114 protein-coding genes, 1 tRNA gene, 2 pseudogenes and 1 riboswitch (1 of these 118 cut by a window edge) are annotated in these 111,589 nt (G+C 62.8%); of the genes and pseudogenes, 57 read left to right on the top strand and 60 right to left on the bottom strand.

The genetic code is table 11. The annotated features are described in order from the left end of the window. From tkt to AC0L3P_RS16965, 7 genes are all read left to right on the top strand, one after another. Positions 1-1,374, top strand: partial view of a transketolase gene (tkt, locus tag AC0L3P_RS16995; RefSeq protein WP_473303063.1) — the 3' portion only. 648 nt of this gene lie to the left of the window's left edge; only the last 1,374 of its 2,022 coding nucleotides appear in the window; its start codon lies off the left edge, out of view; its stop codon occupies positions 1,372-1,374. A gap of 14 nt (positions 1,375-1,388) precedes the next feature. Then, positions 1,389-2,474: a class II fructose-bisphosphate aldolase gene (gene fba, locus AC0L3P_RS16990; RefSeq protein ID WP_473303061.1), complete on the top strand. Its 1,086-nt coding sequence runs from the start codon at positions 1,389-1,391 to the stop codon at positions 2,472-2,474. Between the two features lie 30 nt (positions 2,475-2,504). Then, positions 2,505-3,965 carry a form I ribulose bisphosphate carboxylase large subunit gene (locus AC0L3P_RS16985; protein WP_473303059.1) on the top strand — a complete coding sequence of 487 codons (1,461 nt, stop codon included), beginning with the start codon at positions 2,505-2,507 and terminating at the stop codon, positions 3,963-3,965. An 11-nt stretch (positions 3,966-3,976) separates the two neighbouring features. Beyond that, complete coding sequence (locus AC0L3P_RS16980; RefSeq protein WP_007594833.1) at positions 3,977-4,384, top strand: ribulose bisphosphate carboxylase small subunit; 408 nt, start codon at positions 3,977-3,979, stop codon at positions 4,382-4,384. Between the two features lie 98 nt (positions 4,385-4,482). Beyond that, complete coding sequence (cbbX, locus tag AC0L3P_RS16975; protein ID WP_473303056.1) at positions 4,483-5,418, top strand: CbbX protein; 936 nt, start codon at positions 4,483-4,485, stop codon at positions 5,416-5,418. Continuing rightward, positions 5,415-6,152, top strand: a complete 738-nt coding sequence (rpe, locus tag AC0L3P_RS16970; protein ID WP_473303054.1) for a ribulose-phosphate 3-epimerase — start codon at positions 5,415-5,417, stop codon at positions 6,150-6,152. Before cbbX ends, rpe begins: the two co-directional genes overlap by 4 nt. Positions 6,153-6,353: 201 nt before the next feature. Continuing rightward, positions 6,354-6,566 carry a hypothetical protein gene (locus AC0L3P_RS16965; RefSeq protein ID WP_354057101.1) on the top strand — a complete coding sequence of 71 codons (213 nt, stop codon included), beginning with the start codon at positions 6,354-6,356 and terminating at the stop codon, positions 6,564-6,566. A gap of 114 nt (positions 6,567-6,680) precedes the next feature. Here AC0L3P_RS16965 and AC0L3P_RS16960 read toward each other — a convergent pair whose 3' ends face one another. Next, complete coding sequence (locus tag AC0L3P_RS16960) at positions 6,681-7,517, bottom strand: universal stress protein (RefSeq protein WP_473303052.1); 837 nt, start codon at positions 7,515-7,517, stop codon at positions 6,681-6,683. Between the two features lie 212 nt (positions 7,518-7,729). Between AC0L3P_RS16960 and AC0L3P_RS16955 the strand changes: the two genes are divergently transcribed. Continuing rightward, on the top strand, positions 7,730-9,268 hold the full coding sequence (locus tag AC0L3P_RS16955) for a Do family serine endopeptidase (RefSeq protein WP_473303049.1): 1,539 nt from the start codon (positions 7,730-7,732) through the stop codon (positions 9,266-9,268). A 266-nt stretch (positions 9,269-9,534) separates the two neighbouring features. Beyond that, positions 9,535-9,897, top strand: a complete 363-nt coding sequence (locus AC0L3P_RS16950) for a hypothetical protein (protein WP_473303181.1) — start codon at positions 9,535-9,537, stop codon at positions 9,895-9,897. A 6-nt stretch (positions 9,898-9,903) separates the two neighbouring features. Here AC0L3P_RS16950 and AC0L3P_RS16945 read toward each other — a convergent pair whose 3' ends face one another. Together AC0L3P_RS16945 and AC0L3P_RS16940 are read right to left on the bottom strand one after the other, a co-directional pair. Beyond that, positions 9,904-10,221: a DUF6496 domain-containing protein gene (locus tag AC0L3P_RS16945; RefSeq protein ID WP_473303047.1), complete on the bottom strand. Its 318-nt coding sequence runs from the start codon at positions 10,219-10,221 to the stop codon at positions 9,904-9,906. Between the two features lie 85 nt (positions 10,222-10,306). Then, on the bottom strand, positions 10,307-10,501 hold the full coding sequence (locus AC0L3P_RS16940) for a DUF3072 domain-containing protein (RefSeq protein WP_354057093.1): 195 nt from the start codon (positions 10,499-10,501) through the stop codon (positions 10,307-10,309). Positions 10,502-10,616: 115 nt separating this feature from the next. Here AC0L3P_RS16940 and AC0L3P_RS16935 point away from each other — a divergent pair, with 115 nt between their 5' ends. Together AC0L3P_RS16935 and AC0L3P_RS16930 are read left to right on the top strand one after the other, a co-directional pair. Continuing rightward, positions 10,617-10,838: a hypothetical protein gene (locus AC0L3P_RS16935; protein ID WP_473303177.1), complete on the top strand. Its 222-nt coding sequence runs from the start codon at positions 10,617-10,619 to the stop codon at positions 10,836-10,838. An 18-nt stretch (positions 10,839-10,856) separates the two neighbouring features. Then, a complete protein-coding gene (locus AC0L3P_RS16930; RefSeq protein ID WP_473303044.1) occupies positions 10,857-11,066 on the top strand; it encodes a hypothetical protein in 210 nt (69 codons plus the stop codon). 132 nt (positions 11,067-11,198) lie between these two features. Here the strand turns inward: AC0L3P_RS16930 and AC0L3P_RS16925 are convergent, their stop codons facing one another. Together AC0L3P_RS16925 and AC0L3P_RS16920 are read right to left on the bottom strand one after the other, a co-directional pair. Continuing rightward, the gene (locus tag AC0L3P_RS16925; RefSeq protein ID WP_275171693.1) at positions 11,199-11,447 is read right to left on the bottom strand and encodes a hypothetical protein; all 249 of its coding nucleotides are present in this window, start codon (positions 11,445-11,447) and stop codon (positions 11,199-11,201) included. 95 nt (positions 11,448-11,542) lie between these two features. Beyond that, a complete protein-coding gene (locus tag AC0L3P_RS16920; RefSeq protein WP_473303042.1) occupies positions 11,543-11,800 on the bottom strand; it encodes a hypothetical protein in 258 nt (85 codons plus the stop codon). Between AC0L3P_RS16920 and AC0L3P_RS16915 the strand changes: the two genes are divergently transcribed. Next, positions 11,799-12,161, top strand: coding sequence for a hypothetical protein (locus AC0L3P_RS16915; protein ID WP_473303040.1), 363 nt, complete (start codon positions 11,799-11,801; stop codon positions 12,159-12,161). The genes AC0L3P_RS16920 and AC0L3P_RS16915 overlap by 2 nt on opposite strands. On the opposite strand, the gene AC0L3P_RS16910 is transcribed toward AC0L3P_RS16915, so the two are convergent. Together AC0L3P_RS16910 and AC0L3P_RS16905 are read right to left on the bottom strand one after the other, a co-directional pair. Then, the gene (locus AC0L3P_RS16910; RefSeq protein WP_354209039.1) at positions 12,158-13,648 is read right to left on the bottom strand and encodes an HWE histidine kinase domain-containing protein; all 1,491 of its coding nucleotides are present in this window, start codon (positions 13,646-13,648) and stop codon (positions 12,158-12,160) included. The two genes, AC0L3P_RS16915 and AC0L3P_RS16910, sit on opposite strands and share 4 nt — an antisense overlap. Before the next feature lie 13 nt (positions 13,649-13,661). Further along, entirely contained in the window at positions 13,662-19,949 is a 6,288-nt protein-coding gene (locus AC0L3P_RS16905) for a HAMP domain-containing protein (protein WP_473303038.1), read from the bottom strand. Positions 19,950-20,229: 280 nt separating this feature from the next. Between AC0L3P_RS16905 and AC0L3P_RS16900 the strand changes: the two genes are divergently transcribed. Further along, entirely contained in the window at positions 20,230-20,511 is a 282-nt protein-coding gene (locus tag AC0L3P_RS16900) for a hypothetical protein (protein WP_275171702.1), read from the top strand. 17 nt (positions 20,512-20,528) lie between these two features. Here AC0L3P_RS16900 and AC0L3P_RS16895 read toward each other — a convergent pair whose 3' ends face one another. Continuing rightward, positions 20,529-21,041 (bottom strand): DUF4142 domain-containing protein, encoded by a 513-nt coding sequence (locus tag AC0L3P_RS16895; RefSeq protein ID WP_473303035.1) that lies wholly within the window; start codon positions 21,039-21,041, stop codon positions 20,529-20,531. Between the two features lie 96 nt (positions 21,042-21,137). Here AC0L3P_RS16895 and AC0L3P_RS16890 point away from each other — a divergent pair, with 96 nt between their 5' ends. The 3 genes from AC0L3P_RS16890 to AC0L3P_RS16880 all read left to right on the top strand — a co-directional run bounded on the left by AC0L3P_RS16890 (position 21,138) and on the right by AC0L3P_RS16880 (position 21,856). After that, positions 21,138-21,332 (top strand): hypothetical protein, encoded by a 195-nt coding sequence (locus AC0L3P_RS16890; protein ID WP_275171706.1) that lies wholly within the window; start codon positions 21,138-21,140, stop codon positions 21,330-21,332. 103 nt (positions 21,333-21,435) lie between these two features. After that, positions 21,436-21,567 (top strand): hypothetical protein, encoded by a 132-nt coding sequence (locus tag AC0L3P_RS16885; protein ID WP_256379041.1) that lies wholly within the window; start codon positions 21,436-21,438, stop codon positions 21,565-21,567. An 82-nt stretch (positions 21,568-21,649) separates the two neighbouring features. Next, entirely contained in the window at positions 21,650-21,856 is a 207-nt protein-coding gene (locus AC0L3P_RS16880) for a hypothetical protein (protein ID WP_007594775.1), read from the top strand. Between the two features lie 136 nt (positions 21,857-21,992). On the opposite strand, the gene AC0L3P_RS16875 is transcribed toward AC0L3P_RS16880, so the two are convergent. Then, entirely contained in the window at positions 21,993-22,241 is a 249-nt protein-coding gene (locus AC0L3P_RS16875; protein ID WP_275171708.1) for a hypothetical protein, read from the bottom strand. 175 nt (positions 22,242-22,416) lie between these two features. On the opposite strand from AC0L3P_RS16875, the gene AC0L3P_RS16870 reads away from it, so the two are divergent. Continuing rightward, positions 22,417-22,584: a hypothetical protein gene (locus AC0L3P_RS16870; protein ID WP_275171710.1), complete on the top strand. Its 168-nt coding sequence runs from the start codon at positions 22,417-22,419 to the stop codon at positions 22,582-22,584. On the opposite strand, the gene AC0L3P_RS16865 is transcribed toward AC0L3P_RS16870, so the two are convergent. The 7 genes from AC0L3P_RS16865 to AC0L3P_RS16835 form a co-directional block, all read right to left on the bottom strand. Then, positions 22,581-23,069 carry a DUF3147 family protein gene (locus AC0L3P_RS16865; protein WP_473303032.1) on the bottom strand — a complete coding sequence of 163 codons (489 nt, stop codon included), beginning with the start codon at positions 23,067-23,069 and terminating at the stop codon, positions 22,581-22,583. The genes AC0L3P_RS16870 and AC0L3P_RS16865 overlap by 4 nt on opposite strands. Then, entirely contained in the window at positions 23,069-23,416 is a 348-nt protein-coding gene (locus AC0L3P_RS16860; RefSeq protein WP_275171714.1) for a DUF3147 family protein, read from the bottom strand. The genes AC0L3P_RS16865 and AC0L3P_RS16860 overlap by 1 nt, the downstream gene beginning before the upstream one ends. Continuing rightward, positions 23,413-23,997 carry a phosphatase PAP2 family protein gene (locus AC0L3P_RS16855; RefSeq protein ID WP_275171716.1) on the bottom strand — a complete coding sequence of 195 codons (585 nt, stop codon included), beginning with the start codon at positions 23,995-23,997 and terminating at the stop codon, positions 23,413-23,415. The genes AC0L3P_RS16860 and AC0L3P_RS16855 overlap by 4 nt, the downstream gene beginning before the upstream one ends. 109 nt (positions 23,998-24,106) lie before the next feature. Then, positions 24,107-24,997 (bottom strand): SDR family oxidoreductase, encoded by an 891-nt coding sequence (locus tag AC0L3P_RS16850; protein WP_275171718.1) that lies wholly within the window; start codon positions 24,995-24,997, stop codon positions 24,107-24,109. A 208-nt stretch (positions 24,998-25,205) separates the two neighbouring features. Beyond that, a complete protein-coding gene (locus AC0L3P_RS16845; RefSeq protein WP_473303028.1) occupies positions 25,206-25,757 on the bottom strand; it encodes a DUF4142 domain-containing protein in 552 nt (183 codons plus the stop codon). A gap of 87 nt (positions 25,758-25,844) precedes the next feature. After that, positions 25,845-26,072: a hypothetical protein gene (locus AC0L3P_RS16840; protein WP_007594757.1), complete on the bottom strand. Its 228-nt coding sequence runs from the start codon at positions 26,070-26,072 to the stop codon at positions 25,845-25,847. Between the two features lie 8 nt (positions 26,073-26,080). Further along, the gene (locus AC0L3P_RS16835) at positions 26,081-27,868 is read right to left on the bottom strand and encodes a thiamine pyrophosphate-requiring protein (RefSeq protein ID WP_354057072.1); all 1,788 of its coding nucleotides are present in this window, start codon (positions 27,866-27,868) and stop codon (positions 26,081-26,083) included. A 156-nt stretch (positions 27,869-28,024) separates the two neighbouring features. Between AC0L3P_RS16835 and AC0L3P_RS16830 the strand changes: the two genes are divergently transcribed. The 8 genes from AC0L3P_RS16830 (at position 28,025) to AC0L3P_RS16795 (ending at position 35,823) form a co-directional block, all read left to right on the top strand. Next, positions 28,025-28,399: a PRC-barrel domain-containing protein gene (locus tag AC0L3P_RS16830; RefSeq protein WP_473303024.1), complete on the top strand. Its 375-nt coding sequence runs from the start codon at positions 28,025-28,027 to the stop codon at positions 28,397-28,399. A 24-nt stretch (positions 28,400-28,423) separates the two neighbouring features. Beyond that, positions 28,424-28,582, top strand: coding sequence for a hypothetical protein (locus tag AC0L3P_RS16825; protein WP_473303022.1), 159 nt, complete (start codon positions 28,424-28,426; stop codon positions 28,580-28,582). Positions 28,583-28,782: 200 nt separating this feature from the next. After that, positions 28,783-29,937 carry an HlyD family secretion protein gene (locus AC0L3P_RS16820; RefSeq protein ID WP_275171725.1) on the top strand — a complete coding sequence of 385 codons (1,155 nt, stop codon included), beginning with the start codon at positions 28,783-28,785 and terminating at the stop codon, positions 29,935-29,937. Next, the gene (locus AC0L3P_RS16815; protein ID WP_275171728.1) at positions 29,934-31,553 is read left to right on the top strand and encodes a DHA2 family efflux MFS transporter permease subunit; all 1,620 of its coding nucleotides are present in this window, start codon (positions 29,934-29,936) and stop codon (positions 31,551-31,553) included. Before AC0L3P_RS16820 ends, AC0L3P_RS16815 begins: the two co-directional genes overlap by 4 nt. Before the next feature lie 93 nt (positions 31,554-31,646). After that, positions 31,647-32,648, top strand: a complete 1,002-nt coding sequence (locus AC0L3P_RS16810) for an NAD(P)H-dependent flavin oxidoreductase (RefSeq protein ID WP_275171730.1) — start codon at positions 31,647-31,649, stop codon at positions 32,646-32,648. A gap of 107 nt (positions 32,649-32,755) precedes the next feature. Beyond that, positions 32,756-33,175 (top strand): hypothetical protein, encoded by a 420-nt coding sequence (locus AC0L3P_RS16805; protein WP_473303017.1) that lies wholly within the window; start codon positions 32,756-32,758, stop codon positions 33,173-33,175. Between the two features lie 118 nt (positions 33,176-33,293). Beyond that, the gene (locus AC0L3P_RS16800; protein WP_354057065.1) at positions 33,294-34,859 is read left to right on the top strand and encodes an alkaline phosphatase D family protein; all 1,566 of its coding nucleotides are present in this window, start codon (positions 33,294-33,296) and stop codon (positions 34,857-34,859) included. Positions 34,860-35,004: 145 nt separating this feature from the next. Further along, entirely contained in the window at positions 35,005-35,823 is an 819-nt protein-coding gene (locus tag AC0L3P_RS16795; protein ID WP_354057063.1) for an aldo/keto reductase, read from the top strand. Positions 35,824-35,892: 69 nt separating this feature from the next. Here the strand turns inward: AC0L3P_RS16795 and AC0L3P_RS16790 are convergent, their stop codons facing one another. Further along, positions 35,893-36,120 carry a hypothetical protein gene (locus AC0L3P_RS16790; RefSeq protein WP_354057061.1) on the bottom strand — a complete coding sequence of 76 codons (228 nt, stop codon included), beginning with the start codon at positions 36,118-36,120 and terminating at the stop codon, positions 35,893-35,895. Positions 36,121-36,216: 96 nt separating this feature from the next. Further along, positions 36,217-36,669 carry a hypothetical protein gene (locus AC0L3P_RS16785; protein ID WP_275171739.1) on the bottom strand — a complete coding sequence of 151 codons (453 nt, stop codon included), beginning with the start codon at positions 36,667-36,669 and terminating at the stop codon, positions 36,217-36,219. 158 nt (positions 36,670-36,827) lie between these two features. On the opposite strand from AC0L3P_RS16785, the gene AC0L3P_RS16780 reads away from it, so the two are divergent. Together AC0L3P_RS16780 and hpaD are read left to right on the top strand one after the other, a co-directional pair. After that, positions 36,828-37,100 carry a helix-turn-helix domain-containing protein gene (locus AC0L3P_RS16780; protein ID WP_354057059.1) on the top strand — a complete coding sequence of 91 codons (273 nt, stop codon included), beginning with the start codon at positions 36,828-36,830 and terminating at the stop codon, positions 37,098-37,100. Positions 37,101-37,117: 17 nt separating this feature from the next. Further along, positions 37,118-37,972, top strand: a complete 855-nt coding sequence (gene hpaD, locus AC0L3P_RS16775) for a 3,4-dihydroxyphenylacetate 2,3-dioxygenase (RefSeq protein ID WP_354057057.1) — start codon at positions 37,118-37,120, stop codon at positions 37,970-37,972. Positions 37,973-37,982: 10 nt separating this feature from the next. Here hpaD and AC0L3P_RS16770 read toward each other — a convergent pair whose 3' ends face one another. After that, positions 37,983-39,218: an aminotransferase-like domain-containing protein gene (locus tag AC0L3P_RS16770; protein WP_473303012.1), complete on the bottom strand. Its 1,236-nt coding sequence runs from the start codon at positions 39,216-39,218 to the stop codon at positions 37,983-37,985. Between the two features lie 65 nt (positions 39,219-39,283). Then, positions 39,284-39,811, bottom strand: a complete 528-nt coding sequence (locus tag AC0L3P_RS16765; protein WP_473303010.1) for a DUF3124 domain-containing protein — start codon at positions 39,809-39,811, stop codon at positions 39,284-39,286. A 67-nt stretch (positions 39,812-39,878) separates the two neighbouring features. Here AC0L3P_RS16765 and AC0L3P_RS16760 point away from each other — a divergent pair, with 67 nt between their 5' ends. From AC0L3P_RS16760 to AC0L3P_RS16745, 4 genes are all read left to right on the top strand, one after another. Further along, on the top strand, positions 39,879-41,606 hold the full coding sequence (locus AC0L3P_RS16760; RefSeq protein ID WP_473303006.1) for a cation:proton antiporter: 1,728 nt from the start codon (positions 39,879-39,881) through the stop codon (positions 41,604-41,606). Positions 41,607-41,781: 175 nt separating this feature from the next. Next, positions 41,782-42,858, top strand: a complete 1,077-nt coding sequence (gene ribB, locus AC0L3P_RS16755; protein ID WP_007594722.1) for a 3,4-dihydroxy-2-butanone-4-phosphate synthase — start codon at positions 41,782-41,784, stop codon at positions 42,856-42,858. A 157-nt stretch (positions 42,859-43,015) separates the two neighbouring features. Next, entirely contained in the window at positions 43,016-44,230 is a 1,215-nt protein-coding gene (locus AC0L3P_RS16750) for an acyl-CoA dehydrogenase (protein ID WP_275171744.1), read from the top strand. 177 nt (positions 44,231-44,407) lie between these two features. Then, the gene (locus AC0L3P_RS16745; protein WP_354209008.1) at positions 44,408-45,328 is read left to right on the top strand and encodes an MBL fold metallo-hydrolase; all 921 of its coding nucleotides are present in this window, start codon (positions 44,408-44,410) and stop codon (positions 45,326-45,328) included. A 68-nt stretch (positions 45,329-45,396) separates the two neighbouring features. Here the strand turns inward: AC0L3P_RS16745 and AC0L3P_RS16740 are convergent, their stop codons facing one another. Both AC0L3P_RS16740 and AC0L3P_RS16735 read right to left on the bottom strand, forming a co-directional pair. Then, positions 45,397-46,251: a DUF1499 domain-containing protein gene (locus AC0L3P_RS16740; RefSeq protein ID WP_473303003.1), complete on the bottom strand. Its 855-nt coding sequence runs from the start codon at positions 46,249-46,251 to the stop codon at positions 45,397-45,399. Between the two features lie 281 nt (positions 46,252-46,532). Next, a complete protein-coding gene (locus AC0L3P_RS16735) occupies positions 46,533-48,161 on the bottom strand; it encodes a fatty-acid--CoA ligase (protein ID WP_473303001.1) in 1,629 nt (542 codons plus the stop codon). Between the two features lie 64 nt (positions 48,162-48,225). Between AC0L3P_RS16735 and AC0L3P_RS16730 the strand changes: the two genes are divergently transcribed. Further along, positions 48,226-49,365, top strand: a complete 1,140-nt coding sequence (locus AC0L3P_RS16730; protein ID WP_473302998.1) for an extensin family protein — start codon at positions 48,226-48,228, stop codon at positions 49,363-49,365. A gap of 37 nt (positions 49,366-49,402) precedes the next feature. Here the strand turns inward: AC0L3P_RS16730 and AC0L3P_RS16725 are convergent, their stop codons facing one another. Next, a complete protein-coding gene (locus AC0L3P_RS16725) occupies positions 49,403-50,089 on the bottom strand; it encodes a L,D-transpeptidase (RefSeq protein ID WP_275171749.1) in 687 nt (228 codons plus the stop codon). A 337-nt stretch (positions 50,090-50,426) separates the two neighbouring features. On the opposite strand from AC0L3P_RS16725, the gene AC0L3P_RS16720 reads away from it, so the two are divergent. Together AC0L3P_RS16720 and AC0L3P_RS16715 are read left to right on the top strand one after the other, a co-directional pair. Continuing rightward, on the top strand, positions 50,427-51,404 hold the full coding sequence (locus AC0L3P_RS16720; protein ID WP_275171750.1) for a magnesium transporter CorA family protein: 978 nt from the start codon (positions 50,427-50,429) through the stop codon (positions 51,402-51,404). A gap of 186 nt (positions 51,405-51,590) precedes the next feature. Next, the gene (locus AC0L3P_RS16715; RefSeq protein ID WP_106942821.1) at positions 51,591-51,809 is read left to right on the top strand and encodes a hypothetical protein; all 219 of its coding nucleotides are present in this window, start codon (positions 51,591-51,593) and stop codon (positions 51,807-51,809) included. 122 nt (positions 51,810-51,931) lie between these two features. Here the strand turns inward: AC0L3P_RS16715 and AC0L3P_RS16710 are convergent, their stop codons facing one another. Both AC0L3P_RS16710 and pdxH read right to left on the bottom strand, forming a co-directional pair. Next, positions 51,932-52,684: an SDR family NAD(P)-dependent oxidoreductase gene (locus tag AC0L3P_RS16710; protein WP_007607375.1), complete on the bottom strand. Its 753-nt coding sequence runs from the start codon at positions 52,682-52,684 to the stop codon at positions 51,932-51,934. Positions 52,685-52,781: 97 nt separating this feature from the next. After that, positions 52,782-53,423, bottom strand: a complete 642-nt coding sequence (pdxH, locus tag AC0L3P_RS16705) for a pyridoxamine 5'-phosphate oxidase (RefSeq protein ID WP_247399758.1) — start codon at positions 53,421-53,423, stop codon at positions 52,782-52,784. 113 nt (positions 53,424-53,536) lie between these two features. On the opposite strand from pdxH, the gene AC0L3P_RS16700 reads away from it, so the two are divergent. Then, positions 53,537-53,938 carry an RT0821/Lpp0805 family surface protein gene (locus AC0L3P_RS16700; RefSeq protein ID WP_275171752.1) on the top strand — a complete coding sequence of 134 codons (402 nt, stop codon included), beginning with the start codon at positions 53,537-53,539 and terminating at the stop codon, positions 53,936-53,938. A 109-nt stretch (positions 53,939-54,047) separates the two neighbouring features. Then, entirely contained in the window at positions 54,048-55,010 is a 963-nt protein-coding gene (locus AC0L3P_RS16695) for a DnaJ C-terminal domain-containing protein (RefSeq protein ID WP_473302993.1), read from the top strand. 410 nt (positions 55,011-55,420) lie between these two features. Here AC0L3P_RS16695 and AC0L3P_RS16690 read toward each other — a convergent pair whose 3' ends face one another. Further along, positions 55,421-56,191, bottom strand: coding sequence for an anti-sigma factor family protein (locus tag AC0L3P_RS16690; protein WP_473302989.1), 771 nt, complete (start codon positions 56,189-56,191; stop codon positions 55,421-55,423). A gap of 106 nt (positions 56,192-56,297) precedes the next feature. Further along, positions 56,298-56,786 carry a sigma-70 family RNA polymerase sigma factor gene (locus tag AC0L3P_RS16685; protein WP_007594679.1) on the bottom strand — a complete coding sequence of 163 codons (489 nt, stop codon included), beginning with the start codon at positions 56,784-56,786 and terminating at the stop codon, positions 56,298-56,300. 173 nt (positions 56,787-56,959) lie between these two features. Between AC0L3P_RS16685 and fabI the strand changes: the two genes are divergently transcribed. From fabI to AC0L3P_RS16665, 4 genes are all read left to right on the top strand, one after another. Next, on the top strand, positions 56,960-57,775 hold the full coding sequence (gene fabI, locus AC0L3P_RS16680) for an enoyl-ACP reductase FabI (protein ID WP_027568710.1): 816 nt from the start codon (positions 56,960-56,962) through the stop codon (positions 57,773-57,775). A gap of 14 nt (positions 57,776-57,789) precedes the next feature. Beyond that, positions 57,790-58,389: a histidine phosphatase family protein gene (locus tag AC0L3P_RS16675; RefSeq protein ID WP_354057032.1), complete on the top strand. Its 600-nt coding sequence runs from the start codon at positions 57,790-57,792 to the stop codon at positions 58,387-58,389. Between the two features lie 182 nt (positions 58,390-58,571). Continuing rightward, a complete protein-coding gene (gene aroC / locus AC0L3P_RS16670; protein WP_473302987.1) occupies positions 58,572-59,660 on the top strand; it encodes a chorismate synthase in 1,089 nt (362 codons plus the stop codon). A gap of 80 nt (positions 59,661-59,740) precedes the next feature. After that, positions 59,741-60,931, top strand: coding sequence for an adenylate/guanylate cyclase domain-containing protein (locus AC0L3P_RS16665; RefSeq protein ID WP_354208994.1), 1,191 nt, complete (start codon positions 59,741-59,743; stop codon positions 60,929-60,931). Between the two features lie 44 nt (positions 60,932-60,975). On the opposite strand, the gene AC0L3P_RS16660 is transcribed toward AC0L3P_RS16665, so the two are convergent. The 8 genes from AC0L3P_RS16660 to AC0L3P_RS16625 form a co-directional block, all read right to left on the bottom strand. Further along, positions 60,976-62,139, bottom strand: a complete 1,164-nt coding sequence (locus AC0L3P_RS16660) for an HWE histidine kinase domain-containing protein (RefSeq protein WP_473302985.1) — start codon at positions 62,137-62,139, stop codon at positions 60,976-60,978. A gap of 61 nt (positions 62,140-62,200) precedes the next feature. Then, positions 62,201-62,452: a hypothetical protein gene (locus AC0L3P_RS16655; RefSeq protein WP_354057024.1), complete on the bottom strand. Its 252-nt coding sequence runs from the start codon at positions 62,450-62,452 to the stop codon at positions 62,201-62,203. Between the two features lie 178 nt (positions 62,453-62,630). After that, positions 62,631-62,825 carry a hypothetical protein gene (locus tag AC0L3P_RS16650; RefSeq protein ID WP_275171760.1) on the bottom strand — a complete coding sequence of 65 codons (195 nt, stop codon included), beginning with the start codon at positions 62,823-62,825 and terminating at the stop codon, positions 62,631-62,633. A 179-nt stretch (positions 62,826-63,004) separates the two neighbouring features. Next, on the bottom strand, positions 63,005-63,310 hold the full coding sequence (gene clpS, locus AC0L3P_RS16645) for an ATP-dependent Clp protease adapter ClpS (RefSeq protein WP_007594672.1): 306 nt from the start codon (positions 63,308-63,310) through the stop codon (positions 63,005-63,007). Between the two features lie 43 nt (positions 63,311-63,353). Next, positions 63,354-63,695: a DUF190 domain-containing protein gene (locus tag AC0L3P_RS16640; RefSeq protein WP_354100877.1), complete on the bottom strand. Its 342-nt coding sequence runs from the start codon at positions 63,693-63,695 to the stop codon at positions 63,354-63,356. A 2-nt stretch (positions 63,696-63,697) separates the two neighbouring features. Further along, complete coding sequence (gene crcB, locus AC0L3P_RS16635; RefSeq protein WP_354057019.1) at positions 63,698-64,126, bottom strand: fluoride efflux transporter CrcB; 429 nt, start codon at positions 64,124-64,126, stop codon at positions 63,698-63,700. Between the two features lie 4 nt (positions 64,127-64,130). Continuing rightward, entirely contained in the window at positions 64,131-64,529 is a 399-nt protein-coding gene (crcB, locus tag AC0L3P_RS16630) for a fluoride efflux transporter CrcB (protein WP_275171815.1), read from the bottom strand. A gap of 7 nt (positions 64,530-64,536) precedes the next feature. Then, on the bottom strand, positions 64,537-65,748 hold the full coding sequence (locus AC0L3P_RS16625) for an MFS transporter (RefSeq protein WP_473302976.1): 1,212 nt from the start codon (positions 65,746-65,748) through the stop codon (positions 64,537-64,539). Between the two features lie 136 nt (positions 65,749-65,884). Continuing rightward, positions 65,885-65,954: riboswitch (Fluoride riboswitch) on the bottom strand. A 241-nt stretch (positions 65,955-66,195) separates the two neighbouring features. On the opposite strand from AC0L3P_RS16625, the gene AC0L3P_RS16620 reads away from it, so the two are divergent. Continuing rightward, positions 66,196-67,065, top strand: a complete 870-nt coding sequence (locus AC0L3P_RS16620) for a DUF1194 domain-containing protein (protein WP_275171765.1) — start codon at positions 66,196-66,198, stop codon at positions 67,063-67,065. A 176-nt stretch (positions 67,066-67,241) separates the two neighbouring features. Then, on the top strand, positions 67,242-67,874 hold the full coding sequence (locus AC0L3P_RS16615) for a hypothetical protein (RefSeq protein ID WP_275171766.1): 633 nt from the start codon (positions 67,242-67,244) through the stop codon (positions 67,872-67,874). Positions 67,875-67,878: 4 nt separating this feature from the next. On the opposite strand, the gene AC0L3P_RS16610 is transcribed toward AC0L3P_RS16615, so the two are convergent. Both AC0L3P_RS16610 and AC0L3P_RS16605 read right to left on the bottom strand, forming a co-directional pair. After that, positions 67,879-68,046, bottom strand: a complete 168-nt coding sequence (locus tag AC0L3P_RS16610) for a hypothetical protein (protein ID WP_275171767.1) — start codon at positions 68,044-68,046, stop codon at positions 67,879-67,881. A 42-nt stretch (positions 68,047-68,088) separates the two neighbouring features. After that, positions 68,089-69,147 (bottom strand): class I SAM-dependent methyltransferase, encoded by a 1,059-nt coding sequence (locus AC0L3P_RS16605; RefSeq protein ID WP_473302970.1) that lies wholly within the window; start codon positions 69,145-69,147, stop codon positions 68,089-68,091. 167 nt (positions 69,148-69,314) lie between these two features. Between AC0L3P_RS16605 and AC0L3P_RS16600 the strand changes: the two genes are divergently transcribed. Continuing rightward, positions 69,315-69,917: a hypothetical protein gene (locus tag AC0L3P_RS16600; protein WP_354257960.1), complete on the top strand. Its 603-nt coding sequence runs from the start codon at positions 69,315-69,317 to the stop codon at positions 69,915-69,917. Between the two features lie 6 nt (positions 69,918-69,923). Here AC0L3P_RS16600 and AC0L3P_RS16595 read toward each other — a convergent pair whose 3' ends face one another. The 9 genes from AC0L3P_RS16595 to AC0L3P_RS16555 form a co-directional block, all read right to left on the bottom strand. Beyond that, entirely contained in the window at positions 69,924-70,982 is a 1,059-nt protein-coding gene (locus tag AC0L3P_RS16595; RefSeq protein WP_354208984.1) for an Acg family FMN-binding oxidoreductase, read from the bottom strand. Between the two features lie 110 nt (positions 70,983-71,092). After that, positions 71,093-72,340 (bottom strand): class I SAM-dependent RNA methyltransferase, encoded by a 1,248-nt coding sequence (locus AC0L3P_RS16590; RefSeq protein WP_473302965.1) that lies wholly within the window; start codon positions 72,338-72,340, stop codon positions 71,093-71,095. Continuing rightward, positions 72,333-73,067 carry a TlyA family RNA methyltransferase gene (locus AC0L3P_RS16585; RefSeq protein WP_354057008.1) on the bottom strand — a complete coding sequence of 245 codons (735 nt, stop codon included), beginning with the start codon at positions 73,065-73,067 and terminating at the stop codon, positions 72,333-72,335. Before AC0L3P_RS16585 ends, AC0L3P_RS16590 begins: the two co-directional genes overlap by 8 nt. A 26-nt stretch (positions 73,068-73,093) precedes the next feature. Beyond that, entirely contained in the window at positions 73,094-73,648 is a 555-nt protein-coding gene (locus tag AC0L3P_RS16580; RefSeq protein ID WP_473302962.1) for a nucleoside 2-deoxyribosyltransferase, read from the bottom strand. A 33-nt stretch (positions 73,649-73,681) separates the two neighbouring features. After that, positions 73,682-75,610 (bottom strand): 1-deoxy-D-xylulose-5-phosphate synthase, encoded by a 1,929-nt coding sequence (dxs, locus tag AC0L3P_RS16575; RefSeq protein WP_275171774.1) that lies wholly within the window; start codon positions 75,608-75,610, stop codon positions 73,682-73,684. Positions 75,611-76,211: 601 nt separating this feature from the next. Continuing rightward, complete coding sequence (locus AC0L3P_RS16570) at positions 76,212-76,463, bottom strand: exodeoxyribonuclease VII small subunit (RefSeq protein WP_027516568.1); 252 nt, start codon at positions 76,461-76,463, stop codon at positions 76,212-76,214. 73 nt (positions 76,464-76,536) lie between these two features. After that, positions 76,537-77,466 (bottom strand): histone deacetylase family protein, encoded by a 930-nt coding sequence (locus AC0L3P_RS16565; RefSeq protein WP_473302958.1) that lies wholly within the window; start codon positions 77,464-77,466, stop codon positions 76,537-76,539. Between the two features lie 133 nt (positions 77,467-77,599). Beyond that, a complete protein-coding gene (locus AC0L3P_RS16560; protein WP_473302955.1) occupies positions 77,600-79,258 on the bottom strand; it encodes a bifunctional metallophosphatase/5'-nucleotidase in 1,659 nt (552 codons plus the stop codon). A gap of 73 nt (positions 79,259-79,331) precedes the next feature. Further along, positions 79,332-80,093 carry an enoyl-CoA hydratase-related protein gene (locus tag AC0L3P_RS16555; protein WP_275171777.1) on the bottom strand — a complete coding sequence of 254 codons (762 nt, stop codon included), beginning with the start codon at positions 80,091-80,093 and terminating at the stop codon, positions 79,332-79,334. A 245-nt stretch (positions 80,094-80,338) separates the two neighbouring features. On the opposite strand from AC0L3P_RS16555, the gene AC0L3P_RS16550 reads away from it, so the two are divergent. Beyond that, the gene (locus tag AC0L3P_RS16550) at positions 80,339-81,580 is read left to right on the top strand and encodes an MFS transporter (RefSeq protein ID WP_275171778.1); all 1,242 of its coding nucleotides are present in this window, start codon (positions 80,339-80,341) and stop codon (positions 81,578-81,580) included. Between the two features lie 91 nt (positions 81,581-81,671). Here the strand turns inward: AC0L3P_RS16550 and AC0L3P_RS16545 are convergent, their stop codons facing one another. Then, positions 81,672-83,450: an acyl-CoA dehydrogenase gene (locus tag AC0L3P_RS16545; protein ID WP_275171779.1), complete on the bottom strand. Its 1,779-nt coding sequence runs from the start codon at positions 83,448-83,450 to the stop codon at positions 81,672-81,674. 255 nt (positions 83,451-83,705) lie between these two features. On the opposite strand from AC0L3P_RS16545, the gene AC0L3P_RS16540 reads away from it, so the two are divergent. From AC0L3P_RS16540 to AC0L3P_RS16520, 5 genes are all read left to right on the top strand, one after another. Then, a tRNA-Gln gene (locus AC0L3P_RS16540) sits at positions 83,706-83,780 on the top strand. A gap of 101 nt (positions 83,781-83,881) precedes the next feature. Further along, the gene (locus AC0L3P_RS16535) at positions 83,882-85,855 is read left to right on the top strand and encodes a DUF6538 domain-containing protein (protein WP_275171780.1); all 1,974 of its coding nucleotides are present in this window, start codon (positions 83,882-83,884) and stop codon (positions 85,853-85,855) included. Between the two features lie 443 nt (positions 85,856-86,298). Next, entirely contained in the window at positions 86,299-86,886 is a 588-nt protein-coding gene (locus tag AC0L3P_RS16530; RefSeq protein ID WP_473302949.1) for a DUF3102 domain-containing protein, read from the top strand. 402 nt (positions 86,887-87,288) lie between these two features. Next, positions 87,289-88,014 (top strand): SOS response-associated peptidase, encoded by a 726-nt coding sequence (locus tag AC0L3P_RS16525; protein WP_275171783.1) that lies wholly within the window; start codon positions 87,289-87,291, stop codon positions 88,012-88,014. 50 nt (positions 88,015-88,064) lie between these two features. Beyond that, positions 88,065-90,284 carry an exonuclease domain-containing protein gene (locus tag AC0L3P_RS16520; protein ID WP_473302946.1) on the top strand — a complete coding sequence of 740 codons (2,220 nt, stop codon included), beginning with the start codon at positions 88,065-88,067 and terminating at the stop codon, positions 90,282-90,284. Positions 90,285-90,541: 257 nt separating this feature from the next. Here the strand turns inward: AC0L3P_RS16520 and AC0L3P_RS16515 are convergent, their stop codons facing one another. From AC0L3P_RS16515 to AC0L3P_RS16500, 4 genes are all read right to left on the bottom strand, one after another. Continuing rightward, positions 90,542-91,384: a hypothetical protein gene (locus AC0L3P_RS16515; RefSeq protein WP_275171786.1), complete on the bottom strand. Its 843-nt coding sequence runs from the start codon at positions 91,382-91,384 to the stop codon at positions 90,542-90,544. Between the two features lie 293 nt (positions 91,385-91,677). Beyond that, complete coding sequence (locus AC0L3P_RS16510) at positions 91,678-92,790, bottom strand: S1/P1 nuclease (RefSeq protein ID WP_473302943.1); 1,113 nt, start codon at positions 92,788-92,790, stop codon at positions 91,678-91,680. 65 nt (positions 92,791-92,855) lie between these two features. After that, positions 92,856-93,959 (bottom strand): helix-turn-helix transcriptional regulator, encoded by a 1,104-nt coding sequence (locus tag AC0L3P_RS16505; RefSeq protein WP_275171789.1) that lies wholly within the window; start codon positions 93,957-93,959, stop codon positions 92,856-92,858. Positions 93,960-94,172: 213 nt separating this feature from the next. Next, the gene (locus AC0L3P_RS16500) at positions 94,173-95,015 is read right to left on the bottom strand and encodes a sulfite exporter TauE/SafE family protein (protein WP_275171790.1); all 843 of its coding nucleotides are present in this window, start codon (positions 95,013-95,015) and stop codon (positions 94,173-94,175) included. Positions 95,016-95,591: 576 nt separating this feature from the next. On the opposite strand from AC0L3P_RS16500, the gene ligD reads away from it, so the two are divergent. The 4 genes from ligD to AC0L3P_RS16480 are packed head-to-tail and all read left to right on the top strand — an operon-like array spanning position 95,592 to position 98,240. Then, the gene (ligD, locus tag AC0L3P_RS16495; RefSeq protein WP_275171816.1) at positions 95,592-97,289 is read left to right on the top strand and encodes a DNA ligase D; all 1,698 of its coding nucleotides are present in this window, start codon (positions 95,592-95,594) and stop codon (positions 97,287-97,289) included. Between the two features lie 5 nt (positions 97,290-97,294). After that, positions 97,295-97,789 carry a hypothetical protein gene (locus tag AC0L3P_RS16490; protein ID WP_275171791.1) on the top strand — a complete coding sequence of 165 codons (495 nt, stop codon included), beginning with the start codon at positions 97,295-97,297 and terminating at the stop codon, positions 97,787-97,789. A 5-nt stretch (positions 97,790-97,794) separates the two neighbouring features. Continuing rightward, positions 97,795-98,106, top strand: coding sequence for a PIN domain-containing protein (locus AC0L3P_RS16485; protein ID WP_275171792.1), 312 nt, complete (start codon positions 97,795-97,797; stop codon positions 98,104-98,106). Further along, positions 98,103-98,240 (top strand): hypothetical protein, encoded by a 138-nt coding sequence (locus tag AC0L3P_RS16480; RefSeq protein ID WP_275171793.1) that lies wholly within the window; start codon positions 98,103-98,105, stop codon positions 98,238-98,240. The genes AC0L3P_RS16485 and AC0L3P_RS16480 overlap by 4 nt, the downstream gene beginning before the upstream one ends. A gap of 386 nt (positions 98,241-98,626) precedes the next feature. Here AC0L3P_RS16480 and AC0L3P_RS16475 read toward each other — a convergent pair whose 3' ends face one another. The 3 genes from AC0L3P_RS16475 to AC0L3P_RS16465 form a co-directional block, all read right to left on the bottom strand. Further along, on the bottom strand, positions 98,627-99,256 hold the full coding sequence (locus AC0L3P_RS16475) for a lysozyme family protein (protein ID WP_275171794.1): 630 nt from the start codon (positions 99,254-99,256) through the stop codon (positions 98,627-98,629). 143 nt (positions 99,257-99,399) lie between these two features. After that, positions 99,400-99,849, bottom strand: coding sequence for a hypothetical protein (locus AC0L3P_RS16470; protein ID WP_275171795.1), 450 nt, complete (start codon positions 99,847-99,849; stop codon positions 99,400-99,402). An 823-nt stretch (positions 99,850-100,672) separates the two neighbouring features. Next, complete coding sequence (locus AC0L3P_RS16465; RefSeq protein WP_219681358.1) at positions 100,673-100,882, bottom strand: hypothetical protein; 210 nt, start codon at positions 100,880-100,882, stop codon at positions 100,673-100,675. Between the two features lie 458 nt (positions 100,883-101,340). Here AC0L3P_RS16465 and AC0L3P_RS16460 point away from each other — a divergent pair, with 458 nt between their 5' ends. After that, positions 101,341-101,646: a hypothetical protein gene (locus AC0L3P_RS16460; protein ID WP_275171796.1), complete on the top strand. Its 306-nt coding sequence runs from the start codon at positions 101,341-101,343 to the stop codon at positions 101,644-101,646. 339 nt (positions 101,647-101,985) lie between these two features. Next, positions 101,986-102,783, top strand: a complete 798-nt coding sequence (locus AC0L3P_RS16455) for an alpha/beta fold hydrolase (protein ID WP_275171797.1) — start codon at positions 101,986-101,988, stop codon at positions 102,781-102,783. Between the two features lie 216 nt (positions 102,784-102,999). On the opposite strand, the gene AC0L3P_RS16450 is transcribed toward AC0L3P_RS16455, so the two are convergent. From AC0L3P_RS16450 to AC0L3P_RS16435, 4 genes and pseudogenes are all read right to left on the bottom strand, one after another. Further along, positions 103,000-103,812: a Crp/Fnr family transcriptional regulator gene (locus tag AC0L3P_RS16450; protein ID WP_275171798.1), complete on the bottom strand. Its 813-nt coding sequence runs from the start codon at positions 103,810-103,812 to the stop codon at positions 103,000-103,002. Positions 103,813-104,184: 372 nt separating this feature from the next. Next, a complete protein-coding gene (locus tag AC0L3P_RS16445) occupies positions 104,185-104,817 on the bottom strand; it encodes a tyrosine-type recombinase/integrase (protein ID WP_275171799.1) in 633 nt (210 codons plus the stop codon). A gap of 171 nt (positions 104,818-104,988) precedes the next feature. Next, a complete protein-coding gene (locus AC0L3P_RS16440) occupies positions 104,989-105,891 on the bottom strand; it encodes an alpha/beta fold hydrolase (RefSeq protein WP_275171800.1) in 903 nt (300 codons plus the stop codon). A gap of 179 nt (positions 105,892-106,070) precedes the next feature. Then, positions 106,071-106,181 (bottom strand): annotated as a pseudogene (locus AC0L3P_RS16435) (tyrosine-type recombinase/integrase); the annotation flags it as partial. 89 nt (positions 106,182-106,270) lie between these two features. Here AC0L3P_RS16435 and AC0L3P_RS16430 point away from each other — a divergent pair. After that, positions 106,271-107,257 (top strand): ABC transporter substrate-binding protein, encoded by a 987-nt coding sequence (locus AC0L3P_RS16430; RefSeq protein ID WP_275171801.1) that lies wholly within the window; start codon positions 106,271-106,273, stop codon positions 107,255-107,257. Positions 107,258-107,290: 33 nt separating this feature from the next. Here AC0L3P_RS16430 and AC0L3P_RS16425 read toward each other — a convergent pair. Beyond that, positions 107,291-107,948: pseudogene (locus AC0L3P_RS16425) on the bottom strand (tyrosine-type recombinase/integrase). A gap of 219 nt (positions 107,949-108,167) precedes the next feature. Continuing rightward, the gene (locus AC0L3P_RS16420; RefSeq protein ID WP_275171802.1) at positions 108,168-109,814 is read right to left on the bottom strand and encodes a winged helix-turn-helix domain-containing tetratricopeptide repeat protein; all 1,647 of its coding nucleotides are present in this window, start codon (positions 109,812-109,814) and stop codon (positions 108,168-108,170) included. Positions 109,815-110,329: 515 nt separating this feature from the next. On the opposite strand from AC0L3P_RS16420, the gene mddA reads away from it, so the two are divergent. Beyond that, a complete protein-coding gene (gene mddA, locus AC0L3P_RS16415) occupies positions 110,330-111,112 on the top strand; it encodes a methanethiol S-methyltransferase (RefSeq protein WP_342761055.1) in 783 nt (260 codons plus the stop codon). The last annotated feature ends 477 nt before the right edge of the window (positions 111,113-111,589 follow it).

Raw genomic sequence — 111,589 nt, 5'->3', positions numbered from 1 at the left:
TCCGGCTGGTCGGTGCGCCGTGTCGATGGGCACGATCCCGAAGCAGTTGCGCAGGCGATTGCCGAGGAGCGTGAGAGCGCAAGACCGTCGCTGATCGCCTGCCGCACCATCATCGGCTATGGCGCGCCGGATCGTCAGGGCACGGAGAAGGCGCATGGCGCGCCGCTCGGCATCGAGCAGACCGCGGCGGCGCGGCGAACTCTCGGCTGGGACTATCAGCCCTTCGTGGTGCCCGTCACGATCATGAAAGCGTGGCGGATGATCGGGCAGCGCGGGCAGGTCGCGCGTCTCGCCTGGCTCGATCGCTATGAATGCGCGACGCCCGAGCAGCGCGATCTGTTTGTCGAGGGCAAGGCGGTTGCCCTGCCGAACGCCTATGCCCAGGCCTCGGCGAAATTACGCGAACGCTTTGCCACCGAGCGTCCAAAGCTCGCGACGCGGCAGGCTTCGCAACAGGTGCTCGACGGCATCGCAGGAACGATTCCGGGATTTGTCGGCGGCTCGGCCGACCTGACGCATTCGAACCTGACGCATGCCAAGGCGCAGACCCCGGTCAAGCGCGACGCATTCGCCGGCGATTACATCCATTACGGGATCCGCGAGCATGGCATGGCGGCCGCGATGAACGGCCTCGCGCTGCACGGGGGCTTCATTCCTTATGGCGGCACCTTCCTCGCCTTCTCCGATTACAGCCGGCCGGCGATCCGCCTTGCGGCCTTGATGCGGATCCGCGTCATTCATGTGATGACCCATGACTCCATCGGCCTCGGTGAGGACGGCCCCACGCACCAACCCGTCGAGCATCTCGCAGCGCTCCGCGTCATTCCGAACCTGCTTGTGTTCCGGCCGGCCGATGCGGTCGAGACGCTGGAAGCATGGGACTGCGCGCTCCAAGCTGAAAATCGTCCCTCCGTGCTGTGCCTGTCGCGCCAGGCCCTGCCGACCTTCCGCAGCGATGTGCGCGGTAGAAACCGGGTCGCACGCGGCGCCTATCTGATCGTTTCGCCGGACGGCGGCCGGGACGTGACGCTCATCGCAACGGGTTCGGAAGTCTCGATTGCGCTGGAAGCGGCCCGCCTGCTCGCCACCGAGCACATCCGCGCGGCCGTGGTCTCCGCGCCCTGCTTCGCGTTGTTCGAGGAGCAGCCGGAGGATTACCGGGCTGCCGTGCTCGGCACGGTGCCACGGGTAGGCATCGAGGCGGCGGTCGCCGGCGATTGGCATCGATGGATCGGCACTGACGGCGAATTCGTCGGCATGCGCGGCTTCGGTGCTTCGGCGCCCGCGCCAGTGCTCTACCGCGAATTCGGCATCACGCCCCAAAGCGTTGCGGAAGCCGCCCGGCGGGCGATTGCCCGCACAGGCAAGCAATAAGAGGAGGATTTGTCGTGGCCCGTATCACCCTTCGTCAGCTGCTCGACCACGCCGCCAGTCACGGCTACGCGGTGCCGGCGTTCAACATCAACAACATGGAGCAGGGTATCGCGATCATGCAGGCGGCGGCCGAGGTCGATGCGCCCGTCATCATCCAGGCTTCGCGCGGCGCGCGCAGCTATGCCGGCGACCTCATGCTCTCGCACATGATCGACGCGCTGGAGCGAACCTATCCGGACATCCCGCTCTGCATGCACCAGGACCATGGCAATGACGAGGCGACCTGCGCGTCCGCGATTGCCCATGGTTTCACCTCGGTGATGATGGACGGCTCGCTCAAGGCCGACGCCAAGACGGCGGCCGATTACGACTACAACGTTGCGATCACTCGCCGCGTCGTCGATCTCGCGCATTGGGTCGGTGCCTCCGTCGAAGGCGAGCTCGGCGTGCTCGGCTCGCTCGAGCATGGCGGCGGCGAACAGGAGGATGGTCACGGCGTCGAAGGCACGGTCGGCCATGATCAGTTGCTGACGGATCCCGGCCAGGCGGTCGACTTCGTCCGCGCCACCAAGGTCGATGCGCTCGCGATCGCGATGGGCACCTCGCACGGCGCCTACAAGTTCAGCCGCAAGCCGGACGGTGACATTCTGGCGATGCGCGTGGTCGAGGAGATTCATCGCCGGCTGCCGAACACGCATCTCGTGATGCACGGCTCTTCCTCGGTGCCGCAGCGGCTCCAGGACATGTTCAACCAGTTCGGCGGCGAGATGCCGCAGACCTGGGGCGTGCCGGTCGAGGAGATCGTCCGCGGTATCAAGAGCGGCGTGCGCAAGGTCAATATCGACACCGACTGCCGGCTGGCGATGACTGCCGTGTTCCGGAAGGTCGCGGCGCAAACGCGCTCGGAGTTTGATCCGCGCAAATTCCTCAAGCCCGCGATGGATGCGATGCGCGAGCTCTGCCGCGACCGCTTCGAGCAGTTCGGCACCGCTGGCCACGCCAGCAAGATCAAGGTCATTCCCTTGAGCGAGATGGCGCGGCGCTACCGCGCCGGAGAACTCGATCCCAGCGTCGACGCCCGCGAGCCCGTCGCGGCCTAATCATTCAGAGAGAAAGAGCAGGAGAGAGCCATGAATGCACACGCAGGAACCGTCCGCGGCAAGGAAAGATATCGATCTGGCGTGATGGAATACAAGCGCATGGGCTATTGGGAGCCCGACTACGTGCCGAAGGACACCGACGTCATCGCGCTGTTCCGTGTCACGCCGCAAGAGGGCGTCGACCCGATCGAGGCGTCGGCTGCTGTCGCCGGCGAATCCTCGACCGCAACCTGGACGGTGGTGTGGACCGACCGCCTGACCGCCGCCGAGAAGTATCGTGCGAAATGCTACCGCGTCGATTCGGTGCCGGGTACGCCGGGCTCGTATTTCGCCTACATCGCCTATGACCTCGACCTGTTCGAGCCTGGTTCGATCGCCAACCTTTCGGCCTCGATCATCGGCAACGTGTTCGGCTTCAAGCCGCTGAAAGCGTTGCGGCTTGAGGATATGCGCTTCCCGGTCGCGTATGTGAAGACGTTCCAGGGACCGGCAACCGGCATCGTGGTCGAGCGCGAGCGGCTCGACAAGTTCGGCAGGCCGCTGCTCGGCGCGACCGTCAAGCCCAAGCTCGGCCTCTCTGGCCGCAATTACGGTCGCGTGGTCTACGAGGCGCTGAAGGGCGGGCTCGACTTCACCAAGGATGACGAGAACATCAACTCGCAGCCCTTCATGCACTGGCGCGACCGCTTCCTCTATTGCATGGAGGCGGTGAACCGCGCGCAGGCGGCTTCCGGTGAGGCGAAGGGCACCTACCTGAACATCACCGCGGGAACGATGGAGGACATGTACGAGCGCGCCGAGTTCGCGAAGGAGCTCGGATCATGCATCGTCATGATCGATCTCGTGATCGGCTACACCGCAATCCAGTCGATGGCGAAATGGGCGCGCCGCAACGACATGATCCTGCATCTGCATCGCGCCGGTCACTCGACCTACACGCGGCAGAAAAGCCATGGCGTGTCGTTCCGCGTCATCGCAAAGTGGATGCGGCTTGCCGGCGTCGACCACATCCACGCCGGCACGGTGGTCGGCAAGCTCGAAGGCGACCCCAACACCACGCGCGGCTATTACGATGTCTGCCGTGAGGACTTCAATCCGACCAAGCTCGAACACGGCCTGTTCTTCGACCAGTCCTGGGCGAGCCTGAACAAGATGATGCCGGTCGCTTCCGGCGGTATCCACGCCGGCCAGATGCACCAGCTGCTCGACCTGCTCGGCGAGGACGTCGTGCTCCAGTTCGGCGGCGGCACCATCGGCCATCCCATGGGCATCGCGGCCGGCGCGATCGCCAACCGCGTGGCGCTGGAAGCGATGATCCTCGCCCGCAACGAGGGCCGCGACTACGTCCATGAAGGTCCCGAAATTCTGGCCAGGGCGGCCGAGACCTGCACGCCGCTAAAGGCTGCGCTCGAGGTCTGGAAGGACGTCACCTTCAACTATGAATCCACCGACACGCCAGACTTCGTGCCGACCGCGCTCGAAACCGTTTGAGGAGATTTGTCATGAAGCTGACCCAAGGCTGCTTCTCGTTCCTGCCGGATCTGACCGACGATCAGATCACCAAGCAGGTGCAGTATTGCCTGACCAATGGCTGGGCGGTGAACATCGAGTTCACCGACGATCCGCATCCCCGCAACACTTATTGGGAGATGTGGGGCCTGCCGATGTTCGATCTCCAGGACGCCGCCGGCGTGATGATGGAGCTCGCCGAATGCCGCAGAGTGTATGGCGACCGCTACATCCGCCTCAGCGGCTTCGACTCCAGCCATGGCTGGGAATCGGTGCGGATCTCGTTCATCGTGAACCGCCCGCCGCAGGAGGCCGAGTTCGAGCTGGTGCGGCAGGAGGTGGGCGGACGCGCGATCCGCTACACCACCGTGCGCCGGCAGCCCGCGCACGCGCCAACCTAAGTCATTCTCCTCCGCGCGGAGCACTCCCTGCTCCGTTTCCTTGGCGGACCACTGCTTCGCCGCTCCCCCGCGGCGAAGCCCTTTTCTTCGAGGTGCCGATGCTGGATGTCCCCCACCCCTTGACCACTGAGCCCGGCGAGACCAGTTTCGATCTCCGCAAGGAGGCGGAAGCGGCTGGAATCACCGGCACGCTGCAGCAGCTTGAGCAGGAGCTGATCGGATTGAAGCCGGTGAAGAACCGCGTGCGCCAGATTGCGTCGCTCTTGCTGATCGAACGTATACGGCAGCGCGCGGGATTGGCTTCGTCGCCGCCGACGCTGCACATGTCGTTCACCGGAAATCCCGGCACCGGCAAGACGACCGTCGCGCTGCGAATGGCAAAGATCCTGCACGGCCTCGGCTTCGTGCGGCGCGGGCAGGTGATCTCGGTGACGCGCGACGATTTGGTCGGCCAGTATATCGGCCACACCGCGCCGAAGACCAAGGAGATCCTGAAGAAGGCCATGGGCGGCGTGCTGTTCATCGACGAGGCCTATTATCTGCACCGTCCCGACAACGAGCGCGACTACGGCCAGGAGGCGATCGAGATTCTGCTCCAGGTGATGGAAAACCAGCGCGAGGACCTCGTCGTCATCCTTGCCGGCTATGGCGAGCGGATGACGAGCTTCTTCGCCTCCAATCCCGGCTTCCGTTCGCGGATCGCCCACCACATCGACTTTCCGGACTATGCGGAAGGCGAGCTGCTCGTCATCGCCGAGCTGATGCTGAAGGAACGGGGTTATCGCCTCTCGGCGGCGGCGCGTGAGGCGTTCGAGAAATACATCGCGCTGCGCCGGACCCAGCCGTTCTTCTCCAATGCGCGCTCGATCCGCAACGCCGTTGACCGGATCCGCCTGCGGCAGGCCGATCGCCTGGTGTCCGATCTCGATCGAATGCTCGAGATCGCCGACCTCGAAACGATCGATCCCATGGACGTCCTGGCGAGCCGCGTCTTCAGCGGCGGTGCGGACGCGCAGAGGAGTGCGAAGCCATGACGAGAGAAATCCTCATCGCGCCGTCGATCCTGGCTGCGGATTTCGCGCGCCTCGGCGAGGAGATCGTAGCGATCGACACTGCGGGCGCCGACTGGATTCATTGCGACGTCATGGACGGGCATTTCGTTCCGAACATCAGTTACGGCGCGGATGTCATCAAGGCGATCCGGCCGTTGACGAAGAAGATGTTCGATGTGCATCTCATGATCGCGCCGGCCGATCCCTATCTGGAGGCGTTCGCGAAGGCCGGCGCGGATATCATCACGGTGCATGCCGAAGCCGGTCCGCACCTCGATCGCTCGCTCCAGGCCATCCGCGCGCTCGGCAAGCAAGCCGGCGTCAGCCTGTGTCCCGCTACTCCCGAAAGCGCGATCGAATATTTGCTCGATCGTCTCGACCTCGTTCTGGTGATGACGGTCAATCCGGGTTTTGGCGGCCAGTCCTTCCTCGAGTCCCAACTCGAGAAGATCGGGCGCATCCGAAGCATGATCGGCGACCGGCCGATCCGGCTCGAGGTTGACGGCGGCATCACCCGCGACAATGCCGCTGCCGTGGCCGCTGCGGGCGCCGATACGCTTGTGGCGGGGTCCGCCGTGTTTCGCGGCAGGGGCAGCGCGGACTATGCCGGCAACATCGCGGCCATCCGCGCTGCTGCGGAGGCCGGCAGGGTTCGAAACCTGCAACATAGTTCGGCGCGGACGCTCCGAGCCGGTGAGCCCGCGCTCATCCGATGACCCACAACGCCTGGCCATTGGTCCGCGGTAAGGTTCCCAAGCGTTGAGTCCGCGCTGATTGGAACTTTCCCCTGAATGCGCGTTTGCCTAAAAACAGGCGAGTCGAGGCGCGTGGCGGGCGCAGCAAATCTTTTGCATAGCCGCCATCGCCCTGACGCAAATAAGGGCAATAAGCTCTCTGTGAATGCGAGGGAGGGTCTCATGGATAACGTACGTCGCTACCGTGCGCTGGCGTCCCTCTGTCGTCAGCAGGCCGCCTATCGGCCGCTCCAGAGCTGGGAACTGCTCGGCCAGGCCGAACATTTCGAATATCTCGCCGAAGTAGAACTCAAGGCGCATTTCGACGCGTGCAATGCGCCACACGACAACGACGGCGTCGAGGCCACGGCGTGGGAGAGGCCCGCCGCGGCGTGACGGTGCAAATTGTTCGAATATGACCTGAACTTGCCGATCCGGCACCGCTCAAGGACGGGGTTGTCAGCCCGAACGACAGGGCTTGTGGCCGGCCCGACCTGGGTCAGCCCTCGATTAATGCGACATCAGCGTCGGGACGGTCATGGCTTCCAGCATGGCGCGGGTGACGCCGCCGAGGAACCGCTCCTGCAATCGCGAATGGCCGTAACCGCCCATGACCAGAAGATCGAGGCTCTCATCGGCTGCCAGCGACAGCATGGTCGGCTGAATGTGAGAGCGCGCGGCCCACAGGTTGACCGTGCGGGTCGATAGTCCACGCCGACCGAGATGCCTTGCCAGATTGCGCGTCGAGACCTCGTCGGGAATCGTGTCTGTTTCGTTGATCGCAATGATCACGATCTCCTCGGCGCGAGCCAGGAATGGTGCGGCGTCGCGCATGGCGCGCGCGGCGAGGCGGCTGCCATCCCAGCAGATGCCGATCCGTTTCGCCTTGAACGCTCCATGGAAAGTGTAGGGCAGGAAAAGCACCGGCCCGCCCGCCTGAAACAGGATCTCGCGAGGCACATCGTTGTCGAGTGAGCCTTGCGCCGGGTCCGGCTGGAGCACGATGCTGAGATCGTGCAGCCGCGCCATCTCGCCGAGCAGCCCGACCGCATTCCCCGGCATCGCCCCGAGTGGGTGGCATGTGTAGGAAATGCCGGCGTTCATCGCTTCGATCTTGAACACCGCGAGCGCCGCCTCGGCCCGCTCCACTGCGCTTTCGCGCTCCATCTCGAACACCGCGGCCACGGCGGCGCCGCCCTCCATGATATAGGCCGCGCTGGTTGCCACATAACCAACCGCGACTGCATCCAGATGGGCGTTGAGGCCCGCTGCGAGCGAGATCGAGCCATCGATCACCGGGCGCATCGGGCGCTCGGTGGGGATGTGGACGAGAATGTCTTTGTACATGACGCGCCTCCGATGGACATCATCCGGTGGCGCAGTCTTTCACGCTGCACCGGGCCCGGGTTGAGCTGCATCAAATGTGCAGCCTCGATTTTTGTCGCCGGCCCCGGCCACTTTGCCAAGATTTACAAGATTTAATCGCGTGGACGGGACGCTGTAAGGTGGCGACCACCATGTTGGGTGCAAGGCGACTTACCCAACATGGACATATCGACATGAACGATCACGTCAATTCCGACACCACCGCGTCCCGCAAGATCCTGAGACCGCGCCGGCTCGCGCTGCTCGGCACCGTGGCCGCTCTTGGCCTGGCCGTGCTGGCGACTGCTCCCGGCTCTTCGCCGTTCAGCGCGACCTCGTTCATCGCGCCCGCCCAAGCCGCAGAGAGCGCCGCAACACCGCCGGGCTTCGGCGACCTCGTCAGCAAGGTCAAACCCGCCGTCATCTCGGTGCGGGTCAGGATCGACCAGGACAACGACAAGAGCGCGATGCTGCAACAGAACCGGATGGATTCCGACGAAGCATCGCCGTTCGACCAGTTCTCGCGGCAATTCGGCTTCCGTGGCCCGGGCGGCATGGACGGCATGCCGCGCCAGCGCCGCCAGATGATCACGGGTGAGGGCTCCGGCTTCTTCATCTCCGCCGACGGCTATGCCGTGACCAACAACCACGTCGTCGATCACGCCGAGTCGGTGCAAGTGACGATGGACGACGGCACGATCTACAGCGCGAAAGTGGTCGGTACCGATCCGAAAACGGATCTCGCGCTGATCAAGGTCGAGGGCAAGAAGGATTTTCCGTTCGTCAAATTCTCCGACCAGAAGCCGCGTATCGGCGACTGGGTGGTCGCGGTTGGCAATCCCTTCGGCCTCGGCGGCACCGTGACCGCCGGCATCGTCTCGGCCAGCGGCCGCGACATCGGCAACGGTCCTTATGATGACTTCATCCAGATCGACGCGCCGATCAACAAGGGTAACTCCGGCGGCCCGGCCTTCGACATGAATGGCAACGTGATCGGCGTGAACACTGCGATCTTCTCGCCCTCCGGCGGCTCGGTCGGCATCGGCTTCGACATTCCGGCCTCGACCGCAAAGCTCGTCGTCGCACAGTTGAAGGACAAGGGCGCGGTCACACGCGGCTGGCTCGGCGTGCAGGTGCAGCCGGTCACGTCGGACATCGCCGACAGCCTCGGCCTCAAGGAGGCGCGCGGCGCGATCGTCGACAATCCGCAGGACGGCAGTCCGGCGGCGAAAGCGGGCATCGAGGCGGGCGACGTCATCACCGCCGTCAACGGCACCGCGATCAAGGATTCCCGCGATCTCGCCCGCACCATCGCCACCCTGGCGCCGGGCACGTCCGTGAAGCTCGATGTCGTCCACAAGGGCGACAGCAAGACGGTGACGCTGGCGCTCGGCGAGTTGCCGAACGAGCGGCAAGCTAGAGCCGACGAGGGCAAGTCGCAGCCAGATGCCGGCACGCCGCCGCGTCTCGGGCTCAGCCTGGCTCCGGCCGGCGACGTGCAGGGCGCCGGCCAGAAGGGCGTCGTCGTCACTGAAGTCGATCCGCAAGGGCCGGCCGCGCAACGCGGCATCCAGACCGGCGACGTCATCCTCAACGTGGGCGGCAAGGCCGTCGCCAATATCGGCGATGTCCGTTCGGAGCTGGCGCACGCGAAATCGTCCGGCAAGCGCAGCGTGCTGCTGCAGGTCAGAAGCGCACAGGCGACCCGGTTCGTGGCGGTGCCGCTCGCATAGGGCGAACGTCGATCGGCGCAGATCCAAAAAGGCGGCCCACGGGCCGCCTTTCCTGTTCGCCTTCAGGATTCCGGATGCCCGCCGATAACATTCTCGTTAACGGCAGGGAGGATGACCCGGTTCGTCCGAAAAAGCCGTGTTCGCCCGTCACAGTTGCGGATGTTGTGGACTCGACGGCAATGAAGCCGCCGGGACGATTGCAGGCGTGGAACTTCGAACTTGCCGCCGCTGAGCCGGCCGGCAATTCGTATTTGATCGGTGCCGACATGGATCGATTGAAGCTCTCGCTGAGGACTGCGCTGCTCGTGGCGCCCCTCGTGCTATGGGGTGGAAACGCTCTCGGGCGCGACGACGGCCGCTACGCGGACTCACCTCTCAAGCCGTGGTTCGACGGCCTGCGCAGCCATCTCGGTCCGTGCTGCTCGGATGCGGATGGGTTTGCCGTCGCCGATCCCGACTGGGACTCGCACAATGGACATTATCGCGTACGGCTCGACGGCGAATGGGTCGAGGTGCCGGACGAAGCCGTGATCACTGAGCCGAACCGAGCCGGCCGCACCATGGTGTGGCCGGTGAAGACCGCGTTCGGCGTTTCGATCCGCTGCTTCATGCCGGGCAGCATGATCTGACGGAGGTCAGCGCGACCGTTTGGAGGATCTGCGCTTCGACGTTTTCTTCGAACTCTTCTTTGAAGTCTTCTTGGATGTTTTCCGAGCTGTCTTCTTTGACGTCTTCTTGGACGTCTTCCGCTTTGCGGCTTTCTTCGGGACCTTCTTGCCCTTCTTGCGCGCTTTCGACAGGCCGATCGCGATTGCCTGCTTGCGGCTCTTCACGCGTCCGCCTCGACCGCCCGGTCCGCTTTTCGCGGTACCTTTCTTGTAGCGCTTCATCTCGCTTTCGACATCGCTGCCGGAACTGCGCGAGTAGCGGCGTTTCTTTGCCTTGCGTGCCATGCATGTTCTCCCTTGGCCGGGGAAAACCATCCGAGACAGGCATAGTTCCGAAAGCGCGCATGCACGTCCCGGATGCGCGACTTGGCTAGAACGAATCCGCCAGTTCGATCTCCGCTTCCAGCACCTGAATGCGCCGTGCTGCCTCGCCGGAGGACAGATCTCGTGCATATAGGGCGGGTTGATACGCTTCTTCGCTCAGCCGTTTCAGCCGGAGGCCCTGCGCTCGCGTCATCTGTTCGGTGAGGAACGTCTTGGCGTCGTATTTTCCTTGAACCTGCATGTCGCTTCTCCCTTCTGAAATCGTGACTTGACTATATGTTCTTATTTTGTTCTAACAAGTCATGGACAACAGAATTAATGAAATTCGACGTAAAATCAGCGCCTTGAGGCTGGAAATGGCCGATATCGAGGTGTCCGTCCGCGAACTCGTCGACCGCGAGCACGATTGCACAGAGAAGGCCCTGGCGCAGATGGATCTGCGTCGGAAAATCAATCTGCTGATTGGCGAATGGAAGGCCGCGGGTGGCGGCGATGTCCTGCCGAATGTCCGCGATAGGATGCGCCTTCGTTCCGCGAAGACATCGGGTAGTCCTCTGCGCATGATCGCGCGCCGCTGAGAGCTTTGGGAGCGCACGGTGGAGGAAGACCCGGATGCGTACCGGATTCTCAAGCTGCGCGCCGAGATTCTCGAACTGGGCTCTGCGATCCGGCAGCTGCAACGCGAGGGACTCGACGACGCCGCGGCCCAGCTCTTGATCGCGCGCAAGCGTGCAAGACTCGATCATCTGGTGAAGTCAGATCCTACGGGCGTCCGTCCTGACATCCTGGGCAGCCATCGTAGCTGAAGCCTGCGCGCAACGCGCGGTTCGGGGCTCGTCGATACCGCATGTTGATGAAGCGGCCCGAGAGAAATATGTTTCGAACACCAAAGCAAAAGGCCCCGCGATCGCGGGGCCTCCGTGGTTTTCGACGAACACCTACTTGGTGTTGCTCATGCCGCTCTTGTTGTTCGTCATGGTGCCGCCCTGGTCGGAGCCGGGGCCGGAGCCGCCCTGACCGGAGGGATCAGCCCCCTTGGAGGACTTGGTGTTGGCGCCCGTGGTGGTCTGCGACGACGACATCGAGGATCCGTGTTTTGCCTTGTGCGACTTGGCCTGCACGGCGAACGGTGCGGCGGCGAGGCCGGTGGCCAACATCACGGCAAGAGCGAGCTTGGTGGTCTTCATGTGCGGGAACTCCCTGAGTTGAATTGACGCAGGCAGCCAACCGCTATTCGTCGCAGGAGTTCCGAACAAAGGAGTTCCGGCAAATCACCAAGACTTCAAGATTGCTTGTCTTCTGTGAGGGTGAATACGAGGCCGGTGAGTGTCGCGCCGATCGCGAACGTCGTCACCAATGTGAGGGCGAAAACGGCAACGGCCTGTCTTCCGCCGTGGCTCAGCAAATTGGCGACGTCTGGATTGGACAGCACGAGCAGGAGACTGAAAGCCAGTCCTAAGGCTGCGCCCATCATCGCGTGCGTCATCAGCTTGACGAGCCCGCTGGGAGAGATCAGGTCCGACGACTTTTTCGTGCGCATGGAACTCTATCCCGATCTCGCATGCAACGCATGCGACACGCGCCGGTTCCACCCGCATGAAGGAATTGTCATCGCCCGCTTCATCCGACGTTCATGCCGGGTGGGCGAGAATGACCGCGCAAACACGGGAACATTCGATATGGGTAAGGTGGTCTTTCTCTATCGCTCTCTAGCTTATCGTAACGCCGCCGCGGACATCCTCCGCAAAGCGCGCAAGCTGCCCCGCGGCGCGGAGCGAAGCGCGGCGTGCCGCTATGCCAAGGCTCTGCGCGATCTCGCCCAAACGGAAGCCTGGCTTGAAGGACGCGTCGCGCGCGAAGCGCGAACGACGCAACTCAGGAAGAGTGCGGCGTCCGCTTAACCGGATGCGCGCTGCAATTCGGCGGAGCTGGCAGCTTCAAAGTTGCCGGGCCCGGTTGTCGCAGCAGTTTTGCGGACCAACGGCACCTCGAGCCGGCACAACAGACCCTCGGCGCGCCAATCGAATCGCGCCTGTCCGCCGAGCTGGGACTCGACGCTCGCAAGCAGGCTCCGCGTACCAAAGCCGCGGGATTTCGGCGTCATGACAAGCGGGCCGCCGGATTCCTCCCAGGTCAGCGTGAGCAGCTCCTCCTCGACCTGCCAGCCGATCGCGAGCCGTCCCGTCCGCGTCGAGAGCGCGCCATACTTCGCCGAGTTGGTGAAAAGCTCATGCAGCGCCAGCGCGAGCGTCTGGGCCGTTGCCGGCAGCAACTGAACTTCGGACCCCGCCAATTTGATCTGGCCGCCGAGGGAATAGGGCGCTAGCTCCTCGTCGATCAGCTTTGAGAGTTCGGCACCCTGCCAGCTCGACAGCGACAGGATCGTATGCACGCGCGCCAGTGCATTGATGCGTCCCTCGACGGCGCTGACATAGGCTTTGACCTCGTCGGCGCGGGTGAGGCGCACGATCGATTGCGCCAGCGCCAGCGCATTCTTGGCGCGATGATCGACTTCCCGCGCCAGGAGAGTCTGCCGTTCCTCGGCGCGCTTGCGTTCGGTGATGTCCACCGTCACGCCGCTGACGCGCATGACCCGACCGCTATCGTCAACCGTGGCGGCGGCCGTGCCGACACACCAGCGCACGTCGCCGTCGGGCCGCACGATCCGGAACTCCGTTTCATAGGAGCGTGTGCCCTTGTTGAATTCGGCGATCGCCTTGCGCAACTGATCGACGTCATCCGGATGCAACAGCGCCTGAACGTTGGGCGGATTCACCTCGAAGCTCTCCGGGCCAACACCAAAGATGCGGTATTGTCCCTCGTCCCACATCCAGTCGCCGGTGATCCAGTCCCAGTCCCAGGAGCCCATCTTGCCGGCGGCGATCGCCATGCTGCGCCGCTCTTCGCTCTCGCGCAGCTTTGCGGTGGAATTCTCCAGCTCGGCGGTGCGTGCACGCACGCGGTCCTCGAGATCCTGGTTCAGCCGTTCGAGTTCGCGCGTCTTGCGATAGAGCTCTGCGAACACCTTGACCTTGGCGCGCAGCACCTCCGGCACGACCGGGACCGGGACGTAGTCGACCGCGCCCATCTCGTAGCCGCGCAGACGGTCGATGTCGCTGACTTGAATGGCCGAGATGAAGATCATCGCGGTCTTCTGGAAGCGCGGGTGCTCGCGGATCATCGCGGCGAGCTCGAAGCCGTCGAGCTCGGGCATGCAGACGTCGACCAGGATCACCGCGATCTCGGTCTTGAGCAGCACCTCCAGAGCCTCGCGACCCGACGAGGCGATCACGAGGTTCTGGCCGAGATCCTTCAGGATCACCTCATAGGCGAGCAGCTTGGCCGGCTGGTCGTCGACGAGGAGGATGTTGACCTTTTCGTGGTCCATACGGGCATCCAACTCAGCGGTGCAGCCACATGCGGATTGCAAGCAGCAGTTGATCGGTGTTGACGGGTTTGGCGAGGTAGTCGGACGCGCCGGCCTCGAGGCATTTCTCGCGGTCGCCCTTCATGGCCTTGGCCGTCAACGCGATGATCGGAAGACGGGCGAAGGTCGGATTTTCACGAATGACGCCGATGGTCTGATAGCCATCCATCTGCGGCATCATAATGTCCATCAGCACGATGGCGATCTCCGGGTTGGATTCGACCAAGGTCACCGCCTCGTTGCCGGTCGTGGCCGTCAGCACCTTCATGCCGCGCCGCTCCAGCACGCTCGACAGCGCGAAGATGTTGCGGGCGTCGTCGTCGACGAGCAGGGCGGTCTTGCCGATCAGGTCCTCGTCGGAACTGTTCAGCTTCTCGAGCATGCGCTGCTTCTCCACCGGCAATTCCGTGATCACGCGATGCAGGAACAGCGCGGTCTCGTCAAGCAGGCGCTCCGGCGATTCCACGCCCTTGACGACAATGCTCCGCGCCATGGTGTGGAGTTCCGCATCTTCCTCGGCCGACAGCTCGCGGCCGGTGAAGACGACGACCGGGACATTCGACAGCGCGTCGTCGTTGCGGATCTGGTCCAGCACCTCGAAGCCGGTCATGTCGGGCAGCCGCAGGTCGAGCACAACGCAATCACAGGGGTTCTCACGCAGCATCGAGAGTGCGTCGGCACCGGTGCCGGTCGTCACGATCTCGATGTCGTCGTGATGCAGGAGCTCACGGATCGAGAGTTGCTCGGCCTCGTTGTCCTCGACGATCAGCAGCCGCTTGCGCCGCGGCCGCGCATATTCCTTGATCTGCGTCAGCGCGGCCGAGACGCCCTCGGTCGTCGTCGGCTTGTTGACGAAGGAGAAGGCGCCGCGCGCCAGCGCATGCTGCCGGTCCTCGTCGAGCGTGATGATCTGCACGGGGATGTGGCGGGTCAGTGGATTGTGCTTGAGCTGGCTCAGCACGGTCCAGCCGAGCATATCGGGCAGGAATACGTCGAGCGAGACGGCCCTCGGCTGGTACTGCTTTGCAAGCTCCAGCGCCTCCGCGCCGCGGGCGGCGACCAGCACCTTGAATCCCTTGTCGCGCGCGAGGTCGACCAGCACGCGCGCGTAGTGCGGGTCGTCCTCGACGATCAGGAGGATGCTGTCGCCGGGTTCGAGGCTGAGCCGGTCGTCGGGAAGCTGCTCGATGACGCGCTGCGGTTCGGCTGTTGCGGGCTGCAGCGCCGGCGGCTGGCTCTGTTGGGGCGCCGCGCGAGGCGCGAGCGTCGGGCCGGAATATTTCAGCGGCAGGTAAAGCGTGAAGCACGACCCCTTGCCCGGCAAGCTGCGCAGATGGATCTCGCCGCCGAGCAGACTTGCGAGCTCGCGGCTGATCGCAAGGCCGAGGCCGGTGCCGCCATATTTGCGGCTGGTGCCGGCATCGGCTTGCTGGAACGCCTCGAAGATCAGCTTCTGCTTCTCCAAGGGAATGCCGATGCCGGTATCGGACACTTCGAATGCGATCACCGCCGGCGCCGAGTTCAGCACGGGATGATCCGTGCCCCAGCCGCCGACCGCGGCGGCGACCTTCAGGCGCACCTCGCCTTCGGCGGTGAACTTGAAGGCGTTGGAGAGCAGGTTCTTCAAAACCTGCTGCAGTCGCTTGGAGTCGGTGACGAGGCTGCGTGCGAGATTCGGATCGACGTCGATCTTGAACGAAAGGTTGCGGTTCTCCGCCTCGTGACGGAACGGTCGCCCGACCGTATCGAGCAGGTTCGCGGTCAGGATTTCCTCGGCGTCGACCGTCACCGTACCGGACTCGATTTTGGAGAGATCGAGAATGTCGCTGATGAGATTGAGCAGGTCGGTGCCGGCGCCATGGATGGTGCGGGCGAATTCGACCTGCTTGCCGGTAAGATTGCCGTCCGGGTTGTCGGTGAGCTGCTGGCCGAGGATCAGGATCGAGTTCAGCGGCGTGCGCAGCTCGTGGCTCATATTGGCCAGGAATTCGGACTTGTACTTCGAGGTCAGCGCGAGCTCGGTCGCCTTTTCCTCCAGTGCGCGGCGGGCCTGCTCGATCTCCTGGTTCTTGCGCTCGACTTCGACGTTGCGCTCGGCGAGCTGCTGGGCCTTCTGCTCGAGCTGGTCATTGGTCTGCTGCAATTCGCGCTGCTGGGTCTGGAGTTCGCCGGCGAGCTGCTGCGACTGCTTGAGCAGGCCCTCGGTCTGCATCGTCGCCTCGATCGAGTTGAGCACGATGCCGATCGAGTCCGTAAGCTGCTCCAGGAAGGTCATCTGCGAGGTCGTGAAGGAGGTGAGCGAGGCGAGCTCGATGACCGCCTTGACCTGGCCTTCGAACAGCACCGGCAGCACCACGAGGTTCTTCGGCGCGACGCGAAGCAACGCCGAATTGATCGGCACCACGTCGGGCGGAATGTCCGCAATCACGCGCGGGCGCCGGTCGAGCGCGCATTGGCCGATCAGGCCATCGCCGAATGGCAGCACCCGCGGGTACGGATAGACGCCGTCGCCGGCATAGGAGGCAAGCAGCAGGAGCCGCGGACTGTCTTCGTTCTCGACCTGATAGATCACGCCGGTATGCGCGTTCACCAGCGGCGACAATTCGGTCAGCAGCAGGCGACCGACGGTGGTGAGGTCGCGCTGGCCCTGAAGCATGTTGGTGAATTTCGCCAGATTGGTCTTCAGCCAGTCCTGCTCGGTGTTCACGTCCGTCGTGAGGCGGAGGTTCGTGATCATCGTGTTGATGTTGTCTTTCAGCTCGGCGACCTCGCCGCGGGCGTCGACCTGGATCGACCGCGTCAGGTCGCCCTTGGTCACGGCGGTCGCCACTTCCGCGATCGCGCGCACCTGCGAGGTGAGGTTGGCTGCCAGCAAATTGACGTTGCCGGTGAGATCCTTCCAGGTGCCCGCGGCGCCGGGCACGTCGGCCTGACCGCCGAGCCGGCCCTCGACGCCGACCTCGCGCGCCACCGACGTCACCTGGTCGGCGAAGGTCGCGAGCGTCTCGGTCATGTTGTTGATGGTGTCGGCGAGCGCCGCGACCTCGCCTTTCGATTTCACGGTGAGGTTCTGCTTGAGGTCGCCGTTGGCGACCGCGGTCACCACCTTGACGATGCCCCGGACCTGCTCGGTCAGGTTCGCCGCCATGAAGTTGACGGTGTCGGTGAGATCCTTCCAGGTGCCGGCGACGCCGGGCACCTGGGCCTGGCCGCCGAGTTCGCCTTCGGTGCCGACCTCGCGGGCAACGCGCGTGACTTCGCCGGCGAACGCATTGAGCTGGTCCACCATGGTGTTGATGGTATTCTTGAGCTCGAGGATTTCGCCCTTCACGTCGACGGTGATCTTGCGCGACAGGTCGCCGCGCGCGACGGCGGTGGTGACTTCGGCGATGTTGCGGACCTGGGTGGTGAGGTTGGCGGCCAGCAGGTTGACGTTGTCGGTGAGGTCCTTCCAGGTGCCGCCGACGCCGGGCACGACGGCCTGGCCGCCGAGCCGCCCCTCGGTGCCGACCTCGCGTGCGACGCGCGTCACTTCCGCGGCGAAGGAGCGGAGCTGCTCGACCATGGTGTTCAAGGTATCCTTGAGCAGCAGAATCTCGCCGCGCACGTCCACCGTGATCTTCTTCGACAGGTCGCCGCCGGCGATCGCGGTCGCGACCTCGGCGATGTTGCGGACCTGCGCGGTGAGGTTCGAGGCCATGAAATTGACGTTGTCGGTGAGGTCCTTCCAGGTGCCGGCAACGCCGGGCACCTCGGCCTGGCCGCCGAGCTTGCCTTCGGTGCCGACCTCGCGCGCGACGCGGGTGACTTCACCGGCAAAGCCGTTGAGCTGGTCCACCATGGTGTTGATGGTGTTCTTCAGCTCCAAAATCTCACCACGGACGTCGACGGTAATCTTGCGCGAGAGGTCGCCGCGCGCCACGGCGGTGGTGACTTCGGCGATGTTGCGGACCTGGGCGGTGAGGTTGCCCGCCATCGAATTGACGCTGTCGGTGAGATCCTTCCAGGTGCCGGCGACGCCGGGCACGTTCGCCTGGCCGCCGAGCCGGCCTTCGGTGCCGACCTCGCGCGCGACGCGCGTCACCTCGCCCGCGAAGCGGTTGAGCTGGTCGACCATCGTGTTCAGCGTGTCCTTGAGCTGAAGGATCTCGCCGCGCACGTCCACGGTGATCTTGCGCGACAAGTCGCCACCGGCGATTGCGGTCGCGACTTCGGCGATGTTGCGGACCTGGGCGGTGAGGTTGCCCGCCATCGAGTTGACGCTGTCGGTGAGGTCCTTCCAGGTGCCGGCGACGCCGGGGACTTCGGCCTGGCCGCCGAGCTTGCCTTCGGTGCCGACTTCGCGCGCGACGCGCGTGACTTCGCCGGCGAAGGCGTTGAGCTGGTCCACCATGGTGTTGAGCGTTTCCTTCAGCTGAAGGATTTCGCCTGATACGTTGACGGTGATCTTCTTCGACAAATCGCCCTTGGCCACCGCGGTGGCGACTTCGGCGATGTTGCGGACCTGGCCGGTCAGGTTCGAGGCCATCGAGTTGACGCTGTCGGTGAGATCCTTCCAGGTGCCGGCGACGCCGCGCACCTGGGCCTGGCCGCCGAGCTTGCCTTCGGTGCCGACCTCGCGTGCGACGCGCGTGACTTCGCCGGCAAAGGCGTTGAGCTGGTCCACCATGGTGTTGATGGTGTCTTTCAGCTCCAGGATTTCGCCGCGAACGTCGACCGTGATCTTCTTCGACAAATCGCCGCCGGCGACCGCGGTCGTCACCTCGGCGATGTTGCGGACCTGCGCGGTGAGGTTCGAGGCCATCGAGTTGACGCTCTCGGTCAGGTCCTTCCAGGTGCCGGCGACGCCGAGCACGTTGGCCTGGCCGCCGAGCCGGCCCTCGGTCCCGACCTCGCGAGCGACGCGCGTGACTTCGCCGGCGAAGGCGTTGAGCTGGTCGACCATGGTGTTGAGCGTTTCCTTCAACTGAAGGATTTCGCCCGAGACGTTCACCGTGATCTTCTTCGAGAGGTCGCCGCTCGCGATGGCGGTGGCGACATCGGCGATGTTGCGGACCTGCGCGGTGAGGTTCGAGGCCATGAAGTTGACGTTGTCGGTGAGGTCCTTCCAGGTACCGGCGACGCCCGGCACCTGGGCCTGGCCGCCGAGCTTGCCTTCGGTGCCGACCTCGCGCGCGACGCGCGTCACTTCCGAGGCGAACGAGTTGAGCTGGTCCACCATGGTGTTGATGGTGTCCTTCAGCTCCAGGATTTCGCCGCGCACGTCCACCGTGATCTTGCGCGAAAGGTCGCCGCGCGCCACGGCGGTGGTGACGTTGGCGATGTTGCGCACCTGTGCGGTGAGGTTGCCGCACATCGCGTTGACGCTGTCGGTGAGATCTTTCCAGGTGCCGGCGACTCCGGGCACGATGGCCTGGCCGCCAAGCTTGCCGTCGGTGCCGACCTCGCGCGCGACGCGCGTGACTTCCGAGGCAAAGGAGCGGAGCTGGTCCACCATCGTGTTGATGGCTTCCTTGAGCTGAAGGATCTCGCCGCGGACGTCGACCGTGATCTTCTTCGAGAGGTCGCCGTTCGCGACCGCGATCGTCACCTCGGCGATGTTGCGAACCTGGTTGGTCAGGTTGTTCGCCATCGAGTTGACGCTCTCGGTCAGATCCTTCCAGACGCCGGTCACTTCCGGCACCTGGGCCTGGCCGCCGAGCTTGCCTTCGGTACCGACCTCGCGCGCCACGCGCGTCACCTCGGAGGTGAACACGCCGAGCTGCTTGATCATGGTGTTGACGATGGTCGCCGACTGCAGGAATTCGCCGCGCAGGGGGCGGCCATCGACGTCGAGCTTGACGGTCTGGAGCAGGTCGCCCTGCGCCACGGCTGCGACCGCGCGCGTCACCTCGCGCGTCGGCCACAGCAGATCGTCGATCAGCGTGTTGACCGAGCCTTCCATGTCGGCCCAGGAGCCGGAGGCCAGCCCGAACTTCACGCGCTGGCGCGTCTTGCCCTCGCGGCCCACGACCTGGCCGACCAGCTCGAGCTGCTGCGCCATGCGCTGATTGGCGGCGATGATGTCGTTGAAAGTGTCGGCGAGCTTGCCGTCGATGCCGAGATAGTCGCCGCTCATGCGCACGGAGAAATCGCCGTTTCGCATGGCCTGCAGGGCGAGCAGCAATTCTGCCCGGGAATCCGGCTCCGACATGCCGTTGGTCTTTGGCTTTGGAACGCGACGACCGGAGCGTGATGCAGATCCGGGATCGAGGTCGCTCATACTGATTCCCCCGCAGGCGTCGGCCGAATCCCAGGCAAGACGCGATTTATCAAAATAGAGCGTCAGCCAAATTCGAAATCAAGCGCCAACGTCAAGGCGCCCGGAAGTGGAACCTGCTTTGCTCAGCCCGATTAACATAAGTGCCATCCCCCGGAATGGTTCCATCCGGTTCCAGTCTTTCCGGGCCAGCAGACCGGTTTGTTTTCAGCGACTTGGTCATCTGCCTTCCGGAACGGAGCGCCGGGCGTGCCGTTAGCCCGCAGATACAGGGAGAGCGCATATGAAAGCAGGATTTGCCGTCATCGGGACCGTGATGTTGTTGGCCGGATCGGCGTTCGCGCAGGGCGGGGCCCCCAGCGGCCGCGGGGCCGTCACCGGCGATCCCGCCGCAAGCTCCGCGACCCCACGCGCGGACACACCAACCACGGGTACGTCAACCCGGTCTAATCCCAGTGGTAGCGGCACGTCGAGTTCGGGCGGCAAGGATGACAATGGGGATGCCGGCCGCGACAAGATGCTGGAGGGCAGCCGCAGCGCGCAGCCGGAGAGCCGACAAAAGTAAGGGGTTGCTTGGCAGCCCTACTTGTCCGCCATGGTGCGCTCGGCGTCCTTAACCTGCGAGCGCAACATCGGGAGCTGCTCGCGCGCGAACGCTGCAAGCGCGGCGTTGTCGGGTGCCTTGAGATAGCGTTCGAGCAGGTCGATCACCGCTTCATACTCGGGGATCTGCGCGGCATAGAAGCTTCTGACGAAAGTGGGTCCGTCCGAGGTTTCGGGCTCGACCAAGCTCGCGCTCGCCGGGGTCGTCTTGGTGACGCGCGGTTCGGTACCGATCGCCTCCTGAATCTCCTTCAAGGCCTTGTCGCGTCGGGCCGCTTCTTCGGCACGCAGGGCGGCGAGATTCTTGACCTCGGCATTGCCCTTCAGGTCCGTACTCTCCAGCAAGCCTTGCTGGAAGCGGCTGAAGGTGTAGAGTTCGCTGATGGTCTCGGTTGCGGTCGGCGTGCGGCCGGCCGGCCTTCGCTCCCCGGTGCTGTCGGCAAGCGCTGCCGTGCTGATGAACGCCAAAACGATCGCGAGATGAATCCGCATGGATATCCAATGGCGGACGGAGGTGGAAAGTTCCGCAGATGTTACGATCCGGTAAGGGCGGTTGCGACGTGACGGTTCCGTCCCCAATTCATCTTCATGAAACAGTCTGAGATCTTCAGGGACAACGCCGACAACTGCCTCCAGCTCGCCGAGCGGTCCGAAGGACAGCCGGCGCACAATCGTTTTCTGCGCATGGCAAACGCGTGGACGGCACTCGCCAACGAGCAGGATTGGCTCGACGGCGAGGTCCCGCCCGTTCCAGCCCGCGTCCTTCAAAAGCAGGATGCGTAACGCTCTCGTTTCGTGGATCTGCGTGTGAGACTGCTCACGGACGGCAAGCAGGATCATTCGTAACAGTCGATCGCGTTGATTTCCTATCCAGGAGGTTTTTGCAATGGCTCCACGTCTGGCTCTTCTTTCGCTCATTCTTGCCTTTGGCGTGTCGGTCGCGTTCGCCACGGTGACGACGGTGCGGCAGGTGCATCATGAGAACGCATCGGCCCCGGTGCACTCGGCGCACAGTTAGCCGCAGTCTCGTCTCGCGCGTCCGGAACCTTCGACGCTCCGGCGCGTAAGCGCTTCGAGACAGCAAAGAGGCGAGAGCTATCATGGCCCATTCCGACCAAGGCATCATCAGAGATCAGCGCGGTGAACAGCAGCCGCGGGACAAGCAGCGCGCGCAGACCGTGCACAAGTCGGAGCCAAAGGGCTCGCCCTCTCGTGAGGCCACGCGCGATCCCAAACTGAACGACAACAGCAAGACGCCCGGCTCCGGCATGGCGCCGGATGATTCCGGCGACGCCCCGAGCGGCTAATTCCATCAGGAACGAATCGGCGCGCAAAGAGTCGAGGGATTGCTTCCGGTTGTCATGCCCCCGGTGATCCGGAAGTAATCTCCAAGGACGGCCCTGGCACCCGTGCCGGGGCCGTTTTGTTGAGCATCAGGCTGGACTAATCTTCTGTGTCGCGCTGCGGATGCGGTTGTGTGTGGCCGTCCGGGCCGCGTCCGAAAACCCCGAACCTGCTCGATTTGACATTAGGCCCTGCATCGACAGCGGCGGTGGCCAGTCCGAGCTTGAGGAGCTCGCGCACAGCCGCGGCTCGCGTCGGCATGCGATGTTTGAACCGGAAGTCGTCGACCGCCGCCAGTTCTTCCGGTGACAGCATGACCTGGAGCCGCTCGGCGCGAAGGTCGTTCATGATCAATCATCCAAATGAGCAAGTTGAGTAGTTTACTCAACGAACTCATTCCACCGCGGTTCCATAAGATGCTTCTATGGCGCCAAGCGAGTAAAATAATATAACGAAATCAATAAGTTATATGATGCAGAGGTCGTTGGGCAGGTGTATGCTTCCCGCAAATGGGAGAGACGTCATGACCAACGAAGTCAGATTGCCCCGCAAACATGTCGAAGAGAGCGACGCACCCAAACCGGTGCGCCCGAGCCACCAGAAGGTCATCGAGCAGGTCGAGCGCTGGGCCAACAGCCCGGGCCTTCAACCGCCGAGATTGCAGCCGTCGACGCAGGCCAAAGCGGGCTAGCGCTTCGCCAGGGGAGAGCCTTTTGCCGATAGCGAATGAGCTGATCGGTGCGGTTTGCGGGAGACGCTGCGCAGCTTGCGCCTGAGCCACCAGGCCGATACCGAAACGACGGCCCAGGCTATCAACGCGGCAGCGAAAGCGCCCGGAACGCTGGCAGCCACGGTGAAATGAAAGACGGCGGCGAATGCCAGGAGACCGATGCTTCCCCAGGCGGCACCCGCTGCGTCGAGGCCGGCGGCCTCTTGCCCGCGGCGCGTGCCGCTGAGGCCGGCCTTCTCCTTGGTGCGGCGTTCATGGCTTTCGACCAGCGTGGCGCTGGCGCAGAAGATGGCGGGAAGCGCAAGGAAAAGTCCGCCGACGGACACACCGAAGCGCGCTCCCAGAACCCCCGTGAGCACGGTCGCCAGGCCGCCGAGCAGGAAACGAATGCCGTATTCGTACCAGCGTGTCTGCTTGAGTGCGGAGAGCGACAGCTTGACCGGCATCAGGCCGCACCTCCGAAGCCGGCGAGCAGGCCGAAGGCGACCGCAAGCCACACGATGAGAGCGAGGACGGTCGCGGGCAGCGCGGACACACGGTATCTGATCAGCAGATGGCAGACGACGACGCTGTAGCAGCCGAGCGCGACCGCGCCATAGATCATCGTCCAGCTTTCGGCTGCGGCATATTGCGGTCCGTGCTGGACGACGGCGATGCCGAGCGTCGCCAATGCGACTGACGGTGCTGCGCCGAGCAACCCCGCAAAGCTTTTGGGTTTGAGCATATCGCCCAGGATCGCAAAAGCGGAGACGATGATGCCACCGGCGATGAAGCGCACGATATATTCGGTCACGGCTTTTCCCGCCGATTGACTTGTTTGCGGAACGATTGCGTCAGTGTCCATGGCCGCAAGAGTCTCTCTACGGCCGCGCCAAGCGCAAAGCCTGCGATCACGTCGCTTGCCCAATGCGCGAGTACTGCGATCCGGGTCAGCGACAGCGCGATCGCGACCGTGCGCAGCAATCGGCGCGGCGTCTTCGGCAGCAAGCCCGCCGCCGAGGCAAGGGCGCCCATATGGACGGCGTGACCGGACGGGAAGGCGTCGCGCGCCCGTCCTGAGACGGGTACTCCATGCCCGTGCCCGCGTACGGTCAGCCGGTCTGGCCTGGTCTGATCGAACACGGATTTCAGGAGATGCGGCAGGACGGCCGTTGCCAGCGACACGGCCAGCATGTGATTTGCCACGGGCCGCTGTTGCGGCTGCCGAATGTGAGTATAGAGCCACCCTATTGCGGCCAGCACGAGCAGCACGTGCTCGTCGGCGGCCCAGGTTAATGTCTGCGCCGTGTGCTCGACGCCTGAATTGGTGTGATCAGCGATCGTATCCGCGATCGCGGTGTCGATCCGGCTGGGTTTGACCTCTACCAATGCCATCTGTCTGCAAGCGTGATGTCCTTTGTGACAGTTTTGTAAAGCCCGGAGACTAAGAAGGTTCCTGGGCTCAACTTTGCGGCATCAGCCTGCGGCCAGACTAAAGCGCCGTTTACGGCTGTCCCGAACCGCCAGCGGACCCATACACTTGGCCGGTCGCATAGCTCGCGTCGGCCGCGGCAAGCTGCACGTAAATGGAGGCCAGTTCGGCGGGCTGGCCGGGACGGCCGAGCGGCGTCATGCCGCCGAATTTTTCGAGCTTCTCCATCGTGGCGCCGCCGGAGACCTGGAGCGGCGTCCAGATCGGTCCCGGTGCGACGCCGTTGACCCGGATGCCCTTGGAGGCGAGCTGCTTCGCCAGCGACTTCACGTAGTTCATCGTCGCCGCCTTGGTCTGCGCATAATCGTAGAGATCGGGCGAGGGGTCGTAAGCCTGCTCCGACGTCGTGCCGATAATGCACGAGCCGGGCTTCAAATGCGACAGCGCCGCCCTGATGATCCAGAACGGCGCGTAGATGTTGGTCTTCATGGTCGCGTCGAAGTCTTCCGAGGAGACGTCGAGAATGGACGCACGTGTCTGCTGCCGCGCCGCGTTGCAGACGACTATGTCGAGTCCGCCGAGACCTTGGACGGCCTGCTCGACCAGCGTCTTGCAGAAAGCCTCATCCTTGAGGTCGCCGGGAATGGCGAGCCCGGTACGCCCTTCCTTCTTGATCAGCGCGATGACGTCCTGCGCATCCGGCTCTTCCGCCGGCAGATAGTTGATGGCGACGTCGGCGCCTTCGCGTGCGTACGCTATCGCGGCGGCGCGGCCCATGCCGGAATCGCCTCCGGTGATCAGCGCCTTGCGTCCGGCGAGCCGGCCGGAGCCCTTGTAGCTGGTCTCGCCGTGATCCGGAGGCGGCTCCATCTTGCCGGCGAGGCCAGGCCAGGGCTGCGACTGTTTTTTGAACGGCGGCTTTGGAAAACGGCTGACGGGATCGACGAGTTTCTGCTCGGCCATGGATGTGTCTCCTTTCGCTGTCGAAGAGGCCAGCGAAGCAGCAGCAAGCGTTGCGCTCGCCGCTTGGACGACGTGCCGGCGGGATATGGAAGCCTTGTCTTGATGTGTCATGACGGTCTCCGCGATCTCGCGATCCCAATGCGCGGAGAGAGGCATCGTTGCAAAACGGGAGGACGCCGACCCACGAGCCGGCGTCCTCGGAAGATGTTTACTTGGTCTGACCGACGCTCGGCGCCTTGCCGAGCTCCTTGGCCATGTCGAGGTGGTGCTTGAGCGCCGGCAGCGTCTTGCCGGCCCAATCCTTCAGCTCGGAATTGTCGCCGCCCTTGGCGTAACGCTCGAACAGCGAGACCGCGTCCTCATGGGCGCTGACCTGGTACGAATTGTAGTCCGAGCTGAAGTCCTTGCCGTTCGCGCTCTTGAGCTTGTCGAGCTTGCTCTGATGCGAGCTGTCGAGTGCTGTCGGCAGGATGGCCTGCACCTTGCCGCCGCTGACGAGGCCCTTGAGTTCGCTGCTGGTCTTGGTGTGGTCGGTCACCATTTGCTGCGCAAAGGTCTTCTCCTGCGCGTTGCCTTTCTGCTGGGCGAGCTTGCTCGACTCGATTTCGAACATGTCGCTGATGGCGACTTCCTTGACGAAGTCGGCGGTAGCGGGCGCGACGCCGAGCGCCGAGTTGACGCCGGTCTTCTCGCCAAGCGACTGGGCGAGCGCGGGGCCTGCGAGAAGCACGCAGGCAGCTGCGATGATGGTACGTTTCATGGTCCGATCCCTCCGAATGGGCGCGCAGCCTCTCGCCGCGCGACGTTGCGCCCACCAACACGTTGCAGCGGCCGGAGTTCCTAACGGCTAATCCGTCGGTCTCCTCCCGCTCCGTGGGTTGATTGGATCGGTCGGCTTGCGCCGAAGCCGTTCAGGCAGGAACGGCTCGGTCGGCGTGGCGGTGGCCTCGGCACGTACGTCTGCATGGCGTTGTGCCCGCTCGTGCGGCGTCCGGTTGTCGTTGATCTGCCGCTTCACGTCGAGGCCATCGACGGGATCGTTCACGCCATGCTGGATATCGCGGAAATCGCTCATGCTTCACCTCATTCACTTCCAGGCAGGATCTTTTCCAACACCTGCCGCGCCGCGCCCTTGATTACTCCGCTCTCGTTGGGGTCGCCCTTCATCAGCGCAAGAGAGAAGTTCTTGGCCTGCTGCAAGGTGATGTGCGGCGGCAGCGGCGGCACTTCGGGGTCGGTCTTGACCTCCAGCACCACCGGCATCTCGCTCGCGAGCGCCTGGTCCCAAGCCGAGCCTAGTAGCTGCGGGCTGTCGACATAGATGCCGGAGAGGCCGATCAGCTCGGCAAAGCGCGAATAGGACACGTTTGGGATGCGCTGCGATGCCTCGAATTTCGGATCGCCGTTGATGACGCGCTGCTCCCAGGTCACCTGGTTGAGGTCTTCGTTGTTGAAGACGCAGACGATGAAGCGCGGATCCTTCCAGTCGCGCCAATACTTCGCGGCGGTGATCAGTTCGGCCATGTTGTTCATCTGCATCGCGCCGTCGCCGACGAGGGCAATCACCGGGCGGTCGGAATGGGCGTATTTCGCGGCGAGTGCATAGGGCACCGCCGCACCCATCGAGGCGAGGCCGCCTGAGAGCGAGGCCGTCATGCCGCGGCGCATCTTCAAGTCGCGCGCGAACCAGTTGGCGCAGGAGCCGGAATCGCTGGTGATGATGGCACGGTCCGGCAGGCGCGGAGACAGCTCCCAGGCGACGAGCTGCGGATTGACCGGTGCTGCGGGCTGATGTGCCCGATCATCTAGCGTCTTCCACCATTTCGCGACGTCGTCCTGGATGCCCTGGCGCCAGGCGCCGTCGGTCTTGGGTGCGAGCCGCGGCAGCAGGGCGCGCAGCGTCTCGGCGGCATCGCCGACCAGGCCAACCTCCATGGGGAAGCGGATCGACATCATGCTGGCGTCGATGTCGATCTGCACGCCGCGCGCCGCGCCTTCCTTCGGCAGGAATTCGGCATAGGGAAAGGCGGAGCCGACCATCAGCAGCGTGTCGCATTCCATCATCATGTTGTAGCTGGGTTCGGTGCCGAGCAGGCCGATCGAGCCGGTGACCCAGGGCAGATCGTCGGGGAGCGCTGCCTTGCCGAGCAGCGCCTTGGCGCAGCCGGCTGACAAGCGGTCGGCGACCGCGATCACCTCCTCGGTGGCGTGGAGCGCGCCGGCGCCGATGAGCATCGCGACCTTCTTGCCGGCGTTGAGCACCTCGGCGGCACGGTCGAGGTCAGCGTCACGAGGCTTGATGCTTGGAGGACTATAGCCGACGCCGGAGTGCAGGGTGCCGTGAGCGCGGGGCGGATCCTCGTAGGGCTCCTCCTGGATATCGTTGGGTAGGATGATCACCGTTGGCGTCCGCCGTGCCAGCGCGATCCGGATCGACCGATCGATCAGATGCCGGATCTGCGCCGGCGAGGAGGCCTGCATGACATAGGCGCCAGCCACATCCTTGAACATCGAGACCAGATCGAGTTCCTGCTGATAGTGTCCGCCCAGTGCATTGCGCGCCTGCTGACCGACGATCGCGAGCACGGGCTGGTGATCGAGCAGGGCATCATAGAGCCCGGTGATCAGATGCGAGGCGCCGGGGCCCGAAGTTGCGATACAGACCCCGAGTTGGCCGGAGAACTTCGCATAGGCGGTCGCCATGAAGGCGGCCATCTCCTCATGCCGCGCCTGGACAAAGCCGATCTTGCCCTCAGCGCGCTGAAGGGCCCCGAACACGCCGTTGATGCCGTCGCCGGGATAGCCAAAGAGGTGGCGCACGCCCCATTGATGCAGACGTTGAACGATGAAGTCGGAGACGGTCTGGGACATCGAGGGCGGCCCTTCGTTTTCCGGTATTTGGTTTCCGGGATTTGAATTTGAGAGAACCGCCCGTTTCCGGCGATGTTCCTCAAGTCTGGCGGAACATGCCGGAACGATCGAGCACCTCTTCGGGTTGTCTCCACACTGGCTGAGTGGAGAATTGAGATGTTGAATCAGGGTGAACTGGACAGAGACGAGATGGGTCGGTTGATCGGCAGCGACAAGGTCGAGGGAACATCGGTCTATGGCGCCGATCGCAACAAAATCGGCTCGATCGAACGCGTGATGATCGACAAGATCAGCGGTAAGGTGTCCTACGCCGTGCTCGGCTTCGGCGGATTTCTGGGCCTCGGCAACGACCATTACCCGCTGCCGTGGCAGTCGCTGAAATACGACACGGAGCTCGGCGGCTATGTCACCGGCATCACCACCAAGGAGCTGGAAAGCGCGCCGAAATACGGCGAACGGAGCGATTGGAACTGGGGTGATGACGCCGCGGTTCGCGGCATCAACTCCTATTACGGCGTCCCCTTCGCGTAAGCGTTTCCACCGAAAGGAAGCTCGATGAGCAAGGAACGGCCTAACGACGATCCCCGGCAGCAGAGCGACTGGGGTTCGCACAAGCGGACAGACAAGCCCTGGAAGGGCACTCCGGAAAAAGAGCAGGGATCGGACGAGGTGAAGCCCGATCTCGAGAAATGGCAAGCGACGAAGACGCACTGACACAAGGTGCGCTGCCCATGAGATATCGCGGCGAGCGCGGCACGCACTGTGCCGCGCTCGCTTTTTGGGCAGGCCGTTCACGAACGCGATGGCGCTCGCAACAAGCGGAACCATGATCAGGAGTTGTAGTTGGGCTCGCGGCGCGTGTGCCGGCTTTGGCGGCTCTGCCGCCAGTTTGATCCCCGAGAAAGGTGTTCACCGTGGATGCTCAGACACGGGAGCGTGGACCGTCCGCGGAGCAGCCGCAGAGGGCGAAAGAAGCTCCGAAGACATCTCCTGATCAGGCCCGCGACGCCGAGGGCTCGAAACCGGAGCAGGCGCCGTCGCTGCGAGACCGGATTCGCGAGCATTGGCTGGTGGCAAGCGTTGGCGCCATCGTCTTGCTCGCAGCTCTGATCGGCGGATTGCTCTATTGGCTCCAGATACGCCACTATGAATCCACCGACGATGCCTTCGTCGCGGCGCGCAGCTTTTCCGTGGCCTCGAAGGTCGGCGGCTACGTGACAGACATCCCGGTCACGGACAACCAGCATGTCAACGCCGGGGACATTCTTGCCAAGATCGACGAGCGCGACTATCGCATCGCCATCGATCAGGCCAATGCTCAGGTCGCGGTCGCCAGGGCGAACATCGCCAATGTCGAGGCGCAGATCGTTTCGCAGCAGGAGCAGATCAAGCAGGCGGAGGCGCAGCTCGAACAGGCCCAGGCCCAGCTCCAGTTCTCGCAGGAAGAATTCGCGCGCGCCCAGGATCTGGTCGAGAAGGGCGCCGGCACCGTTCAGCGCCAGCAGCAGACCCGCTCCGATCTTCAGGCGCAGCAGGCCAATACCGAGCGCGCGAAGACCGCGGTGACGGCTGCGCAAGTCGGCATCAAGACGCTGCAGGCGCAGCTCGAGGGCGCCCGGGCGCAGCTCGAGCAGTCGCAGGCGCAGCTCGATCAGGCCAAGCTGAATCTCCAATATACCGGCGTCGTTGCGGCGCAGTCCGGCCGCGTCGTCAAGCTCAGCGGCGCCAAGGGCACCTTCGTCAACGCGGGCCAGAGCTTGATGATGTTCGTGCCCGATGAGGTCTGGATCGTCGCCAACTACAAGGAGACGCAGCTCAATGACATGCGGCCTGGCCAGCCGGTCGAGATCCGCATCGACGCCTATCCCGGGCGCAAGCTCACCGGCCATGTCGAGTCCGTGCAGCCTGGCTCCGGCACCGCGTTCAGCCTGCTGCCGGCGGAGAACGCCACCGGCAATTACGTCAAGGTGGTGCAGCGCGTGCCGGTGAAGATCGTGGTCGATAGCTGGCCGGCCGATTTGCCCGTTGGTCCCGGCATGTCGGTCGTGCCCTGGACCAGGGTGCGATGACCGACACGGCGCAAGGCGGCGCGTCCGCGGGCGGCTGGTCGCCGGAGCGCTCGGCGGCGGGCGGTCATAATCCCTATCTCATCGCGTTCGTCGTCTCGATCGCGACCTTCATGGAGGTGCTCGACACCACCATTGCCAATGTCGCCTTGCGCCACATCGCTGGTGGGCTTGCCGTCGGCATCGACGAGAGCACCTACGTCATCACCAGCTATCTCGTGGCCAACGCCATCGTGCTGTCGATCTCGGGATGGCTGTCGACCGTGATCGGCCGCAAGCGCTTCTACATGATCTGCGTTGCGATCTTCACGGCCTCCTCGCTTTTGTGTGGCTTCGCCTGGAATTTGCAGTCGCTGGTGCTGTTCCGCATCCTTCAGGGCCTTGGTGGCGGCGGCATGGCGACCAGCGAGCAGGCGATCCTCGCCGACTCCTTTCCGCCGCACAAGCGCGGCCAGGCCTTCGCAATCTATGGCGTCGCCGTCGTGGTCGCGCCCGTGGTCGGTCCGACGCTCGGTGGCTGGATCACCGACACCTATACCTGGCACTGGGTGTTCCTGATCAATGTCCCCATGGGATTGCTGTCGCTGTTCCTGGTCGGCACGCTGGTCAAGGAGCCGTCGGGTGCGGAGGAGGAGAGGGAGAAGCTGCTGAGCAAGGGCCTGCGCGTCGACTATGTCGGCTTCCTGCTGGTCGCGATCGGGCTTGGCTCGCTCGAATACGTGCTCGACGAGGGCCAGCGCAACGACTGGTTCGGCTCGAACATGATCGTGTTCTTCGCGGTGCTTGCGGCCGTCTCGCTGCTTGCGCTGATCCCGTGGGAGCTGACGCGCGAGGATCCCATCGTCGATCTCCGCCTGCTCGGCCGTCGCCAGTTCGCCGCCTGCTTCCTGGTCATGCTTGCGACCGGCGCGGTGCTGATCTCGACGACGCAGCTCTTGCCGCAACTCCTCCAGAGCGATTTGAACTACACCGCCATGCTGGCGGGGCTCGCATTGTCACCGGGCGGAATCGCGACCCTGGTGCTGATGCCGGTGGTGGGCCGTCTCGTCAGCAGCGTTCAGCCGAAATACCTCATCATGCTTGGCGCTACCATCGTCGCGTTCTCGATGTGGCATCTCACAGGCCTCACCGGCGACATCACCTACGGCTATGCAGCGATGTCGCGCATCTTCCTCGCGCTCGGTCTGCCTTTCCTGTTCCTGCCTGTCACGACCGCGTCCTATGATGGCGTGCCGCCCGACAAGACCAACCAGGCCTCGGCGCTGATCAACGTCGCCCGCAATATCGGCGGCTCCATGGGCGTCGCGCTGGCGCAGACAATTCTGGCGCAGCGCCAGCAATTCCACCAGAGCCGCCTGATCGAGCACGCCGCGCCGTCGGACCTCGGCTACCAGCAGACTATCGAGACGATGACCCGCTTCTTCCAGGCTCAGGGCTCGAATGCGAGCGATGCGGCCGCGCAGGCGGTCGCCTGGGTCGGCCGCACCTTGCAGCATCAGGTCGATTTGCTCGCCTATATCGACGTGTTCTGGACGCTCGCGATCATCGCGGTGCTGATGATCCCGACCGCCGCGGTGCTGCGCCCGATCAAGCTGGGCGCCCCCGCGCGGGGGCATTGAGCCAACGGCCGTTCGGAGAGAAATGGTGACCGCGGCGCAAAAGTCCGGCTAGACTGGTCCGAACGTCAAGCAAAAGCCCGGGAGGTAATTTAAGTGAAGACCGCGATCACCGAACTGTTCGGCATCGAGCACCCCATCATCCAGGGCGGCATGCATTTCGTCGGCTTTGCCGAGCTGGCGGCTGCCGTCTCCAATGCCGGCGGGCTCGGCATCATCACCGGTCTCACGCAGAAGACGCCGGAGCTGTTGGCCAAAGAGATCGCGCGCTGCCGTGACATGACCGACAAGCCGTTCGGCGTGAACCTCACCTTTCTGCCGACCTTCGCCGCGCCGCCTTATCCGGAATACATCGCCGCCATCGTCGAAGGCGGCATCAAGTCCGTGGAGACCGCGGGCCGCAGCCCGGAAGCCTACATGCCAGCGCTGAAGGCCGCCGGGATCAAGGTCATTCACAAATGCACCTCGGTGCGCCACTCCCTCAAGGCCGAGCGCATCGGATGCGACGCCGTCAGCGTCGATGGTTTTGAGTGCGGCGGCCATCCCGGCGAGGACGACATTCCCAACATGATTCTGCTGCCGCGCGCGGCAGAGGAATTGAAGATTCCGTTCGTTGCCTCCGGCGGCATGGCCGACGGCCGCAGCCTCGTCGCGGCACTGTCGCTGGGGGCGGCCGGCATGAACATGGGCACGCGCTTCATCGCCACCAAGGAAGCCCCAGTGCATCAGAACGTCAAGAACGCGCTGGTCGCCGCGACCGAGCTCGACACCCGCCTGATCATGCGGAGCCTGCGCAACACCGAGCGCGTGCTGAAGAACGCCAATGTCGACCGTCTGCTCGAGATCGAACGCGAGAAGGGCGACAAGCTGAAGATCGACGACATCCACGACCAGGTCGCGGGCGTCTATCCCAGGATCATGCTGGATGGTCAAATGGACGCGGGCGCGTGGAGCTGCGGCATGGTCGCAGGCCTCATCCACGACATCCCCACCTGCAAGGAACTCGTCGACAGGATCATGGCTGAGGCGGAAACCATCATCCGTACCCGCCTGATGGGGTTTCTTGAAGGGGCGGGTGCACCGCGAAAGGTCGCCTGACACCGCCGAACTTCTTAACCTTGGCGGCAGTTGACCGCTGGAATTGCGCGCGACGCCTCCTAAATAGAGGTAAATTACCTCTTAACAATCAATTTCAGGAGGCGTCCGTGATTCCAAAGAGCGCTCCTTTTGCAATTGCCGTTGCCCTCGTGCTCGCATGGGGCGGCGTCGCGCGCGCTGACGACTACAAGCCCGACGAATATCTCGGCCTCGATCTTTCCAAGGCGGTGCTGTCGCCGAAGCGGCTCGGGCCCGAAACCCAATTCGCGCCGGTCGCGCTGGAGGCGCGCGGCAGCAACGAGGCGCAGGCGCGCGCCGAGCCGGTCGACGTGCCGAAGAAGGTCGCCGCCGAACGCGTGCGCGTGCCGGTGCCGAAGGTCGCGCACGCCAAGCCCGCGCAGCCACGCGGTGCGGCACGCACCAAGCTCGCGCATCGCCACGGCAATCCGCTCGACGCGCAGGCGATGGACACCCGCATCCAGACCTGGCCCTGTCGCACCGGCGGCATCTGCAACTGGAAGCATTAGCTCAGTTCCGAGCCGTCATCCGTACGTCGCAAAACCGTAGGCCCGCGGTCAAGAAACCGTAAGCCGGGGGTCAAACGACGCAGGCACCTTCCGTCGCGATTCGACGAAGGTTTCCTGAATGGTAGCGCTCCGCGCCTCGCGCGCCTGGACCCGGCGGCAATTCCTGGTCCGTTCCACCTCCAGCCTCGCCGTTGCCGCGCTCGCAACGCCACATCTCAGCCGCGCCGCGGATCGTCCGCAGATCCTAGGCGGCATCCAGTCCGGCGACGTCTCGGATGGCTCCGCCGTGATCTGGGCGCGCGCCGACCGGCCCGCGCGGATGCAGGTGGACTATTCGACCGTGGAAAGCTTCAAGACCGTCATTGCGTCGGCTTCGCGCGATGCGTCGACCGATGCCGACTTCACCTCAAAACTGCTGCTGGAAGATCTGCCGCCCGGGCAGGACATCTTCTATCGTGTGCGCTTCGACGATATCGCGACCGACATCGCCGGCGAAAGCCGCATCGGCCATTTCCGCACTGCGCCGGCTGCCGGCCGGTCGATCTCGTTCCTGTGGTCCGGCGATACCGCGGGGCAGGGTTGGGGCATCGACACATCGCGCGGCGGCTACCGCAGCTATCGCACCATGCTCGACAATCGCCCCGACTTCTTCATCCACTCCGGCGATCACATTTACGCCGACTGTACGATTCCCTCCGAGCAGAAGCTGCCGAATGGTGAGATCTGGCGCAATGTCGTGACCGAAGAGAAATCCGAGGTCGCGCATACGCTGACGCAGTTCCGGGGCAATTACAAATACAACCATCTCGACGAGCACTTCCGGGCCTTCCATGCGGAGGTGCCGATGTTTGCACAATGGGATGACCACGAGGTCACGAACGACTGGTCGCCGACCGGCAGCTATGACGGGGCCGGCCATGAGGATGACGGCACCCCGCGCCTGGTCTCGCGCGCCCGCCGCGCCTTCTTCGACTTCATGCCCATCCGCGACATCGGCGCGCGAAAGGGGCGGGTCTATCGCAAGATCGCCTATGGTCCGCTCCTCGACGTCTTCATGATCGACATGCGCAGTTATCGCGACGATAGCTGGAACAAGGGCGACGATCACCGCGGCTGGATCCTCGGTGCCGAACAGCTCGCCTGGCTGAAGCGTGAGCTCGCCGCCTCGCGCACGACCTGGAAGGTGATTGCGGCCGACTTGCCGATCGGCCTAGTCAGCCTCGATGCGGTCGCACTGGGTAATGGGCCGCCCGACCGGCGTGAGCGCGAGATCGCCGATCTTCTCGCGTCCATCAAGCGCGCCGGGATCCGCAACATCGTCTGGCTCACCGCCGACATGCACTACACCGCCGCGCACTATTACGACCCGAACAGGGCGCAATTCCAAGACTTCGAACCGTTCTGGGAGTTCGTCTCGGGACCCTTGCATGCCGGCACCTGGGGGCCGGGCGAGCTCGACAACACCTTTGGTCCGGTCGCGATATACCAGAACGCATGCAGTGAAGCGCAGGGCGAAAACCTCGCGCCCTGTTTCGGACTCCAGTTCTTCGGCAAGGTCGACATTGAAGGCCGAACCGGCGTGATGACAGTAACGCTGAAGGACATCGACAACCGGGACCTCTGGTCGGTCGATATCGTGCCGCAGCCGCAGGCGCGTCCAGCCGTGGTGGCGCAGCATTCGTAGGTCGCTAACCCGATCTTGATTGGCCGCCGTGCACCTGCCGCGCTATGCTGTCCATTCCCGCCACCTCTTTTCCATCCCCGAAGAGTTTGCTCACGCAGCATCGCTGCTGGCCTCCGGCGGGCTGAACGATGTCAGGAGCCTTTTCATGGATAATCTCAAGACACAGGGCATCAGCATGCCCAAGCTCGGCCTCGGGACCTTCCGCATGCAGGGCGATGCCTGTCGCGCGGCGGTCGAGAGCGCGCTGTCGATCGGCTATCGCCATATCGACACCGCCGAGATGTACGGCAACGAAGAATCGATCGGCGCGGCGCTCGCCGCGGCCCGGCTGCCGCGGGGCGAGCTGCACGTCACGACAAAGGTCTGGCACGAGAACCTCAGCCCCGACGCCATCCGCCGCGCCTTCGAGACCAGCCTGAACAAGCTGCGGCTCGATCATGTTGACCTCTATCTCGTGCACTGGCCGTCCAGGGCGGCGAACTGGGGTGCGGTGTTCGAGACCTTGATGACGCTGAAGGAGGAGGGGCGCACGCTGGCGATCGGCGTCGCCAATTTCACCACGGCGCTGCTCAAGATCGCGGTCGAGGACATCAAGGCGCCGATCGCCTGCAATCAGATCGAATATCACGCCATGCTCGATCAATCGAAGGTGCTGGCCTATCTCAACGCCAAGTCGATCCCGCTGGTCGCCTATTGCCCGCTGGCACAGGGGCGCGTCGCCTCCGATCCGGTGCTGGCCGAGATCGGCGCCAAACACAATGCAAGCGCCGCGCAGGTCGCGCTGAAATGGCTGCTCGACCAAGACGGTGTCGCCGCGATCCCGAAAGCCTCACGCCGCGAGAGCCAGCAGGCCAATCTCGACGCGCTGAAGATCACGCTCGACGATGCCGACCGCAACAAGATCGCCGCGCTGCCGAAGGACAGGCGCTGCGTCAATCCCGGCTTTGCGCCGGCATGGGACTGACCTCGCCGACCGTTTCGTACACGCAAAGAAATGGCCCCGTGAGGGGCCATTTCCGTATTGCGTTGCGCATTAGTCCCAATGATGGCGGTGACCACGCTTGATCACGACGACTCGGTCGCGATGGCGCCAGCCGCGATGCCAGCCGTGATCGCGATGCATGCCGTATTCGGCGCGGGCGCCGTACGCGCCGTGATGATGACCTCCGCGCTTGATCACCACCGTCTCCGCGCTGGCGAGCGTCGGCAATGCAACAGCGAGAGCGCCGACCGCGGCAAGCACATAACCAAGCTTCTTCATGATGTCCTCCTCCAATCGAATGCAAATCTAAACGGCGCATTCGCGTGAACGTTCCGGAGGAATCGCAGGAGAATTCTGAACGCCTGTTCAGGTGGGTTAATCGCAGCGCTGTTGTGCGGGTGTTGGCGCGCCTGTCGCGACGTATTTGCCGTCCCTGATCGTGTACTCGCCGCGCTCACTGCGATTGTAGATTGCGCGCAAGCTGCCTTGCTTTGAGAGGAGCAGACCGAACTCGCGCGTCTGCTGCAGCAAGGGGAAGTACACCATCACATCGAGCAGGCCGTCGGCGTTAACCGTCGCGGATACGACTTCGTTCTCGTCCTTGGCCTCGCCGAAATTGCGCCGGTACATCACCCTTCCGTCCTTCCGGATCTCGTAAGTCAAGAGCGCGCCCTTGTCGCGGTCCGGCCGGACCGCGCAGTCGACCGCCCATGAGCCGAGCAGGCCCCATTGCTCGATGGTCGCCGCAAGCGACTCGGCACCGGCCGCGGGCGTGAAAGCAACCCACAGCACTGCTGCCGCGATCCAGCGGCTCAAACAACGCCTCATGTCCTGAAAAGCCCCACCTCCGAATAATTCCGAAGTGTAGCATCCTGCGCGCGATCGTCCACGCTGACCGCCATTCGCGCGCGAATTTGATCCGCGTCAATGAGGCCGGCCACTTCCGGGGTAGGATGGCGCTCCCGAAGGCGAAATTGGATAGACCGATGCTGAATCAAGTCAGGGATTTCGCAGGCGAGGTGCTGCCGGGGAGCTGTGCCGTGCCGCCTTATTCCGAGACCGCGTTTCTGACCGAGCTGGGCGACCGCTTGAAGTCCTCGCGCATGCGCTGCGACCTGTCGCGGCGGGAGCTTGCCCGCCGCTCCGGCATATCCGAGCGCTACATCGCCCAGATCGAGGCCGGCAAGGGCAATGTCTCGATCGTGCTGCTGCTGCGGCTGGCCTCCGCGATCCACGGCAGCCAGCCCCAGGCGGCTTGACGCTTGAGGTGAGCACGATGGGGCAACTCGTACTGGCAGCCAAGGTCACGCATGTCCCATCGCTGATGCTCTCGGAAAAGCCCGGCAGTCATTTGCGCTCGGCGCGCGAGGCGGCCGTGGACTCGTTGCGCGAGCTCGGTCGGCGGGCGAAAGCGCGCGGCGTCACCACCTTCGTGGTGTTCGACACCCACTGGCTCTCCAATTTCGGCTATCACATCAACGCCAACGCGCGGCATCGCGCCTCGTTCACCAGCCACGAGGCGCCGCACATGATTCAGGATTTGAGTTATGATCTGCCGGGCGACACGAGGCTCGCCGAAGCGATCGCCGCCGAAGCCGGCGTTGCAGGGCTCGATGTCAACGCGCATCAAGTGCCGAGCCTCGGGCTTGAATATGGCACGATCGTGCCGATGCACTACATGAATTCGGACGGCTTCGCGAGGGTGGTTTCGATCGCCTCGCCGCTGTTCACGTCGTTCGAGGAAAGCCGGACTCTCGGCGAGGCGACGCGACGTGCCATCGAGAAATCCGGCGAACGGGTTGCGATCTTGGCCAGCGGCTCGCTCTCACATCGGCTCTGGCCCAACAAGAAGCTGGGCCCAGAGGCGTGGACGAGCGTTGCCAGCGAGTTCAACCGCCAGGTCGACCTGCGCGTGCTCGAGCTTTGGCAGAGCCGTCGCTACCGCGAATTCCTCGACATGCTTCCGGATTACGCAACCAAGTGCAACGGTGAGGGCGGTATGGCCGACACCATCATGCTGTTCGCCGCGCTTGGCTGGTACGAGTACCATGACAGGGCCGAGCAGCTCTGTGAGTACTTTCCGTCATCCGGCAGCGGCCAGGTGAACGTGGAGTTTCACGTCGCGGCTTAAGGCATCGCCCTCACATTTGCGCCTTCTCCACATTGGCGCTGCGGGCCGGCACACCGAACTCTTTGCGGCAGATCTCGGCCAGCACGGCGACGCCCTCGCGGATCTGCTGATGTGAGGGGCTCGCAAAGCACAGCCGCAGGCGCGATCTGGAATGATTCTTGTCGGTCGACCATTCCGGCCCCGGATCGATCGAGACGCCGGCGGCAAGCGCGGCCTGGTACAGCTTCAGCGTATCCACCTGATCGGGCAGTTTCATCCACAGGAATATGCCGCCCTTGGGCTCCTCGAACTCGGCGGCCGTCCCGAACTGCTCGTTGAGAGCTTCCATCAGCGTGTCGAGCTTGGTCCGCAGCGCCTTCGTCAGCGCCGGCACGTGGGTTGAAAAATGCGGCTTGCAATAGGCGGCAAGCACCATCTGCTCCAGCGCGCCCGAGCCGGCGTCCGTCTTCAGCGCCAGCATCCGCGACATCACATCCCACGGCGCGACGATGAAGCCGACGCGCAGCGCGGGCGCGATCGACTTCGAGAACGAGCCGATATGGATCACGCCGCCGTTCGGGCTCATCGCGTGGATCGCCGGCGGCCGCTGTCCTGACCAGACCAGATCGGCATAGCAATCGTCCTCGAATACAGGCACGCCGTAGTCTGCCGACAGCCGCAACAGCTCGGTGCGGCGACCCTCCGGCATGATGCTGCCGGTCGGGTTCTGCACGGTCGGAATGGTGTAGATGTATTTCGGCCGGACGCCGCGAACCTTGAGGTCGGCCAGCGTCGTGGCCAGCACGTCCATGCGCATGCCGTCCTTGTCGAGCGGGATGCCGACCACGTTGACGCCGAGCCGTGCCAGGCGGGTGAGCGAACCCTGATAGCTATCCTGCTCGAAGATCACGGTATCGCCGCGCGTCAGCAGCGTGGCGTTGACGAGGTCGAGCGCCTGCAGCGAGCCGGACACGATCAGGAGATCGTCGACCGTGCAGTTGATGCCGGCATCGCGCTGCAGTTTCGTCACCAGGAATTCGCGCAAGGGCAGATAGCCCTGGGGACCATGTGCCAGCCCGTAGGTGGCGAGCGAGCGGCCTTCGCGTTGCAGAGCCAGGTTGGCCGCCTCGATCAGATGATCGAGCGGCACCTGCTCGGAGTCGTTGTTGCCGCCGACAAAACTGTATTTGGCGAGGCCCGTCCAGCGCGCAGAAGGGCCCGGCAGCCCTGCGGGAAACAGGGGCGCAAAATCGAAGCTGGACGTCATGGGAGCGTTCCTCGTTCTATTCTTGTCAGGCTGCCGGCTTTGTGCCGGTCAGTCGTATTTCTTGCTTATTTCTTGCCGACCGTCCGAGTCGGACGGCCCTGGCTGATGAAAGCGTAATGCGCATTGGCGACGCCGCCAACCATCAAGGCCTCGACAGCAGGCTCTGCAATCTCGCTTGCTGCGGCCCAATCGACGAGGAAATTGGCTCCGGTCCCGCCGCGGACGTCGTCGGTCGGAATGAAGATCGAGACGGTGGCGAGGGGCTTCAATGCGACGGGTGCCTTCAGATAGCTCTCGACTTGCTTGCCCGCGGTATCGAAATAGGCGATGCGCTTGACCACCAGCGGCTGGGTCTCGGAGGCGTTGTGCACGCTCAAGGTCACCGAGAAGTCGACGCGCAGCTTGCCCTGGCTCATCGCGACGCTGGAATAAGCGGGCACGTAGAACCCGCCGGAGACGGCGAGTTCTTCCTTCGGCAGCGCGGTGAGGGAATCGGCAAAGCTTTGTTCGATATTGACCTTGGATTGAGCGGCTGCGGGGATGGCGGAGGCGAGGGGGCATAGCAGCATTGCAATGGCGAGCCCGATCCGCATGTGACGAATTGCTCGCTTGCCGCGCCGCACTCGATCACTAGGGTGCGGCAAAACGGACCAATCTGGCATGCACGAGCTCATTCGCGACATCACTCTCTGTATCCTGTTTGCCTGGATGCTGGGCCTACTTGCCCACTTCTCCAGGCAACCGCTGATCCTGGCCTATCTTATCGCCGGCTTCTGCATAGGTCCATTTGGCGCCGGCTGGGTCAAGTCGCAGGAATCGATCAGCGTCATTTCCGAGCTCGGCCTGATCTTCATGCTGTTCATGATCGGCCTGGAGATCGACCTGAAGAAGATCGTGCGGGCGGGAAAGGTCATCCTGTTCGCGGCGGGCGGCCAGCTCCTTGGCGGCTGCCTGCTCGGGGTGCTGTTCTTCGCCGGCATCGGCTTGTCGCTCGGTGGGGGCCAGTTCGACGCGGTTTATCTCTGCGTCGCCTGCACCCTGTCGAGCACCGTCATCATCGTCAAGGTGCTCTACGAGAAGCGCGAGCTTGACACGCTGCCGGGCCGCATCACCCTCGGCGTGCTGGTGCTCCAGGACATCTTCGCGATCCTGTTCCTGGCGGTGCAGCCGAGCCTTGCCAATCTGGAAATCAGCGTCATCCTGCTCTCGATCGGCCGCGTCGCGGTGCTGGTCGCCGCCGCCCTGCTGGTGAGCCGCTACGTGCTGCCGCGCCTGTTTCACCAGATCGCCCGCCGCCCCGAGCTAATCCTGCTCGGCGCGCTCGCCTGGTGCTTCCTGGTCGCCGAGACCGCCGAGCGGCTGTCGCTGTCGCGCGAGATGGGCGCCCTGATCGCCGGCGTCTCGCTCTCGACCTTTCCCTACGCGCTCGACGTCACGGCCAAGGTCACCACGCTGCGCGATTTCTTTATCACGCTGTTCTTCGTCGCGCTCGGCATGACCATTCCCGTGCCCGGCCTCTCCGTGATCGGGCTTGCGCTGATGATCGCGGCATTCACGGTGGTGAGCCGCCTCGTCACCACCTTCGCTCCGCTCTATCTGATGAAACAGGGTCTGCGCGCCAGCCTGTTGCCCGCGCTTAACCTGGCGCAGATCTCCGAGTTCTCGCTGGTGGTGATCCAGACCGGCGTCGCCGCCCACCACATCGCGGCCGAGACGGCGAATGCGGCCTCCTTCGCCTTCGTGGTGCTGGCGGTGCTCTCGACCTTCGTGATGACCCGCAGCGACGAGATCACCCGCTGGGCGATCGGCCCCCTGAAGCGGATCGGCCTGCGCGATCTCGACCACGGCAATGGCCATGGTGAGGACGGGCACGAAGGCCATGGCGAGGCCCGCCGCATCGTCATCCTCGGCTTTTTCCGTGCGGCGAGCGCGCTGCTCGCCGAGATCGAACGGCAGGCACCGGTGCTGCTCGAGCAGATCACCGTGATCGACTTCAATCCCAATGTGTACCAGACGCTGCTATCGCGCGGCCTGCACGTGATCTATGGCGATATCAGCAGCGCCGACACGCTGCTCCATGCCGGCGTCAGCAAGTCCGAGATGATCATCCTCAGCGTACCGGATGCGCTTCTGAAGGGGGCCAGCAACGAGAAGCTGGTCCGCCACGTCCGCACCCTCAACCCGACCGCCATGATCATTGCCACGGCCGATCTGTTATCGGATGTGGATGAACTCTACGCGGCTGGCGCCAGCTATGTCACCGTGACCCGGCTCAGCGACGCCCATGAGTTGTTCACGGTGATCGAGGCCGCCCAGGCCGGCCTGTTGGCCGACAAGCGTGCCGAGCTCGATCAGCGGCTCGGCGAACGGCGCGAAGTGCTGCCCTGACCGCGCCCGGCCGGCTTCTCGCCGGGCTTCTCCGCGCCCATATCGCTGGTATGCCCGGTGCAAGTCGCCCCCCGGGGCAGGGCTGCGGTCCGGCATATGCGGTTGCGCCGGGGACACTAGCGCCCCGGCCCAAGTCCGGCTAAGCCTCCGGGCCATAACCGTCAGAGATTGGGAAATGCCGGATAACGTCCAGGAAGTCTTGCAGGCCTTTGCCCGGGGTGAGCTCGTGGTCGTCACCGACGACGATGACCGCGAGGGCGAGGGCGATCTGATCGTCGCCGCCTCGTTCTGCACCGCCGAGAAGATGGCGTTCATCATCCGCCACACCTCCGGCATTGTTTGCGCGCCGATCACCACCGAAGATGCGCGCCGCCTGCGGCTCGACCCGATGGTGGCCCACAACGATTCCGCGCACACCACCGCATTCACGGTCTCGATCGACTACAAGCCCGACGGCGGCACCGGCATCTCGGCCGAGGAGCGCGCCTCGTGCTGCCGCGCGCTGTCCAATCCCAACGCCGGCGCCAACGACTTCGCCCGTCCCGGCCACATCTTCCCGCTGATCGCCAAGGACGGCGGCGTGCTGCTGCGCTCCGGCCACACCGAGGCCGCGGTCGACCTGTGCAAGCTCTCCGGCCTGCCGCCGGTCGGCGTCATCAGCGAGTTGATGAACGACGACGGCAGCGTGATGAAGGGCGAGCAGGTCGCCCGCTTCGCCGCCCAGCACAAGCTCAAGCACGTCACCATCGCCGACATGATCGCCTACCGCCAGGTGCGCGAGAAGCTGATCGAGCGCGTCTCGACCTTCGTCACGGAGAGCCCGATCGGGCCGCTGCAGGGCTATGCCTACCGCTCGCCGTTCGATTCCATCGCCCACGTTGCCTTCGTCTACAACGGCGTCGGCGACGGCAAGAACGTCCTGACGCGCTTCCACAAGCCGAACATCGTCAAGGACATCTTCACCGGCCACAAACGCATGGCGGCGGTGCTCGAGCACTTCAAGAAATCCGGCCGTGGCGTTCTGGTCTATCTGCGCGACGGTGCTGCCGGTGTCCCCGTGGCGCCGCTGCCCGATGAGAGCGCGACCGAGGCCGACCGCAACCGCCAGTGGCGCGAAGTCGGTGTCGGTGCACAGATCCTGCGCGATCTCGGCGTCACCTCGATCCGGCATCTCACCTCCTCGGTGCACGACTACAAGGGCCTTTCGGGTTTCGGCATCGAGATCGTCGCCAACGAACAGCTCGAAAGCTAGCGCTGTCATCTCGGGTGCGCGAAGCGCATCCCCCGAGGTGCGCCTCGCCGGCCCCCGGGATTCACGCAGACCCATACATCTGCAACGCAATTGCACTTGTTGCCGCGGCGCTTTACTTTGTCGGGCAAATTGACGGAACCAGACGAAAGGACGTTTCATGACCGCGCGCCCTCAGGCCAAGGACAAGCCGACTTCGGCTTCTTTCCAGTGGGACGATCCGTTCCTGCTCGACGAGCAGCTCACTGAAGACGAGCGCATGGTGCGCGACACCGCGCGCGCCTACGCCCAGGACAAGCTGCTGCCGCGCGTCGCCAAGGCCTATCTCGAAGAGAAGACCGATCGCGAGATCTTCAACGAGATGGGCGAGCTCGGCCTGATCGGCATCACGTTGCCGGAGGAATATGGTTGCGCCAATGCAGGCTATGTCGCCTATGGTCTGGTCGCGCGCGAAATCGAACGGGTCGATTCCGGCTACCGCTCGATGAACTCGGTGCAGTCCTCGCTGGTGATGTATCCGATCTACGCCTACGGCGACGAGAACCAGCGCAAGAAGTACCTGCCGAAGCTCGCCAGCGGCGAGTGGGTCGGCTGCTTCGGGCTGACCGAGCCTGACGCCGGCTCCGATCCGGCCGGCATGAAGACCCGCGCCGAGAAGGTTTCGGACGGCTATCGCCTGACCGGCAGCAAGATGTGGATCTCGAACGCGCCGATCGCCGACGTGTTCGTGGTCTGGGCCAAGTCGGCCGCGCACGACAACCAGATCCGCGGCTTCGTGCTGGAGAAGGGCATGAAGGGCCTGTCGGCACCGAAGATCGGCGGCAAGCTGTCGCTTCGCGCCTCCATCACCGGCGAGGTCGTGATGGACGGCGTCGTGGTCCCGGAAGACGCGCTGCTGCCCAACGTCTCCGGCCTCAAGGGCCCGTTCGGCTGCCTCAACCGCGCCCGCTACGGCATTTCCTGGGGCGTGCTCGGCGCGGCCGAGGACTGCATGCACCGCGCCCGCCAATACACGCTCGACCGCAAGCAGTTCGGCAAGCCGCTCGCCGCGACCCAGCTCGTGCAGAAGAAGCTCGCGGACATGCAGACCGAGATCGCGCTGGGCCTTCAGGGCTCGCTGCGCGTCGGCCGGCTGATGGACGAGGGCAAGTTCGCGCCCGAGATGATCTCGATCATGAAGCGCAACAATTGCGGCAAGGCGCTCGACATCGCCCGCGTCGCGCGCGACATGCACGGCGGCAACGGCATCTCGATCGAGTATCACGTGATGCGCCACGTCCATAACCTCGAGACCGTCAACACCTACGAGGGCACCCACGACGTCCACGCCCTGATCCTGGGCCGCGCGATCACGGGCATTCAGGCGTTTTTCTGAGCAAACCGCCTGAATGGGCGATGCGGCTGAACTCTCGAATTGCGTCATGGCCGGGCAGAAGCGCGAAGCGCGTCTTCGCGCTAGACGTCCCGGCCATCCACGTCTTAGACCACGCGAAGAACGTGGATGCCCGGCACAAGGCCGGGCATGACGAAGTCAGCAAGGTATGAGCAAGCCATGTCCGACAACGACGACGTCCCGTTCAACCGCGACTTTCCGCTGAAGCCCGGCATCGTCGAGGAAGTCCGCCCCGGCGTGCGCCGCGTGCTCTGTAACAATCCTAGCCCATTCACTTTCACCGGTACGGTCAGCTACATCGTGGGCCGCGGCAACGTCGCGATCATCGATCCCGGTCCGGACGACGAGGCGCATGCAGCGGCGCTGCTCGATGCCGTCAGCGGCGATACGGTGAGCCATATCTTCGTCACCCATACCCACCGCGACCATTCGCCGAACACCGCGCGGATCAAGCGGGCGACGGGCGCGCCAGTTTACGCCGAAGGCCCGCACCGGGCATCGCGCCCGCGTTTCGAGAGCGAGAAGCACAACCCGGAATCCGGCGCAGACCGCGACTTCGCGCCCGATATCAGGATCGCCCACGGCGACGTGGTCGAAGGCGACGGCTGGCGGCTCGAGGCCGTGGCGACACCTGGCCATACCGCCAATCACCTCGCGTTTGCCTGGCCCGAGCGGAAATTCAACTTCGTCGGCGATCACGTGATGGGGTGGTCGACTTCGATCGTGGCGCCGCCGGACGGCTCGATGATCGACTACATGGAATCGCTGGATCGTCTCGCCGCACGCGAGGAGGATGTGTATTTCTCCGGCCACGGCCCCGAAATTCCGGACGGTCCGCGCTTCGTGCGCTTCCTGATCCGTCACCGCAAGGCGCGCGAGGCCTCCATCCTGCACCGCCTTGCCAAGGGCGAGACCGACATCCCGACCATGGTCCGGGCGATCTATATCGGCATCGATCCGAGGCTCACCACTGCGGCGGGCTATTCCGTGCTGGCGCATCTGGAAGACCTGGTCGCCCGCGGCGTGGTGGCGACGGACGGCGATCCCGTGATCGGCGGGACGTATCGGATGGCGAGCTAGTCTCTCGTCATTCCGGGGCGCGCGTTTTCCGGGCTCGCCGCTTCGCGTCGCCCCGGAATGACAGAACCCTACTTCTTTACAGTTTTCGCCGGCGCCTTCGGCGGCGCCACCGGCGTCTTCTTTACCGGCTTGAGTGCGTCGGCATCGGCGGCGGTGTTGAGATCGTCGATGAATTTCTTCACACGCGCGGCGTTGCTGCCGAGGTCGCGCTCGAAATAGCGCGAGGCGGACCGGATATCGACGCGGGAATCCTCGCCGTCGGGCACGACGCGGATCGCGATGTCCTCGCGGAACCCCATGATCGGCGAGCGCGCCACCGCCTCGATACGGCCGATGCGGCGCGGCGGCTGCGGCGCGCGCTCGTCGATCACCAGCCATTTGCGCTTGTTGACGAGCTGAAGCGCGATCGCATAGGCGCGGTCGACCGAAATCTCGAGCTCGATCGGCTCGATATCAGGATAGAATTGACGCTGCTGCTCGGCCGAATAGAGGCCGGCATACACAGCGGTGTTGGCACCATCGCCGGTGCGCAGGCGGGCCAGTGCGTCGAAGCGCGGCGGGTCGATCGGGTCGGTGGTGATGTCGTGGATCGCCGGCAGCTTGCGGTATTGCAGGCCGAGATAAGCGGGATAGGCGAGGATCGCGCCGTCGATCAGGAAGGCAAGCAGGATGCGCGCCATGCCGCGCGAGCCGTTCTGCCAGATCGCGGCAAAGCCGGCGAGCCCGAACAGGATCGAGAGTGCGGCAATCCCGAGTCCGCCGAAGAAGGTCGCGAGCGCCGGCTTCATTTCCAGGAAGCCGAACCGGACGATGATGATCGAGACCACCACCGCCACCACTGCGAACACGGCCAGATTGCGCGCCCAGCTCGCGAGGCTGGACACGGGCTCCGACTGATAGGGAGCGGAAAACCTGCGGGCCATCGGGTGAGCTCTGCCGGGTCTTGGGACGGTGCCGGCCGATCTGGCACGACGGTGGGGCCGTTGAGACCACGGCCCGGGGGCAAATTCAAGGGCTCCACGCGCACACAGATCGTCATGCCCGGGCTTGTCCCGCCTGCGGGGGCGAAGCCCCTTCGGCGCGGCGAAGGCCCGGGCATCCACGCTCTCCGTGCCGGGGAGCAAGGCGTAAATGGCCGGGACAAGCCCGGCCATGACGTCAGTACGTTGAGCGCTCACGCCCTCCAGGGGAGGGTGCCACCAGGCTACGCCGCCGCGTTCGGGAAGCGGTATTCCTTGAACTGGTCGCGCAGCGCGGTCTTCAGGATCTTGCCCGTCGCCGTGTGGGGGATACCGTCGACGAAGGCAACGTCGTCGGGCATCCACCATTTGGCGATCTTGCCGTCCATGAACTTCAGGATGTCCTCGCGGCTGGCCTGCTGGCCCTGCTTCAGCTGCACGATCAACAGCGGACGCTCGTCCCATTTGGGATGGAACACGCCGATCACGGCGGCTTCCGCCACCGCGGGATGGCCGACTGCGAGGTTTTCAAGCTCGATCGAGGAGATCCACTCGCCGCCGGACTTGATCACGTCCTTGGAGCGGTCGGTGATTCGCATGTAGCCGGCCTCGTCGATGGTCGCGACGTCGCCGGTGTCGAAGAAGCCGTCCTCGTCGAGGATGTCAGTGTCGACCCGGTAATAGGCCTTGGCGACGGCGGGGCCGGCGACCTTGAGGCGGCCGAAGGTCGTGCCGTCCCACGGCAATTCCTTGCCGGCATCGTCGGTGATCTTCATCTCGACGGCGAACGGCGCGTAGCCCTGCATCTGGAGCACGTCGAGCCGTGCCTCGCCCGTCGCATTCTGGAACGGCGGCTTCAGCGCCGCGACGCTGCCGATCGGGCTCATCTCGGTCATGCCCCAGGCGTGGCGGACGTTCGAGCCCATGTCGAGGAAGGCCTTGATCATCGAGCGCGGCATCGCCGAGCCGCCGCAGATCACCATCTTCAGGTCCGGCAGTTTCAGATTGTTGGCGCTCATGTGCTGGAGCAGCATCAGCCACACCGTGGGCACGCCGGCGGTATGTGTCACCCTCTCGGTCGAGAGCAGCTCATAGACCGAGGCGCCGTCGAGCTTGGCGCCGGGCATGACGAGCTTGGTGCCCTGCGAGGGTGCCGAGAAGGCGATGCCCCAGCTGTTGGCGTGGAAGAGCGGCACCACGGGAAGCATGGTCTCGGAGGCGCTGGTACCGAGCGCGTCGACATTGTTGGCCATCAGCGCGTGCAGCACGTTGGAGCGATGCGAATACAGCACCCCTTTAGGATCGCCGGTGGTGCCTGACGTGTAGCACATCGCGGCCGCCGTGTTCTCGTCAAAGTCCTTCCATTTAAACTTGCCGTCGGCCTCCGCAATCCAGTCCTCGTAGGCGACCACGTTCTTCAGCGTCGTCTGCGGCATGTGCGCCTTGTCGGTGAGCACGACGTAGCGTTCCACGCTTGTCAGCTTGTCGGCGATCTTCTCCAGGACCGGAATGAACGTGATGTCGGTCATCACGATGCGGTCCTGCGCATGGTTGATGATCCAGGCGATCTGCTCGGGGAAAAGGCGGGGATTGACGGTATGGCAGATGGCGCCGATCCCCATGATGCCGTACCAGACCTCGAGATGGCGCCAGGTGTTCCAGGCGATCGTTGCGACACGGTCGCCGAGCTTGATGCCGTCGCGCTCCAGCATCTGCGAGACCTTGAGCGCGCGCTTGTGGATGTCGGCGTAGGTGGTGCGATGGATCGGTCCCTCGATCGAGCGCGTGACGACCTCCTGCTTGCCATGAATTTTGGCAGCGTGTTCGATGATCCTGTGGCAGAGCAGGGGCCAGTCTTGCATCAAACCAAGCATTCCGTCGTTCCTCCGAGAAGCCGCTGGGCGGATGTCGCTCTCAGCGTTGGGCCAAAGAATTGTCATGAGTTTTAGCCTGCCCGCCTTTCGCCGCAAATGGTCTTGTCGCGGCTATATGTCCGTCGGCGCGGCAATGGTTACCGTCACGCTCGGGCTCGCGGATCGGGCAGAGGCGCGCAAATATGGGTCCCCACTCGATATCTTTGGTATTGCTGCACCACGGCCCCACGCGACGGTTCATTCTGCCAAGATATCTGGCAAGGTCCCGCTCCCAAGGTCTCGCCCCGAGGAGGCCCCCAAGGCGTCGGACGATGCTCCTGCGGAGACCGGCGGCAAGCCTTCCGCGGAAACGCCTTCTCCCGGCAAATCTGCTCCCGACAAGCCTTCCGCGGACAAACCTGGCGCCAACAAGCCCGCCGAGGCGGCGCCGCCGCCCGAGAAGCAGGCCTCGGCGTGCCGCCTCGCGCTGACCGAGGAGATCGCTATCGCGCCCTCGATCCCGGATATCCGCGGCCCTGGCGCCTGCGGCGGCGAGGATCTGGTGCGGCTCGAAGCCATCGTGCTGCCGGACAAGCGCAAGGTGGCGGTCAAGCCGGCGGCGATCCTCCGCTGCACCATGGCGTCCGCCATCGCCGATTGGGTGCGCAAGGACGTGGTGCCGCTGGCCGCGAGCCTCGGCTCGACCATCAGCGATCTCGACAATTTCGACAGCTTCGAGTGCCGCGGCCGCAACCGCGTTGTCGGCGCCATGCTGTCCGAGCACGGCAAGGCCAACGCGATCGATGTCCGCGCCATCAAGCTCGCTAACGGGCAGTCGATCGGCCTGACCGATCGCACCATGCCCCGCGAGGTGCGGGAACGCGTGCTGCATTCGGTCTGCTCGCGCTTTTCGACAGTGCTCGGCCCCGGCTCGGATTGGTATCACGAGGACCATATCCATCTCGACCTTGCGCAGCGGCGCAACGACTACCGGATCTGCCAGTGGAACGTCTGGGATCCCCTGCCGCAAATTGCTCCGCTGCTGCCGGCGGAACGGCCCGAGGAGGCGCCGCCGCGTGAGGTCGCGGCCAAACCTGAAACGAAGCCCGAGGCCAAGCAAGGAACTGACGACGAAGCGGGGAAATCTCCTGCCTCTGCGGACAAGCCGGCGGCCGACGGCAACAAAGCCCAGACGCACAAGCCGGCAACAAAAAAGCGCCGGTGAAACCGGCGCTTTTGAGTATCTGAGATCAGGAACCTGATCAGTAGCTGCCCGCCTGGCCGGTTTGGCTGCCGCCGAGTGCAAGCCGTGAATTGTAGGGCGAATCACCGTGCTTGGGCTCGAGCACCACAACGAGGGTGCCGACCTTGACGCGGTCATAGAGATCGATCGCGTCCTCGTTGGTCAGGCGGATGCAGCCCGACGAAATCGAGGCGCCGATATATTCCGGCTGATTGGTGCCGTGAATGCGGAACAATGTGTCCTTGCCGCCGGAGTAGAGATACATCGCGCGGGAGCCCATCGGATTGTCCGGGCCGGGTGCGACATAGGTCGGTACGCCCAGGCGCGAAATCTCGCCGGGGGTGGGGTGCCAGGCCGGCCACTCGGTCTTGCTGCCCACCTTGGCGATGCCCGACCAGGCCATGGCCTCTTCGCCAACCGTGATGCCGTAGCGGATCGCCTTGCCGCCATCCAGCACGTAATAGAGATAGTGGTTGTCGGAATCGACCACGATCGAGCCCGGCGTTTCCTTGCGGTGGTAATCGACAATAGCGCGGCGGAAAGGCTCTGCGACCGCAGTCTTCTCGTACCTGACCTTGGCGAGGAGTTCCTTGTCCTTCGGCTTGAAGGCCTTGGTGTCGGTCGCTTCAAAATGCGTGGCTTGCATGCAGCCCGACAGCATCAGGCCAGCGGCCAAAATACCCAGCGTAACTTTCAGCGACGACATGATTTGGTTCCAATCGACAACAACAAGCTTTCGTGGGGCTTGAGCAAGCCCAATTCCACGATTCCGATGGCTCCATTATCGTTGAAATCTGCCACAATTCCAGCCTTACGAAGCTTCTCCCGCGCTGCAAGACCTTACCTGTGGCTTTTCTGTCGCAAGTTTTGCGGGGAAGCGTCGGTTTCTGGACAAAACGGGGGCATGTGTCGATTTTCTGCCACAGTTGGGCCATGGCGCCGCCACAAATGCAAACGCTCCGTTAATGTGCTTGTCATCATCAACTTGTCAGAATCGCGCTAAGGGCTGTCCGTTCTGTCGCAGGCCCTTGCTGGAGTAGTGCATGTTTTCTGTGTTCGTTCCCTCCGAGTCCTCCCTCAAGAAGGCCATCGTCGAGGATCTTGCGGCAGTGCCGGAGCATGCAGTGTGGATCGACCTGGTCAACCCGACCGCGGCCGAGGACAAAGCCGTCGAGAAGCTGTCGGGGATCGCGATCCCGACCCGGGAGGACATGCAGGAGATCGAGATCTCCAGCCGTCTCTATATGGAGAACGGCGCGCGCTACATGACCGCGACGCTGATGTGCCACTCAGATACCGACATGCCCCGGACCACGGCGGTGACCTTCATTCTCGGCGACCACCGCCTGGTAACGGTGCGTTATGATCAGCCCAAGCCCTTTGCGCTGGTCGAGGCCAAGCTGGCCCGTTCCTGCACGCCGGCCATCACCGGCGAGATGGTGCTGATGGAGCTGCTCGATGCCGTGATCGACCGCTGCGCCGACATCCTGGAGCGCTGCGGCGCCGAGATCGACCAGGTCTCGCATGACATCTTCGAGCCGGAGAGCGAGCGCCACGGTCACGCCAAGCAATATTCCCAAATCCTGATCTCGATCGGCCGCAAGGGCGATCTGACCTCCAAGGTTCGCGAGAGCCTGGTCTCGATCGGCCGCGTCGTCGCCTTCCTCTCGGCGGTGGTGGAGGGCGTGAAATGGTCGAAGGACATGCGCGAGCAGCTCAAGACCATGCAGCGCGACGTCGTCTCGCTGACCGATCACGCCTCCTACCTCTCCAGCAAGATCACCTTCGTGCTCGACGCCATGCTCGGCGTCGTCAATCTCGAGCAGAACAACATCATCAAGCTGTTTTCGGTCATGGCGGTCGTCCTGATGCCGCCGACGCTGATCGCCTCGATCTACGGCATGAATTTCAAAGCGATGCCGGAACTCGAATGGGCGCACGGCTATCCGTACGCGCTGGTCCTGATGCTGATCGCGGCGATCGTTCCGTACTGGATCTTCAAGTGGAAGAAGTGGCTGTAATAGCTACCGAGACCTTACGCGGGACCCAGAGACACGGTGTCTGGTGTTGCAGAATAGAGCGGGATTGCGGCCGCACGGCGATGTGTGCTCGCCGCCCCAATTCCTCCGGTAAAATTTGAGCGGTGGGCTGAACGTTTGCGCGAAACTTGTCTGCGATAAGGAGCAGGTTAGCCGCGAGGAACAGCCATGGTTGAAAAACACATAACGACGCCCCCCAACGTCATCGATCTGGCGAGTTATCGCCACGTCGTGACGAGCGGCAAGGCGTCGTCGATGTCGGCACGCATGTGCCGGCACTGTGGTGCTCCGCTGCTCGACGGCGAGAACGACGACGATTGCTCGACTGCAATCAGCACGGCTGCTCCGCAGCCACGCGAGAGGTCACGTCGGATTCGACTCGATTGAGGAACGGAAGCTAAGGGCGATCCAGGTCTTGCGGCGGCGTTGTCTGGATCGCCTTGCTTCCACGGCGTTGTTTCCAACATCTCATTGCAAGGAGCGCTTGCGCTCGCAATGACCGAGGTAGCCTACACGTGCTGGCCGCCGTTGATGTGGATCTCGGCGCCGTTGACGTAGGACGAGGTGTCCGTACACAGCACGTAGATGATTTTGGCAACTTCGTCGGGTGTGCCGAGCCGGTGCATCGGGATCTGCTGGTCGACGATCTTCTCGGTGCCCGGCGACAGGATCGAGGTGTCGATCTCGCCCGGCGCGATCGCGTTGACGCGCACGCCGACGCGGCCGAAGTCGGACGCCATCTCGCGCGTCAAGGATGCCAGCGCGGCCTTCGAGGTGGCATAGGCCGCGCCCGCGAAGGGATGCACGCGCGAGCCCGCGATCGAGGTGACGTTCACGACAGAGCCCTTGGCCGTCTTCAGTTCCTCGATCAGCCCGCGCGCCATCATGATTGGCGCGAAGAAGTTGACGTTGAACACGTGCGTCCAGGTGTCGAGGTCGGTGTCGATCGAGCCGAGCCTGGAGCCGCCGGCGCCCTTCGGTGAGATCGCGGCGTTGTTGACCAGCGCGTGCAGCATGCCGCCTTCGAGACGGTCGCGGATGTCGGAGATCGCGCGGGTGGTATCGGCGGGGGTGGCGAGGTCGACCTGGATATGGTCCTCAGGGCCCGCATCCCACGGACAATCCTCCGGGAACGGATGTCGCGAGCAGGTGATCACGCGCCAGCCGGCCGAGGAAAATCGGATGACGGTGGCATGCCCGATGCCGCGACTCGCCCCGGTCAGGAGCAGCGTGCGGCGCGGCGCGTTGGAAGGCTGCGGCATGAAGGTCTTTCAGGCTGGAGCATGATCCGGACCCGGAGGGCCGCGTTAGCGCAAAGCGTGCAGCGGCTTTCCGAAAGGATCATGCTCGAACAAAATACTAAGGATACATCCGCGTCTTGGACCATTTCTGGCCGGCCGCGTCACGGCGAAATTCGATGCGGTCGTGCAGGCGGAATGGGCGGTCGTGCCAGAACTCGATACGCGACGGCGTGATACGCCAGCCGCTCCAGCCCGGCGGACGCGGCACCTCGCCGATGATGTGCTTGGCGGCAACCTTGGCGATCGCCTGCTCGAAGGCGAAGCGGCTCTCGAGCTCTTGCGACTGCTTGCTCGCCCAGGCGCCGATCTGCGCCTGCTTCGGGCGGGTGGCGAAATAGGCGTCGGCTTCGGCCTCGGTCACCGGCGTCACGTTGCCGCGGATGCGGACCTGACGGCGCAGCGACTTCCAGTGAAAAAGTAACGCCGCCTTAGGATTTGCGGCGAGCTCGCGGCCCTTCTGGCTGGCGATGTGGCTGTAGAAGACGAAACCATCGGTATCGAAGCCCTTCATCAGCACCATGCGCACGTCCGGCAGGCCGTCGGCATCGACGGTGGCGAGCGCCATGGCGTTCGGATCGTTCGGCTCGCTCTTGATGGCTTCGTTCAGCCAGGCCTCGAACAGCGCAAACGGCTCGTCGGCGGCGGTGAAATCACCGGATGTTAAGGGTGTCTGGTGTTTCATCGAGGTCGTGTCGGTCATGTCTGGGGTCCGAGTTGCGTCCTGCGGTCCAAAACGCGCTGTTGTCTGCTACCGCCCTATATAGGGTATGGGGACGCGTTGGCCTATCGGCGATCCGGCCGTCCGGCTTCGTCATGACGATCATTCTGATCGGGCTCGGCACCGGCGGCTGCAGCTTTTCCCGCAATGACAAGAGTGCCTACGCCAAGGCCGAGGACAGCGACCTCACCGGCTCGATCGCAATGCCGGCCAGGGCACCGACCGAGACCGATCTCGCCTTCGCCCGCAACGCCGCCTCCGACGTCCTCAGCAAGAACGACAAGGATTCCAGCCAGCATTGGGAGAATCCGGACACGGGGGCGCGCGGTTCGGTCACGCCGATCGCGCAATCCTATGCCGCCGAGGACGGCCGCAAGTGCCGCGACTTCCTGGCGAGCTACGTCAACGGCAGCACCGAAAGCTGGCTCCAGGGCGCCGGTTGCCAAAGCAGCCGTGGCAGTTGGGAGATTCATACGCTAAAGCCGTGGCGGAGCTAGGAATCGCTTCACCAGGCTAGTTGCAAAAATACCACTCGCCCCCCACATGAGGCTCAAGTGGGGCGGGGAGCCCTTTGAACAATTCGATTTCTTGAAGGAGACGTGACGGATGCGCGACCCCTATGAGGTCTTGGGGGTGCCGCGGAGCGCCAACGCTGCCGCGATCAAGAGCGCCTATCGCAAGCTTGCCAAGAAGCACCATCCCGACAGCAACAAGAACGACCCGAAGGCGGCCGAGCGCTTCGCCGAGCTCAATACGGCCAACGAGATCCTCGGCGACGAGGACAAGCGCAAGCAATTCGACCGCGGCGAGATCGACGCCGACGGCAAGCCGCGCTTCCAGGGCTTTCCGGGCGGCGGCGGGCCGCGCGGTCGCGCGGGTCCCGGCGGGTTCGAAAGCTATACGTTCCGCGGTGGCGGCGCGGGCCCTGGTCCGGGCGGCGGCGCGTTCGAGGACATCCTCAACAGCATGTTCGGCGGTGCGCAGCGTCCGCGCCCCGGGGCTGGCGGCGGTGCCCAGTTCGAATTCGACCCCGGCGGGATCGGGCTCGATCTCGACGTCAATGTCGCCATGACCGTCTCGCTGGAGGAGGCGGTCAAGGGCGGCGAGAAGCGCGTCCGGCTGCCGAATGGCAAGGAACTCAACGTCAAGATTCCGGCCGGAGTCACCGAGGGCCAGCAGATCCGGTTGCGGGGACAGGGCGAGAGCGCGCAGGGCCATCCGCCCGGCGATCTCCTGATCACGATCGGCATCGCGCCGCATCCGTTCTTCAAGATCGAGGGCGCCGATCTCAGGATCGACCTGCCGGTCACGCTTTATGAGGCGGTGCTTGGCGGCAAGGTCCGCGTGCCCACCCTCGGCAATGCTGTGGAGCTTTCGGTCCCGCAGAACACCTCCAGTGGCCGGACCTTCCGCCTCAAGGGCAAAGGATTGCCAAAAGCTGGCGGAACCGGGGATCTCTTCGTCACCATCAGGATTATGCTACCGGACGGGAACGACGCCGAGCTTGAAGCATTGATGGAGAAGTGGCGGGACCAGCACCCCTACAATCCACGTAGCGGGCTTGGTTGACGCGTGATCCGGAAAAGTGCGTAGCGGTTTTCCGAAAAGATCATGCACGAACAAGAGCTAAAGCGCGACTGATCGCGCTTTAGGGCGAGATCGATAGCTGAAGGGGTTCTCCTAAAGACTGAGAGCGTCGTCCATGGAGATGATGCTCATCATATGCCCGAGGCGTGGTAGCCCTTCTTGGCTCACGTGCTCGACATGTCGGCTGTCCGGCGGGGCAGCCGATAAAAAGGTGCGGCCTCGAGAGGGGGACCAGCGCGGTACCAAAAACCCCAATCGAGGCCGCCCGCGTCGATCGGCGGATCGAACGCTGCTCATTTTCGCGTGATCATCCGGTGCGATAATGAGACGCGCCGATGTCTTCATTCCAAATTTTCAATGTCGGAATCGAGGCACCGCGGTTGCGTGGTTGTCTAGGTGCCGTTTTTCTCTGCCTGGTCGTAGACCGCCTGCGCCACTTTGGTCAGCCGGTCGCGGTCGCCGCCACCGCTGACGACGTAGCCGACGTTTCGCTCCGACCAGAACAGCGCCCCATCCTTGTCCGTTCTGGCGTAGCGCATCTGCGTCGCGCCGTTCTCGGTCTTGGCGGTGTAGATCGTGTATCGCTCGCCCGAGGCGCCTTCATACATCAGGAACGACGCCGGCCCGTTCGGCCCCGGCAAAAGGCGGCCACCGACGAGCTTCAGTCCACTCGCCTCCAGGTTCGGTGCAAACACGGTCCAGCCGCAGCGTCTGGTCAGCCAGGCCTGGAGGTGGTCGCGCTCGTTGCCGCCGACCTCGACGGGATGGCGAACCTCGACGACATAGAGGCGGTGGGCGTCGAGCGCGTCAGTCGTAAAGCTCTGGAAGGTCGAGGGCGCGTTGGCGGCACCATGCGCCAGCCAGCCGGCGGAGCCGCCGGCAACGAAGGCCACCAGCACGGCCGCGGCGGCCCCATAGAGCCAGTGCCGCGGGCGGCGCTCCAGCCGCTCGAGCTCCAGCCGCGCCGGCACCGGCTCCTGGGCGACGGAATCGTAGCGGGCGTGCAGCATCTCGGCCATGACGCGCCAGGACTGCACGCGCTCGCCATCCTCAGGCTGCGCGGCAAGCCAGGCCTCGACGTCGGCGCGGCGCTCGGCCGGCAGCTCGCCGTCGACATAGGCGTGCAATTCGTCCTCGGTCACTGGAATCTTGCGGTCGTTCATATCGATCGTCTCTGGCTCTGCGGCCCAAAATGTTCTTCGTGGTTCAACTGCGCCGTCTCTCGCGCCATGCAGAAGAAACGACCGGCGCGATGCATTAATCCTGCCATCATTTCACCCGCCTGAGCGCCGGGCGCTCACCCTCCAGCGAGGCTTTAACGTGGGCGCGGGCGCGTGCCAGGCGCGACATCACGGTGCCGATCGGCACGCCCTGGATGTCGGCGACCTCGCGGTAGCTCATGCCCTCCAGCATCACCAGGAGCAGCACCGAGCGTTGCTCTTCGACGAGCGTCGCCAGCGCCCTCTCGATATCGCGCCCTTCGGCTTCGGTCCCGCTGGCATCCGGGTTGTTCTCCGTCAGCTGCATGAATTGCGGCCGCCGCGCCAGCGAGCGCCGCCGGTTCTTGTTGAGGTTGGTCAGGATCGTATAGAGCCAGCTCCTGACGTCGCCCCCGAGGAAGAGGCGCTCCGAACGCAGCGCCCGCACCAGCGTATCCTGCACCAGATCGTCGGCCGCATCCGCCTCGCGCGTGAGCGCGCGGGCGTAGCGGCGCAACGCCGGGATCATGGCTTCAACGCTCTGGCGAAACGCACTCATTGCGGTCTTGACGTCCTGATGTTCGGCGCGAGCGCCACAACGATCATAACACCCGAGCGGAACGGCTATTCCGGCGCTTGAAACACCGTTAACGCCTCGTATTAGGACTGTACCGCAACGGAGGGCTGGTGTACCTCCAAACCTTACTGGGACCTCGACGGGACGTTAGCAAAATGGCGCAGAATTCAGGTCTGATGCAGGGCAAGCGGGGCGTGGTCCTCGGCGTTGCCAACAACCGTTCGATAGCCTGGGGCATTGCCAAAGCATGCCACGCGGCCGGCGCCGAGCTCGCCTTCACCTATCAGGGCGATGCGTTGAAGAAGCGCGTCGAGCCGCTCGCCGCTGAGATCGGCGGGCTCGTGCTCGGCCATTGCGACGTCACCGATGCCGCGACTATCGACGCGGCCTTCGCGGTGCTGAAGGAGAAGTGGGGCAAGATCGATTTTCTGGTGCATGCGATCGCCTATGGGGAGCAGCTCGACGGGCGCTATGTCGACACCACGCAGGAGAATTTTTCGAAGTCCCTGCTGATCTCCTGCTATTCGTTCACGGCCGTGGCGCAGCGCGCCGAGAAGCTGATGACCGACGGCGGCTCGCTCATCACGCTCAGCTATTACGGCGCTGAGAAGTGGATGCCGCATTACAACGTCATGGGCGTTGCGAAAGCGGCGCTCGAAGCGAGCGTGCGTTATCTCGCCGCCGATCTCGGTGAGAAGAACATCCGCGTCAACGCGATCTCCGCGGGGCCGATCAAGACCCTCGCGGCGTCCGGCATCGGCGATTTCAGATATATCCTGAAGTGGAACGAGGCCAACGCACCGCTGCGGCGCAACGTCTCCACGGAAGACGTCGGCGGCAGCGCGCTGTATTTCCTTTCCGACCTCTCGCGCGGCGTCACCGGCGAGGTGCACCACGTCGATTCCGGATATCACGTGCTCGGCATGAAGCGCCCGGACGCGCCTGACATTTCGTTCGGCGGGAAGGACTAACTTTTCAGCCAGCAATGCCCGTGCCCACGATCTATTATCTGCGCCACGGCGAGACCGAGTGGAATGCGCTCGGCAGGCTTCAGGGCATCAAGGACATTCCGCTGAACGCGCGCGGTCGCGATCAGGCCGTGCAGGCCGGCGGCATTCTCGCCGATCTATTCAAGCGCGAGGGCCGCGACAAGGCTGCATTAGCTTACGTCTCGAGTCCGCTTGGCCGCGCGCGAGAGACCATGGAACTGGCGCGGAGCAAGCTCGAACTGCCGATTGCAGACTATGCGCTCGACGACCGCCTGCGTGAGATCGGTTACGGCGTCTGGGAGGGGCTGACGCTGGCCGAGAGCGAGGCCTCCGATCCCGACATCTACGCCCGGCGCCTCGCCGACAAATGGACGGTCGGCCCCGCAGGCGGAGAGACCTACGCCGATGTACAGATCCGCGTGCGCGCCTGGTACGACCAGCTCCGGACCGACACCGTCGCGGTCGCCCATGGTGGGACCTGCCGGGCCCTGATGGTTTCACTCGGCCTGGAGACGCCGGCGAGCGCCGCCGAACTCTATATCGAGCAGGGCGCCGTCTACGTGTTCCGGGACGGGCGGCTGGAGAAGTTTAGTTAAGCCGGTTCGCGTCCCCGTCCTCCGCCGTCATGCCCGGGCTTGTCCCGGGCATCCACGCCCTTTTGCCCTGCGGGGCCAAGAACGTGGATGGCCGGGACAAGCCCGGCCATGACCACAGTGTCGGCATTTGACCCCAATTTCAGGGCGAGTTAAGTCAGCCCTGACTTACGAGCTAGAGACGGATGTCCTTCAACACCTTCGGCCACATGTTCCGCGTCACGACCTTCGGCGAGAGCCATGGGGTGGCGATCGGCTGCGTGGTCGACGGCTGCCCGCCCATGATCCCGCTCGTCGAGGCCGACATTCAGGGTGATCTTGATCGCCGCCGGCCCGGCCAGTCGCGCTTCACGACCCAGCGTCAGGAGCCGGACCAGGTCAAGATCCTCTCCGGCGTGATGGCGCATCCGGAGACCGGCGTACAGGTGACGACGGGCACGCCGATCGGGCTCCTGATCGAGAACACCGACCAGCGCTCGAAGGACTATTCCGAGATCAAGGACAAGTTTCGCCCTGGCCATGCCGACTTCACCTATGAAGCGAAGTACGGCCTGCGCGACTATCGCGGCGGCGGCCGCTCCTCGGCGCGCGAGACCGCGACGCGCGTTGCCGCCGGCGCGATCGCGCGAAAAGTATTGCCCGACGTGAAGGTGCGCGGCGCGCTGGTGCAGATCGGGCCCCACAAGATCGACCGCGCGAAGTGGGACTGGGACGAGATTGCGAACAATCCGTTCTTCTGTCCCGACAAGGACAAGGCCGCGTTCTTCGAGACCTATCTCGACGGCATCCGCAAGAGCGGCTCCTCGATCGGCGCGGTGATCGAGGTCGTCGCCGAAGGTGTGCCGGCCGGCCTTGGCGCGCCGATCTACGCCAAGCTCGACGCCGAGCTCGCCTCCGCAATGATGAGCATCAATGCGGTGAAGGGCGTCGAGATCGGCGCCGGCTTCGGCGCGGCCGAACTCACCGGCGAAGAGAACGCCGACGAGATGCGCACCGGCAATGACGGCACGCGTTTTCTGTCCAACCACGCCGGCGGCGTGCTGGGCGGTATCTCCACGGGACAGCCGGTGGTGGTGCGTTTCGCGGTCAAGCCGACCTCGTCGATCCTGCAGCCGCGCCTCACCGTCGATCGCAACGGCGCCGACACCGAGATCACGACCAAGGGCCGCCACGATCCCTGCGTCGGCATCCGCGCCGTCCCCGTCGGCGAAGCCATGATGGCTTGTGTGTTGGCCGATCATTTCCTGCGCGATCGCGGTCAGGTCGGGCGCTAGCGTTGCGCGAGGCGCTTGTATCGCGCCACTAGCCCACCGCGCAGCTTGACGATCCCACAACTTCGTCCGCAAATGCGGACATGGAAAGCTCCGAGCTCCAACGTATCACCAGCTGGCTGATCGACGGCGCCTGGTCGTCGAAGGCCCCGGCCGAGATGACGGCGGAAGCCTGCGAACGGATGGTCGCAGCCGGTCTGCCGCTATGGCGGTTCGGCATCTTCATCCGCACGCTGCATCCCGAAATTTTCGGTCGCAACTTCATCTGGCGGGAGGGCGAGGAGGTCGAGATCGGCACGGTCGATTTCGCGATCCTGGAGACGCCGGAATTCGCCAGAAGTCCGCTGCGGGTCGTGTTCGAGCAGGGACTTGAGGTGCGGGGACGCATGGACGATCCCGGCAGCAAGCATTTCCCTTTTTTCGACGATATGCGTGCCGAAGGCGTAACCGACTACGTCGCGACGCCAATGCAGTTTCTCGACGGCTCGGTCCACGCGACGAGCTGGACCACGCGCCATCCAGGCGGCTTCACCGATGAACACATCGCGGCGATTCACGCCATCGTCAAACCGCTCGCGCGCATCACCGAGATCATCAGCCTGCGCCGCACTGCCGAGATGCTGCTGGACACCTATGTCGGCAATCGCGCGGGCGCGCGCATCCTTGGTGGTCAGATCCGCCGCGGCCACAACGACACCATGCAGGCTGCGATCTGGCTCTCCGATCTGCGCGGCTTCACCGCACTGTCGGACCGGCTGCCGGCCGAGACGGTGGTCGAGATCCTCAACCATTATTTCGACTGCCAGGTTACCGCGATCCGCGGTCATGGCGGCGAGGTGCTGAAATTCATGGGCGACGGCCTGCTCGCGGTATTCCCGATCGACGAATATGTCGGTGATGCCGCGCATGTCTGCACGCGGGTGCTGGAGGCGGCGCGCGAATCCCGCGCCAGCGTCGACGCGCTCGCGTATCCTGTCGGCGACGTCGTCGAGCGCTTCCGCTTCGGCGTGGCGCTCCACGTCGGCAACATCCTCTACGGCAATATCGGCGGCGGCAACCGCCTCGACTTCACCTGCATCGGCCCCGCCGTGAACCTTGCCGCCAGGCTCGAGAAAATCACGGGTCGCCTGGGGCGGACCGTCGTCGCCTCGGAAGGCTTCGCCAATGTCTGCCGCCACGACTGGCACGAGCTCGGCGAATTCCCTATCGCGGGCTTTTCAAAGGCGCAGCGCGTGTACGGGCTGACGGAGGAGACGCCGGTGGCGATGGCCTGAGGTCGTCCTCGGATGTCCGCCGCCATCAACCCGGTGAGCAGAGTTCAGGCGTTCGCCGCCATCACCGACTTCAGCGGTACATCCAGCTGATAGACAAATCCGGACGGTTCGTAGGCCAGCCGCACCTGCCCGTTCAGTTGCTGGCCGAGCGACTCGATCATCCGGGTGCCGTAGCTCCGTCGTGTTGGCGGCGCCACCACAGGGCCGCCGCTTTCGCTCCACTTCAGGCGCAGTCTTTGCTCGATCTCGTCCACCGTCCATGCGACCTCGACATGCCCGGAGGAACTGGACAGCGCGCCGAACTTCGTGGTGTTGGTGCAGAGCTCGTTGAACGTCATGGCGAGCGCTATCACGGCACCGGACGTGATCCGGAGATCCGGCCCATTGAAATGGAATCGTCGGCCCCCCTGACTATCAAAAGGATCGGTGGCGCCGCTCAGGGTGTGAGTGAGGCTCGCATTTAACCAGCTGACCTGTATCAACAGGTCGTGGGCGCGCCCCAACGCCAGCAAGCGGCCATCCATGGCTTTTTGGCCTTGCTCGAGATTGATTGCGGCCCGGAAGCTCTGGGCTGCGATTGCGCTCACCGTCGCAAGCGTATTCTTGATGCGATGATGCAGCTCTCCGAGGATGAGCTTTTGCAACTTGTCGGCAGCCTCGCGTTCGTGGGCTTCGATGCCGGCTTGAGCGAGCAGGACCTTGGCGTCGGTGTCGGCCTGTTCCAGCAACAGGCGCAGATTGTCGTTCTCCGCAACCAGAACCGATTCCTGTGGCGATCGAGCAAGGTTGTCCACAGGATCCGTCGTTGTGGACGGAAGGATTTTTAGCGCGCCCGCTCCGATCATCGTCTGCAACTGCGAGATCATTTCGTCGACGGCGAGCGGCTTGCGAAAGAAGCGGCTGTCCGCCGGCGTTTCGTTTTCAGACGGCTTTACCTGACCGGAGACGAGCACGATCTTGATGGCAGGCCAGCGATCGTGCACCGCGTGGGCCAGCTTCAGGCCGTCCATGGTCCCGGGCATCTGTATGTCGCTGAACAGAAGCGAGATGTCCGACCGCGACTCGAGGATTGCGATGGCTTCGTCGGCGTTGACGGCCTGCACAGGGCAGAAGCCTGCATCCTCCACGATATCGACTGCGCGCATGCGCAGGATCATCTCGTCTTCGACGACGAGAACATTCGGCAAGGAGGTTGGAGGTGTTGACATCTGTGCACGACACTTTCCTGGATCATCCGACAAGCCCGGTCGGCGCTTTGCGATTGTTGGTCTAGCGGCGCGCCGTCACCAAACGAGCTTCATGAATCCTGACATCGGATTCACCTCGGCGTAGACACGATGCTTCGAAGTCCGGCCAGACCTGGCCTACGCAATTCCTGGCCACCGGATGGCTTGCCAGCCGGTCCGCCTTCGCCAAAGCAACGGTCTCGCGCGCTTTTACTTGCGGAGCAAAACCGGGCAACACCATTACGGACACTCCGAGGAGCGCGAACATCGCGAACGCGATAAGAGATTTCATCATTTGGGGCTGCTTTGGCTGTTGACCGCCCCACTTCATTGGGGACGCTGTTACAACAACCAAAATGAAATATAGTTCATTTTATACAACTTATATTTGAGGCGTGATTTGAAGGCGGACGCCGCCCTTAGCCCGGATCATCACTCGACGTGAAGAGGCCGCCGACCAGGTTGGCTTGCCACTACCTCGGTGTTTTGGAGCCAGGCAGGCTTATCCAGTCATGAATGTGCGAGGCCGTTTCGCTCAATCGCGCCGCTTTGAGCAGCGCTTCTCGCTGAACACCGGGCGGGGCAATCTCTGCGCGACGGCGAGCCTCGGCCGCCAATTGGGCAAGGCGATTGCTCAGCGGGATATTTCTTTTGGTGGTGTCTTGCACGGGACGCTCCGCATTGGGCGGGAGCGCAAAGACTCTCTCAGTCACCGATGGATGCCGTGACGGGCCGGTGATGGCTCACCATGCGCCTGTTGACGGCCAATAGATACACTATTCGGAAGAGCAGTTTCGGCGCCGAAATCGAAAGAGGGCGCCAAAGCACCAAAGCCTGACCGGTGCCACTATTCCTCCGGCTCCGTGGTGAACAGCAGCGGATAGCCCTTGGTGCGGCCGGCATCCGTTGCGCGGGTAGCCTTGGTCTCGGCGACGTCCTTGGTGAACACCGCGACCACGCAGGCGCCGAGCTTGTGGGCGGTGATCATCACCTTGTAGGCCTGATCCTCGGTCATCCGGAACTCGGCCTTGAGGATCATCGTGACGAATTCGCGGGGCGTGAAGTCGTCGTTGATCAGGATGACCTTATGCAGCTTCGGCCGCTCGACCTTGGTCTTCGTCCTGGTTTTCGGTTTGGCAACGGTATCGTTCATTCCGCCTCCCGGATATGGCGGGCTCCGGTTCCTGCCGGCGCGCTCAGCGCGCGGCCTTTGCACCATATTGCAAGACCTGCACCTTCTCCAAGGTGATCAGGCCGCTCGACATCATGCCATCCAGGATGGGCAGGAATGCATTGATGTTGTCCTCGCTGTCGACGATCTCGATCAGCAGCGGCAGGTCTTCCGAGAGCCGCAGAATCTTCGAAGTGTGCAGCCGGCTCGACTTGCCGAAGCCCATGGGGCCGCGTAGCACGGTGGCGCCGGCCAGATGCCGCTCGCGCGCCGTCATCACGATCGCTTCATAGAGCGGCTTGCCGTGGAAATGGTCGTTCTCGCCAATGAAGATCCGGAGCGAAACTGCCTGGTTGGGGATTTGCATGGTCACCTCCTCGTCAATCGGTTGGTGCCGCTGGCTATCATATGGCCTGCCCATACCGACACCAGCCAGCAAATGACGGATGCCGCGATATAGGCGAGCGCCGTATATTTCATGCCGCCGTGGAACAGGCGGAAGGTCTCCAGGCTGAAGGTCGAAAACGTCGTGTAGCCGCCGCAGAACCCGGTCATGACGAACTGCCGGTGCTCGGGCCGCGCCAGCAGGCGGCCGTCGGGCCCGGTCAGCGTCGCGTAGAAGCCGATGATCAGTGAGCCCGTGGCGTTGATGAACAGCGTCGCGACGGGGAAGCCGGAGCCGGTGCCGAGCGCAAGCCCGACCAGATAGCGCGTCAGCCCGCCGACCATGCTGCCGGCGGCAACCCAGGCATAGAGCGTCGCGGTGCGCCAGCGATCGGCAGAGGAGGGGGACTTCATCTGCCTAGCCTCCCAGAGCGTCCGCGAGGAGGAAGCCGCAACTGACGGCGGCGAGGCAGGGCACGACCGAGACCGCGACATTCCCCAGCGCGTGCATCGGCTCGCCGTTCCGCGCCAGCGTCAGCGTTTGCAGACTGAACGAGGACACCGTGGTGTAGCAGCCAAGAAAGCCGGTGACCGCGAACAGCCATGGATCGGGCGCGGCGAAGAGCGAGCCGGGATGGGTCGCCAATGCGCCAAAAATGCCGATCAGAAAGGCGCCGGTGACGTTGATGGTCACGGTGCCCCACGGAAACGTCTCGCCCAGCCGCCGGGCGATCGCGCCGGAGATGAAATAGCGCGCGCAGCCGCCGAGCACGCTGCCGATCATGATCGCTAGCACTCCGCTCAGCACGGCGAACAGCCCCCCGTCATCGTTTCTCCTCCGTTGCCAGCCCGTTGCCGACGGCAAATAGTCCCATGAGCGCGACCAGCGCAAAGCCGAGCCCCGCCAGGAAGGTGCCGGCCGGACCATAGGCATCCCACAAGGCGCCGGCGATCACGCTTGCGGCCAGCAAGGCAAGGCCGGTGAACAGGTTGAAATAGCCGAACGCAGTGCCGCGCAGACTCGGTGGCGCTGCGTCGGCGACGAGGGCCGAGAGCAGGCCTTGCGTCAATCCCATATGCAGCCCCCACAGCACGACACCCAGGGCGAGGCCCCCAAGGTTTGGCAGCAGTGCAAGCGCGAGATCGGCGCCGGCGAGGAAGACGAGGCCGAGCGCGAGCAGGCTGGTGCGGTTGATCCGGTCCGAGAGCACGCCGGCCGGATAGGCCGACAACGCATAGACGATGTTCATCAGCACCAGCACGGCCGGCACCCACATCGCATTGAGCCCGATATTCTGCGCGCGCAGGATCAGGAAGGCCTCGCTGAAACGTGCCAGCGTGAACACGACGCCAACCGCGACGACACGCCAGTACACGGATCCAAGCTGGCGCATCGCGGCGGTATTCAGCGGATTCCTTGACGGCTCCCGGCCTGGATCCGGCTCCGGCTCGCTCACCGCGAACGCGATCAGTCCGAACGACAGGAAGCCCGGCAGCACGGCCACCCAGAACACCACCGTAAAATTGTCCGCCGTCCACCACATCAGACCGATCGCCATGAGCGGCCCGACGAACGCACCGATGGTGTCGAGCGACTGACGCAGGCCGAAGCTCGCGCCGCGCAGGCCGATGGGGGCGATATCGGCGATCAGCGCATCGCGCGGTGCGCCGCGAATGCCCTTGCCGACGCGGTCGATGAAGCGCGCGGCGACCAGCCATCCGACGCTGGGGGCAAGCGGGAACAGCGGTTTTGTCAGTGCGGCGAGCCCGTAGCCAAGCGCAGCGAGCAATTTGCGCCGGCCGAGCCAGTCGGACAGCGCGCCGGAGAAGATCTTCGTGATCGAGGCTGTCGCCTCGGCGATGCCCTCGATGAAGCCCACGGTGAGCGTGGAGGCGCCGAGCACGGTGACGAGATAGACCGGCAGCAGTGCGTGGATCATCTCGGAAGAGACGTCCATCAGCATCGAGACGAAACCGAGCACCCAGATCCCCTTGGGCAGCCCTGCACGTGCAGAATTCGGTGTTGTCGTCGTCACGTCCAGGACTTCTCCTCGGCCTCTGCTTGACCTCTGCTTGACCTCTCCTTGGCCTTCGCGTCCAGACAACAAAAAACCCGCCAGCGGCGGGTGTGTCCATGCTCCCGCCGAAGGCAGAGGCCTAGAAATTGCCCCTCCTCAAGCAGGAGTCATCAGCCCACTACGGTCACGGGCGGTTGTCGGGGGACTCCATCCCCATCTGTATCGCCAGCCTAGCATGGAAATCGCGCCGGACAAGTAGGCGAGGGTGCTCTGTCCAGTGGTCCGTCATTCCGGGAGCGGCGCGAACGGGGCAATATGGCGGCAGCTTTGCGTAATGCTTCATAATTCCCGAGCCGCAAATGCTAACTCGCAAATCCCTAACTGGAATGTGAAGCGCAAGCGATCTTCGGACTTTGCGGCAAGGCGATTGCATGTCACCATCGCGTCATACGACGGGAGGCTGCGATGCGCTTGCTGTTCTCGATCGGGGCTGTGCTGATGACCGGCATGTTTGCCGGAGGGGACGTCGCGGGCATCGCGGCACCAGGACCCAAGTTTGAGTCGCCTAAAATTCAGCCGCAGCGGCAAGCAGCCGACAGGGACGCCCAGACGGTCGATGTCGAGCTGATCCTCGCCGTCGACGTCTCCTACTCCATGGACATGGACGAGCTCGCGGTCCAGCGCGAAGGCTATGCGCAGGCGATCCAATCGAAGGAATTCCTGCAGGCGCTGAAGTTGGGCCCGAACGGCCGGATCGCGGTGACCTATTTCGAGTGGGCCGCCTCGACCGACCAGAAGATCATCATCCCCTGGCGGCTGGTCGATGGACCGGAGACCGCCGATGCCGTCGCCGCCGAAATCTTGAAGACGCCGATCCGGCGCGCCTCGCGCACCTCGATCTCCGGCGCGATCACTTTCGCGATGCCGCTGTTCGACGAGGATCCCTATCGGGGCTTGCGCCGCGTGATCGACATTTCCGGCGACGGTCCCAACAACAATGGCACGCCGGTCACGATTGCGCGCGACGCAGCGATCGAGAAGGGCATCGTCATCAACGGTCTGCCGATCATGGTCAAGGAGCCGTCCTATTCGACCATGGATATCGACAATCTCGACTTCTACTATGAGGATTGCGTCATTGGCGGCCCCGGTTCCTTCGTCATCACGATCAAAGACCGCGACAAGTTCAAGGAAGCCATCCGCACCAAGCTCCTGATGGAGGTTGCGGGCCGTATGCCGGAGCGCCCGGTGATGCGCGTTGCGGAGAAGGACAAGGAGCCGCGTGTGAACTGCATGATCGGCGAGAAGATCTGGTCGGACCGCTGGGGTCGCTGAACGCGGCCTACCGGACGAGACCTTTTGCCCTATTTGCCTGCGATGGAATTTTAACCATGCGTTAACTGTTGCGTGGCCCTAATCGGCTGCTTCCAATTGTTTCCGGATACTGTTCTGACGTTCCTGTCGGGGCGCGAACCAAGCGGGCCTGTCAGACAAATCCGCCGAGCAATCCAATGGCCATCGTCACGTCGAGCACCAGCCAGATTTCTCCCGCTCTCGAGCGGGTGTATCACCAGAGCTCCCTGCTCGGTGAGTGGAAAGGCAATTGGGCCGGCAATAACCAGCCCGTCAGCTTCAAGGTCGTGAACATCCGCGGTGCCCGGGCGCAGGTCGAGTACACCCATAACGGACGCACGGAGCGCGGTTTTGGCGAGGTCGCCGGTTCGCTTCTCACCTTCGGCACGGTCACGGTCGGCACCAAGGACGGCAAGAGTCTGGTGCTGTTGTCATCTGCAGGCGCGGGCAAGCAGACCGCGACTCTCGAGAAGCAGGCGCCGCCGGCCTCCGACAGCCGCCTGATGGGAAGCTGGGGCGGCTATTCCAGTGACAATGGCAAGAGCGCGAGCTTCAGGGTGCTCGCTGTCAACGGCAACGAAGCGCAGGTCAGCGTCACCACCGATGGCGTCACCCGTCAGGGCACCGGCACCGTCTACAAGAACGTCATCATGTTCGGGCAGGCGCAGATTGCGACCGACGACGGGCAGAATGGCAAGATCATCTACCAGGTCCGCAACAAGTCGTTCGTGGTGCCCGTGACGAAATATCCGCCGTCGGATACATCGTCCGCGGTGGACAGGACGGCGTAGCCGATCACGGCTGCTGCTCGCTGGACCGCGTCAGCGCCTTCAATTGCCGGTCGATCTGACGCAAGACGTCGCAGGCGGGCGCCAAAGCGCCATTGCCGATCATTTGCGGCGGCCAGCTTTCGTTGCGGCGCGAGCGAGGCAAGGATGTCGGCGCCAGGCGTGGCTGCAGCATCGGTATGGCCTATGCCGTAGCCACGCGCCGGAATGGGGAAGATCAGATCCGCGCCTCCAGAATCAGATTGAAGGGCGTTTCAGCGGCGCGACGGAAGCGCGTCAGTCCGCCCTCTCGCGCGACCTTGCGCAGCCTTGCCTCGCCCGCTTGCGCGCCCAGTGCGAGGCCCACCTCCTGGTCGAGCGAGGCCGGCGTGCAGATCATGGTCGACGCCGCATAATAGACCCGCCCGACCGGGTTGAGATTGTCCTCGAGGCGGTCGCCTGCGAACGGCTCAACCAGCATGCAGGTGCCGTCCTTTGCCATGGTCTCGCGCACGTGGTCGATGGCGCCGACGGGATCGCCCATGTCATGCAGGCAATCGAAGAAGCAGACGAGATCATAGCCCTCGGCCGGATAAGTCTTGGCGGAATGAACAGCGAAGCTGACCCGGTCGCCCAATCTGGCTTCGGTGGCCGCCTTTCGCGCGGCCTCGATCGAACCCTCGTGATAGTCGAAGCCGTAGAAGCGGGAGTTCGGGAAGGCTTCCGCCATCAGCCGTGTCGAGACGCCGTGCCCGCAGCCGACATCGGCGACCTTGGCGCCGCGCTTCAGCTTGTCCACGACGCCGTCGAGCGCGGGCAACCATTCCTGCACCAGATGATGCATGTACCCGGTCCGGAAGAAGCGGGCGGTGCCGCAGAACAGGCATTCGCTGCGCCGGTTCCAGCCGACGCCCTTGCCGGATTTGAATGCGTCCGAGACCTTCGGCTCGTCGAGAAACGCCGAGGCAATGACATTGCCGAACGCGCCGAGGAACACCGGACTGTCCTCATCGGCAGGCGCCATCGCCTGCTCCGGCAGCATCGAGAATTTTGCCGAAGCGGAATCGTATTCGATGTAGCCGGACGCCGCCTGGCTCGCGAGCCATTCGCGGACATAGCGCTCCGCCGTTCCGGTAGCGCTTGCGAGCTCGGACGAGTTCATCGGTCCCTTGGCGGCAAGGGTACGATAGAGACCGAGCTTGTCCCCGAGCAGGACCAGCGACGCATTCATCGCTGCCCCGAATTCGGTGACCATCTTGCCCATAAAGGCATTCAACCTGTCGGAATTGACCTCCATGAGAGCCTCCGTGCTGACGCGCCCCCTTAGGTGGGTCAATCGGGCATGCGGGAAGTTCAAATTGGCAGGAAAACGTGATCCCGGAACTCAAGGGAAGACTGGTGTCGCTTTGCTGGCATTCATGATGTCTGGTGGGTATAATTCGCAAGCTTTTCGACGGTATTTGGATGTCCAGGCTTACACGCTCTCGCGGTCTCGCGGTTTTTCTTGCCCTGCTCTGCCTCGGCGAAGCGCCGGCTCATGCGCAAGGCGCACCGCTGCAATATTGGATCCCCGGCGGACCTTTCGGCTTCGGCGGCGTTGCCGGCCAGAGCGCCGACAGCTACGGCAATTTCCCGAGCTTCAATGGCGGCGACGCAAGCGGCCGCAGCAATTTTGCGAACGGCTTCTTTGTCGGCAGCCAGCATGGCAATCTCAATTGGAGCGGCCTCAGCCCGGCCGGACTGAGCGGCAACTACAGCGCGCTCTCCTACGACAGCACGCAGTTCGGCTACAACACCAAGACCGCGGGCGGCATGCCCGTCACGTTCTTTGCCGGTTTCGACACACTGAAATACGGCGGCGGCATTGGCAGCTCGCTTGCGCCGCTCACCTCCAGCGCCTCGCCGGGTTACGGCGCATTTGCGGGTGTCGAGTTCAAGCCGACCTCCAACCTCAGCCTGTCGTTCGGCGCCGGTTTCACCCAGCAGCAATCGGGGCGCATGGACAGCGACATCAACTCGTCGATGTTGCCCGGCGAGTCACCCGCGCTGGGCGGTCTTCGGCGCTAGACTGGATCATCCGCGCATCACCTGCTCCGGGCTGCGCCTCAGCGATTTCGGCAAATCTGGCCCCTCTCCGAAGCGGATCACAATGTCGGGACGCCGCTCGCCGAGTCCGAGTGACGCTGCGAATTGCGACCTCAGTGTCGGCACCTCGACCGGCTGGTTGACGAAGGAATATTTCAGCCCCAGTGCGGTCGCCTGCAAACCGAACCGCTGGCAAGCGCGTCCGACCGCGATCCACTGCGATATGTCGCTCCGGTCGGCGGCAAGCACGAGGACCCCCGCGGAGCTGTCGAGTTCGTCACGGTACTTTCTGTTCTCGCCCTGCTCGGTGAAGACGAGCTTCAGCAGCGGCCGCGCGACCCATGCCGGCAGTGACGGGCTGCCTGACGCGCGCGAGAATAGTCCGTCCATGGACGCGACCGCATCCGCCTCGTTGAAGCGCATCCAGCTCACGAGTTCGCTCATGAAAGCCTTGTCGCGCATTTGCGCGGAATTGCCTTCGAGCACATAGTCGGTGACTTTGGCGATGGCTGCGCGTTCGGTCAGCAGGATTGCCGACACGTGCGGCTCGCGACAGGCGTCCTCGAGCTGGCGCAACATCTCGGGCGCGACCGGCCTGCCGTCGAATGCCGCACGGGTGCATTGCCTGACTGGAATTGCGGCCGCCAGCGCCGATGCGGCAGGCGGAGCTTGGTCGAGTGCGATCACAATCCGGTCGCCTTCGGCCGTCTGGTTTGCGCGCCAGCCCAGCGTTGCCGCCGCAAGCGCGAGATTTTCGGCGGCGCAGCCGAGGCTGACAAAGAGGTGGTGATCGTCTGGGTCGACCGCGGGACAGCGGCGTGCGACGTCGGGCCTGATCACGATCTCATTGTCATGGGCAGAAAAAATCCAGGGCTGCGTGTTGTGGCTGTTGGCCGCGAGTGTCGCAAAACGCACGAGCTCGCGATCTCTCGGGGTCGATCGCAGCGGTGCCCGTGCCGCCTGCACCGCGTCCTCATAACTCCTGGTCGAGGCCTCCGCGGGACTGGCCGTGAGCGCCGCCGCGGAAACGCCGAACGTGTTGGTCATGAATTGTCGTCGGTCGATCGCCATCATCCGCTCCGCGGCCATTCCCGCGCGAGCTTAGCGCAATGGCAGAGCCGGTCGGTTGACCGGCATCAAAGTCGGGAGGGACGCGGTTATCTCACAAACCGCGCCACCAGCTCGACGTGCGGCGTATGCCGGAACTGGTCGACTGGCACCACGGCATCCATCTTGTAGCCGCCATCGATCAATAGCCGCGCGTCGCGGGCAAATGTCGCGACGTTGCAGGAGACCGCGACCACCACAGGCACCTTGCTCGCGGCGAGCTTCAAGGCCTGCGCCTGCGCGCCCTGGCGCGGCGGGTCGAACACGACGGCTTCGAAATCGCGCAGCTCCGGCGCCACCAGGGGACGGCGGAACAGATCGCGCGGCTCGGCCTTGATCGGCTTGAGCCCCGGCGTGCGTGCGGCCTTTTCGAGCGCTGCAATGGCGCCGGCGTCGTTGTCATGGGCGGTGACGCGGGCCTTCTCGGCGAGCCGCAACGCAAACGGCCCGACACCGCAGAAGAGGTCGAGAACGTTCGTCGCCTTGCCGACGCGCTCCGCGACGAGCGACGCAAGCGTCTCTTCGCCCGCGACGGTTGCCTGCAGGAACGAGCCCGGCGGCAGCGTCACTTCAGCACGGCCCATCTGCACGGTCGGAGGCAGTCGTTGCAGCACCAGTTCGCCGTGCCGTGTCAGCCGCGCCAGGCGGTGCTGCTCGGCGACGCGCGACAGCGCCGTCACGAGCGGCGTTGGCAGCGGGCCGGAGCCGCGCACGTCGACGTCGAGACCGTTGGCGGTCGCGGTGACCTGGATGTCCAGCGGTTTCGTGACCGGCATTTTGGACGTCAGCAGCTCGGCGAGCGCCCAACCGGCATCGAGTGCACCCTCGAGCCCGGGATCGAGGATCGGGCAGCGATCGATCGGGATGACGTCGTGCGAGCTGGCAGCCGAGAAGCCGACCTTGAGGATGTCATGCGTGCCGAACCGGCCGTGCAGCGTGATGCGCCTGCGCCCCGCACCGTGGGCGTCGACCAGCGATGCCACTTCGCAGTCGATGCCGGCCTGGGCCAGGGTCTCGACCACGATGCCGCGCTTCCAGGCATGGTACGGTTCAGTCGCCCAGTGCTGGATCGCGCAGCCGCCACAGACGCCGAAATGCGGACAGAACGGTGTGACGCGCTCGGGGCTGGCGACATCCACTGCCAGCAGCTTGCGGCGGTCGGGATGGTTGCCGACGACATGATCGACTTCGACGGTCTCGCCGCCGAGCGTGTAGGGCACATAGACGGCATCGCCAGCGTCGAGCGAGACGCCATCGCCGCGATGGCCGACGTGATCGATCGTCAGGCGCTCAACCACGGCGCGCGCCCAGGAAGAATTCGATGTTGCCGTCGCCGCCGGTGATCGCCGACGGGAACACCTCAATATCGGTGCAGCCGAGCGAGGCAGCAAAGGCTGCGATGTCGTCGCAGATCTCGCGGTGCACGGCAGCGTCGCGGACGATGCCCTTCTTGTTGTGCTTCCGGTCCGCCTCGAATTGCGGCTTGATCAGCGCCAGCAGGCTCATCGGCGCGGCCGCCAGCGACAGCGCCACGGGCAGCACCGTCTTGAGCGAGATGAAGCTGACGTCGATCACGACGACATCGGGCCGCGCCGGCAGGCGCCTGCCGTCATAGGCGCGGATGTCGGTCTCTTCCATCGACACGATCTTGGAGTGACCGCGCAGCGAGGGATGCAGCTGGCTGGTGCCGACGTCGACGGCAAAGACGAGGCTCGCGCCGTTCGCCAGCAGCACCTCGGTGAATCCGCCGGTGGAAGCACCGACGTCGAGGCAGATATGGTCCTCGATCTCGATCGGGTAGCGCTCCAGCGCGCCGGCGAGCTTGACGCCGCCGCGGGAGACGTAGGGGTGCGCGGCCTCGGCCTGTATCATGGCGTCCTCGGCGATGGACTCCGACGGCTTTACCACCTGCTTGTCGTCGGCGGTGACGAGCCCGGCCTCGATCGCCGCGCGCGCTCGCGCCCGGCTCTCGAACAGGCCGCGCTCGACCAGCAGAACATCCGCGCGCTTGCGGGCAGGGGACATAATCTCTCCGAAGACGCCTGAGGCGCTTATGTAGCGATCAATCGCGCGGCCGCCATCCGGACGCAAGCCTCGAACGCGGCCAGATCGTGCCAGACGTCGATCGGCATCTGCGCCGGCGTCACCAGCGGGCAACCATGCAGCTCCAGCGCGTGGATCATCATGAGATTGTCGACGAGGCCGAAATCCTCGACCGTCAGCCCCTGCGCATCGACCAGCCGCCCGTCCTCGGGCGTCACGCCCATGAAGCGACTGAGGCGGTCGGCATAGGCGGCGCCGTCATTGGAATAGGCGAGGCAGAACTTGCGGCGGCCGGCCATGTAGCCGAGCTCGTAGACGGTGCCGGGATCGGCGCCGGCGCCGCGGAACGGCGTGAGGTTGGCGATGATCGCATCGGCCGCGTCCATCATCGCCTCGTTGCCGCAAAAGATCTGGCGCGAGGCGTCGGGAGCGGCGAGGTCGCTCTCGTTGTCGAGGGGATAGAGCCCGGTGAGGCCGTTCGCGGCACAAATCGCAGCCTTCTGCCGGCCGATCTCGACCGCATCTGGCAGGAACACGTCGGGACCTGCCAGATAGATCTTCATGAGAGCTGCTTCGCAGAAGGTCGAAGCTCGCTCTTAGGCGAGCTTGACCGTCTCGGCCTTGACGTCCTTGCCGAGCGCCTCGAACACCTTGGCGACGATGCCCTTGGCGTCGAGACCGGCACGACCGTACATCGCCGCCGGCGTGTCGTGGTCCTGGAACACGTCGGGCAGTACCATGGTGCGGAACCGCACCAGGCCGCTGTCGAGCGCGCCCTGGTCGGTCAGGTACTGCGCGACATGCGAGCCGAAACCGCCGACCGAGCCTTCCTCGATCGTGATCAGGATCTCGTGGTCGCGCGCGAGCTTGAGCACCAGCTCGGTGTCCAGCGGCTTCATGAAGCGCGCATCCGCGATCGTGGTCGAAAGGCCATGGGCTGCGAGCTCGTCGGCGGCCTTCTCGCATTCGGCGAGGCGCGTGCCGAACGAGAGCAGGGCGATCTTGCTGCCCTGGCGGACGATGCGGCCCTTGCCGATCTCGAGCGGAACGCCGATTTCGGGCATCTCGATGCCGCGGCCTTCGCCGCGCGGATAGCGCAGCGAGCTCGGACGATCGTTGATCGCGACCTGGGTTGCGACCATGTGCACCAGCTCGGCTTCGTCAGCCGCGGCCATGATCACCATGTTCGGCAGACAGCCGAGATAGGCGTTGTCGAACGAGCCCGCATGGGTGGCGCCGTCGGCGCCGACGAGGCCGGCGCGGTCGATGGCGAAGCGCACGGGCAGGCTCTGGATCGCGACGTCATGCACGATCTGGTCGTAGCCGCGCTGCAGGAAGGTCGAGTAGATCGCGCAGAATGGCTTGTAGCCTTCGGTGGCGAGACCGGCGGCGAACGTCACTGCGTGCTGCTCGGCGATGCCGACGTCGAAGGTGCGGTCCGGGAACGCCTTATTGAAGATGTCGACGCCGGTGCCGGACGGCATAGCCGCGGTGATGGCGACGATCTTGTCGTCCTTCTCCGCTTCCTTGACGAGGCTCTGGCCGAACACGTTCTGATAGGCCGGCGCGTTCGGCTTGGACTTGGCCTGGGTGCCGGTCGCGACGTCGAACTTGACCACCGCGTGGTACTTGTCGGCGGAAGCTTCCGCCGGGCCGTAGCCCTTGCCCTTCTGCGTCACGACGTGAACCAGGATCGGGCCGGTCTCCATGTCGCGCACGTTCTTCAGCACGGGCAGGAGATGGTCGAGGTTGTGGCCGTCGATCGGGCCGACGTAATAGAAGCCGAGCTCCTCGAACAGCGTGCCGCCGTCCATCATGAAGCCGCGGGAATATTCCTCGACGCGGTTGGCGCGGCTGGCGATGATCTTGGGCAGGCGCTGGTTGATCTGCTTGGCCACATCGCGCAGCGTGCGATAGGTCTTGCCCGAGTAGAGCCGCGACAGATAGGCGCTCATCGCGCCGACCGGCGGCGCGATCGACATGTCGTTGTCGTTGAGGATGACGATCAGGCGCGAGTTCATTGCACCCGCATTGTTCATGGCCTCATAGGCCATGCCCGCCGACATCGCGCCGTCACCGATCACGGCGATAACGTTGTTCTTGCCGCCGGCGAGGTCGCGCGCGACCGCCATGCCGAGGCCCGCGGAGATCGAGGTCGAGGAATGCGCGGCGCCGAACGGATCGTAATCGCTCTCGCTGCGCTTGGTGAAGCCGGACAGGCCGCCGCCGGTGCGCAGCGTGCGGATGCGATCGCGCCGGCCGGTAAGGATCTTGTGCGGATAGGCCTGGTGGCCGACGTCCCAGATCAGCCGGTCGCGCGGGGTGTCGAAGACGTAGTGGATCGCAGTGGTGAGCTCGACCACGCCGAGGCCTGCGCCGAAGTGACCGCCGGTCACCGAGACGGCATCGATGGTCTCCTGACGCAGCTCGTCGGCGACCTGGCGAACCTGCTCGATCTTGAGCTTGCGCAGGTCGTCCGGCGTCCGGATGGTGTCGAGAAGCGGCGTTTTACTATATGCGTTCACGGCGATTTCCAATTTGTCAGCGCCGGAAGATCGTTCCGGTGCGCGATGGGTTTGCTCAATATCGGCGCAGCGCGAGTCCTTAAACCGTCGGAGCCACCTGCATGGGGCAAAGCCCCGTCTTCAAGCTTAGGTGAGCTTAAGTGCTCTCCGGTTCAGTCTCTGTGATCCCTGTCACTTAGATCGGCTTCGTCCATCCCAGCCAATTCATCAGCAGTTTGAAGCGCTTGTCGTCGGTAATCAGTGCCCACGCAAGGCTTACAAAAAGCCACACTCCGCGCAGCTTTACACCAAAGCTTGGGCCAAAGCCAACCCGCTCGGCCGATTACGGGCATGCACCTGCAACCCCCGGGCCAGAGTGGTTAATTCTGGCGCCAGCCGAAGGGTTCCAAGCCCGCTTGGCTCCTCGGCAGGTTTTGGCGGGTGGAAAGCTCTTTTACATGGGTTTCACAAGGGCCGAGGGGTCCCCGTGAGGGAGTTCCGTGATCTCTAGAGCGCCGGTTCCCCTGGACCCAAAGCAGCAGCAACTGCCCCGACGGCGGCATGCGAGCATGAAAAATTGCGGGTGGCCGATGCGTAAGAAGGGCGCCTTTGGAGGCCGCCCTTACTGGACGTCGAGCGGCGCGGTGCCCGTGGCCTGGCCGCTGGCATCGGTGGTGATCTTGTCGACGCGCGCCTCGGCCTGGCGCAGCAACTCCTCGCAGCGGCGCTTCAGGGCCTCGCCGCGCTCGTAGATCGTCACGGATTCCTCGAGCGGCACCTTGCCGTCTTCGAGCCGCTTCACGATCGTTTCGAGCTCCTCGATGGCGCGTTCGAAGGTCAGCCTGGAGACGTCGATTTGGGTATTTTCGGCCATATAAGTTTCCGATTGCCCGATTCGCTTCACGTCGGAGAAAGCAAAGTTTTGCGGGCGCAATGTGGCGGGTGCGTCAAGCGCCCATCAGGGCGCCGACATGCGCCGTAACAGATTCTTTCAGTCCTTGCAGGTCGTAGCCGCCTTCGAGCACAGAAACAACGCGCCCCCCGGCGGTCTTGTCGGCGAGGTCCATCAGCTTGCGCGTCACCCAGGCATAATCCTCCGCGCGCAAATTCAGCGACGCCAGCGGATCGCGATAATGCGCGTCGAAGCCGGCAGAGATGACGAGCAGCTCCGGGCTGAATTTTTCGAGCTGCGGCAGGATCAAATTCTCGAACGCGATGCGGAATTCCGGCCCGCCGTCCTCGGAGGCGAGCGGCGCGTTGACGATGGTGTCGTGGTCGCCGCGCTCGCTCTTGGCGCCGGTGCCCGGAAACAGCGGCATCTGGTGCGTGGAGCAGTACATCACGGTCGGGTCCGACCAGAAGATGTCCTGCGTGCCGTTACCGTGATGCACGTCGAAATCGACGATGGCGGCGCGCGTGATGCCGTATTTGCGCTGCGCGTGACGCGCGGCGATTGCGGCGTTGTCGAAGAAGCAAAAGCCCATCGGCTTGCCGATCTCGGCATGGTGGCCGGGCGGGCGCACCGCGACGAAGGCGTTGCGATGCCCGCCCGCCATCACCGCTTCGGTCGCCGCGACCGCGCCGCCGACGCCGCGCATCACCGCTTCCCACGTGCCCGGCGACATCGAGGTGTCGCCATCGATATAGACCAGTCCGCTGGTCGGCGCGATGTGGCGCAGCTCCGTGACGTAGTGCTCGTTGTGGCAGAGCGTGACGAGGTCGAGATCGCCCTCGGGCGCCTGGTCGCGCACCAGGAACTGGAAGCGCTCATGCGAGAGCGCCTCCTCCACCGCGCGCAGGCGGTCCGGCCTTTCAGGGTGTCCCGGCGGCGTGACGTGGTCGAGGCAGGCCTTGTGGGAGAGGAGAAGCGTACTCATCAGTCGGCCTCATGGGATGCGGGCTCTCGACGTCGCTTGGCGCATCCGGCGCCAAAACGCAAATGCAAAACCCAATCTATGCGTTCCCCCGGGAATGGCAAAGGGTGGTCCGGACCGGTCCGTTTGATCCGGATCAATTCACACGCAGGATGCGGCTCAGCGGCAGAGGCCCGACCGGTCCGTGCGCCCTGAAGAACGCGAACAGCGCGTCAGCGTCGTAGCCGCCATATTGCAGCCCCGTGCCCTGTTTGACGACCGTAAAGCCGTCGCCACCGACTGCGAGGTAATCGTTGAGGGTGACGCGGTAGCCGCTTCCGGCTTCGATCGTTCTGCCGTTCAGCGTCATCTTCCCGTTGATCACGCGCTCGCCGAATGGCTTCGCCGCATCCCAGGCGTAACTGAACCCGTTCGAGACCTGGAGAATCCGCGGCCGCTTCGGATCGAGCCATTGCTGCTCCAGCATGTCCTTGAGCTGGCTGCCCGTGAGCGTCATGGTGACAAGCCGGTTGCGGAATGGCTGGCTGGCGAAAACGTCGCCGAAGGTGATCGCGCCGTTCTCCTTCGGAATGATGTCGGTGCGGATGCCGCCGGGATTGGTGAACGCGATGACGGCCCCGCCGTCCTTGGCGTCCCTGGTCGCGGCGAGCTGCGCGTCCGCGATGACGTCGCCGAGCGCGCTTTCGCCGGCGTCGTTCGGCACGCGTGACAGCGTCTGCGTCACCGATCCAGCCGGGCGATTGGCGATCGGCGCCGAAAGCTTGTCGTAGGCATCGATCAGTGCGGTCTGCTCGGGATCCTTTGGCAGTGACGCATTGGCGACGAGGACGTTCTCGGCCCTGGCGCTGACGACGTCGCGCGTTACAGGATCGAGCTTGAGGTCGATCGCAGTGACCAGGGTCCCGTATTTGTCGCCGCTGGTGACGAGCCGCCCGTCGACCTGGCAAACATAAGCACGATGCGTGTGGCCGCTGACGACGACGTCGACGGCGCGATCGAATTTTTTCACGATGTCGACGATCGGCCCCGTAATGGCAGGGCATTCGTTGTAGTCGCCGGCCGGCTCGCCGCCCTGGTGGATCAGCACCACGATCGCCTCGACCCCGCGCGCCTTCAGTTGCGGCACCAGCGCGTTCACCGTCTCGGCTTCGTCGCGGAATTCGAGGCCGGTGATGCCCGCGGGCGAGACGATGCCCGCGGTCTCCTTCAAGGTCAGCCCGATGAAGGCGATGGGGATGCCCTCGAATTCCCTGATCTCGTAAGGCGGCAGCACGCTCCTGCCGGTCGCGGTCTCGATGGTGGACGCCGCGAGATAATGGAATTTGGCGCCCGTAAAGGGATGCGGTGCCTGACAGCCGTCGACGGGATGACAACCCCCGTTCTGCATCCGCAACAGCTCGGTCTTGCCCTCGTCGAATTCGTGATTGCCGACCGAGGTGATCGCGAGCCCCATCATCGAGAGCGATTCGATCGAAGGCTCGTCGTGGAACATCGCCGACAGGAACGGGCTCGCGCCGATCAGGTCGCCGGCGGCGACGAAGATCGTGTTCTTGTGGCCCTCGCGCAGCTGCTTCACCAGCGTCGCCATGTATTCGGCACCGCCGGCAGCCACCATCACCTTCCTGGACTTGTCCTCGGGATCGCTGATCCGGATGCCGCCCGGCGGCGGGCGAAGGTTGCCGTGGAAATCGTTGATCGCGAGGATGCGCAGCTCGACGGGGGCAGCGGTTTGGGCGGACGCGGGCAGGGCGGCGAGCGCGAGCGAGAAGACGGTCAGGCGGAGAACATGTCGCATGGAACCAGACTAGTCGTTCCGCACGAAGATTTCACGAAAGTTCTCGCCGTCGCTCAGGGGCGCCGGATGGTACCTACTTTTTCTTCTTCCTGTTCGCGAACGCGTTGAACGCGGCGGTGGCTTCTTCCGACTTCAGCCGCTCGCCGAACAAATGGGCCTCCTGGTCGATGCGGCGGGTAAGCTCTTCGGATGCGACGCGCAGCAATTTGCGCGAGGTCGCCACCGCTTCGGCGGGGAGCCGGCAGATATCGCGCGCCACCTTGCGCGCCTCGACCTCGGTATGACCCGGCGAGACCACGGTGTTGACGAAGCCGGCGGCATGCGCTTCCGCGGCCGTAAAAGTCCGTCCCATCACCAGCATCGCGAAGGCGCGCTGGTAACCCATCGTGTTCGGCATCAAGAGGCTGGACGCGCCGACCGGCACGAGCCCGAGATGGATGTAGGGTGCGGAGAAGGTTGCCGCGTTCGAGGCCAGCACATAGTCGCAATGGAACAGCATCACGGTGCCCATGCCGATCGACGCGCCATCCACGGCCGCGATCACCGGCTTGGCGTTGAGGGCGAGCGAATAGAGAAACTTGGCGCCGTCGGACAGCGTCTCGGGGCGCGACGTGTCGGCGTGCATGAAATCGTCGATGTCGTCGCCGGCGGTGAACACGCCGGAGCCCCCGGTGATGATCATGCAGCGGATCTCGGGATTGTTCTGCGCGGTGTCGATCGCGCGGCTCATCTCCCGATACATGTCCTGCGTGATCGCGTTCTTCTTGCTCGGACGGCGCAGGGTGATCACGCGCGTTCCGCGCTCTTCGGTGACGACGATATTGCCATTCGGCATGAGAGGCCCCTGCGGTCGCCGCGATACTGACATTGGCTAGACTCGCGAAACGTCAGCCTACATCATCTTGCAGGCGTGCCAATGCGCTCGCTCGACCTTTTGGGGACCGAATCGCGTGAGACGGGCGCATCAGCCCGCTGCTGTGTTACGCGTTGCAATAATTAGCTACCCATTTTCGATTGAAAAACCCCTGGTTGTGGTGCACGATCGGCTCGCGCCGCTCCATTTGGCCGATTGCTCGATTGATGATTGCCGCCACTTGTGTTGATGAATCCTCGCTGCACTACCGCGGCTGGCGTGTCGTGCTGGCCTGCTTCCTGATGGCCTTCTTCATGTTCGGCTTCGGCCTGTACGGCCAGGGCGTCTATCTCGCCGAGCTCCAGCGCGCGCATGGCTGGCCGGGCACGCTGGTCTCTGCGGCCAGCACCTTCTCCTTTCTCCTGACTGCCGTCCTCGTCATCTTCACCGACGATCTGCTCGCCCGCATCGGGCTGCGGTCGCTGATCCTGTGCGGCCTGTCGGCGCTCGGCGCCTCGACGGTGCTGCTGGCATTGCTGCAGACGCCCTGGCAGCTCTATCTTGCCTATGCGCTGATGTCGGTCGGCTGGACCGGCATGGGCACGGTGGTGATCGCGACGGTGCTGAACTCCTGGTTCGAACGGCGCCGCGGGCTTGCGCTCAGCCTCGCCTACAACGGCGCGACCTGCGGCGGCATCGTCCTCGTCCCGCTGCTGCTGTCGCTGAGCAGCAGCATCGGCTTCCGTTCAGCGATGCTGGCGGCCACGCTAGCCATGGTGGTACTGGTGTTGCCGGTGGTGGTGATCTTCACCGGCTGGCGGGCCGAAATGCCGTCGCCGTCGGGCGGAGACTTGTCCGCTGGCGGCACCGCTGCGCCTGCGGTTCACTCGCGCAGGACGCTGCTCGCCAACGCGGCGTTCTGGACCATGGTGCTGCCGATCGCGATCGCGCTGCTGGCGCAGATGGGATTCATCATTCACCAGGTGACGTTCCTCGAACCGCTGATCGGCCGCGCCAGTGCTGGCCTTGCCGTCACCATCATGGCGGCGATGGCGGTGGTCGGGCGCCTGTCGCTCGGCCTGTTTGTGGACCGGCTCGATCCGCGGCTCGCCTGCGCGGCATCGATGACGAGCCAGGCGGCGGCGCTGTTTGTGATTCTGCAAAGCACGAACCCGACCGTGCTGCTCGTGTGCTGCGCCGTCTACGGCTTCTCGATCGGCAACATGATTACGTTCCCGCCGCTGATCATCCATCGTGAGATCGGCGCGAGCGCCTTCGCCGCCGCGATGGGACTGGGCACCTCGATTAGCGGCATCGTCAGCGCCTTCGGCCCCGGCATCGTCGGCCTCGTGCGCAGCGTAACCGGCGATTACACGAGCGCGTTTGCGATGTGCGTGGTGCTCGATCTGGTGGCGGCGGGGATTGTGCTGTGGCGGCCGGGGAGACGTACGAAGCTCGCAGCTTCGTAGCCCGGATGGAGCGCAGCGCAATCCGGGATTCGAGCCACGAACGATGACGGCCCCGGATTGCGCTGCGCTCCATCCGGGCCACGCGTCCCGCTTACCCCAACAGCACTGCATCCGCCGCGGCGACTGACTCCGCGCTCTCCGTCACGGTGCGTTCGAGCGCGCCGGCCTGCACGGCGATGTTCTCGGCGAAGAAGCGCGCCAGCGAGACGTAGCGCGCGGCGTCCGTGATGCCATCGGATTTCGCGGCGAGCGCTTCGGATGCAAGCATGCAGCCGCCGAGCGTGGCGCCGAACTGCTGCAGATACGGCGTCGCGCCGGCCAGCGCCTCGTTCGGCGCAGACGCAACCCGCTCCAGCAGCCATTTGCTGGTGCGCGTCAGCGCCTGCAGCGCCTCGCGCAATTTCACGCCCGTGGTGCCGAAGGCGGGATCGTTGGAGGCTTCGACCTGCTTCACGATTGCCGAGAGTTCGTCGAGCAGCGCCCACACCGATGCGCCGCCATTGGCCGCGAGTTTTCGCGTGACGAGGTCGATGGCCTGTATGCCGTTGGTGCCTTCGTAGATCGCGGTGATGCGGGCATCGCGATAGTGCTGCGCCGCGCCGGTCTCCTCGATGAAGCCCATGCCGCCATGCACCTGCACGCCGAGATAAGCGACCTCGTTGCCAATATCGGTGGAATAGCCTTTGGCCATCGGCGTCAGCAGCGCCGCGCGCGCGGCAGCGTCGGCGCGAACCTTCGGATCGCTGGCACGCGTCGAGACGTCGATCGCCACCGCGGTCGCATAGCAGATGGTGCGCGCCGCTGCGGTCTGCGCCCGCATCCGCATCAGCATGCGCTTGACGTCGGGATGCACGAAGATCGGATCGGAGCCGTCACCCTTGTTGCCGAGGGCGCGGCCCTGCTTGCGCTCCTGTGCGTACGACAATGCCTGCTGGTAGGCGCGATCGGCTACACCGACGCCTTCGAGGCCGACGCCGAGGCGGGCCTGGTTCATCATCGTGAACATGCAGCGCATGCCCTGGTTCTCTTCGCCGACGAGGAAGCCGATCGCGCCGCCATGATCGCCCATGGTCATGGTGCAGGTGGGGGAGGCGTGCATGCCGAGCTTGTGCTCGACGCCGGAGGCAAAGATGTCGTTGCGTGCGCCGAGCGAGCCGTCTTCGTTGACCATGAATTTGGGAACGAGAAACAGCGATATCCCCTTGGTCCCGGCGGGCGCGTCCGGCAGGCGTGCCAGCACGAAATGCACGATGTTGTCGGTCATGTCGTGCTCGCCATAGGTGATGAAGATCTTCGTCCCCTTGATGCGATAGGTGCCGTCGGCCTGCTTCTCGGCGCGGGTGCGCAGCGCGCCGACATCGGAGCCGGCCTGCGGCTCGGTCAGCTGCATCGTGCCGGTCCATTCGCCGGAGACGAGCTTCTCGAGATAGATTTTCTTCAGCTCGTCGCTGCCATGCGCGTCGAGCGCCTCCATCGCCGACGCCGTCAGCAGCGGGCAGAGGCCGAAAGCGACGTTGGCGGCGCTCCAGATCTCGGTGCAGGCCGCGTTGATCGCGAGCGGCAGGCCCTGGCCGCCAAAATCTTCGGGGCCAGAGACCGCGTTCCAGCCGCCCTCGGTCCAGCGCTTGTAGGCGTCCGGCCAGCCCGGCGCCGTCGTGACCTTGCCGTCGCTGAGCTTGATGCCGTGCTCGTCGCCGACCTTGTTGAGCGGCGCCAGCACGTCGGTTGCGAACTTGCCGGCTTCCTCCAGCACGGCGCTCACGATATCGCCGTCGAAATCGCCGTAATGGCCGGCCTCCATGGCAGCCTTCAGGCCGGCGCCGTGGTTGAGCGATAGCAGCATGTCAGAGATCGGCGCGCGGTAGGTCATGGCTCACTCCCGGGGAGACAGTTCTTGCCGCCGTATTCCCATGAAACGGCAGCGGTCTCAACTGGCAGGAGGGGTGGCGGAGCGGCCGTCGGGAGCGGGGGGCGTAGCGCCCATATAAGGCATGGCGCGGCGCCACCGGCGCCTGTGGTAATTTGCCCCTCCGGGCGGTTGAAATGCCGCGCCTCTCCCTATAGACCGGCACCACTCGAGGGAATCCGCGGACGCTCGTGTCGCCACCGTTCCCGAAGGGCCTGATGGGGCGTAGCCAAGTGGTAAGGCAGCGGATTTTGATTCCGCCATTCGGAGGTTCGATCCCTCCCGCCCCAGCCAGGAGCCCCGCTTCCCCTGAAATTCCTGACGAAACCGGCCTGGCTGGGGAGCTGATGCACAGCTCTGCGACACATCACTGCTGCACAGAGTGTCGCTCGAACATGGCTTTCCACATCTTTCGCCGCCAATCCGTCTACTATTGGCGGCGTCGTACGCCTCCCACACTTGCCAATTGCATGGGCCGCCAGCATGTTTCCATGAGCCTGAGAACGACGAGCCGTATGACGGCGCGGCGCCTGGCCAACCAGCTCAACCTTGTTCTGGACGACATCGCGATGCTTGCCGACGGCGCCGACCTTCATCTGTCGCGGTCCCAAATTGAGACAATGCTTCATGCTGTCGTCGAGAAGCAGCTGGCCAAGCTAGAGCAGGTGGCACTTGCCGCGAAAAGTGCGCGGGGCTTCGTTGCCGATCGAGCAAGGAATGACGATCTGCGGGCGTTGTGGACCTACACGCTGCTCGACGCGCAAGGACATGGCGCTGCTGTGCACCCCGAAGATCGCGACCGCATGATCGCCGAAGGCCTTTCGGAAGCCGACATCGAGGCCGTCAAGCGTCACCTAGCGATGCTCCGGGATAGCGACATGGTGCCAACGAAGTACCACGTCCTGCGGCAAATGGTTGAAGGCGTTCGGGCCGTGCCGACCGCAATGAACATGGATGTGGCACAAGGTATCTACTTTCGCGGGATGAGGCTTGCGCTCGCTCAGTCCGAGCGCCGCTATGGCGGAACGAGAATTGAAGATGCGGGGCTGGTGGATCGCCTTTTGCTCGCGAGGAGTGATCCACCAACGCCAATTTTCCCGACGGTAAGCCTGGCAGCGGATCGCTCCGATGGTCCACCGCGGATCGAAGCTCCGCCTGTCACGCCGTTCATTCCTATGGCAGACTTCCTTCAGTTTGCGGACCGCATCGCCCGGCAGAATGCCGCCGACAATCTTTGGGACGACAAGACGCAGCGGCAGGCCAAGAGCGTTGCAAATCTGTTCGTTAAGTTCGTGGTGCAGGATCAGCGCATTCTTGATCTGGGCCTGCTGCGCCAGGAGCAAGTCGGCAAGTTCGTCGATTTCCTCCGCTTCGACATCTACAAGCACTACGGCAAATCGGTGCGGGACGAGGCCCTGACGATCGAGCAACTCCGCGAGAAGGGGAAATCGGTCGAACGAGGCAAGCGGGGTGTTTCCGGAGACACCCTCAACAGGCACCTGACTTTCCTGGGACAGATCTTCGACTATGCCATCGCGCGCGGCTCGAAGAGCCTGGAGGGTATCGACGTCACGAAACTGCGCGCAAAGGGGCGCGGCAAGAACAAACGTCCCCGCGACGAGAGGGCGAAGCTGCCTCTCGACAAGGTCAAAGCGATGTTTCTGACGGCGCCGTTCATCAACTGCGCCGGGTGGGACGAGTTGGGGGAGTGGGGCAAGGAAGGCGACTCGCAGGTCTTCCACTGCGCGCTCTATTTCGTCCCGATCCTCATCTACTATACCGGTGCAAGGCGCGAGGAGCTTTGCGGCGCTATGGTAGACGACATCATCTTCGATCGCGAAGGCTGCAGGCCGTACGTCCACATTGCGGCGAACGAGCAGCGGCGCATCAAAAACGCTCAGTCCCAGCGCAATATTCCCGTCCACCCGGAGCTCATCCGATTGGGCTTTCTCGACTATGTCAGGAAGATCAAGGCGCTCGGATACAAGCTCCTCTTCCCGGACTTATACTCGCCCAGCAGTCGCTCGCCGCTAGGCAACCGGTTCTACAAGCTGTTCAAGCCCATCCTCGTCGCGGCTGAAATCACCGAGGAGGGCCTCGGTGCTCATGCTGTGCGGCATCTTTTCGGTGCGCAGCTGAAGAAGAGACTGCTGACGAAAGAGGATCGTGCGGATCTTCTTGGGCACGGCGGCGACAGCGAGACCACCGAGCGCTACTGCGAGCCCCATGAACTCGACACCTTGTTCGAGTTCATCATGAAGTTGGAGGTGATTACAAGCCATATCGAGGCGCGTGACATCAACCTTATTCCATGGGTTGAGAAGAAAGAAGTGGCGCCTTTTTCGCAGCCGTCTCGTGCAAAACGCTAGGATGGAAGCGTTGGCCTCGTTACCTGATTGGCCGCCGTGGCCCCGATACGGCAGAATATATGGCGATGCTCATCTCTGGTTTTGTTCCGTTACTCTCGCACGCATCACTGACGGCGCCGGGCGCTGCGATGCCGAGCAAATGCGAAACCGTTTCGCATTTGTCAGACGAGCAGAGGGGCCGAAGGGATGTACCAAGGGTACGTCGTATGTGAAGCTAAGCCGAATTAGCTGCCTCTCCACATAAATTAAGGCCCCATTCGGCATTTTTTAGTTGCGATCCTGCGCTTGTCTTCCGCAAGATAAGGAGGTCTAGCCTCGGATGCCAACCGCGTCCTTGGCCTTTCAGTTGAGCGTTGTACCACGGTGGCGTCGTTTCTGAGTCATGCTTCCGTTCGCGCATTTGCGATGAATCTCGCAATGCGCAGCTCACCTGTGAGGTCATCATGGCTTTCGACTACTCGGATATCCCTCCCAACGAAACACAGCAATTGCGGCTCATAGCGCAGCGCATCAAGAAGTTGCTTCCCACCATTATTCCGACCATCATCCAGGTGGGTACGCATTTGGAAGAGGCCAAGGCGCTGCTCCCGCACGGGCGCTTTGGCGCCTACTGCCTAGAGGAGATGGATATCTCCGATAAATCAGCGCAGAACTATATGAACCTGGCTAGACTTTCGCGCACCCAAGATCCCGCCGAATTGGCGCAGTTAGCTGCGGGTGCAGCATACGAACTGGCCGCAAAGAGCACTCCCGAGAGGGTGGTTTCGGAGGTTCTGTCCGACGTGCGTGCTGGACATGCAGTTTCTGAGGATGACGTCAAAGAGCGTATTGCCGAAGCCAGGGGCCGTTTGCATATGCTCCAGATCGATCAGATCGCTGATTTGCTGATTGATGCATTCGATCCTGAGCGCGTCCGCGAAATCGAATTGTTTCTTCGCCTTGCACGCAAAAATGCGATTACGGCCCTTGCTGGCAGGCTGAGGGAAGCCCTGAACGTTAACGTCGCGCCTCCTTCCCGCAGCCTGAACTAGACTAGCGACGCCGAAAGTCTCCTAGCGGTTGCGTCGATACTAATCTGCTTTTAACGAAAGTGAGCCGATGCCCAGAACACTGGAATCATAATCCTGGGGTCGGGGGTTCGAGTCCCTCTCCCGCTACCAAGAATTTCCAATCGGTTTTAAGACGTTATGGGCGTTCGTCACTGGATGAAGCGCGATCCAAAAGGGGACTTGTACCCGCTTTTGTACCCAAGGGCTGGGGCAAGCATTATCCGCGAGCGCTTGGCGGAGCTTGCCCGCGCGACGGCCCGATGGGCCCATGGCTGGATCGCCGGGACGCGATCATGCGCTCGAGGATAAGGTTGAACTTCGATCGGCTGCCACCCTGCTGCAGCTGGCGCAGCGGGCCCGCCATCCGGATCCGGAGACCTGACCTTGTGCAATCTCTATTCCATCACCACCAACCAGGCCGCCATCAGCGCGCTGTTCCGCGTCGTCAACCGCTACGTCGGCAACCTCGCGCCGATGCCCGGAGTCTTTCCGGATTACAAGGCACCCATCGTTAGGAACGGAGCCGAAGGTCGTGAGCTCGCCACCGCGCGATGGGGTATGCCGTCCTCGTCTAAAGCTTTGATGGACGCGACGAAGAAGCGCGCGGAGAAGCTGCAAGCGAAGGGCAAGACCGTCGATTTCAAGGAATTGCTCCGAATGGAGCCGGACGGCGGCACCACCAATATTCGCAACGTGAAGAGCAAGCACTGGACGCGCTGGCTCGACGTCGAGAATCGCTGTGTCGTGCCGTTCAACAGCTTCAGCGAGTTCAACAAGGCCGAGGGCGGCGACATTTGGTTCGCGCTCGACGAGACCCGTCCGCTACTCTGCTTTGCCGGCATCTGGACCAACTGGACGTCCGTCCGGAGGGTCAAGGAGGGCGAGACTACGAACGACCTCTACGCTTTCCTGACGACGGAGCCCAACGCAGAAGTCGGCGCAATCCATCCGAAGGCGATGCCCGTGATCCTGACGACGCCCGCCGAGGTCGAGACCTGGATGATGGCGCCGGCGGACGAGGCGCTGAAGTTGCAGCGACCGCTTCCGGACGCAGCGCTCCGGATCGTTGCCCGAGGTCTGAAGGAAGATACCCCTGCTTCGCCTTCCTAACTCCGCAGACACCGAACCGTCGGTGAATAGGGGAGCTGGAGCCCGTCGAGGTGCTTGACTTCACGCTCGCCATTCGAACAAAAATAGAACAAACGATTCCAGCCGCGAAGGTCCGCTTGGCCAAACTGCCGCAACTGCCCGTCTATTATTATCTCGACCATTTCGCCGAAATGCTCGAGTTCGTGCAGCGAACGTACGAACCCGTTCTTGGCCCGGAGCATCACGCTTTCATAGCGCGCTTCGAGGGTCTTTCGAGAGATGCCCGATGCCTGTTGATCCGCATGATCAACCGGAGTGGTGCGATATTCAATCGGTCCCTGTTCGAGTACCCCGAGATCGACGATATCGAGCAGGCGACGTCGGAACTGATGACGGTCGGTCATGCCCGGGTGATCGGTGAAGCCGACTACGCTGGGTTCCTCGCGTGTCTTCCCAAAGATGTGCTCTTTACCGGTGCACAGGCGGCTGGGCGCAAAGACGTCCGTAAGTCCTGGGCCAAAGCCAAGCTCATCGACTATTATCTCGAACAGATCCCCTTTTCGACGGCCGCGCAGCACTGCGGCGCCCGGAAATTCATCGCTCTCGACGGCACGCGGCCCATCGAATTCCTGCTGTATCTCTACTTCGGCAAGACCGAGGTGAACCTCAAGAACTTCGCGCTGCGGGACCTGGGTATCCTCCGCACGAATCGAGAGAATGCGTTCAGCGCACGCTTCACCGATGCCGAGGAGGCGCTTGCCTCGTTCCACTACAGCCAGATTCTCGACAGCCTTGAGGACGGATCGGAGCCTGTCCACAGGCGGGCCGCCATCGACGTGCTGTCCGGGCCTGCCTGCGGGACACAGTACGCCAACGACCTACGCAGCCGAGCGGCTCATCAGACCGGACTTTTCTTCGAGAAAGCGGGCGAGAGCGATCTTGCCCGTCAGCTCTATCTCGCGGGGTGCTCGCCGGACTGCAACGAGCGTCTGGTCCGCCTGCTTTACAATACCGGGGATCGCACCGGAGCCGAAGAGCTGCTGCAGCGGATGATCGATGATCCCGCCAGCGACGGGGAGCACGTTTTCGCAACTGACTTTTACGCTCGCAAGTTCGGAGGGAGGCGCACAGGCATTTACACCGAGCTGCTGCGGTCCGGGCGAACGATCACCGTCGACGATACCCATCGCGGCAATCCAGAAGCAGGCGTCGCCGGCGTTCTGCGGCGCGAGGGCACCAAGGTTTTCTTCACCGAGAATATGCTGTGGCACACGCTGTTCGGGCTTCTCTTCTGGGACGAGCTCTTCGAGAGCACTCGAATGCCCAGCGGGTTCGACTGGCTACCCCATTGCCTGAAAGACCGAAGCTTCCGTCGGCTCTTCGCCGTGACGATCGACGAGAAGCTGGCCGCCATCGCGTCCGGAGCTTCTCTTCCGTTGATCCTCCGCACCGTCGCAGCAAAATGGGGCCGCCCGAACGGGATCTTCGGCTGGGATCATGTGCAAGTGGAGGCGCTCCGCGAGCTGCTCGAAGGATTCGATCCAACCGCCATAGCCAGCATCGTCCGCAGCATGTGCGACGATTTCCGCGGCATGGGGGACGGTTTCCCCGATCTGATGCTGGTGCAGGACGGCAAAGCGTCCTTCTTGGAGGTCAAGGCCGAGGGGGACGTGATCCGCCGCAACCAGCTGACCCGCCTCCGCCAGCTCGGCGCCGCCGGCATCATCGCCGAGATCGGTCGGGTGGATTATCGTTTCGACCCCGAGCAGGACTACGTGGTGGTCGATATCGAGACGACCGGCTCCTGGTCGAATGGCGATCGCATCACCGAGATCGGCGCGGTGAAGGTTCGCAATCACTGTGTCGTCGACGAGTGGCATTCTCTCATCAATCCTCAGCGTTCCATTCCCGCAAAGATCGTTCACTTGATCGGCATCACGAACGAAATGGTTCGGGACGCACCTGTGTTCGCGGAGATAGCCGATCGTTTCATGGAGTTTATGGGGGACGGCATTTTCGTCGCCCATAATGTCAGCTTCGACTACGGTTTCATGGCCTACGAATTCGAAAGGATCGCGCGGCGCTTCAGATTCCCAAAGCTCTGCACGTGCGCCGGAATGCGGCGGCGCTATCCGGGACACAAGTCCTACGGACTTGGGAAGCTTTGCGAGATATATGGCATCTCGCTCGACAATCATCATCGAGCCTTATGCGATGCGCGGGCCACGGTGCAGTTGTTGAATCTCATCAATAAGAAGCGGAGCGAAGAGGGGCACCTCGAAGCAGCGTAGGAAATCATAACCAAGCAGGTGCCTGGACTGCGGCCACATCTGAGAGTTCGAAAGCTTCCGGCCAAGTTCCACTGCGATCATGTTATTTCTGATAACGCGAAATAATCACTTGCTCCGTCGGGCAAAACAGTGGTTCATAAGGCGCTGGTCCTAGCAAGACGAAGGAGCCAGCTCGATGGCAAATGACGTCGATACTTCCTCGGAATTATCCAAGATTGCGAAACTGAATGGTGACTTCCGAAGGAACTACGGCACTCTCATTGGAGCGGTTTTGTATCTCCGCACCGTGAGCGCCGCCCGCCGAAGCCCTTGGCTCTGGGCCGGCCTGATTTCGATCGCTTTTTCGACGGTGCTGAGCTGGTTGGGGCGGCACGGTTGGTTTTTGCCAGCGTTGTCTTGATGGCACCGAACAATGCCCCCTTTTCCTGATAAAGCGCGCCCCGATGTCGAGGAAGGGAATCAGATGAGAGCCAGACGTAGCGTCCTGACCTCAACGGGGAAGGCAACAGCACGTAGTCCTCGATCTCCCGATTCCCCGCATCCAACCGCATCACCGCAAGTAGGCCCGATGAGATCTGCCTACGGCAGGCTTTCCATTGCGCTGCGTGGTCCTTTCCACGATGCGCCAGTCGTCGCGCGACCAGAAACGAAATCACGCGCGCGCCTCCGACATCAAGCCCTATGCCGTCCGGAACTAGATCGGCCTGGAGGCCGAGGTCGGCTCGCAGCGCCTCCGCGAGTTCGGTGGCATGCCTCGATTGTTCGGCGGCCCAAAAATCCCGGGTATCGATCCAGTCGCAGTCGCGCGGCGACACGTATCCGATCAGCGCATAGGCCTTCCGCAGCGAACCGAAGTGCTTCACGTACGAGGAGACGTGATTGAGACCCAGCGTCGTATTGATGATGCGCGAGTTGAGTTTACCGCGCCGGCGGAGCGTGAGACGAAGGCGCAACAGCATCTCTTCTTCCGGAATCTCCACGCGGCGCTCGGCCAGCAGCTTCTCGGCGCGAGCGAAGATTCCTTGGTCTACGATTGACTCGATCGCCGCAGCGCCCCGGACCCAAGCGTTATCCGGATTCTTGACCAGCTTCTGGCCCAAGCGTCTTGAGATACGATTGTAGATGGTCTTTTAGATGTAGTTCTCGTTCCCGAGAATGGTGGGTATCATGCGATCGGTCCAGGGCCGACCGTTGTGATTGGCGATGCCCGCGCGTTCAGTTGGCGACTGATGTCGCTGTAGGATTTCCGGCAGTTGACGAACTGATCGAAGATTTCCCGGATCACGGCGGCCTCTCCGCCGAGCCGTGCTGCAGCCCTGCTAAATCGTACTGCGTCCAAATCATGAGCGGCTTCTAGTACTTGTAGAATCCGAATATCGTACGGGACCGCGCGCTATTTCAAGGCATCGTTCAGAAGACGCGCGAGCCGCGCGGCTCCCAGCGCCGCCTGGCTCCGCGCGATGTTGCGGGCATTGGTCTCGTACTCGCGCGTAAGAAGTACGGGATTGGGTCCCAGGCTGACCGGCGGTGCATAGGCATATTGTTTGGCGAGTTCCGCGCCTTCGTCGATCCAGGCCTGGGGGTCGGCGATCTGTGACGAAGTCTCATTCACCGCGATATGCGCGAGACCATCCTTTTCATCGGCGTCGAAAATTGCCCCGAAAGGCGAGACGTACCCGCCAAAGACACTGTCCCAATAGGCATGCAGCGCGACCACCTCACCGTTTGCCGGGATTACCTGCTCGGCATTACCGCCCGCGTCCCCTTTTGGAATTTGCCGGGTATAGCGGCCGATCGCATGGAGCGGCTGGTGCGCATCACCGACCAGATGCAGCATCCAGACGAGATCATACGAGCGCACGTCGTCCGGCGCGCCGGACGATGCCGGAAGTGCCGCGATCATAAGCTTGAGCTGGCTAACCAGGTCGACTGCATCAGGCGGCGGCAGCGGCGTGCCATCCGGCGAAAAATTAGTGTCCTTGTAATGCCAGTAGGCATGCTGGTTTTTGTCGGCATAGCCAATGTTCTGCCCGGCGGTTGCGCTCTCAACCTTATCGCGGGTGTAGTTATAGTCCTTGGTCTTAATATCATCAGCCCAGGTGGCTGCGCGCACGAAGGCATAGATCTTCCCGGTGCGATCGTCAGGCGCTCCCGCCGTCCACTTTGCGTAGTCCTTGTTGAGCTTGAGAAGTACGTCGACCTTGTCTTTCACGGGCGGGTCGAGCTTCTTATAAGCCGTGTAGGCTATTTGCATGTGGCCTGCGTCCCACCAAGCATTGGCCGGCGCGGCAATAGAAGCGAGCCAGAAGGCAAGTGCCGTGATCTGGACTACTTGGCGCAACAGCATATTGCCTCCTATATCCTCTTGAGCCACCTGGACGTGGTGATCGATTTGCTTCCTGCCCATGATCAAACAGAGTGTGAAATCTGAATGACGAAAAGGCGCGATTGGCGGGAAGCGGTGTACGTACGAATAGCCCATTTTCACACTGAGATTAAAACGCACGCCCGTCCCAATCCCTTTCGATCGCATCTGACAGGCGTGTTCTGCCACAAACAGAACTCGGCTTCTCAGCCTTCTTTACCTTTCACAATACTAATTGATGCAAGAAGCGCGGCCAGCTCCGCCTGACCTCTCGTATCGGTCTTGGCAAAAACGCGTCTGAGGTGGGTCTTCACGGTATTTGGTGACAAACCAAGATCGATTGCTGCTTCCGCTGTGGTCCCGCCGCCGTGCGCTCTGACCGCGACGCGCGCTTCCGCCCAGGTCAGCCCATAACCATCAATCAACTGCTGCGCGTTCGCGCTCTTTCGTCGGGACTGATCGATTATGAAGGCCGCGCAAGCGGCATTGGAAAGCCCGGCTTCATCGAGAGTGCTGGCCTCAACACCTCTCAATCCCACAATCACGACAGCAAGGAGCCGCTTCCCGTCCGCTGACGGCAAACTCATCGTGCCGCCCGCACGACCTGCCAATGCTGACCTCACGAGGCTGGCCAGACGTCGCGAGTGCGCTGGGGACCATGTGGCCAGGGGGGAGAGCTTGAGAGTGCCCTCAAGTTCCAGGTGGCGAACTGCCCCGTTCGCAAAGAGTATTTGTGCGCGTCGGCCCATGACGACAACACCGTCAGCCAGCTTGTCGATAACGTCAAATGCGGCATTACGCAGGGCCAAATAGCTCCTGAGACGGAAGCCCAGCGTGACGGAGCGCCGGAGGTGCGGCGCAAGCGCCTCAAGTGTACTGCGGTCTCCTGAATCGAACTCGCCGCGGCTTCTGCTCCGGCAGATGTTGAAGGCGACCCGAAAATCGTCTTTGGCCGCAAGGGCGATCATCGCATTGTGACCGATGCCCTGCGGATGGAGCACCTCCTGGTAGAAGCTGGACTCCTGAAGGCTGCTCAAAGGAACGACGTCATCGGACAACACAAGACGGCCGACGGGCTTGTCTTCCATGGCGAGCGACCAGGCATTCTGCATATGGCGTTCCTGGTAGACCCTGTTGCACTCCTGGTCTAACCGGCCGTTGTAATCGAAATAGACCTGCTCGGCCGCGAGGGATTGGCCAAATAGTATCCCCCCTTCACTCCCGGTCAGATCTGCGATTGATGTCAAGATGGCGGGCCACAGCTCGTGCTCGCCCGCCGCGTCGTAGATCAAGTCCAGAATGTGTTCCATCTGCAGGGCCGACGTTACTTCCCCTGGGCATGGTCTGCGGGGTCCGAGCGCGCAAGCTGGACATCCCCGCGGGGTACGAATGAGAGGGCCACAATCAGCGCCAGCAAGGATCCGTAGAAGCCGACGGCAGCAAGGCGCCATCTGCGGGTAACGCGTGTCTCCTCGGTGGTGAGGTCGTGAGGATATTTTTGCATCAGCAATGCTCCAAAAGGCCTAGAGCGAAATGACGAATCCCAGTCCAGCAATAATCAGGAACAGCCCCACAATGCGATTGAACGTAGAAGTATCGACCCGCTCAAAAATGAAGAGGCCCAGATATGCGCCAACAACCGCGGGTGCCGCATAGCGTATTGCGCCGACAGGCATTATCTGCTCAGGCCGGACTGCCATCAGAAAGGATAGCGACAATACCTGGTTGACCAGTATGAAGGGTTGAATAATCGCGCGGGCGCGGTGTTTGTCAAAGCCCTGAATAAGACACCACATCGTGACGAACGCGGCAGGAAAAGCGGCAAGTCCGCCTGTGATGCCACCCAGTGCGCCGACTGCCACCTGTCCCCACCAGCCGTTGGCGCCAGCACGTGCATCCGGCTTGAAGATTGCAAACGCTCCGTATGAAATAAGCAGCACACCAAGGAACGGCAGAAACGTGGACGCCGACGTCTTGCAGAGGAGAAGAAGCCCAATTGGTAATGTAACTACGCTCCCGAGGAGATATGGTCCGCATTCCCCAAGCCGGATTCCTAGACGAAGGCGCCACACGCAGTAGAGTTGCTGCGCAATCGAACTTACCAGCAGAATCTGGACCACTGAGAGTGGCTCGCCAAGAAGAGGAAAGAGGAGCGCACCAGCGATGGGTGAGAACGCGAAGCCGGCAATACTTGAAAGCAGCGCCGAGAACAGAACAATCCACGAAGCTGCGTTGCTGGTAATACTTCCCATCGTGCTCGGAACGGTAAGCGTCAAAACGAACAGCAACAGACAGACCGTTGCGAACGCAGGAAATGGCCGAAGCACGGAAAACACTGAAGCCGCTTTCTGATCCGCGGGCCGCATGAGAAATCTCCGAACAGCAATGCTTCCATCGTCGGCGATATAAACGGCAATCTAGCTGTAACAGGACCAGGCGCGTGTGAACCAATTCACGACAGCCGCCGATTGTCGAACATTTATTGAATCGCAACGTAGCTTGCGCATAGGGGCGAGACGTCATCCGATCGGGTGAAAAATCGCGGAACACTTTTGAATTGAATGGCTTGGCGACGTATCGCAAGGCTGCTCATTGCTTACTCACCTGGCCGACTTAAAAATGCGCGTTACGTTTTTATTTGAGCACAATCCGGACAATTGCAATTCGAGGGAATGCAACCTGCTGCTTCTTTTCTGGTTTAATATTGATTTGTCATCTTTTCGTCGCACCGAGATCGGCATCATGCAGTCACTCGCGGCAATCAGTTCACGAAACTTCTCCTTTCAATCCAGCTCTACTCAGTGTCGTTATTATGCACTCACCATCTATCGTTCGTCTTTTGCTACTGACTGGGGGGCTGGCTGTTGGCATCGCGATGCTGGCAGGCAAGCCTGCTCCCGACGGTTATCATAAAGGTCTTCTGCGCGTGCACTTCGTGGCCAATTAGCTCCGATCACGATCAGAATTCTTCGAACCGAGGAGTTCGGCCACAGCTGCATCTGCAAGGTGAGGACGCCAAGGTCTATTCGCGTACGGGCCTGGACTGGACCGAACAGTTCTCCTCGATCGCAGCCGGCGCCCGCCTGCTCAAGGCAAACAGCGCGATCATTGACGGGGAAGCGGTGGTGTACGGCAGTGGCGGCCTGCCGGATTTCCAGCAGCTCAGGAGGGAGCTCGGGCCTAAGCAAAGCGAGCGCGTGCGCTACCACGCCTTCGATCTCCTCTACCTCGACGGCTATGACCTGCGTGGCGTCGTGTACGAAGAACGCAAGCGGTTACTGCAGCGGCTTCTGAAGGGCGCGCCCGAGACGTTCATGTACGTCGAGGCGCTTGCGGGCGACGGCAACGTAATCTTCGAAAAAGGGTGCCAGCTGGGGCTGGAAGGCCTGATCGGCAAGAGGCTCGGCGAGCCCTATCGCTCGGGGCGGCAGGAGAGCTGGATCAAGCTCAAGTGCAAGAAAAGCGAGACCTTTCCGATCATCGCGTTCGTGGAGAAGCTGGGCGCGCGACCGCGCAAGGTGGCCTCGCTCTATGTCGGCCGGCGCGAGAACGGCAAGCTGCTCTATGCCGGCAAGGTGCGTACCGGCTACACCGAGACGACGGCGCGCGAATTGCGCGAGCGGCTTGATCCGTTGATCCGCAAGACTTCTCCGCTCGACGTGGCGGTCAAAAAGCCGAAGGCGACCTGGGTCGAGCCGACCCTGGACATCGAGGTCCAGTATGGCGCGCTGACCGATGATGGCCTGCTTCGTGAAGCCGTGTTCAAGGGCTTTCGCGATGATCTTGGGGTGCGCAAGGTCAAGGCGCCGCGGCTTGTGCCGTCCGTAGCCGGCCGGCCGAAGCTGGGCGTCCCCCGAGAGAACATCCTGCAGCTTCTGCCCGACGCCGTTGTGCCGTCGAAAGAAGAACTCGCCGACTACTGGCGCAGGGCATGGAAGAAGGCCGTCCCGTATCTCGGGCATCGTCCGCTCAAGCTGGTGCGTCACGTGCACGGCACGACCTTCTATCACAAGGGGCCGCTGCCGAAGGACATTCCGGCCGCCGTGCACCAGCTCCGGATTCAGAAGCGCGAGGGCGGGCAGGGAACGCGTCTGTGGGTCGACAGCCTGGACGGTTTTCTCGGTCTCGTCGAGATCGGGGCGGTCGAGCTGCACCCGTGGAATGCGAGCGTCGAGGACTTCGAACATGCCGACCGCATCGTGATCGATCTCGATCCCGGAGAGGGCGTCGACTGGGATGCCGTCGTGGAGACCGCGCTCGCTCTGCGCACGCTGATGAAACGCGAGGGCTTCGAGACCTGGCCCAAGCTCACCGGCGGCAAAGGAGTCCATCTGATGGCGCCACTGGATCAGCCGGTGCTGCACGACGAGGCGCATCGGGTGGCGCATCAGCTGGTGGCCGCTTGCGCAGCGCGCGACCCCGATCGATACATCCTGTCCGCCCAGGCCAAACGCCGCGGCCGCATCTTCCTCGATTATCTGCGCAACGGCCGCGGCACCACCGCGATCGGCACCTATTCCCCGCGAGCCCGGGAGGGATTTCCGATCGCAGCGCCCGTGACCTGGAAGCGCATCGAGAGCGGGATCGCGCCGGATGCCTTCTCCATCGACAGTCCATTCCGCGTCAAGCCAAGGAGGTGAGCCGCATGTCGGATGCATTCGATCAATGGCTGGAATGGCGCCACAAACCTCCGGGCGACAGGCGGAGCATTCCTGCCGAACTATACGCCGCGGTGATGTCGCTGCCTGAGGCCGATCGCTCCGACCGGCAAAGGGTGAACGAGGTGGTCCGCAGCCATGATGAAGCTCGCCGCGACGGTAGAACCGTATGGCTGTACCTCGACTATCACGACCGCGCACCGCCCATCATGGAGGATCCAGGCTGCGTGAAGGTGTTTGCATCTGCCGACGTCGCCGAGAGGTGGTTCAAGGAAAACGACCCCGAAGGCGTAGCCTGGGAGTACGAAGTGGAAGGCGGTCGGGCCCGAGGATCGGTTTGGCTCCACTCGCACGATCCGGATTCCAGAGACATTGGGGACGTCGATTGGGTCAGGCTCTTTGCCTCGCAAGCGTGTGCGGAAAAGTGGGTTGAGCAGAACGATCCGACGGGCAAGATTTGGGAGCATCCGGTTCAGGAGTGACGCGCATGAGTGCCTTCGTCGACGCAACGGTATGGTTCGTCGCGACTGCCAAGCGGGATGCTCAGAATGAGCGCGCTAAGTCGATTCTTTGGAGCATCGAGCGGCACCTCACCACGGACCTGGTGCTGGTCGAGACATGCCAGCTTCTGAAAGCCCAATTCGGCAGCGACATTGCGGAGATCTTCTGGGACCGGCTGCGTGACAGCGGAGTTCGGATCCAACCCATTGTCCGCGCCGATCTGGAGGCGGCTGCGGAGACACAGGCGAGCTCTCCCGAGGAGGCTTTTCCTTCGTTGATCGGACCAGTTTTGCGATGATGGAGCGCATCGGGATCACCCAAGCCGCGACCTTCAACCCGGACTTCGCCGCGTACCGACCCCGCCGCGATCGCAAGCGACCGTTCCAGATCCTGAGCGAAGGCCGCAGCCGTTGGAACGTGGCCTTGGGCTAAGCTTTGCGTAAACGCCTGAGGAGAATAGGGAAGGTATCCTCGGCCTCAGGTCCGCCCCGTCCTGAGGCCGTCTTTTTTGGCCAGTCGACGGGACTTGGCATACTGCTCTGCAGGACCCAAGCTTCCCCTTGGAACTCGGCTCCAGCTCCGGAATTACCGGACGTGCCTAGAGAGATCAGGATAACACTGTGGTCATTAGCAGCCGCCTGCGTGGTGGCCTTTGGCGTGGCGGCTATCGTCTCTCCTCACTAACCTGCTGCCGCGAGTGGCTTAGCTGCTCGACCGGAGCAGTATCGGAGCCTTTCCGGTCGGTCTGGGTGCTATTTTCGCGTCCGGATACTCAAACTGGCTTATGGCCGAGAGCTTCGCGACCCCAAAATCGCCAGTTACCTGAGCCGCTCTTGGCCAAGCCGAGTGCCCGCCGCCATTTTGCGATCGGCCCAGCTCTTGATATTGCCGACTGTCATCGCCTTGAGGAACGTATTGGCGTTGACCAGCTTTTCGCGTGTGGTCCGACCCGTCATGTCAGCGGCGGCCATAACTAAAGCAGCGTCGGCACTTTCTGCCCCGGATAATAGCGCGACGGCGCCCGCCGGTCCCGCGAAATGGGCAAGGTAGAGAGAACCGGGCGTCACGGGCAGACCGCGCTTGGTCAGCATCGCGGCATGTTCCTCGACCAGCCGTGCGGCAATGTCGCGTGTAAGCTCGGCATTTCCCCGCAGGTCCAAGACTCCCTTGTCGCTGCGGCCTTGGATCAGATCGCGTCGGTGCCTTCGAACGGCTTCGAGCCACGTATCATCGAGAAACTGGGCGGCGCCGGTGGCGCTCGACCGCTTGTTCTTTGCATTCGGGTCACCGTTGGACTCGGCTATGATAATGCGCTCGACCAATGCCTTCGCAGCCGCTCTGTCGATCGATTTCCCCTTCAATTGAGCATCGCGAAACAGGACGAAACTTGCGACGAAAGCCAGGCCGATTGCCAGTCCAACAACGAGCGTGATGAATTCCGCGGACAACCACTTCCGCGCGGCGACAACGGATCCACGCTCGTCGGGGCGAGGCGGTCGGATTTCCTCGTCGCGGCGTATTTGCTCTGACACATGCGGCGGGAGCCGCGGGTTGCCATCGGCTGTCGTCCCAACGTAGAGGAATCCGTGCTCTAGGTCTGGCATCGCGTCTGCAGGTTTAATGCTTTAAAAACGCCATCGAAGGCACCTGACAGGCACGGCTTCGCCTCCGCGACTGGTTTAGCGCGACTGGCGCCTGCGCTTGCCTTGGAAATTCTGTGCCGGGGCCGAGGTCTGGGCAGCATGATCGCGGATTTTCGGCTTGCGTTGCCTTTCTGCTCGACGATCTCCGAATGTGCTCGTGCAACGATCGCAATGTGGTCCGGCGGATGCGTCAGTTCGCTCGAGGAAAGCGGCTGCGGCGACGCGTCGAATTGCGGAATGTCGAGCCGGTCTGCCTTGGTCAGTGTATCGTGTGAGGGACGTAATCCGACCGTTGCCAGTGCCAGCGGCTCGTTCACAGGGTCTGTGATGCGCGGCGGCGCCTCGAGCTCCATCACGGCGAGTGTACCGAGGCCAATTAGGAAGAGAGCCACTCTCATCTGATTTCACGCTCTCCGCACGAGAAAAACTCAAATCCTCTTAGAAATGCGCTCCAGAAATCAAGAACGGATTGCAAAGGTGTAATAAGGCCGCTTAGCGGCAGAGGTGAACCGGGAAGCGCTGCTATGGGAGAAGATCAAAGACAGGGTTAACGCGGATCATGCGAACTCGCCGAGTGAAGGGGATAGTCAAACCCGATGTGGCGCCGGCGGCTTCTCACCTCGAAAATGTCACCGAACCCCAGCTCGACGCCGTCTCGTCCTCACTACGCCCTGGCAAGTTCGCGACTGCATGTTGCAGCGGGGAGGTGTGCGTCTGTGCGTTGGTTCAACCCAGCAAGGGGACGGCGGACGGACGTACATGTCCGCAGTGACTCTGGCAGCTTGGCAGGACGTAAGTGTGAGCTACGGATTCGTGAGCGATCACTGCAAACCGTCGGCAGGTTATCTGAGACTTCTAAGCGAGGCCGCCGGTCCACGCGGTGGAAAGCACCGGGTCAAAATGGACAAGTAGAATATCGGGCCAGCCCCAGTGTCGAAGTTTTTAGCGCTAAATTCGTCCGGATGGCAAATAATTCGCTGGAACCGAAATGGTGGTTACTGGGCATTCAGGGTAGGAGGGCCGCTGGCTGCTGCGTCGACCTTCCACCCTGGGACATCACCGGCCTCGAGCGTTCACCTCCGTCGGAAAGCGCGCGGTCACGTTGGCGGTCATTGTTCGAACCCGAGCAAGCGGCGATCAGTCCCAACCAACCAAACAGACTTGTCCGTTGGCTCCTGCCGATGTCATAGAGATTTGCAATGGGGAACACCGGCCGCCGGTCTACTTGACGTAGATCATTCGTTCCTTAGTGGCCCGCAGGCTGCGGATGTAATAGCCTTGTGCCTGAACGGCTGACTTGATTTCGTTGCTAACCTTGAGAACTCGTTTTCTGCTCTTGCGCCAGGTATGTGCAGAGTAAAGCGCAGGTACGGCAGAGCCTGTACTTAGAACGAGCAAGCCGCGCTTGTCATTGCGATAGACATCAAACATCGTTCGTCCACGCTGACCATATTGAACTAAGAATGAAACATGTTTCGGTTGTCTCAATGGCCGAGCTTAGTATTTCGGTCGGCTGTGCGGGTTGTAAATCTGCAACGCCAGCGACTTTCCTTCAGTTCGTTCCGGATACGGAACGAACTGAAGCAAGCCCCGGCCGCCGTCAAATTGCTGCGTATGCAATTACTTCAGTCACGATGTGTTTCGGATGTTGTTGATTGAGGGCGGAATCGAGCGGGAAGCGGCAGCCGCCTTCTTCACGGATTCGCCCCGTGTGGTTGCTCTTGCACGACAGCGCCGACACGTCACCGTGGGCCGGCGATGCATCTGGCCCGTAGGCGATCTAGGTACATCTTTCGCTGACTGCCTGTTCAGTAAGAATAGCCGGCTCTCAGGAACGATGAGAACCTCACGTACTTGAAATTGGGAAGTTTGCGGATATTCTGACCGAAATGTTTAGCCTTTCCAAGCAGTCGATAAAGATGCGCAAGGTGGACGACCTGCACGACCGGGCCGTGCAAGTCGCAGCAGACACCTACCGGCTGAATTTGTTCAATCAGCTTACGGGGCGAACGACCCCCAAGGGACCATCTGTCAGCGATGGTGAACTCGCCGAAGCCATACGCCAAAGCTTCACGCAGGTGAGCGATGCGCGGTTCCGAGAAATGATCGTACTATCGACCGACGCTGCGCTCGAAGCCTACGACAGGATCGTATCTGCTGCCTCCAAGTTTTCCCGTTCCCGGCGCTCCAACTGATTGCATCGCTCGCGGTGCCGATAGAGAAGCTGGTTGGAAAGCCAGACCCCGAACTAGTCCTAGCAACGCGCTCGCCAACGTCGGCTCTTGGGCCCGTTGCCGACGTTGCGCGAAGCCCGGCAGCCGTCAGCTTGTGACCCGCAGCGGACCTCAAGCTCCCGGCACGACGCCCGAAAGGGTGTTACGCGATAAGCCTGCACGTGTTAAGTGTAGGCCGACCGTCGCCCTGGTTTTCATAGTTGGTTAGTTTCGGAGATTGGAATGTCAGGTGGCTGCACGCGCGAACTGAACTGACGACACCAGTTCCACCACAGGAAATTCATTGCAAGGAGGAAGACGATGAAACGTCGAGAATTCTTGGAAGCAGCCGTCGCAACCACCGCCATTGTTGCAACGGCCGCGCCGGCCATCGCGCAGACTTCTGGAACAACATTCTTAGTCTGTACGGGTGCGTGGTCTGCGGGATGGTCGTGGAAGAAGATGCACCCGCTAATGGCCGCCAGCGGCGATCGCCTGGTCACTCCGACCTACACAGGTCTCGGCGAGAGGGAGCACCTAGCCAGCCCGTCAAACGATCTTGAAACCCATATTCAGGATGTTCTGGCGGTCATCAAATACGAAGACTTGCGCGACATTGTGCTAGTCGGCCACAGCTACGGTGGCTTGGTCGCAACGGGGGTTGCCGACCGGGCGCGAGACCGTATCACTCGATTGGTTTATCTGGACGCATTTGTGCCAACGGATGGACAATCTCTGATGGACGCAGGGCCCCCGATGGCACGGCAGCGCATGCAGCAGCTCGCGAAGGCGGGCGATGGCTGGCGGGTGCCATCGAACCCCATTCCGCCTGACACATCGGATGCCGACGTGAAGTGGATTTCTGAACGCCGGCTCCCCCAATCCATCAAGTGCTTCGAGCAGCCGCTGAAGATGCACGGTGGGGATCTGTCCTTGCCGCGTAGCTATATCTATCTCACGCGCGTAACTCCTGCGGATCCTTTCCGACCATTTGCCGACCGCGCAAAAAACGATCGCAATTGGCGTTACTACGAACTCGACGCCAGCCATTCAGCGCACATAACCGCGCCTGTAGCACTTACGCAGCTGCTGCAAACAATCGTGTCGCAGCCCACGTAAGTGCGCGTGCTGTAAGGCCCTCACGTCGGCGAGCCTCGAACCTGCATTGTCGTGCGCCATAGAAGCAGCCTCTGGCCATGTCCGGTTTTGGGCGTATCCCGCGGTGCGCAGCCGGCGAGGACCGCTTGTCACGCAGACCGCACGTCGTTGCATCGCGAGACCTTCGCTACGTCGGGATGTCCTGTTACAGAAGTGCGGGACATCAAGGGCTAAGGGTTAAGCCATGTCATCCGAGGCTAGAGTCTGCCGGGCCGCCTTTCCTTGTGCGATAATTCCTTCCAGCCGCGATATGTTCTCAAGCAAGCGCTGGCTGGTCAGCACAAGACAGTAATAGCCGAATTGTGGATTCTGGAAAAAAATCTCGAGCACTTTTTCATAAGTAATGGTCATCACTTGCCCGTCTTCGATGCATTCAACGGTAGCGGTTCTCCGCTGATTGGGAGTAAGGAAACCGAGTTCGCCCATGAGACGTCCCGGCGGAAGCTCGACGTTAATTTCCTTGACCAAAAACGTTCCTGTGACCGTTAGAAACATTTCGGAAGCTGCATCATTCTTCTTGAACAATCTGTCCCCCCGGCGATATCTCCGCTCAGTCATGAACGGTTTGAGCAATTCCAATGAGGTATCTCCTTCCGTGGCAACACGTGCCCTTTTGATCAGATTGAGTATTTGACGGAGGCGGATTGCATTGATCGGCAGCAAGAGCAGATAGAGGATGAAAGCCCCGACATTTCCCGAGAGCGCGCCATAGGCAACGAAGAACATACAGCCGAGCATGTTCGTAATGCGCAGTGGCACGATTGTATGCATCAGCAAGGTAGCGACAAGAAAGATCGCGCCAACCACGGCGAACATATTGGCAAGCGTGATGTTGGCCAGCACAATTTCCAGCAGCCGGTTCAGTAGTCCGTCGTAGGTGATGTTGTTCGGATCGAGACCCATCTGAACCAGAATCTTTGCGATCCTGAGATTATCCGCCGCCGTATCAAGAATGCGGTCTGATATCGAAGCTGCACTGTTGGACCCCATCGGATCATCCTCCGCTCAAAGCGGTCGGCATTCGTCCGGTATTCCGGATACTGATAATCAAAGTCGAATAGAAGCTCCCTGAAATTAGTGATCTCAAGTTTCATCAAGGAATGTATTCTGCGGACAATCGAAAAATGTGTCGCCCGCAGGACTTCTGCTTCGCGGATATCTCACCTTAGCCCCGACCCCAGGCCGCACTATGTGAAACTGTTCACTATCGGTGTCTTGTAAATCCGGCAAAGGTGCATCGGATCGCGTGCTCGATAAGGTCAACAAGGCTTATTTCTCGCGCAAGGCTTGTTGCGTTGGTCCGCAGTTGGCCCGGAGCCGTCTGTGAGGGCAGCGCAGAGCACGTCTGCTCTACCCCCGAAGTCAGACGTCAACTTGTTCTGCTATCGCGAGGGCGTCGTCGACCTCGATGCCTTGATATCCGACGGTGCTCTCGATCTTGGTATGCCCCAAAAGGAGCTGTACGGCTCGCAGGTTGCCGGTTCGGCGATAGATCAAGGTCGCCTTGGTCCGGCGAAGGCAATGCGTCCCGAACAGGTGCGGGTCCAGTCCGATATCAGCGATCCAGTAAGATAGGAGTCGGGCGTACTGGCGGGTCGTCATATGCCCACTCCGCCGCCGGCCAGTGAACAAGTATTCTCCTGACTTCTTGCCAGTAAGTCGCAGGTAGTCGTCGATTGCCTGCCGGCTCGATTCCGTCAGTCCAAATTTTACGGGCCGGCCGGTCTTCTTTTGTCGGACAGTCGCGCGGTCGGCGGCATATCCGCCCGGCGCAAGATCATCGACTTTCAAGGCTACGACGTCGCAGCCGCGCAGCTTGCTATCGATGGCGACGTTGAACAGCGCCAAATCGCGCATTCGGCCTTCGACCTGGAGCTTGGTTCGGATTGACCAGACGTGCTTCGGACGGAGCGGCGGCTTTGCGCCGACGATCTTGCCCTTGTTCCAAGGAACGTGTTTCGAGACAGCAGGGATGGTGCTTGGAATATCGGTCATGTTGACCTCCTCAGCTAGTGAGGCTGGTCATTTTCAGCCCGGAGCCCTTCCGATACCGCGTCCGCTTCTAGACGATTGGAGACGTACTTGTGTCCATTTCGATCTATGACAAGACCGATTATGACCCGGAGCCGCCATCGTTCGGTTCGAGGGCAGTCAGTCAACGCGACATCAATGCTTCGACAGGAAATTCAACGTGACCTTGTTGAAGACCTCAGCATTCTGTCTCTGCATACCGTGCCCTGCATTTGGTATCACGACCGTTGCAGGAAACTCCCGACACTTGCGCATTTCATTGTAAAAAAACTCGAACTTCTTGGGACTCTTGTCCCCCGTCATGAACAGCACTGGAAAATCAAATTTCTTGACGTCGGCGCATGTGCTGATCGGGCGGTCTTTGTCCCCCAAAGCCGTGTAAATATTTGCCAGAAACATCTGCTTCGTTGGTTCGGGAAACTTTTGCCATGTGCCAGGGCCATTCAACATATCAACGAAGACCTCCGCAGCTTTGGCTGGTTCTCCTGCTTTCAGGTTTTCCTGGAGGGTCCCAATCACCTTTTTTGTGAAATTTCCGGCTGCTTTGCCCTCGGCAGTCTCAGGCACCAACATCTCGATGCTGCCATCCGGCAGCACCAGTGTTCGAATGAGGTCGGCGTGCGATTTCGCTACCTCGACTGCAACAGCGCCACCCCGGGAATGCCCGACGAGGTGCACCTTCCCGAGGTTCAATTTCTCGATCAGCGCAGCAACATCCTGAGCGTGCTGTTCGATCGAAAAATCGGTGCCGGCGCCATCCCAGCGTTCCGGATAAGAGTGCCTTAGGCTAACCGCAACCACGCGGTAAGATGCGCCAAAAACTCTGAATTGGACGTCCCAAATGCGGTAATCGGCCGTTGACCCGTGCACCAGAACGATGGACGTACCCTCGCCCGCAGCCCGGTAAGCCATGGGATATCCGTTGATTACTTCCCATTTCCGTTCCGGGGGAATCGGCCAGTGGGGCTTAACCTCTTGTGCCCACAGCTGTGCGCTCGTGCACGCGGCAAATAGAAACGACACCACGACGCGCCGCACTTCAAATCCCTCCTCAGGCAGTTCTCCGAGAGGATCAGGCTTGCGGCAAGCATAATTATCCTAAAGGCGCATGGTAGCAAGCCATAAACCCAAGGGCGCATAGCTTTCTTGACTCAAGAGAGTTATGGCCCGGAGCCTCTGTGAGGGCCGCACCGAGCCCGTCTGCTCTGCCCCCGAAGTCAGACGTCAACTTGTTCTGTTATCACGAGGGCGTCGTCGACCTCGATGCCGAGATATCGAACGGTACTCTCGATCTCAGTATGCCCCAGAAGGAGCTGTACGGCTCGCAGGCGACAGTGCCGACTTCGATCCCGGTTTAGCCCTATCAACGTGCCCGCCTTAACCGCTAAGATGTCAAATCCTGAGCCTTGGGGTTGCAATGAAGAGGCGCGAGTTCATCACACTTATCGGCGGCGCAGCGGTAACATGGCCGCTCGCCGCTGACGCCCAGCAGAAGAGAAGGCTTCCCGTTATCGGCTTATTGCACCCCGGCTCGACGGGTGGCCCAGCGGCAGTTGGATTTTACGAAGGGCTGCGGGAGCTTGGCTACGCCGAAGGCCTGAACATAGCGATCGAGCGTCGCTATGGGGATTGGAATACAGATCGATTCCAGCAATTGGCGGCTGATCTGGTTCGGCTCAAGCCTGAAGTTATTGTCGTGGTGAGTACATCACCAGCTCGCGCAGCGAAGCAAGCAACCAGCACAATCCCTATCGTCGTGGGCGGCATGGCCGATCCTGTCGGTGATGAATTGATCGTCAGCCTCGCACGACCAGGCGGGAATATTACAGGAAATACTTTCCTTGGCCCAGAACTGATTGCCAAACGCTTCGAACTGCTCAACGGCGCCATTCCTGGACTCTCGCGCGTTACCGCCCTCTGGCATCCTTCTGCATACGGTGAACGTACGATGGATGGCATGCTGAAGGAGACCGAGGCTGCGGCCCAGATGTTAAGAATGCAGCTTCAACTCGTGCCAGCCGCTGGTCCGGGCGACCTCGACGGCGCCTTTCTCAAAATCACCCGAGAGCACGCCGATGCTGTCATTCTGTTGCCTAGCCCGATGTTATATGCTGAGCACAAACGCATCGTGGAATTGGCGGCGATAAGCCGACTCCCGGCAATGTACGCCGCGAGGGAGTTCGTGGAGGATGGGGGGCTGATGTCCTATGGGGCGAGCCAGCAGAATCTGTTTCGACACGCCGCCATGTATGTGGACAAAATCCTCAAGGGGGCTAACCCAGCCGACCTACCGGTCGAGCAACCGACAAAGCTGGAGTTCGTCTTCAATCTGAAAACCGCGAAAGAACTGGGACTGGTAATCCCTCGCGATTTCCTGTTGTTGGCCGACGATTTAATCGAATGAACAGAGCGATGTCTGTTCATGGCCCGGAGCCGTCTATGAAGGCAGAGCAGAGCGCGTCTGCTCTACCCCCAAAGTCAAGTCGTCAACTTGTTCTGCTATCGCGAGGGCGTCCCTCAATGCCGAGATATCGGACCGTACTTCCGAGCTTGGTATGCCGAGAAGGAGCTGGACGGCTCGCAAATTGCCGGTTCGCCGGTAGACTAGGGTCGCCTTTGTGCGACGAAGGGAATGGGTCCCGAACAGGTGCGGGTCCAGACCGATATCGGCGATCCATTGCGATAAGAGCCGGGCATACTGGCGCGTCGTTATGTGTTGAGTCCGCCGCCGGCCCGTGAACAGGTAATCGCCAGATTTCTTTCCGGTCACCCGCAAGTAGTCATCGACCGCCTGACGGGTCAATTCCGTCAGTTCAAACTTGAGTGGTCGGCCGGTCTTCTTCTGTCGGACGGTTGCGCGGTCGGCTGCATAATCGCCCGGCGCAACGTCATCGACCTTCAATGCTACGACGTTCGCAGCCACGCAGCTTGCTGTCTATGGCCAGATTGAAAAGCGCCAATTCGCGGATCCTGCCTCCGACCTGGAGCTTGGTCCGGATTGACCAGACGTGTTTTGGACGGAGCGGCAGCTTTGCGCCGACGATTCTTCCTTTATTCCACGGAGTGTGTTTCGAGACGACAGGGGTAGCGCTTATCTTATCGGTCTCATGTTGACCTCCTCAACTCGTGAGGCTGGTCATTTTCGGCCCCGAGCCCTTCCGATTTTTCTTCCGCTTTCAGACGATTGGAGACGTACTTGCGTCCAATTCGAGCGATGAGAAGACCGATTTTGACCCCGAAGCAGACGTGCAATCGGAAGCTCGGGACGCGCCTGGTCGTCGGGCGCGTCCCTTGGCCGCAACGCACTGCGCAAATCAGTCGTCGCGAACGCCGGCCGAACGCAATCCTTCCGTATAGTCGTTCAAGAACCGGGCGTCCCTACAGAAGAAGAGCTCTCGTCCGGCGGTTCCTGTCGTGTAATCGCTCTTGCGCTCCATCAATTCTGCCACAGCGGCGTTTGCCTGCGCGTAGTCACCAAGGCGTCCGAGCGAAGCGGCCAACGTTGCATAGGCACGATACGTGGCGTTCGCTTGGCGCGTCGCTCTGCGGGCGAATTCCGCAGCGATGTCGTACTCTCCAAGCGAGAAGTGTGCCCACGAACGCGTGTGGTGGAAGCTCCACAGGTGGCTGTCGCGTGGACTCAACATCGTGGCCTGGTCAAGCAGCGTTTCCGCTTCGATCTCGCGTCCGCACCACAGGAGATTGAAGCCTTGCGCGAAATAGCCTTGTGCGAAGCTTGGATTGAGTTCCAACGAAAGGCCGATTGCCGCGAACGCCTCCTCGTTCCGCCCCGTGAGGCATAGCGCACGCCCGAGCGCGCAATGGCAGAAGCAATCGAGCTCGTCGAGAGATACGGCGGTTCGGGCTTGATGCAAAGCGACTTTTAGCCGAGGCCCCCGGGCTTCGGGCGCATCGTAGAGAGAGCGTTGAATGTTCACGTAGCTGAGCGCGCCGTGTCCTCTCGCGAAAGTCGGATCGGCCGCGATCGACCGCTGAAAGTATTCTTCCGCGGTGTCGAAGCCAGGCGTCGTGAAACGCCACAAATTCCAGAGTCCGCGCTGGTAGCAATCCCAAGCGTCCAGGCTCTCCGGCGGCTTGCGGGCCGCCAGCTGCTGTTCCACTTTCGACAGCTCGGGCTCGATCGTGGCGGCGATCTGTCGCGCCATCTCGTCCTGAATGTCGAAGATGTTCAGCAGCTGAAATTCGTACTTTTCGGACCAGAGCTGCTGTCCGTCCGCGGCTCTCGCGAGTTCCGCGGCGATACGCACCGAGCCGTCGCTTTTTCGCACGCTTCCCGACATGACGTAGGTCGCACCAAGTTGCGCGCCCACTTCGCGAGCGTCGACGGCGCCGCCCAGAAAGCCAATCGTGGAATGGCGGGAGATCACGGAAAGCCATCGGTTTCGGGCGAGTAGCCGGATGATGTCTTCAGTGAGCCCATAGCTGAAGTATTCGTTTTCGGGATCGTTCGATATGTTTTCGAACGGGAGCACGGCAATGCATGGTCGGGTGATCGCCTCAGCTTTGACAGCCTCCGAAACGACGTCGCCCAGCCGCGAAATCTCAGCGTGAACGGAATTACTCGGCGGACAACATTCCGGGCCGACGGCCTCGCCAGGTACGAGCTTGACCGCATCGGCGTCCGAGCTCGGCACTTGTTCGACGTCTCCCACGAAGCGGAAGCCGCGGCGATGCAAAGTTTTGATGAATTGTTGTTCGGTGCCGCTGTCGCCGAGCACGCGTCTGGCGCCGTTGATGCGGCTCGAAAACGCGGCTTCCGAGATGATCCGGCCATTCCAGATGTTGTCGATCAGCTCATCCTTGCTGACGACCCGGTCGTGGTTTCGCACGAGATGGACGATAAGGTCGAAAACCTGCGGTTCGGCATGAACCGGCGAGCCGCGCCGGCGCAATTCATGCTGCCCCAGATCGATCTCGAATTCCGCGAAACGGTATTTCATACCAATGTTCCTCAAGCCGCCGGGCGGACGAACGATCCTCAAGCAAAGGAAAAATGAGAGTTTCCTCAAGGAGTCCACCAAGCAGTTCGGACAAGACCAATCTACAGACCGGTGAAATGGCGTTCAACAGGAGAAGCCATATGACCGGCCTACCTCGAAACTACACCCGTGCTTCGGGCAAATTCTGTGCCGTGAAGCGACCAGCCCGACCCGGATCGTCGTTGCTTGTACTTCGTTTCGAGCCGAAGCCTTCCCTGTCGCGGCGCGTTCTGGTCGTGGCCGCTCGGCTAAGGCGGGCGACAAACGAGGCGATCGCGGCCGCAATAGCCGAACAGGCCAAGCATGCGGTGACGCGGCAGCAGTGGCGAGCCGAGAGTTCGCACCTCGTCCAGAGATTAACTCCCTACAGTCCGCTCGACCAGCTGATCGCTTGGGCGGCAGCACGACTAGGCAGCGGCCGACGACTCTGAAGCGCACGCATCCCGAGATAAATTTTAGAAGTGATGGAGATTCACATGACTATGACTTTGCATCCCGATCAAAATTCCGCTTTTCCGGCTAGGCCATCTCGCGCGACACGATTGCTCGGCCTCGTGTACGGCCTCCTCTCGTATGCCGTTTTTCTGGGTACATTTCTCTACGCGATCGGCTTCGTTACGGGCGTCTTGGTGCCGAAGACGATCGACGACGGCACGACTAGGTCGTGGAGCACGGCCTTGATGATCGACCTAGCGTTGATGTCGGTCTTCGCTGTGCAGCATAGCGGGATGGCACGGCGCACTTTCAAGTCGTTCTTCGCGCGTTTCTTTTCTCCGGCCATCGAGCGCAGCACCTTCGTCTTGCTCGCGAGTCTTAGCTTGATCTTGCTGTTCTGGCAGTGGCAACCACTATCCACCCTCGTGTGGGGCATCGATGGCCCGGTCATCGCCGGCGCCGTCGCCGCAGGAGGCGTCATCGGCTGGATCATCGTGCTGTACAGCACGTTCCTGATCAGCCATTTCGAGCTGTTCGGATTGACCCAGGTGATCACGCAGTTCATGGGACGGGTTGCCCAGCCTATCAAGTTCAGGACGCCTGGACTCTACCGACTGGTTCGGCATCCAATCTATCTCGGCTTCATCATCGCCTTTTGGTCTACTCCGTTGATGACGGTCGGCCATTTGCTCTTCGCGTCGGTCACGACAGGCTACATCTTTGTCGGAATTTGGTTGGAAGAAAGGGATTTGGTCGCTTTCTTTGGGGACGAGTACCGCAAGTATCGCGAGCGGGTCGCAATGCTGCTCCCCGGTTTGTTTTGATCGAGCGATATCGTGCGAACGGCCCGCCGATGAGCGGGCCGTTTGCCGCGCCGGCGGCGGGTTTAACATTCAGCCGAAATCGCGGATCTTGTCGACGGTCCGTCCGTCTATTGGCGCTCCTGACCCGTAGCGGTGATTGAACGGGCCCGACTGCACCATTCCCATAACAGGTAGCCATCGCGAGAGCTTCAGGACGTGCAATGCAGGGCGGGCCATTCCGCTGGTCCTGCGTTGAGGATGCGCAAAGTCGCAGCCGGGTCGACCATCAGTAGAGGATTCTGTAGTTCTGCCACGAGGGAAGCCGACTGGATTTGAGTCAGAACCCAAGCGCGATCTCGGCCCATTTCAACATGCGGTCGCTATTGAGGAACGCCAGCACCGCCGATTCCAGTGACGCGGGCGCGCCCGGTGCGAGCAAAGCCGTCGCGGCTACCATGTCGCAGCGTTGATTGAAGGCGAGTGAGAGCGCGGCCTTGG

Source organism: Bradyrhizobium sp. WSM4874, from assembly GCF_055811835.1.
This window is presented reverse-complemented; position numbering and strand designations above follow the sequence as displayed.

Coding starts and splice junctions, on each gene's coding strand:
- AC0L3P_RS16715 (WP_106942821.1), top strand. CDS start 51,591: ATGGTTGAAAAACACATAACGACGCCCCCCAACGTCATCGATCTGGCG.
- AC0L3P_RS16600 (WP_354257960.1), top strand. CDS start 69,315: ATGTCCAGGCTTACACGCTCTCGCGGTCTCGCGGTTTTTCTTGCCCTG.
- AC0L3P_RS16795 (WP_354057063.1), top strand. CDS start 35,005: ATGGATAATCTCAAGACACAGGGCATCAGCATGCCCAAGCTCGGCCTC.
- aroC (WP_473302987.1), top strand. CDS start 58,572: ATGTCCTTCAACACCTTCGGCCACATGTTCCGCGTCACGACCTTCGGC.
- AC0L3P_RS16790 (WP_354057061.1), bottom strand. CDS start 36,120: ATGAAGAAGCTTGGTTATGTGCTTGCCGCGGTCGGCGCTCTCGCTGTT.
- AC0L3P_RS16445 (WP_275171799.1), bottom strand. CDS start 104,817: ATGACCGATATTCCAAGCACCATCCCTGCTGTCTCGAAACACGTTCCT.
- AC0L3P_RS16640 (WP_354100877.1), bottom strand. CDS start 63,695: ATGCAAATCCCCAACCAGGCAGTTTCGCTCCGGATCTTCATTGGCGAG.
- AC0L3P_RS16420 (WP_275171802.1), bottom strand. CDS start 109,814: ATGAAATACCGTTTCGCGGAATTCGAGATCGATCTGGGGCAGCATGAA.
- AC0L3P_RS16785 (WP_275171739.1), bottom strand. CDS start 36,669: ATGAGGCGTTGTTTGAGCCGCTGGATCGCGGCAGCAGTGCTGTGGGTT.
- AC0L3P_RS16500 (WP_275171790.1), bottom strand. CDS start 95,015: ATGCGGCCCGCGGATCAGAAAGCGGCTTCAGTGTTTTCCGTGCTTCGG.
- AC0L3P_RS16940 (WP_354057093.1), bottom strand. CDS start 10,501: ATGCAGGTTCAAGGAAAATACGACGCCAAGACGTTCCTCACCGAACAG.
- AC0L3P_RS16835 (WP_354057072.1), bottom strand. CDS start 27,868: ATGTCCCAGACCGTCTCCGACTTCATCGTTCAACGTCTGCATCAATGG.
- AC0L3P_RS16750 (WP_275171744.1), top strand. CDS start 43,016: ATGACCGCGCGCCCTCAGGCCAAGGACAAGCCGACTTCGGCTTCTTTC.
- AC0L3P_RS16960 (WP_473303052.1), bottom strand. CDS start 7,517: ATGTACAAAGACATTCTCGTCCACATCCCCACCGAGCGCCCGATGCGC.
- AC0L3P_RS16920 (WP_473303042.1), bottom strand. CDS start 11,800: ATGCGCACGAAAAAGTCGTCGGACCTGATCTCTCCCAGCGGGCTCGTC.
- AC0L3P_RS16770 (WP_473303012.1), bottom strand. CDS start 39,218: ATGACGTCCAGCTTCGATTTTGCGCCCCTGTTTCCCGCAGGGCTGCCG.
- AC0L3P_RS16865 (WP_473303032.1), bottom strand. CDS start 23,069: ATGCCGGTCAAGCTGTCGCTCTCCGCACTCAAGCAGACACGCTGGTAC.
- AC0L3P_RS16875 (WP_275171708.1), bottom strand. CDS start 22,241: ATGAACGACCTTCGCGCCGAGCGGCTCCAGGTCATGCTGTCACCGGAA.
- mddA (WP_342761055.1), top strand. CDS start 110,330: ATGACTATGACTTTGCATCCCGATCAAAATTCCGCTTTTCCGGCTAGG.
- AC0L3P_RS16850 (WP_275171718.1), bottom strand. CDS start 24,997: ATGGCCGAGCAGAAACTCGTCGATCCCGTCAGCCGTTTTCCAAAGCCG.
- AC0L3P_RS16660 (WP_473302985.1), bottom strand. CDS start 62,139: ATGTCAACACCTCCAACCTCCTTGCCGAATGTTCTCGTCGTCGAAGAC.
- cbbX (WP_473303056.1), top strand. CDS start 4,483: ATGCTGGATGTCCCCCACCCCTTGACCACTGAGCCCGGCGAGACCAGT.
- AC0L3P_RS16800 (WP_354057065.1), top strand. CDS start 33,294: ATGGTAGCGCTCCGCGCCTCGCGCGCCTGGACCCGGCGGCAATTCCTG.
- AC0L3P_RS16950 (WP_473303181.1), top strand. CDS start 9,535: ATGGATCGATTGAAGCTCTCGCTGAGGACTGCGCTGCTCGTGGCGCCC.
- AC0L3P_RS16740 (WP_473303003.1), bottom strand. CDS start 46,251: ATGGCCCGCAGGTTTTCCGCTCCCTATCAGTCGGAGCCCGTGTCCAGC.
- AC0L3P_RS16855 (WP_275171716.1), bottom strand. CDS start 23,997: ATGGCATTGGTAGAGGTCAAACCCAGCCGGATCGACACCGCGATCGCG.
- AC0L3P_RS16460 (WP_275171796.1), top strand. CDS start 101,341: ATGTTTAGCCTTTCCAAGCAGTCGATAAAGATGCGCAAGGTGGACGAC.
- AC0L3P_RS16910 (WP_354209039.1), bottom strand. CDS start 13,648: ATGGACCACGAAAAGGTCAACATCCTCCTCGTCGACGACCAGCCGGCC.
- AC0L3P_RS16565 (WP_473302958.1), bottom strand. CDS start 77,466: ATGAGTACGCTTCTCCTCTCCCACAAGGCCTGCCTCGACCACGTCACG.
- AC0L3P_RS16735 (WP_473303001.1), bottom strand. CDS start 48,161: ATGCTTGGTTTGATGCAAGACTGGCCCCTGCTCTGCCACAGGATCATC.
- AC0L3P_RS16720 (WP_275171750.1), top strand. CDS start 50,427: ATGTTTTCTGTGTTCGTTCCCTCCGAGTCCTCCCTCAAGAAGGCCATC.
- AC0L3P_RS16570 (WP_027516568.1), bottom strand. CDS start 76,463: ATGGCCGAAAATACCCAAATCGACGTCTCCAGGCTGACCTTCGAACGC.
- AC0L3P_RS16915 (WP_473303040.1), top strand. CDS start 11,799: ATGGAACTCTATCCCGATCTCGCATGCAACGCATGCGACACGCGCCGG.
- AC0L3P_RS16895 (WP_473303035.1), bottom strand. CDS start 21,041: ATGCGGATTCATCTCGCGATCGTTTTGGCGTTCATCAGCACGGCAGCG.
- AC0L3P_RS16845 (WP_473303028.1), bottom strand. CDS start 25,757: ATGAAACGTACCATCATCGCAGCTGCCTGCGTGCTTCTCGCAGGCCCC.
- AC0L3P_RS16780 (WP_354057059.1), top strand. CDS start 36,828: ATGCTGAATCAAGTCAGGGATTTCGCAGGCGAGGTGCTGCCGGGGAGC.
- AC0L3P_RS16550 (WP_275171778.1), top strand. CDS start 80,339: ATGATTGCCGCCACTTGTGTTGATGAATCCTCGCTGCACTACCGCGGC.
- AC0L3P_RS16595 (WP_354208984.1), bottom strand. CDS start 70,982: ATGACCAACACGTTCGGCGTTTCCGCGGCGGCGCTCACGGCCAGTCCC.
- AC0L3P_RS16700 (WP_275171752.1), top strand. CDS start 53,537: ATGACGATCATTCTGATCGGGCTCGGCACCGGCGGCTGCAGCTTTTCC.
- AC0L3P_RS16465 (WP_219681358.1), bottom strand. CDS start 100,882: ATGTTTGATGTCTATCGCAATGACAAGCGCGGCTTGCTCGTTCTAAGT.
- AC0L3P_RS16815 (WP_275171728.1), top strand. CDS start 29,934: ATGACCGACACGGCGCAAGGCGGCGCGTCCGCGGGCGGCTGGTCGCCG.
- AC0L3P_RS16605 (WP_473302970.1), bottom strand. CDS start 69,147: ATGGAGGTCAATTCCGACAGGTTGAATGCCTTTATGGGCAAGATGGTC.
- AC0L3P_RS16905 (WP_473303038.1), bottom strand. CDS start 19,949: ATGAGCGACCTCGATCCCGGATCTGCATCACGCTCCGGTCGTCGCGTT.
- AC0L3P_RS16620 (WP_275171765.1), top strand. CDS start 66,196: ATGCGCTTGCTGTTCTCGATCGGGGCTGTGCTGATGACCGGCATGTTT.
- AC0L3P_RS16945 (WP_473303047.1), bottom strand. CDS start 10,221: ATGGCACGCAAGGCAAAGAAACGCCGCTACTCGCGCAGTTCCGGCAGC.
- AC0L3P_RS16745 (WP_354209008.1), top strand. CDS start 44,408: ATGTCCGACAACGACGACGTCCCGTTCAACCGCGACTTTCCGCTGAAG.
- AC0L3P_RS16455 (WP_275171797.1), top strand. CDS start 101,986: ATGAAACGTCGAGAATTCTTGGAAGCAGCCGTCGCAACCACCGCCATT.
- AC0L3P_RS16555 (WP_275171777.1), bottom strand. CDS start 80,093: ATGCCGAATGGCAATATCGTCGTCACCGAAGAGCGCGGAACGCGCGTG.
- AC0L3P_RS16560 (WP_473302955.1), bottom strand. CDS start 79,258: ATGCGACATGTTCTCCGCCTGACCGTCTTCTCGCTCGCGCTCGCCGCC.
- AC0L3P_RS16685 (WP_007594679.1), bottom strand. CDS start 56,786: ATGAGTGCGTTTCGCCAGAGCGTTGAAGCCATGATCCCGGCGTTGCGC.
- AC0L3P_RS16955 (WP_473303049.1), top strand. CDS start 7,730: ATGAACGATCACGTCAATTCCGACACCACCGCGTCCCGCAAGATCCTG.
- ribB (WP_007594722.1), top strand. CDS start 41,782: ATGCCGGATAACGTCCAGGAAGTCTTGCAGGCCTTTGCCCGGGGTGAG.
- AC0L3P_RS16535 (WP_275171780.1), top strand. CDS start 83,882: ATGGCTTTCCACATCTTTCGCCGCCAATCCGTCTACTATTGGCGGCGT.
- AC0L3P_RS16890 (WP_275171706.1), top strand. CDS start 21,138: ATGAAACAGTCTGAGATCTTCAGGGACAACGCCGACAACTGCCTCCAG.
- AC0L3P_RS16585 (WP_354057008.1), bottom strand. CDS start 73,067: ATGTCCCCTGCCCGCAAGCGCGCGGATGTTCTGCTGGTCGAGCGCGGC.
- AC0L3P_RS16470 (WP_275171795.1), bottom strand. CDS start 99,849: ATGAGAGTGGCTCTCTTCCTAATTGGCCTCGGTACACTCGCCGTGATG.
- AC0L3P_RS16655 (WP_354057024.1), bottom strand. CDS start 62,452: ATGATGAAATCTCTTATCGCGTTCGCGATGTTCGCGCTCCTCGGAGTG.
- AC0L3P_RS16530 (WP_473302949.1), top strand. CDS start 86,299: ATGGCTTTCGACTACTCGGATATCCCTCCCAACGAAACACAGCAATTG.
- crcB (WP_354057019.1), bottom strand. CDS start 64,126: ATGAAGTCCCCCTCCTCTGCCGATCGCTGGCGCACCGCGACGCTCTAT.
- AC0L3P_RS16870 (WP_275171710.1), top strand. CDS start 22,417: ATGACCAACGAAGTCAGATTGCCCCGCAAACATGTCGAAGAGAGCGAC.
- AC0L3P_RS16925 (WP_275171693.1), bottom strand. CDS start 11,447: ATGAAGACCACCAAGCTCGCTCTTGCCGTGATGTTGGCCACCGGCCTC.
- hpaD (WP_354057057.1), top strand. CDS start 37,118: ATGGGGCAACTCGTACTGGCAGCCAAGGTCACGCATGTCCCATCGCTG.
- AC0L3P_RS16840 (WP_007594757.1), bottom strand. CDS start 26,072: ATGAGCGATTTCCGCGATATCCAGCATGGCGTGAACGATCCCGTCGAT.
- AC0L3P_RS16485 (WP_275171792.1), top strand. CDS start 97,795: ATGAGTGCCTTCGTCGACGCAACGGTATGGTTCGTCGCGACTGCCAAG.
- AC0L3P_RS16580 (WP_473302962.1), bottom strand. CDS start 73,648: ATGAAGATCTATCTGGCAGGTCCCGACGTGTTCCTGCCAGATGCGGTC.
- AC0L3P_RS16880 (WP_007594775.1), top strand. CDS start 21,650: ATGGCCCATTCCGACCAAGGCATCATCAGAGATCAGCGCGGTGAACAG.
- AC0L3P_RS16985 (WP_473303059.1), top strand. CDS start 2,505: ATGAATGCACACGCAGGAACCGTCCGCGGCAAGGAAAGATATCGATCT.
- fabI (WP_027568710.1), top strand. CDS start 56,960: ATGGCGCAGAATTCAGGTCTGATGCAGGGCAAGCGGGGCGTGGTCCTC.
- AC0L3P_RS16885 (WP_256379041.1), top strand. CDS start 21,436: ATGGCTCCACGTCTGGCTCTTCTTTCGCTCATTCTTGCCTTTGGCGTG.
- AC0L3P_RS16480 (WP_275171793.1), top strand. CDS start 98,103: ATGATGGAGCGCATCGGGATCACCCAAGCCGCGACCTTCAACCCGGAC.
- AC0L3P_RS16430 (WP_275171801.1), top strand. CDS start 106,271: ATGAAGAGGCGCGAGTTCATCACACTTATCGGCGGCGCAGCGGTAACA.
- AC0L3P_RS16545 (WP_275171779.1), bottom strand. CDS start 83,450: ATGACCTACCGCGCGCCGATCTCTGACATGCTGCTATCGCTCAACCAC.
- AC0L3P_RS16900 (WP_275171702.1), top strand. CDS start 20,230: ATGAAAGCAGGATTTGCCGTCATCGGGACCGTGATGTTGTTGGCCGGA.
- AC0L3P_RS16615 (WP_275171766.1), top strand. CDS start 67,242: ATGGCCATCGTCACGTCGAGCACCAGCCAGATTTCTCCCGCTCTCGAG.
- AC0L3P_RS16665 (WP_354208994.1), top strand. CDS start 59,741: ATGGAAAGCTCCGAGCTCCAACGTATCACCAGCTGGCTGATCGACGGC.
- AC0L3P_RS16965 (WP_354057101.1), top strand. CDS start 6,354: ATGGATAACGTACGTCGCTACCGTGCGCTGGCGTCCCTCTGTCGTCAG.
- AC0L3P_RS16825 (WP_473303022.1), top strand. CDS start 28,424: ATGAGCAAGGAACGGCCTAACGACGATCCCCGGCAGCAGAGCGACTGG.
- AC0L3P_RS16690 (WP_473302989.1), bottom strand. CDS start 56,191: ATGAACGACCGCAAGATTCCAGTGACCGAGGACGAATTGCACGCCTAT.
- rpe (WP_473303054.1), top strand. CDS start 5,415: ATGACGAGAGAAATCCTCATCGCGCCGTCGATCCTGGCTGCGGATTTC.
- AC0L3P_RS16610 (WP_275171767.1), bottom strand. CDS start 68,046: ATGCTGCAGCCACGCCTGGCGCCGACATCCTTGCCTCGCTCGCGCCGC.
- pdxH (WP_247399758.1), bottom strand. CDS start 53,423: ATGACCGACACGACCTCGATGAAACACCAGACACCCTTAACATCCGGT.
- AC0L3P_RS16695 (WP_473302993.1), top strand. CDS start 54,048: ATGCGCGACCCCTATGAGGTCTTGGGGGTGCCGCGGAGCGCCAACGCT.
- AC0L3P_RS16935 (WP_473303177.1), top strand. CDS start 10,617: ATGGCCGATATCGAGGTGTCCGTCCGCGAACTCGTCGACCGCGAGCAC.
- AC0L3P_RS16710 (WP_007607375.1), bottom strand. CDS start 52,684: ATGCCGCAGCCTTCCAACGCGCCGCGCCGCACGCTGCTCCTGACCGGG.
- clpS (WP_007594672.1), bottom strand. CDS start 63,310: ATGAACGATACCGTTGCCAAACCGAAAACCAGGACGAAGACCAAGGTC.
- AC0L3P_RS16490 (WP_275171791.1), top strand. CDS start 97,295: ATGTCGGATGCATTCGATCAATGGCTGGAATGGCGCCACAAACCTCCG.
- AC0L3P_RS16725 (WP_275171749.1), bottom strand. CDS start 50,089: ATGTCGTCGCTGAAAGTTACGCTGGGTATTTTGGCCGCTGGCCTGATG.
- AC0L3P_RS16450 (WP_275171798.1), bottom strand. CDS start 103,812: ATGGGGTCCAACAGTGCAGCTTCGATATCAGACCGCATTCTTGATACG.
- AC0L3P_RS16760 (WP_473303006.1), top strand. CDS start 39,879: ATGCACGAGCTCATTCGCGACATCACTCTCTGTATCCTGTTTGCCTGG.
- AC0L3P_RS16765 (WP_473303010.1), bottom strand. CDS start 39,811: ATGCGGATCGGGCTCGCCATTGCAATGCTGCTATGCCCCCTCGCCTCC.
- AC0L3P_RS16730 (WP_473302998.1), top strand. CDS start 48,226: ATGAGTTTTAGCCTGCCCGCCTTTCGCCGCAAATGGTCTTGTCGCGGC.
- AC0L3P_RS16505 (WP_275171789.1), bottom strand. CDS start 93,959: ATGGAACACATTCTGGACTTGATCTACGACGCGGCGGGCGAGCACGAG.
- AC0L3P_RS16980 (WP_007594833.1), top strand. CDS start 3,977: ATGAAGCTGACCCAAGGCTGCTTCTCGTTCCTGCCGGATCTGACCGAC.
- AC0L3P_RS16675 (WP_354057032.1), top strand. CDS start 57,790: ATGCCCGTGCCCACGATCTATTATCTGCGCCACGGCGAGACCGAGTGG.
- AC0L3P_RS16830 (WP_473303024.1), top strand. CDS start 28,025: ATGTTGAATCAGGGTGAACTGGACAGAGACGAGATGGGTCGGTTGATC.